Source organism: Streptomyces sp. NPDC087859 (assembly GCF_044742595.1).
GTDB classification, from domain to species: domain Bacteria; phylum Actinomycetota; class Actinomycetes; order Streptomycetales; family Streptomycetaceae; genus Streptomyces; species Streptomyces canus_F.
Genome location: NZ_JBIUUU010000028.1, coordinates 1 through 111,968, shown reverse-complemented (window position 1 = coordinate 111,968; position 111,968 = coordinate 1). Strand labels below are relative to the sequence as shown.

At 68.6% G+C, this 111,968-nt stretch carries 106 protein-coding genes and 15 pseudogenes (1 of these 121 running past the window's edge); 60 read left to right on the top strand and 61 right to left on the bottom strand.

The window, feature by feature from the left end; all coding sequences use genetic code 11:
- Both ACIOHP_RS45400 and ACIOHP_RS45395 read left to right on the top strand, forming a co-directional pair.
- Positions 1–299, top strand: the 3' portion of a protein-coding gene (locus ACIOHP_RS45400) for a hypothetical protein (protein ID WP_307038368.1). The gene continues 259 nt to the left of window position 1, outside the view; the window shows 299 of its 558 coding nt (coding positions 260–558); the start codon falls outside the window, past its left edge; it ends in the stop codon at positions 297–299.
- Positions 300–311: 12 nt separating this feature from the next.
- Complete coding sequence (locus ACIOHP_RS45395) at positions 312–584, top strand: hypothetical protein (RefSeq protein WP_401897014.1); 273 nt, start codon at positions 312–314, stop codon at positions 582–584.
- A gap of 200 nt (positions 585–784) precedes the next feature.
- Here the strand turns inward: ACIOHP_RS45395 and ACIOHP_RS45390 are convergent, their stop codons facing one another.
- Both ACIOHP_RS45390 and ACIOHP_RS45385 read right to left on the bottom strand, forming a co-directional pair.
- Positions 785–1,573, bottom strand: coding sequence for an SDR family oxidoreductase (locus tag ACIOHP_RS45390; RefSeq protein WP_401897013.1), 789 nt, complete (start codon positions 1,571–1,573; stop codon positions 785–787).
- Positions 1,574–1,611: 38 nt separating this feature from the next.
- Positions 1,612–1,974: a nuclear transport factor 2 family protein gene (locus ACIOHP_RS45385; RefSeq protein WP_401897010.1), complete on the bottom strand. Its 363-nt coding sequence runs from the start codon at positions 1,972–1,974 to the stop codon at positions 1,612–1,614.
- A 78-nt stretch (positions 1,975–2,052) separates the two neighbouring features.
- On the opposite strand from ACIOHP_RS45385, the gene ACIOHP_RS45380 reads away from it, so the two are divergent.
- Complete coding sequence (locus ACIOHP_RS45380; RefSeq protein ID WP_401897007.1) at positions 2,053–2,847, top strand: MerR family transcriptional regulator; 795 nt, start codon at positions 2,053–2,055, stop codon at positions 2,845–2,847.
- On the top strand, positions 2,837–3,013 hold the full coding sequence (locus ACIOHP_RS45375) for an ATP-dependent DNA ligase (RefSeq protein WP_401897004.1): 177 nt from the start codon (positions 2,837–2,839) through the stop codon (positions 3,011–3,013). Before ACIOHP_RS45380 ends, ACIOHP_RS45375 begins: the two co-directional genes overlap by 11 nt.
- Here the strand turns inward: ACIOHP_RS45375 and ACIOHP_RS45370 are convergent.
- From ACIOHP_RS45370 to ACIOHP_RS45355, 4 genes are all read right to left on the bottom strand, one after another.
- Positions 3,010–3,183 carry a hypothetical protein gene (locus tag ACIOHP_RS45370; RefSeq protein ID WP_401897002.1) on the bottom strand — a complete coding sequence of 58 codons (174 nt, stop codon included), beginning with the start codon at positions 3,181–3,183 and terminating at the stop codon, positions 3,010–3,012. The two genes, ACIOHP_RS45375 and ACIOHP_RS45370, sit on opposite strands and share 4 nt — an antisense overlap.
- A gap of 78 nt (positions 3,184–3,261) precedes the next feature.
- Positions 3,262–3,384: a hypothetical protein gene (locus ACIOHP_RS45365; RefSeq protein WP_401896999.1), complete on the bottom strand. Its 123-nt coding sequence runs from the start codon at positions 3,382–3,384 to the stop codon at positions 3,262–3,264.
- A 563-nt stretch (positions 3,385–3,947) separates the two neighbouring features.
- Complete coding sequence (locus tag ACIOHP_RS45360; protein ID WP_401896996.1) at positions 3,948–4,613, bottom strand: DUF6292 family protein; 666 nt, start codon at positions 4,611–4,613, stop codon at positions 3,948–3,950.
- Between the two features lie 33 nt (positions 4,614–4,646).
- The gene (locus ACIOHP_RS45355; RefSeq protein WP_401896993.1) at positions 4,647–5,357 is read right to left on the bottom strand and encodes a hypothetical protein; all 711 of its coding nucleotides are present in this window, start codon (positions 5,355–5,357) and stop codon (positions 4,647–4,649) included.
- On the opposite strand from ACIOHP_RS45355, the gene ACIOHP_RS45350 reads away from it, so the two are divergent.
- On the top strand, positions 5,349–6,044 hold the full coding sequence (locus ACIOHP_RS45350; protein WP_401896990.1) for an ISAs1 family transposase: 696 nt from the start codon (positions 5,349–5,351) through the stop codon (positions 6,042–6,044). The two genes, ACIOHP_RS45355 and ACIOHP_RS45350, sit on opposite strands and share 9 nt — an antisense overlap.
- Positions 6,045–6,080: 36 nt before the next feature.
- On the opposite strand, the pseudogene ACIOHP_RS45345 reads toward ACIOHP_RS45350, so the two are convergent.
- Positions 6,081–6,320: pseudogene (locus ACIOHP_RS45345) on the bottom strand (transposase); the annotation flags it as partial.
- A gap of 168 nt (positions 6,321–6,488) precedes the next feature.
- On the opposite strand from ACIOHP_RS45345, the gene ACIOHP_RS45340 reads away from it, so the two are divergent.
- Together ACIOHP_RS45340 and ACIOHP_RS45335 are read left to right on the top strand one after the other, a co-directional pair.
- Entirely contained in the window at positions 6,489–7,415 is a 927-nt protein-coding gene (locus ACIOHP_RS45340; protein ID WP_401896988.1) for a hypothetical protein, read from the top strand.
- 29 nt (positions 7,416–7,444) lie between these two features.
- Complete coding sequence (locus ACIOHP_RS45335) at positions 7,445–7,927, top strand: hypothetical protein (protein ID WP_391990441.1); 483 nt, start codon at positions 7,445–7,447, stop codon at positions 7,925–7,927.
- Positions 7,928–8,009: 82 nt separating this feature from the next.
- On the opposite strand, the gene ACIOHP_RS45330 is transcribed toward ACIOHP_RS45335, so the two are convergent.
- From ACIOHP_RS45330 to ACIOHP_RS45310, 5 genes are all read right to left on the bottom strand, one after another.
- Positions 8,010–8,342: a transposase gene (locus tag ACIOHP_RS45330; RefSeq protein ID WP_401896984.1), complete on the bottom strand. Its 333-nt coding sequence runs from the start codon at positions 8,340–8,342 to the stop codon at positions 8,010–8,012.
- Positions 8,343–8,656: 314 nt separating this feature from the next.
- On the bottom strand, positions 8,657–8,818 hold the full coding sequence (locus ACIOHP_RS45325; protein WP_401896981.1) for a hypothetical protein: 162 nt from the start codon (positions 8,816–8,818) through the stop codon (positions 8,657–8,659).
- A gap of 470 nt (positions 8,819–9,288) precedes the next feature.
- On the bottom strand, positions 9,289–9,504 hold the full coding sequence (locus ACIOHP_RS45320) for a hypothetical protein (protein ID WP_401896978.1): 216 nt from the start codon (positions 9,502–9,504) through the stop codon (positions 9,289–9,291).
- 64 nt (positions 9,505–9,568) lie between these two features.
- Positions 9,569–10,189: a hypothetical protein gene (locus ACIOHP_RS45315; protein WP_401896975.1), complete on the bottom strand. Its 621-nt coding sequence runs from the start codon at positions 10,187–10,189 to the stop codon at positions 9,569–9,571.
- Between the two features lie 281 nt (positions 10,190–10,470).
- A complete protein-coding gene (locus ACIOHP_RS45310) occupies positions 10,471–11,469 on the bottom strand; it encodes a YdcF family protein (protein WP_401896972.1) in 999 nt (332 codons plus the stop codon).
- Positions 11,470–11,901: 432 nt separating this feature from the next.
- Here ACIOHP_RS45310 and ACIOHP_RS45305 point away from each other — a divergent pair, with 432 nt between their 5' ends.
- Complete coding sequence (locus ACIOHP_RS45305) at positions 11,902–12,306, top strand: type II toxin-antitoxin system PemK/MazF family toxin (RefSeq protein WP_401896969.1); 405 nt, start codon at positions 11,902–11,904, stop codon at positions 12,304–12,306.
- Positions 12,307–13,626: 1,320 nt separating this feature from the next.
- Here ACIOHP_RS45305 and ACIOHP_RS45300 read toward each other — a convergent pair.
- Entirely contained in the window at positions 13,627–17,208 is a 3,582-nt protein-coding gene (locus tag ACIOHP_RS45300) for an ATP-binding protein (protein WP_401896966.1), read from the bottom strand.
- A gap of 171 nt (positions 17,209–17,379) precedes the next feature.
- Between ACIOHP_RS45300 and ACIOHP_RS45295 the strand changes: the two genes are divergently transcribed.
- Positions 17,380–17,709 carry a DoxX family protein gene (locus ACIOHP_RS45295; protein WP_401897026.1) on the top strand — a complete coding sequence of 110 codons (330 nt, stop codon included), beginning with the start codon at positions 17,380–17,382 and terminating at the stop codon, positions 17,707–17,709.
- A 200-nt stretch (positions 17,710–17,909) separates the two neighbouring features.
- Here ACIOHP_RS45295 and ACIOHP_RS45290 read toward each other — a convergent pair whose 3' ends face one another.
- Together ACIOHP_RS45290 and ACIOHP_RS45285 are read right to left on the bottom strand one after the other, a co-directional pair.
- Positions 17,910–18,200, bottom strand: coding sequence for a hypothetical protein (locus tag ACIOHP_RS45290; RefSeq protein WP_401896964.1), 291 nt, complete (start codon positions 18,198–18,200; stop codon positions 17,910–17,912).
- A 132-nt stretch (positions 18,201–18,332) separates the two neighbouring features.
- Entirely contained in the window at positions 18,333–19,223 is an 891-nt protein-coding gene (locus tag ACIOHP_RS45285; protein WP_401896961.1) for a MerR family transcriptional regulator, read from the bottom strand.
- A gap of 286 nt (positions 19,224–19,509) precedes the next feature.
- On the opposite strand from ACIOHP_RS45285, the gene ACIOHP_RS45280 reads away from it, so the two are divergent.
- The 8 genes and pseudogenes from ACIOHP_RS45280 (at position 19,510) to ACIOHP_RS45245 (ending at position 25,672) form a co-directional block, all read left to right on the top strand.
- Entirely contained in the window at positions 19,510–19,803 is a 294-nt protein-coding gene (locus tag ACIOHP_RS45280; RefSeq protein ID WP_401896959.1) for a hypothetical protein, read from the top strand.
- Positions 19,804–20,471: 668 nt separating this feature from the next.
- A complete protein-coding gene (locus ACIOHP_RS45275) occupies positions 20,472–21,494 on the top strand; it encodes an ISL3 family transposase (protein ID WP_401896957.1) in 1,023 nt (340 codons plus the stop codon).
- Positions 21,391–21,768: pseudogene (locus ACIOHP_RS45270) on the top strand (transposase family protein); the annotation flags it as partial. The gene ACIOHP_RS45275 and the pseudogene ACIOHP_RS45270, both read left to right, overlap by 104 nt.
- Before the next feature lie 22 nt (positions 21,769–21,790).
- Positions 21,791–22,477, top strand: a pseudogene (locus ACIOHP_RS45265) (ISAs1 family transposase); the annotation flags it as partial.
- Between the two features lie 151 nt (positions 22,478–22,628).
- Positions 22,629–23,270: a cytochrome P450 gene (locus ACIOHP_RS45260; RefSeq protein WP_401896955.1), complete on the top strand. Its 642-nt coding sequence runs from the start codon at positions 22,629–22,631 to the stop codon at positions 23,268–23,270.
- Positions 23,271–23,284: 14 nt separating this feature from the next.
- On the top strand, positions 23,285–23,605 hold the full coding sequence (locus ACIOHP_RS45255) for a 2Fe-2S iron-sulfur cluster-binding protein (RefSeq protein ID WP_401896953.1): 321 nt from the start codon (positions 23,285–23,287) through the stop codon (positions 23,603–23,605).
- Positions 23,602–23,772: pseudogene (locus ACIOHP_RS45250) on the top strand (FAD-dependent oxidoreductase); the annotation flags it as partial. The gene ACIOHP_RS45255 and the pseudogene ACIOHP_RS45250, both read left to right, overlap by 4 nt.
- Positions 23,773–24,112: 340 nt before the next feature.
- Positions 24,113–25,672, top strand: coding sequence for a sugar transferase (locus ACIOHP_RS45245; RefSeq protein WP_401896950.1), 1,560 nt, complete (start codon positions 24,113–24,115; stop codon positions 25,670–25,672).
- 119 nt (positions 25,673–25,791) lie between these two features.
- On the opposite strand, the gene ACIOHP_RS45240 is transcribed toward ACIOHP_RS45245, so the two are convergent.
- Positions 25,792–26,778: a GDP-L-fucose synthase family protein gene (locus tag ACIOHP_RS45240; protein ID WP_401896949.1), complete on the bottom strand. Its 987-nt coding sequence runs from the start codon at positions 26,776–26,778 to the stop codon at positions 25,792–25,794.
- 105 nt (positions 26,779–26,883) lie between these two features.
- On the opposite strand from ACIOHP_RS45240, the gene gmd reads away from it, so the two are divergent.
- The 4 genes from gmd to ACIOHP_RS45220 all read left to right on the top strand — a co-directional run bounded on the left by gmd (position 26,884) and on the right by ACIOHP_RS45220 (position 33,714).
- Positions 26,884–27,897, top strand: coding sequence for a GDP-mannose 4,6-dehydratase (gmd, locus tag ACIOHP_RS45235; RefSeq protein ID WP_401896947.1), 1,014 nt, complete (start codon positions 26,884–26,886; stop codon positions 27,895–27,897).
- Positions 27,894–30,650 carry a LamG-like jellyroll fold domain-containing protein gene (locus ACIOHP_RS45230; RefSeq protein ID WP_401896944.1) on the top strand — a complete coding sequence of 919 codons (2,757 nt, stop codon included), beginning with the start codon at positions 27,894–27,896 and terminating at the stop codon, positions 30,648–30,650. The genes gmd and ACIOHP_RS45230 overlap by 4 nt, the downstream gene beginning before the upstream one ends.
- 155 nt (positions 30,651–30,805) lie before the next feature.
- Positions 30,806–33,070 carry a LamG-like jellyroll fold domain-containing protein gene (locus ACIOHP_RS45225; protein ID WP_401896942.1) on the top strand — a complete coding sequence of 755 codons (2,265 nt, stop codon included), beginning with the start codon at positions 30,806–30,808 and terminating at the stop codon, positions 33,068–33,070.
- The gene (locus ACIOHP_RS45220; RefSeq protein WP_401896940.1) at positions 33,067–33,714 is read left to right on the top strand and encodes a hypothetical protein; all 648 of its coding nucleotides are present in this window, start codon (positions 33,067–33,069) and stop codon (positions 33,712–33,714) included. Before ACIOHP_RS45225 ends, ACIOHP_RS45220 begins: the two co-directional genes overlap by 4 nt.
- Here the strand turns inward: ACIOHP_RS45220 and ACIOHP_RS45215 are convergent.
- The gene (locus ACIOHP_RS45215; protein WP_401896937.1) at positions 33,690–34,811 is read right to left on the bottom strand and encodes a glycosyltransferase; all 1,122 of its coding nucleotides are present in this window, start codon (positions 34,809–34,811) and stop codon (positions 33,690–33,692) included. The two genes, ACIOHP_RS45220 and ACIOHP_RS45215, sit on opposite strands and share 25 nt — an antisense overlap.
- The gene (locus ACIOHP_RS45210; RefSeq protein WP_401896934.1) at positions 34,808–35,395 is read right to left on the bottom strand and encodes a WcaF family extracellular polysaccharide biosynthesis acetyltransferase; all 588 of its coding nucleotides are present in this window, start codon (positions 35,393–35,395) and stop codon (positions 34,808–34,810) included. The genes ACIOHP_RS45215 and ACIOHP_RS45210 overlap by 4 nt, the downstream gene beginning before the upstream one ends.
- 92 nt (positions 35,396–35,487) lie before the next feature.
- Here ACIOHP_RS45210 and ACIOHP_RS45205 point away from each other — a divergent pair, with 92 nt between their 5' ends.
- On the top strand, positions 35,488–36,954 hold the full coding sequence (locus ACIOHP_RS45205; protein ID WP_401896933.1) for a hypothetical protein: 1,467 nt from the start codon (positions 35,488–35,490) through the stop codon (positions 36,952–36,954).
- Here ACIOHP_RS45205 and ACIOHP_RS45200 read toward each other — a convergent pair.
- From ACIOHP_RS45200 to ACIOHP_RS45190, 3 genes are read right to left on the bottom strand one after another with little or no spacing between them, the layout of a single operon-like run.
- Positions 36,914–38,170: a hypothetical protein gene (locus ACIOHP_RS45200; RefSeq protein ID WP_401896930.1), complete on the bottom strand. Its 1,257-nt coding sequence runs from the start codon at positions 38,168–38,170 to the stop codon at positions 36,914–36,916. The genes ACIOHP_RS45205 and ACIOHP_RS45200 overlap by 41 nt on opposite strands.
- Entirely contained in the window at positions 38,167–39,810 is a 1,644-nt protein-coding gene (locus tag ACIOHP_RS45195; protein WP_401896928.1) for a lipopolysaccharide biosynthesis protein, read from the bottom strand. The genes ACIOHP_RS45200 and ACIOHP_RS45195 overlap by 4 nt, the downstream gene beginning before the upstream one ends.
- Positions 39,807–41,039, bottom strand: coding sequence for a glycosyltransferase (locus ACIOHP_RS45190; RefSeq protein WP_401897025.1), 1,233 nt, complete (start codon positions 41,037–41,039; stop codon positions 39,807–39,809). Before ACIOHP_RS45190 ends, ACIOHP_RS45195 begins: the two co-directional genes overlap by 4 nt.
- Positions 41,040–41,254: 215 nt before the next feature.
- Here ACIOHP_RS45190 and ACIOHP_RS45185 point away from each other — a divergent pair, with 215 nt between their 5' ends.
- Positions 41,255–41,707, top strand: a complete 453-nt coding sequence (locus tag ACIOHP_RS45185) for an adenylyltransferase/cytidyltransferase family protein (protein WP_401896926.1) — start codon at positions 41,255–41,257, stop codon at positions 41,705–41,707.
- Here ACIOHP_RS45185 and ACIOHP_RS45180 read toward each other — a convergent pair.
- The 6 genes and pseudogenes from ACIOHP_RS45180 to ACIOHP_RS45155 form a co-directional block, all read right to left on the bottom strand.
- Positions 41,670–42,404 carry a CDP-alcohol phosphatidyltransferase family protein gene (locus tag ACIOHP_RS45180; protein WP_401896924.1) on the bottom strand — a complete coding sequence of 245 codons (735 nt, stop codon included), beginning with the start codon at positions 42,402–42,404 and terminating at the stop codon, positions 41,670–41,672. The two genes, ACIOHP_RS45185 and ACIOHP_RS45180, sit on opposite strands and share 38 nt — an antisense overlap.
- Before the next feature lie 58 nt (positions 42,405–42,462).
- Positions 42,463–43,674 (bottom strand): hypothetical protein, encoded by a 1,212-nt coding sequence (locus ACIOHP_RS45175; RefSeq protein ID WP_401896922.1) that lies wholly within the window; start codon positions 43,672–43,674, stop codon positions 42,463–42,465.
- Between the two features lie 6 nt (positions 43,675–43,680).
- Entirely contained in the window at positions 43,681–43,803 is a 123-nt protein-coding gene (locus ACIOHP_RS45170; RefSeq protein WP_401896921.1) for a hypothetical protein, read from the bottom strand.
- Between the two features lie 27 nt (positions 43,804–43,830).
- Positions 43,831–44,055 (bottom strand): hypothetical protein, encoded by a 225-nt coding sequence (locus tag ACIOHP_RS45165; protein WP_401896920.1) that lies wholly within the window; start codon positions 44,053–44,055, stop codon positions 43,831–43,833.
- Positions 44,056–44,297: 242 nt separating this feature from the next.
- Positions 44,298–44,914: pseudogene (locus tag ACIOHP_RS45160) on the bottom strand (IS5 family transposase); the annotation flags it as partial.
- Positions 44,915–45,185: 271 nt separating this feature from the next.
- Positions 45,186–46,463, bottom strand: a complete 1,278-nt coding sequence (locus tag ACIOHP_RS45155) for an MFS transporter (protein ID WP_401896918.1) — start codon at positions 46,461–46,463, stop codon at positions 45,186–45,188.
- Between the two features lie 231 nt (positions 46,464–46,694).
- Between ACIOHP_RS45155 and ACIOHP_RS45150 the strand changes: the two genes are divergently transcribed.
- From ACIOHP_RS45150 to ACIOHP_RS45135, 4 genes are all read left to right on the top strand, one after another.
- Positions 46,695–48,629: a prolyl oligopeptidase family serine peptidase gene (locus ACIOHP_RS45150; RefSeq protein WP_401896916.1), complete on the top strand. Its 1,935-nt coding sequence runs from the start codon at positions 46,695–46,697 to the stop codon at positions 48,627–48,629.
- Entirely contained in the window at positions 48,626–48,808 is a 183-nt protein-coding gene (locus ACIOHP_RS45145) for a hypothetical protein (protein WP_401896915.1), read from the top strand. Before ACIOHP_RS45150 ends, ACIOHP_RS45145 begins: the two co-directional genes overlap by 4 nt.
- Positions 48,809–48,889: 81 nt before the next feature.
- Positions 48,890–50,209 (top strand): cytochrome P450, encoded by a 1,320-nt coding sequence (locus ACIOHP_RS45140; protein ID WP_401896913.1) that lies wholly within the window; start codon positions 48,890–48,892, stop codon positions 50,207–50,209.
- A gap of 130 nt (positions 50,210–50,339) precedes the next feature.
- Entirely contained in the window at positions 50,340–50,549 is a 210-nt protein-coding gene (locus tag ACIOHP_RS45135; RefSeq protein ID WP_401896912.1) for a hypothetical protein, read from the top strand.
- 53 nt (positions 50,550–50,602) lie between these two features.
- On the opposite strand, the gene ACIOHP_RS45130 is transcribed toward ACIOHP_RS45135, so the two are convergent.
- From ACIOHP_RS45130 to ACIOHP_RS45080, 11 genes and pseudogenes are all read right to left on the bottom strand, one after another.
- Positions 50,603–51,493 (bottom strand): hypothetical protein, encoded by an 891-nt coding sequence (locus ACIOHP_RS45130; protein ID WP_401896911.1) that lies wholly within the window; start codon positions 51,491–51,493, stop codon positions 50,603–50,605.
- Between the two features lie 14 nt (positions 51,494–51,507).
- Complete coding sequence (locus ACIOHP_RS45125) at positions 51,508–52,173, bottom strand: transposase (RefSeq protein ID WP_401896909.1); 666 nt, start codon at positions 52,171–52,173, stop codon at positions 51,508–51,510.
- Positions 52,137–52,685 carry a helix-turn-helix domain-containing protein gene (locus ACIOHP_RS45120; protein ID WP_401896906.1) on the bottom strand — a complete coding sequence of 183 codons (549 nt, stop codon included), beginning with the start codon at positions 52,683–52,685 and terminating at the stop codon, positions 52,137–52,139. The genes ACIOHP_RS45125 and ACIOHP_RS45120 overlap by 37 nt, the downstream gene beginning before the upstream one ends.
- Before the next feature lie 76 nt (positions 52,686–52,761).
- Positions 52,762–53,793, bottom strand: a complete 1,032-nt coding sequence (locus ACIOHP_RS45115; RefSeq protein ID WP_401896905.1) for a hypothetical protein — start codon at positions 53,791–53,793, stop codon at positions 52,762–52,764.
- A gap of 37 nt (positions 53,794–53,830) precedes the next feature.
- Positions 53,831–54,187 (bottom strand): hypothetical protein, encoded by a 357-nt coding sequence (locus ACIOHP_RS45110; RefSeq protein ID WP_401896904.1) that lies wholly within the window; start codon positions 54,185–54,187, stop codon positions 53,831–53,833.
- Positions 54,188–54,242: 55 nt separating this feature from the next.
- Complete coding sequence (locus ACIOHP_RS45105) at positions 54,243–55,877, bottom strand: hypothetical protein (RefSeq protein WP_401896901.1); 1,635 nt, start codon at positions 55,875–55,877, stop codon at positions 54,243–54,245.
- Positions 55,878–56,595: 718 nt separating this feature from the next.
- Positions 56,596–57,084: pseudogene (locus ACIOHP_RS45100) on the bottom strand (ATP-binding protein); the annotation flags it as partial.
- Between the two features lie 208 nt (positions 57,085–57,292).
- Positions 57,293–57,874 (bottom strand): hypothetical protein, encoded by a 582-nt coding sequence (locus ACIOHP_RS45095; protein ID WP_401896899.1) that lies wholly within the window; start codon positions 57,872–57,874, stop codon positions 57,293–57,295.
- 193 nt (positions 57,875–58,067) lie between these two features.
- Positions 58,068–58,550: an AbfB domain-containing protein gene (locus tag ACIOHP_RS45090; RefSeq protein WP_401896895.1), complete on the bottom strand. Its 483-nt coding sequence runs from the start codon at positions 58,548–58,550 to the stop codon at positions 58,068–58,070.
- Positions 58,551–58,586: 36 nt separating this feature from the next.
- The gene (locus ACIOHP_RS45085; protein ID WP_401896892.1) at positions 58,587–59,051 is read right to left on the bottom strand and encodes a hypothetical protein; all 465 of its coding nucleotides are present in this window, start codon (positions 59,049–59,051) and stop codon (positions 58,587–58,589) included.
- An 85-nt stretch (positions 59,052–59,136) separates the two neighbouring features.
- Positions 59,137–59,577: an Lrp/AsnC family transcriptional regulator gene (locus ACIOHP_RS45080; RefSeq protein WP_401896890.1), complete on the bottom strand. Its 441-nt coding sequence runs from the start codon at positions 59,575–59,577 to the stop codon at positions 59,137–59,139.
- Between the two features lie 123 nt (positions 59,578–59,700).
- Here ACIOHP_RS45080 and ACIOHP_RS45075 point away from each other — a divergent pair, with 123 nt between their 5' ends.
- Together ACIOHP_RS45075 and ACIOHP_RS45070 are read left to right on the top strand one after the other, a co-directional pair.
- Positions 59,701–60,624, top strand: a complete 924-nt coding sequence (locus tag ACIOHP_RS45075; protein ID WP_401896887.1) for an SMP-30/gluconolactonase/LRE family protein — start codon at positions 59,701–59,703, stop codon at positions 60,622–60,624.
- Positions 60,625–60,806: 182 nt separating this feature from the next.
- Entirely contained in the window at positions 60,807–61,103 is a 297-nt protein-coding gene (locus ACIOHP_RS45070) for a hypothetical protein (RefSeq protein ID WP_401896885.1), read from the top strand.
- Between the two features lie 142 nt (positions 61,104–61,245).
- On the opposite strand, the gene ACIOHP_RS45065 is transcribed toward ACIOHP_RS45070, so the two are convergent.
- The 4 genes and pseudogenes from ACIOHP_RS45065 to ACIOHP_RS45050 all read right to left on the bottom strand — a co-directional run bounded on the left by ACIOHP_RS45065 (position 61,246) and on the right by ACIOHP_RS45050 (position 63,759).
- The gene (locus tag ACIOHP_RS45065) at positions 61,246–61,674 is read right to left on the bottom strand and encodes a DUF4240 domain-containing protein (protein ID WP_401896884.1); all 429 of its coding nucleotides are present in this window, start codon (positions 61,672–61,674) and stop codon (positions 61,246–61,248) included.
- A gap of 258 nt (positions 61,675–61,932) precedes the next feature.
- Complete coding sequence (locus ACIOHP_RS45060; RefSeq protein WP_401897029.1) at positions 61,933–62,151, bottom strand: hypothetical protein; 219 nt, start codon at positions 62,149–62,151, stop codon at positions 61,933–61,935.
- A gap of 462 nt (positions 62,152–62,613) precedes the next feature.
- Positions 62,614–62,760, bottom strand: a pseudogene (locus tag ACIOHP_RS45055) (50S ribosomal protein L11 methyltransferase); the annotation flags it as partial.
- 573 nt (positions 62,761–63,333) lie between these two features.
- Positions 63,334–63,759, bottom strand: a complete 426-nt coding sequence (locus ACIOHP_RS45050) for a PASTA domain-containing protein (RefSeq protein ID WP_401896881.1) — start codon at positions 63,757–63,759, stop codon at positions 63,334–63,336.
- 619 nt (positions 63,760–64,378) lie between these two features.
- Between ACIOHP_RS45050 and ACIOHP_RS45045 the strand changes: the two genes are divergently transcribed.
- Positions 64,379–66,148, top strand: coding sequence for a DEAD/DEAH box helicase family protein (locus ACIOHP_RS45045; RefSeq protein WP_401896879.1), 1,770 nt, complete (start codon positions 64,379–64,381; stop codon positions 66,146–66,148).
- Entirely contained in the window at positions 66,145–67,677 is a 1,533-nt protein-coding gene (locus tag ACIOHP_RS45040) for a hypothetical protein (RefSeq protein ID WP_401896877.1), read from the top strand. Before ACIOHP_RS45045 ends, ACIOHP_RS45040 begins: the two co-directional genes overlap by 4 nt.
- An 85-nt stretch (positions 67,678–67,762) precedes the next feature.
- Here ACIOHP_RS45040 and ACIOHP_RS45035 read toward each other — a convergent pair whose 3' ends face one another.
- The 4 genes and pseudogenes from ACIOHP_RS45035 to ACIOHP_RS45020 all read right to left on the bottom strand — a co-directional run.
- Entirely contained in the window at positions 67,763–69,451 is a 1,689-nt protein-coding gene (locus tag ACIOHP_RS45035) for a serine/threonine-protein kinase (protein ID WP_401896875.1), read from the bottom strand.
- Between the two features lie 228 nt (positions 69,452–69,679).
- On the bottom strand, positions 69,680–70,678 hold the full coding sequence (locus ACIOHP_RS45030; RefSeq protein WP_401896873.1) for an NAD(P)H-dependent glycerol-3-phosphate dehydrogenase: 999 nt from the start codon (positions 70,676–70,678) through the stop codon (positions 69,680–69,682).
- A gap of 35 nt (positions 70,679–70,713) precedes the next feature.
- Positions 70,714–70,872: a hypothetical protein gene (locus ACIOHP_RS45025; RefSeq protein ID WP_401896870.1), complete on the bottom strand. Its 159-nt coding sequence runs from the start codon at positions 70,870–70,872 to the stop codon at positions 70,714–70,716.
- Between the two features lie 195 nt (positions 70,873–71,067).
- Positions 71,068–71,217 (bottom strand): annotated as a pseudogene (locus ACIOHP_RS45020) (class I SAM-dependent methyltransferase); the annotation flags it as partial.
- Positions 71,218–71,450: 233 nt separating this feature from the next.
- On the opposite strand from ACIOHP_RS45020, the gene ACIOHP_RS45015 reads away from it, so the two are divergent.
- Positions 71,451–71,795: an ankyrin repeat domain-containing protein gene (locus tag ACIOHP_RS45015; RefSeq protein ID WP_401896869.1), complete on the top strand. Its 345-nt coding sequence runs from the start codon at positions 71,451–71,453 to the stop codon at positions 71,793–71,795.
- Between the two features lie 78 nt (positions 71,796–71,873).
- Here the strand turns inward: ACIOHP_RS45015 and ACIOHP_RS45010 are convergent.
- The 3 genes and pseudogenes from ACIOHP_RS45010 to ACIOHP_RS45000 form a co-directional block, all read right to left on the bottom strand.
- Positions 71,874–72,703, bottom strand: a pseudogene (locus tag ACIOHP_RS45010) (MerR family transcriptional regulator).
- Between the two features lie 12 nt (positions 72,704–72,715).
- Complete coding sequence (locus tag ACIOHP_RS45005) at positions 72,716–73,510, bottom strand: ABC transporter permease (protein ID WP_401896866.1); 795 nt, start codon at positions 73,508–73,510, stop codon at positions 72,716–72,718.
- The gene (locus tag ACIOHP_RS45000; RefSeq protein ID WP_401896864.1) at positions 73,507–74,463 is read right to left on the bottom strand and encodes an ATP-binding cassette domain-containing protein; all 957 of its coding nucleotides are present in this window, start codon (positions 74,461–74,463) and stop codon (positions 73,507–73,509) included. Before ACIOHP_RS45000 ends, ACIOHP_RS45005 begins: the two co-directional genes overlap by 4 nt.
- 438 nt (positions 74,464–74,901) lie before the next feature.
- On the opposite strand from ACIOHP_RS45000, the gene ACIOHP_RS44995 reads away from it, so the two are divergent.
- Positions 74,902–75,267: a DUF2750 domain-containing protein gene (locus ACIOHP_RS44995; RefSeq protein WP_401896862.1), complete on the top strand. Its 366-nt coding sequence runs from the start codon at positions 74,902–74,904 to the stop codon at positions 75,265–75,267.
- Between the two features lie 328 nt (positions 75,268–75,595).
- Here ACIOHP_RS44995 and ACIOHP_RS44990 read toward each other — a convergent pair whose 3' ends face one another.
- From ACIOHP_RS44990 to ACIOHP_RS44965, 6 genes and pseudogenes are all read right to left on the bottom strand, one after another.
- On the bottom strand, positions 75,596–76,126 hold the full coding sequence (locus ACIOHP_RS44990; RefSeq protein WP_401896859.1) for a hypothetical protein: 531 nt from the start codon (positions 76,124–76,126) through the stop codon (positions 75,596–75,598).
- 256 nt (positions 76,127–76,382) lie between these two features.
- Positions 76,383–77,420, bottom strand: coding sequence for a hypothetical protein (locus ACIOHP_RS44985; RefSeq protein WP_401896857.1), 1,038 nt, complete (start codon positions 77,418–77,420; stop codon positions 76,383–76,385).
- A complete protein-coding gene (locus ACIOHP_RS44980) occupies positions 77,420–78,604 on the bottom strand; it encodes a GlxA family transcriptional regulator (protein ID WP_401897024.1) in 1,185 nt (394 codons plus the stop codon). Before ACIOHP_RS44980 ends, ACIOHP_RS44985 begins: the two co-directional genes overlap by 1 nt.
- Before the next feature lie 686 nt (positions 78,605–79,290).
- On the bottom strand, positions 79,291–79,578 hold the full coding sequence (locus tag ACIOHP_RS44975) for a hypothetical protein (RefSeq protein ID WP_401897028.1): 288 nt from the start codon (positions 79,576–79,578) through the stop codon (positions 79,291–79,293).
- A gap of 26 nt (positions 79,579–79,604) precedes the next feature.
- Positions 79,605–79,724, bottom strand: a pseudogene (locus ACIOHP_RS44970) (hypothetical protein); the annotation flags it as partial.
- 94 nt (positions 79,725–79,818) lie between these two features.
- Positions 79,819–81,180 (bottom strand): methyltransferase domain-containing protein, encoded by a 1,362-nt coding sequence (locus ACIOHP_RS44965; RefSeq protein WP_401896855.1) that lies wholly within the window; start codon positions 81,178–81,180, stop codon positions 79,819–79,821.
- A gap of 229 nt (positions 81,181–81,409) precedes the next feature.
- Here ACIOHP_RS44965 and ACIOHP_RS44960 point away from each other — a divergent pair, with 229 nt between their 5' ends.
- Entirely contained in the window at positions 81,410–81,724 is a 315-nt protein-coding gene (locus ACIOHP_RS44960; RefSeq protein WP_401896853.1) for a hypothetical protein, read from the top strand.
- Positions 81,676–82,059 (top strand): hypothetical protein, encoded by a 384-nt coding sequence (locus ACIOHP_RS44955; protein WP_401896850.1) that lies wholly within the window; start codon positions 81,676–81,678, stop codon positions 82,057–82,059. Before ACIOHP_RS44960 ends, ACIOHP_RS44955 begins: the two co-directional genes overlap by 49 nt.
- 121 nt (positions 82,060–82,180) lie before the next feature.
- Here the strand turns inward: ACIOHP_RS44955 and ACIOHP_RS44950 are convergent, their stop codons facing one another.
- The 3 genes and pseudogenes from ACIOHP_RS44950 to ACIOHP_RS44940 all read right to left on the bottom strand — a co-directional run bounded on the left by ACIOHP_RS44950 (position 82,181) and on the right by ACIOHP_RS44940 (position 89,952).
- Positions 82,181–82,522 (bottom strand): hypothetical protein, encoded by a 342-nt coding sequence (locus ACIOHP_RS44950; RefSeq protein ID WP_401896848.1) that lies wholly within the window; start codon positions 82,520–82,522, stop codon positions 82,181–82,183.
- 190 nt (positions 82,523–82,712) lie between these two features.
- Complete coding sequence (locus tag ACIOHP_RS44945) at positions 82,713–88,247, bottom strand: DUF6531 domain-containing protein (RefSeq protein WP_401896845.1); 5,535 nt, start codon at positions 88,245–88,247, stop codon at positions 82,713–82,715.
- A gap of 324 nt (positions 88,248–88,571) precedes the next feature.
- Positions 88,572–89,952: pseudogene (locus tag ACIOHP_RS44940) on the bottom strand (transposase).
- 412 nt (positions 89,953–90,364) lie between these two features.
- Here ACIOHP_RS44940 and ACIOHP_RS44935 point away from each other — a divergent pair.
- Positions 90,365–90,754: a lactococcin 972 family bacteriocin gene (locus ACIOHP_RS44935; protein ID WP_401896842.1), complete on the top strand. Its 390-nt coding sequence runs from the start codon at positions 90,365–90,367 to the stop codon at positions 90,752–90,754.
- Between the two features lie 204 nt (positions 90,755–90,958).
- Entirely contained in the window at positions 90,959–91,576 is a 618-nt protein-coding gene (locus ACIOHP_RS44930) for a DUF6518 family protein (protein ID WP_401896841.1), read from the top strand.
- A gap of 461 nt (positions 91,577–92,037) precedes the next feature.
- Here the strand turns inward: ACIOHP_RS44930 and ACIOHP_RS44925 are convergent, their stop codons facing one another.
- Positions 92,038–92,520 (bottom strand): hypothetical protein, encoded by a 483-nt coding sequence (locus ACIOHP_RS44925; protein ID WP_401896840.1) that lies wholly within the window; start codon positions 92,518–92,520, stop codon positions 92,038–92,040.
- 464 nt (positions 92,521–92,984) lie between these two features.
- Positions 92,985–93,662, bottom strand: a complete 678-nt coding sequence (locus ACIOHP_RS44920) for an HAD family hydrolase (RefSeq protein ID WP_401896838.1) — start codon at positions 93,660–93,662, stop codon at positions 92,985–92,987.
- Positions 93,663–93,814: 152 nt separating this feature from the next.
- On the opposite strand from ACIOHP_RS44920, the gene ACIOHP_RS44915 reads away from it, so the two are divergent.
- The 14 genes and pseudogenes from ACIOHP_RS44915 to murF all read left to right on the top strand — a co-directional run.
- Positions 93,815–95,008 (top strand): helix-turn-helix domain-containing protein, encoded by a 1,194-nt coding sequence (locus ACIOHP_RS44915; RefSeq protein ID WP_401896836.1) that lies wholly within the window; start codon positions 93,815–93,817, stop codon positions 95,006–95,008.
- Between the two features lie 96 nt (positions 95,009–95,104).
- On the top strand, positions 95,105–95,467 hold the full coding sequence (locus ACIOHP_RS44910; RefSeq protein WP_401896834.1) for a hypothetical protein: 363 nt from the start codon (positions 95,105–95,107) through the stop codon (positions 95,465–95,467).
- Positions 95,468–95,505: 38 nt separating this feature from the next.
- Positions 95,506–95,631 carry a hypothetical protein gene (locus tag ACIOHP_RS44905; RefSeq protein WP_401896832.1) on the top strand — a complete coding sequence of 42 codons (126 nt, stop codon included), beginning with the start codon at positions 95,506–95,508 and terminating at the stop codon, positions 95,629–95,631.
- Positions 95,632–95,666: 35 nt separating this feature from the next.
- Positions 95,667–96,110, top strand: a complete 444-nt coding sequence (locus ACIOHP_RS44900) for a hypothetical protein (protein ID WP_401896830.1) — start codon at positions 95,667–95,669, stop codon at positions 96,108–96,110.
- Between the two features lie 188 nt (positions 96,111–96,298).
- Positions 96,299–97,654 carry an ATP-binding protein gene (locus tag ACIOHP_RS44895; RefSeq protein ID WP_401896829.1) on the top strand — a complete coding sequence of 452 codons (1,356 nt, stop codon included), beginning with the start codon at positions 96,299–96,301 and terminating at the stop codon, positions 97,652–97,654.
- 40 nt (positions 97,655–97,694) lie between these two features.
- The gene (locus ACIOHP_RS44890; protein WP_401896826.1) at positions 97,695–98,189 is read left to right on the top strand and encodes a roadblock/LC7 domain-containing protein; all 495 of its coding nucleotides are present in this window, start codon (positions 97,695–97,697) and stop codon (positions 98,187–98,189) included.
- Entirely contained in the window at positions 98,186–98,572 is a 387-nt protein-coding gene (locus tag ACIOHP_RS44885; protein ID WP_401896824.1) for a DUF742 domain-containing protein, read from the top strand. Before ACIOHP_RS44890 ends, ACIOHP_RS44885 begins: the two co-directional genes overlap by 4 nt.
- 64 nt (positions 98,573–98,636) lie before the next feature.
- Positions 98,637–99,197 carry a GTP-binding protein gene (locus ACIOHP_RS44880; RefSeq protein WP_401896822.1) on the top strand — a complete coding sequence of 187 codons (561 nt, stop codon included), beginning with the start codon at positions 98,637–98,639 and terminating at the stop codon, positions 99,195–99,197.
- Positions 99,198–99,217: 20 nt separating this feature from the next.
- Positions 99,218–99,850 carry a GAF domain-containing protein gene (locus ACIOHP_RS44875; RefSeq protein ID WP_401896820.1) on the top strand — a complete coding sequence of 211 codons (633 nt, stop codon included), beginning with the start codon at positions 99,218–99,220 and terminating at the stop codon, positions 99,848–99,850.
- Positions 99,851–99,902: 52 nt separating this feature from the next.
- Complete coding sequence (locus tag ACIOHP_RS44870; RefSeq protein ID WP_401896818.1) at positions 99,903–101,168, top strand: acyl-CoA dehydrogenase family protein; 1,266 nt, start codon at positions 99,903–99,905, stop codon at positions 101,166–101,168.
- A 206-nt stretch (positions 101,169–101,374) separates the two neighbouring features.
- Positions 101,375–102,349, top strand: coding sequence for a hypothetical protein (locus tag ACIOHP_RS44865; protein WP_401896816.1), 975 nt, complete (start codon positions 101,375–101,377; stop codon positions 102,347–102,349).
- 38 nt (positions 102,350–102,387) lie between these two features.
- Positions 102,388–103,371, top strand: coding sequence for a threonine/serine dehydratase (locus ACIOHP_RS44860; protein ID WP_401896814.1), 984 nt, complete (start codon positions 102,388–102,390; stop codon positions 103,369–103,371).
- Positions 103,349–104,056 (top strand): C39 family peptidase, encoded by a 708-nt coding sequence (locus ACIOHP_RS44855; RefSeq protein WP_401896813.1) that lies wholly within the window; start codon positions 103,349–103,351, stop codon positions 104,054–104,056. Before ACIOHP_RS44860 ends, ACIOHP_RS44855 begins: the two co-directional genes overlap by 23 nt.
- 173 nt (positions 104,057–104,229) lie before the next feature.
- Positions 104,230–104,871 (top strand): annotated as a pseudogene (murF, locus tag ACIOHP_RS44850) (UDP-N-acetylmuramoyl-tripeptide--D-alanyl-D-alanine ligase); the annotation flags it as partial.
- A 74-nt stretch (positions 104,872–104,945) separates the two neighbouring features.
- On the opposite strand, the gene ACIOHP_RS44845 reads toward murF, so the two are convergent.
- Complete coding sequence (locus ACIOHP_RS44845; protein WP_401896811.1) at positions 104,946–105,347, bottom strand: hypothetical protein; 402 nt, start codon at positions 105,345–105,347, stop codon at positions 104,946–104,948.
- 127 nt (positions 105,348–105,474) lie between these two features.
- Here ACIOHP_RS44845 and ACIOHP_RS44840 point away from each other — a divergent pair.
- From ACIOHP_RS44840 to ACIOHP_RS44800, 9 genes and pseudogenes are all read left to right on the top strand, one after another.
- Positions 105,475–105,698, top strand: a pseudogene (locus ACIOHP_RS44840) (IS701 family transposase); the annotation flags it as partial.
- Positions 105,610–106,311, top strand: coding sequence for a transposase (locus ACIOHP_RS44835; RefSeq protein WP_401896809.1), 702 nt, complete (start codon positions 105,610–105,612; stop codon positions 106,309–106,311). The pseudogene ACIOHP_RS44840 and the gene ACIOHP_RS44835, both read left to right, overlap by 89 nt.
- Before the next feature lie 14 nt (positions 106,312–106,325).
- Positions 106,326–106,520, top strand: a pseudogene (locus ACIOHP_RS44830) (hypothetical protein); the annotation flags it as partial.
- Entirely contained in the window at positions 106,517–106,912 is a 396-nt protein-coding gene (locus ACIOHP_RS44825) for a DUF6188 family protein (RefSeq protein ID WP_401896807.1), read from the top strand. The pseudogene ACIOHP_RS44830 and the gene ACIOHP_RS44825, both read left to right, overlap by 4 nt.
- Before the next feature lie 520 nt (positions 106,913–107,432).
- A complete protein-coding gene (locus ACIOHP_RS44820) occupies positions 107,433–109,769 on the top strand; it encodes an NACHT domain-containing protein (protein WP_401896804.1) in 2,337 nt (778 codons plus the stop codon).
- A 345-nt stretch (positions 109,770–110,114) separates the two neighbouring features.
- Positions 110,115–110,756 (top strand): hypothetical protein, encoded by a 642-nt coding sequence (locus tag ACIOHP_RS44815; protein ID WP_401896803.1) that lies wholly within the window; start codon positions 110,115–110,117, stop codon positions 110,754–110,756.
- 88 nt (positions 110,757–110,844) lie between these two features.
- A pseudogene (locus tag ACIOHP_RS44810) lies at positions 110,845–111,188 on the top strand (IS5 family transposase); the annotation flags it as partial.
- Positions 111,189–111,245: 57 nt separating this feature from the next.
- Entirely contained in the window at positions 111,246–111,671 is a 426-nt protein-coding gene (locus tag ACIOHP_RS44805) for a transposase (RefSeq protein WP_401897022.1), read from the top strand.
- Positions 111,672–111,735: 64 nt separating this feature from the next.
- Positions 111,736–111,968: transposase (locus tag ACIOHP_RS44800; RefSeq protein WP_401896802.1), on the top strand; the 233-nt coding region annotated here is incomplete at its 3' end.

The window sequence follows — 111,968 nt, the reverse complement described above, 5'->3', positions numbered from 1 at the left end:
GGGCCATGCCTCCCGAAGCGGTGGAGCCGTTCTTCAAAGCGATGGGAGACAGCCCTGCGTCAGCCCGATGGGATTTCAACGCCTGGCCCGAGGCTCCTGAAGTGGGTCTGGGTGTCGGCGGTACGAGGGGTGCGTTCGTGACACTGTGCGTGAATGTCCGCGATGTCAATCTGTGGGAGCCCTCGGCGGATCACACAGTCTTCGTCCACGTCAAGCAGGTCGAGGCAGAACGCGCGCCGTGGCTCGCAGCTCAGGTCGGCCTGACAGTGATCGGCGACCTGGTGATGGCCCCGTACTGAACAAAGAACCTGGTGCTGCTCCTGGGCGAGGCGAATGAGCTGTACCAGCAGGGCCTGCAGGCTCTGCACCGGGAGGTGGCAGACCGGCTCACCGGATGGGCCACCGCGGACCTGCTGGCCGCCGCGCAGACGGCCGGTATGCCCTGTGATGCCTTACAGGACCGCGCCGAGGTGATCCTGCTGCTGGCCCTAGCCGAATGGGAAAGGACGCCGACCGCCATGGCATTCATCGAAATGGCCGAGACCGCCGCGCGCCGCGGAGTCTGCCCGATCCCCGAAGAGTAGACCTCGAGCTGTCAACGCAGCCGGTCTGGAGCCGCGTGGCGCGATCTCGACGACCAGGCGAGCGCCGGAAGCGCGTCGACGGCGTCGTCGATGCGCTTCCGGTGCTGCCGAGCAGCATCTGAAGGTCCCCCTTGTGAAGGAGGGGGTTCCGCCGTCGGATCGAGCTGTTCACGCGTGGCTACGCGGAGCTGGTGCCTGGCTCAGACGGTCGGGACGGTGCCGCCGTCGATCACGTACTCGGCTCCTACGATTGCCGAGGCGCGGTCCGAGACCAGGAACCCGACCAGGTCCGCGATTTCCTCGGTGTTCGCGAATCGTCCAAGGGGTACTCCTCCGAGGGAGTCGTAGATGGTCTGCTTGGCTGCTTCACGTGTGAGTCCGTTGCCCTCGGCGATCCGGTCCACGAACCTTTCGTAGGCTTCGGTCTCGATCCCGCCCGGGCTGATTGCGTTGACCCGTACGCCGCGCGGCGCGAGCTCATTGGCCAGTCCCTTGCTGTAGGTGCGCAGCGCGGCCTTCGCTGCTGCGTAAGCCAAGGACGCGTCGTACTGGGGCAGCTCACGCTGGATCGAGGTGAAGTGCAGCACCACGCCCGCCCCAGACCGGATCATTGCCGGGAGAAGAGCTCGATCCAGGCGCACCGCTCCGAGGAGGTTGAGGTTCAGCTCGGTGAGCCACTGGTCATCGGTGATGACCGCGAATCCACCAGAGGGCGTCGACGCTCCTCCGACGACGTGCACCAGGATGTCGAGTGCGCCGCCGACCTCTGCGATTCGAGCGGCCACGGCGTTGGTGCCTTCTGTCGTCAACATGTCCGCTTCGATGAATCGGTCAGGGTGCTCATACCCGTCGGGCATCTTGCGCGCCGTCACGTACACGTCGGCACCCATCTCTCGCAGTCTCTCTGCGACGGCCTTGCCCGAGCCCTTCGAACCGCCCGTGACCAGTGCCCGGCGGCCGTCGAGACGATCGCGATGTGAACTAGGCATTTTTCTCTCCACTGAAGATCGAGGTGGTGCGGGTTGGGTCAGGCTGGGTGGTTGGCGATGACGAGTTCGGCGATGAGGTCGTCGCGCAGCGCGAACCGGTAGTCGAGCTCGGCGATGCCACCCGGGAAGGTGCCTTCGAGCCGGACGGTTACCACCCAGTGGGTGTCATCGACGCGGTGAGCGCCGACCTGATCGGTCGTGTATTCGAACTCGGACCCGGCGTCCCGCAGGAACGCGTGGGCCTCCTCTCGGCCGCGGAAGGTCTCGTCCTGGTCGACGACCACCGCATCCTGGGTAAGGAACGACGAGGCGGTGTCGGCGTCGCGGACGACGTGGGCGGTGAAGAACTCGCGCACGGTGGTCGGGAGCAGATCGGACGGGAGATCGGTGTGCTGTGTCATGAGCCCACCGTGTGACCTCACGGCGCGGGAGGGTCAAGCCGTGGACTCTCCCCCAGGGGGAGCGTTCAGAATGAGGGGATGCTGACTATCGGGGAGTTCTCGCGGCTGACCCACTTGAGCGTGCGGACCCTGCGCCGGTATCACGAGGCGGCCTTGCTGGAACCTGCCGTGGTGGACGAGACCACCGGTTACCGCTACTACGGCGTCGACCAAATCCCGACCGCGCAGGTCATCCACCGGCTCCGCGAGCTCGACGTACCCCTGAGCGATGTGCAGCGGATTCTGCGGACCCCCGACCCCGGTGTCCGGGCGGCCCTGGTCGCGGACCACCTGCGACGCCTCGAGGACGCGCTCGACCGTACCCGGGCCGCGGTCGTGTCGCTGCGCCGCCTGCTCCGGCCCGACCCCGCGCCGATCGACGTCGAGCTGCGTGCGGAGCACGCCCGGACGGTCGCGGCGGTGGAGGCCGTGGTCGGGCATCGCGACGTCGCGACCTGGTACGCAGGTGCGATGGCCGAATTGGAGGCGGCCGTCGGCGCCGCCGTGACCGGACCGCCAGGCGGCAGCTACGACAACGCCCTTTTCGAGCAGGAGCGCGGTCACGCGGTCGTCTACCTGCCGACCGCTGCGCCACCTCGCACCGGGCGCGTGCACCCCATGATTCTGCCGGCCGCGGAACTGGCCGTCACCACCCATGTCGGCGAGCATGACGGCATCGAGGTCACGTACGGCGAACTCGGGACCTGGGTGGTGGAGAACGCGATGTCGGTGGCCGGGCCGGTGCGGGAGGTCTACGTTGTCGGCCCTCGTGACACAAGCGATCCCACTGCGTGGCGCACCGAGATCGGCTGGCCGGTCTTTCGTGTCACCTGAAGCGGTCAGTGCGGTGCTGGCGGTGCACCTGGTCGTGCCCGAGGTCGTCGCCGAAGTCGCCGCGGATGTGACCCGGGACAGCGCCGGACGATGGCATCACCCGGCCCGGCTCACCCATATCCGCACCGACATGCAGCCCGGCGACGTGCCGCTATTCGGCGTCTAGCAGGTCAGTCGGCAGGTGTTCCCGTTGCGTCCGACACGGACCAGGGCGCCGCTGCGCTGGAGGTTCTGCAGGTAGTAGAACACCGATGCCGGGCTGCGCAGTCTCAAAGCAGTGCGGGTGATGGCGATGATGGTCTCGTTGACTCCTGCCCTCCGGACTCCTGTGCCCACCTCAGGCAACCGCCGAGAGAGGGCCCGCCAGCGAACTGACGGGCCCTCATACAAAGTCGAGCCAGAAGCGAGCATCCTTTACGGCTGACCGGGCGGCTTGCCGCAGCAGGCCACGGTCTGAGCCTGATCCGCGCCGGCAAACGGCGCCACCGCGAGCACCGCGGCCAACGCCACGAACATCCCGAGTACGGCTTTTCGCATCACAACTCCTCATCGAGGTCGAACGGGGCATCCCGCTGAAACGCTCCGCCTCCGCTGAACGCCCTGCCCCGAGCACGAGCGCGGCCGTCCCAACACTGCAGATCTGACGGACACCGCGCATGCCGTCCCCTGGCCGAAATGACAGCCCCGGCGGGGCCTCTTGATGAACCGCCGCCAGACCTCGCCCCCGCGCACCAGACAGGACCGCTGACGGCGCACCGATACTTACGCACACCGGACGAACGAACAACCATTTCGATCCTTCTCAAAAGCGCCGGGGCCCTGCGCCAAGCGACTGCTACGTCGCCTTCGTCTACCTCAAGAAGACTCAAGGAGGAGACGAACAGATCGACGGGCTCATCCCAGGAAGCCGCGCAACTCCCGACTGGCTTCAACCTCAGCATCGGCCCCGTCCACAAGAAGCTGACGGGGGCTCGAAATCTTCGACTGTTCGGCGTCTAACGGATCAGTCGGCAGGTGTTCCCGTTGCGTGTCGCGGACCAGGGCGCCGCTGCGCTCCAGAGTGCGCGCACACCTGCGCACTCTGGGCTGAGTCTCTCCGCTCAGCGCCGCCGGAGAGACTCCGTCGTCTGCGACAGATCGGGGAGCAAACGTCCCGCCAGAACATCCTGGCTGCGCCCGTACGCGGCCTGCATGGCCGCGACCGCCTCCTCGTAGGTGTCGGTGCGCGTGTCGATCGTCAACTGCACCCCCTCCTCTCCCCCGGTGCCCGGCCCGGCCCCGAGCCCGCTCGCGGTGTCCTGGGGGCCGAGCGGGGCGAGTCCGAGGACCAAGCGGCGGAAGTCGCGGCCGGCCGCGCGCACGTCCTCTGCTCCGTCCCACTCCGTGCGGTACTTCACATCAGGCAGCTGGCGGAAGCACACCAGGTGCTCGGCGACCTCGGCGATGTCTTCCGGTCTCGGGAACACGGTGCGGAACGGGGCGACGGTGTAGTGGAGGACGTCCTGGGAGTTGATGCCGGTCAGGGCGTAGAACCAGCCCAGGCGCTCTTTCCAGTGCAGGCGGATCCCGCGCTGGCCGTGGGTGCGGCTCGTGTCCCAGGTGAGCCACATGTAGGTGGTGAAGCCGCGCCCCCGGGTGGTGGCGTCGGCCCGCACGGAGCCCGGTGGGATGCCGCGTGTGGTCAGGGCGTCGTCGACGGCCCGCACATTGGGCCAGTGCGGCAGGCCGTGAGGGCTGCCCTCCCATCCGGGCGGCTCAAGCAGCACGGACCTCACCTCCAGGAGCGGGAGCGGTTCGGGTCATGAGGCGCGGCGGTAGACGGCAGCCGGGCCGATGGTGTCGGGGCCGAACTTGGCGCGGATGCGGTCGATGACGCTCTCCGCCACGAGGCGGTCCTCGCGGGCGCTGTCGAGGCTGATCTGCTCGGCAGCCTGATCGGCACCGGTCAGGTCTTCGGCCTTCAGTACGAGGCCGGTCAGGCGTCCGCGCTGGAGGCCGGCGGCGTCCATCAGTTGGTAGGCGAGCAGGCGCAAGTCGTCCTCATGCGCGGACGGCGCGGCCAGACGCCTCGTCTTCTCCCAGCGGTTACCTCCGGCGAAGGTGAGGGTGAGGGTGACCGCGCGGGCCACCTGGGCGCGGCCGCGCAGCAGCGTGCCGAGCCGGACCACGAGATCGAGGAGGGCGGCGCGGGCGGCGGCGCCGTCCAGGACGTGCCGGTCGAAGGTGCAGCTAACGGACGCGGTCGCGGGCAGAGTGCGGGGGATGACGGGGCGCGGGTCGATGCCGCGGGCCCGGTCGGCCGCGATCCGGCCGGCGCGGCCACCCAGCAGGCGGTGCACCGTGGCCGGCGGGACGGCGGCGAGCAGGCCGACGCAGTGGATGCCGTAGTCGCGCAGGACCTGGGCCTGGCGGGGGCCGATCCCGTGCAGGGCCTCCACCGGCAGCGGCTCCAGCCAGTCGGCGACCTGCTCCGGAGCGCCGCGACCGCACTGCTGGCCGCTATGGACCACACGGGCAGCGTCCTGGCCCAGCGACAGGTCGCCGACAAGAGCAACGAGATACCCGCCTTCGCCCCGCTGCTCGACCCTCTCGACCTGGAACACACTCTGATCACCGCCGATGCCCTGCACACCCAGCACGCACACGCCGCCTACCTGCGTGAACGCGGTGCCCACTACCTCGCCGTCGTCAAGAAGAACCACCCCGGCCTCCACGACCGGATAAGCCGGCTGCCCTGGCGCGACATCACGCTCGACCACTACGACCGCACCCGCGCCCATCACCGCAACGAGATCCGCCGCCTCAAGGCCGCCATGTTCGACCACATCAACTACCCCGGAGCCCGCCAGGCCCTCCAAGTCGTGCGCTGGAGACAGGAGAAGACGAAAGGCAAGCTGACCATCGAACGCGTCTACCTGATCACCAGCCTGCATCCCGGCGAGGCCACCGGCGCCCAACTCGCCGCCTGGATCCGCGGGCACTGGGGCATCGAGAACCTCCTGCACCACGTCCGGGACCGGACCTTCCGCGAGGACGACTCCAAGATCCGCACCGGGCAACTGACCCGCATCATGGCCAGCCTGCGCAACCTCGCCATCAGCGTCCACCGCCAGGACGGCCACACCAACATCGCCGCCGCCCTACGCCGCACCGCCCGCGACTGCCAACGACCCCTGACCGCCCTCGGACTCACCTGACGAACCCGGACACAAGATCACTTCTCAATGACCCTGGCGGGAGCTGTAGGCCTTGTCTGCGATGACCTGGTCGGGCCTGCAGCGTGGTCGGCCCGGCCCGGTGCGCGGGACACGGATGCGCTCCAGAAAGGGTCGCGCGCAGATGCTGTCGTTGCGTTGGCCGGGTGTCACCAGGATCGCGAGCGGGCGGCCCCTGCCGCCGCAGGCAAGATGGTTTTTGGTGGTCAGTCCGCCTCGGGATCGGCCGAGGGCGTGATCGTGCCTTGCCGCGGCGGGTCACGACGAGTTCGAGGACCAGGCCGGCCGGCGGCGCAGAGGTGGATGCCGGATGCGTCGGCGGTCCTGACAGATGTCAGGACCGCCCCGGCCGCGTCTGTGTTGTGCTTCGTCGGCCGGGTCATCCGGCCGGCGCGGGCCGCCCCCGTCCGAGCGACGGGAGAGGGCATGCCGAACCAGAAGACGCGCCGGTTCCTGGCGGGAACCTCCGCGTGCGCGGCGATCCTGACCCTGCTCATGGGCTGCAGTGCCGCAGCGCCCGACCGGCCGATCTCGGAGAAGGCGCCGGCCCGGCCCGCCCCTCTCACAGACGCCGATCGTGCTGTGACGAGCAAGGCCGAGGCGCTGCTTGTGCGGGACTGCATGGAGCGCAAGGGCCATCGGTACTGGGTGGCGGCGCCACTCGACGCCGATGAGACCCGCAGTTTCGGCTACGTCATGGATGACGTGTCGTGGGCCCGTAAGCACGGCTACGGCAGCCGCATCAAACAGAAGGTGCTCACGGCCAAGAAGAACGATCGGAACCTGTCCTACCGAGCGAGTCTTTCCGGTCCTGCGGCACGGACGTACGTCACCGATCTGGCGGGTGGTCCTGGCTCGGAGATCATGGCGGTCCGACTGCCGGCCGGCGGGCAGGTCCGGCTCGCCACGGGTGGGTGTGAGGGGGAGGCCGTACGCGAGCTGTACGGGGAGCAGGGGCAGTGGTTCCGGGCTGACAAGATCGCTACCAATCTGACACCTCTGTACGTACCGGAACTCGTCGCTGATCGACGCTTCAAGACAGCGCAGAACCGCTGGGCCGCCTGCATGAGCGCCGCAGGGCACCCCTATCGGACCCCTGCCGACATCCGCTCCGCGCTGTCCGAGACCACCTCCGGCCGCAGCGCCGCACAGGCATACCGGAGGGAGGTGCGTCTGGCTGTCGCCGAGGCGACCTGCGCGCGGCGGACCGGGTTCGGTGACACCCTCCGCGCCCTCGAGGAGGAGCACAGTGCTCCGGTGCGTGAGCGGTATCGCGCGGAGATCACCAAGAGAGACCAGTTGGAACGCGCCGCGCTGCGTCGCGCCGAACACATCGTGAACCGGAACCAGTGAAACACCGATCTCACAAGGAGCACACCGGTATGAGCAAGAGGACTCGAGCGCTCGCGGCGGTGGGGCTGACCGCCCTATTCACCGTTATGATCCCCGCCGCGACGGCGCAGGCCGCACCCGCGGGCGCCAACTGTGACAACGAGTACCGGCAGTACGCGGGGGACGGCAACGTCCACATCTACTACGACACCGACTGCCATAGCCCGATCGTCAGATACGGCTCCGGAGATGACACCAACTGGGGTGACGGATCGGGCCAATTCGTCTGGACCGACCACGACGCCGTCAGCTCGGTGATGAATACGGGCACTTACTCCGGCGGCTGGGACGTGGTGAAGTTCTACGTCGACGCCAACTACAGCGAGGCCCAGGGATACAGCTGTCTGAAGCGCGGCGAGATCTATGTGGACGACCTCAGCCGCAACACCAGCACCACTGGGCACACGATGAACAACTCGATCAGTTCGCACAAGTGGGTGACGCAGGGCGCCTGCGCCAAGTTCATGAGCTGACGCAGCCCGCCGGACGGGCCCGGTGCAGAACCGGGCCCGTCCGGAAGCCGGACCCTATTGTGCTGCGCCTGAAATCACGGGCTTAAATCTGTCGCCGGTTATCGGTGGCTGGAGGGGTGACTTTGGCGAAGTAGTCGGCGAGCGAGTTGAGGATCTCGTCGGCGGTCTTGGTCCAGGTGAAGGGCCTGGGGTTCTCGTTCCATGAGTCGATCCAAGCCCTGATGTCGTCCTCCAGTGCCTTCACCGAGGAGTGGACGCCTCGGCGGATGAGCTTGTCGGTCAGCAGGCCGAACCATCGCTCGACCTGGTTGATCCAGGAGGAGCCGGTCGGAGTGAAGTGGACATGGAAGCGGGGGTGCTTGCCAAGCCAGGTCCTGATCTCGGGGGTGTTGTGGGTGGCGTAGTTGTCACACACCAGGTACACATCGAGCCCGGCGGAACCCTTTTGCCCATCGTGACCAGGAACTTTTTAAACTCGACGGCCCGGTGACGACGGTGCAGTTCACCGATGACGGTGCCGTTGGCTACGTTGAACGCGGCAAACAGACTCGTGATGCCATGCCGCCGGTAGTCGTGGGTACGCCGCTCGGGTATGCCCGGCATCATCGGCAGCACCGGCTGCGAGCGGTCCAGCGCCTGGATCTGGCTCTTCTCGTCCACGCACAGCACCACCGCCTTCTCGGGCGGGTGGTGATACAGGCCGACAACGTCGACGACCCTCGCGACGAACTACGGATCGGTGGAGAGTGTGAAGGCATCCTGCAGGTGCGGCTTGAGGTCGAACTTCTTCCAGATCCGCCCGATCGTCGACTTCGACAGCCCGGTGCGCTCGGCCATGGAAGCCCGCGACCCGTGCGTGTCCTTGCCCGGGGCCGATTCCAGCGTCGCCACGACTACATCCTCGACCTGGTCGAGCAGGATCGAGGGCGGCCTGCCGGGCCGCGGCTCTCCGGGCCATCCGCCGGGCAGCAAACCGTGACCGCCACTTCCTCACCGTGTCCGCGGTGACCTTCAAGTCCGCCGCCACACGCAGCCTGCGGCAGGCGGCCTCACTGGATCTGGGCCCGTCTGCCGGCTCAGCAGCCCCGTCCCCACTCCTCGTGCCCCCCACGCCCCATAGAACAAGGGTAGTTGACCAACGAACAAGGCCGAGTGCCCCTTCCGGGTGTGTGCGGCGGCCGTTCCTTGTGGGACAAACGACCGGCACACCCGGCGTCCGATTCTGGCTAGGTGTCCGTCGTACCGTGTCGGCAGACGACACAGGCTCCCCGGCCGCGAACTGAGAGAGACCGCGTTGAGAAGAAGCACCCTGCGGTGGCCGACCGGGCCGTCGACGAACACGCAGGGAAGCCCCGAACCCTTCAGCTGGACGAGGGGACCTCGGAGAACACGGTGGTGTCGGGCCAGCCGGACACGAACACCACATCCGCCGCTCCGTGCTCGATGAGCAGGTCGAACGACTCGTGCGCCGGGACGGCGTCGGACGGCTGAACGTGGACAGCCGCCACATGCCCGTACCCGCGCACCGTCTGTTCGAACTCCTGGACCAGCGCGGCAACGACGGGCGTGCTCGTCAATGCAACTCCGTGTACCCCGCCCCGTGGACGGACCGACAACCGCCTCACCACGTAGGACGTGGTCTTACAAATCTTTCTGCATGTCCCGCTCGATTGTCTCGCGCTCTTCACGGACAGTGGGTTCGGGGAGCGTCGCATCGCCACGCATGTAGGCCGACAGGAGTGCGATGCAGTGGCTGGTGTCGAACTCGCTGCGGTACGCCTCGTGCTCGGCTTCGTATCCGTCCAGGAAGAAGGACTTGCGCGCCGCACTCAGTGCGTCTCGCAGGCGCGCTCTCAGCGTGTCCGCCCCTGGGACCAGAGCCGTGTGCAGCTCGGCTTGATCAGCCATGACGTGCGCTGTGCCGACCCACTCATTCCGCTCTTCAGCCGACATCCCTGCCTTCCACGACAGGGCATGCCTCCTCAGTGAGTACAACTCTGTCAGCGCCTTCTCCGCCACTCCCCTGCCACGGGACTCCGCCTCGCCAGCTCGAGCTTCTGCCCGTTCCTCCCGCGCCATCTCAGCCTGCTGGCGATGCTGAAGCCAACTGCCCAACAAGGTGCCTCCGACGCCTACAACAGCGCCGCCCAGGCCCATCAGGCCCACCAATGTCTCCGTCTGCATGCCGGTCATCATGCCGACGGAACCAACCCCGTGGGCTGATCCCGTCACGTCCCCCTTGGTCGACTCGCGCTGCAGCACTGGGGGACGCGTACTCCCCTGTCGGTGTCACGAAGGGTGTACGCGGTGCTCCCAGGCCCTGACAGGGAAGGGCCGCGCGTACCGGCTGGCCGTGGAACCGGAGGGCCCGCTCCTGCAAGGAATACAGGAGAGGCATCTTGCCCGTACTCGGCCACGAATCGCGGCTGAGAACGACGCTGCGACCGAACGCCGACACGGATCGCGGGCTGTCCCCGGCGCCGGACCGGCTGACGGAGCAGAGTCCGAACCGGGCCATCGGGACGAGACCCGCAGCCTCCGCTTCAGTGCTCGAAGATCGCCGTCGCCACAGGCACCGCCAGCAGCAGGCTGAGTCCGATCAGGGAGAGGCGGTCCAGCCACAAGATGGCGGCGAATTCACGCAGTGTCGCGGCCAGCCAGTAGGCGGGAGAGGTCGGCGCGCCCACGACGTGCACGGGCACGCCGACGCGGCGGGCCAGCAGGGTCGTGCGGTAGACGTGGAATCCGCTGGTGACCACCGTGGCACGGTGGCGGGGAGTGATGCCGTCCACCAGGGCCGCGCTGAAGCGGAGGTTCTGCCCGGTGTTGACGGAACGGTCCTCCCGCACGATCCGGTCGGCGGGCACTCCGCGTCCGGCCAGATAGTCGGCCATCGCGTCCGCCTCGGAGCGGACCTCGTCGTCTCCTTGGCCGCCCGAGACGACGAACACCACACGAGGCCTGTCCGGTGTGCGGGCGGCGTCGATCGCCAGGGCGCGCTCCAGCCTGCGTGTCAACAGCGGGCCGGGCCGGTCGCCGTTGAGCCCAGCGCCCAGGACCACGACATAGTTGGTTTCCGGCAGTGGGGTGTTACGGCCCCGGACGAACACGTATCCGGCAAAGACGAGGAAGAGCAGGATGAGATATCCCGCGGTCGCGTTCACCGCGACCACGAGGGCACCGAACGCCTCGCCGCCGACCGTGTGGAAGACCGCGTTGAGGCCGAGCACCGCCAGCACCGCGCAGCCGGCGGCCCCGGTCGCCAGCAGGGCTGCCTGCGGTCCGTAGCGCCGGACCAGGAGGACGCCGTCGGCCAGGAGCAGCAGACCCAGCGCGAGCGCCAGGAGCAGGGCTGCGACTGCGAGGACGGTGCCGGTGGTCGAGTGGGCTACCGCGCTGCGACCGGCCACGCCGAGTCCGGCAGAGGTCACCGCGAGGCAGAACAGGACAGCGGTGGAGAACCGGTGCGGTGCCAGCAGGGCGTTGACGCCTCCGCCCGCGGCGCACACGACCGCGGCGAGGTACTCCGGGTACTCCAGCATGTGCCGCACCGCTCCGCTCGCTCTCCCCCGCCTCTGGTCGGCCACAGGTTCCTGGGCCTGGTACGGACGGCTGCCATCCTCCCAGACCTGCTGTGGTGTACCGAACGAGGGCGGGCGGTAGTGCGTTCGGCGGGACTGGCGTGTCGTGCCGTTGGTTCGGCGCGAGCCGGGGCAGAGGCTTCCAGGGCCCCGACTCGGTATGCGCCAGCAACTACGCTGCTGGGCGCCGGGGTTCGGCCCGCATGAACCGGCCTGCGGTCCGGCTGCCCAGTCCCTCGAACGCCTCCCGTCAGCGGGCTGCGTAGACTGTGACCGGCGGCCGCCGCGTGATCGTTTGCCTTCACACAGCGATGATCAACGGTGGTCATACCCGTCTCCACAGTGCGTCAGGGTCGCGCGGGGTCGCGCGCCCGTCCCGGGGCAGGAGGACATGTGCAACGTGGCGAAGTCTGGTGGGTCGAGTTCGACGAGCGGCGGCCGGTCGTACTGCTGTCGGGAGACGACGCGTCCGGGATCCAGGTGATGCAACTCGTCGCTCCGGCGGGCGTCGACATGGGCGGTCTCGGCGTCGAAGTGGCAGTAGGCGCCATCAAAGGGCTGCCCTTCGAAGGCGTGCTGCGGTTCGCGTTCCCACGTCCGGGCTTCACCCCTTGCACGTGGCTGACCACCGTGTCCCGGGACGACCTCATCGAGCGGGCGGGTGCCCTGTCCGCAGCGAAGCTCAAAGAGATCGACGACACCCTCCGACTCGTTGAGCAAGCCCAAGAGCAGACCCCGGCAACGACCGCGCAGTTCAGCGAGATGAGAGACGCTCTCCGTCGCGGTGAACTCGGGTAGAGGCAGAAGGAGCCGACGGTGTGCGCAGTCTCGGCCACTTGGCCGACGCCGGGCCGACGTTCTGTTCGCGATGCTCCGTGACGGAACCTTCTATGAACCCCGGCCAGCCCCAGCGGACTGATCCTCAGCGACCTCGCCGCACACGGGACAGTCCCGCTCGTCGACCGAGTCCAACACGACCGGATGACCGCAAAAGTCGCACGGCCGCATGCTTTCGCCCGCCGACTCCCGAACAGGCGCGTCATCACTCATGACACCCACACTGCCACCCAACCACCTTGACCAAAGACATAGGGGCACCCCCCCCGAGGCGTGACTCGACTGGCGGTGGCGCTGGAGCGGTGCTTGCATGGAACCGAGATCTGCAAGCCACGGATGGCCAGAGCGCTGCGTGCCGTCGCCCCCGCGCAGCGGGCTGTCGATCAGGCTCCGCGCACGGCCTACTCGGCCATCACCCAGGCGGCTGATTTACTGCACTGTGCCAGCGGTGGGACTCTGATGTGATTCACGCCCCGGAGCAGGAGGCGACATGCCTGTCGGCGAAACGAGACTTCTCTACCAGCAACCGCTCTTTCTCCGTGAGGAGTTGCGCCGCCGATGGGCCGACAGGCACGTACTCGCGACTTCCGCCACCGAGCTCGAGTCGTTCTACGAGCAAGTGGCAGCGGACCCCCGGGTCGTTCGGTAGACGGTAGCGGCGCTGGGCATATCCGTGCGCCGTACGGAGGTCGGAGGGCTTGCCCGAGGCGGAGACGTCAACGCGGTGGGTGGCGTCCCACCGAGTGGTGTAGCCGCGCAGAGTTCGTGACTCCGCAGGTCAGTTGGCCGACGCGGTCGCCTCGGCGCCGGATCGGGGTGCTTACGCCCGCGAGCAGCACGCGCTGCGGCCGGGTGAGCCAGTCGGCTATAGCCATCTCGGCCCTGAGCCGAGCCCCACGGCCGGCATGGCTACACCACTTGGCGGGACACCACCACGCGGTGTCGTCGCGGTCCTGCGAGGAAAGCGCCACGGTTGTAGGGCCGGGCCGAAGAAACGCCGGCCTCCGGCACTGCTCCGAGACGCGACGGGACGCCCCGGCGCTCGCGACTTGGGCTTCTTCTGGGCCAGTACGCCGTGCGCACCTGTACGAGAAGTCACCACTCAGGAACTGACGGCCCCCTCACGAAGTCAGCATAGAGTCAGCAAGCGTCTGACCAAACCCGCCCACAGCTGATCGCACCCACGAATCACCGCACCCACGCGAGAGCTGTGCTTGACCTGGGAAAAAGGCCGTCAGCTCGGCAGCCTCACAGGCATGTACCTTGACACCACAAAGAACATCAGTCCCGTGTCCGTCTGGCCATCGCCTCCCAGAAGCGGTCCAGTTCGCGGACCCGCATGCCGACCCAGCGCGGGGTCTTCCTGCGCAGGCCCCGGGGCAGCCAGCGCCGCACGTTGCCGGGCAGCAGGGCCTGTTGCTGGCGGCAGAACGGCTCGCGGATCTCTCCCCGGGGCAGGCCGCCCCGGGGAGGGTACGGGCACAGCTGGAACTTGCAGTCGGGCAGACAGGCCGACCCCGGTACGGGCGGGGTGGACGTGCCGATACGCAGTCCCGGCTGGAGCGGCTCCCGGTCTGTACGGATGCACGGCGGCAACGACATCCCGGGCTGCTCCATACGGGCCAGGCGTTCCTCGACCTCGTCCGGGTGCCCGTCCCGTTCGAGGAGGTTCAGCATCACCAGGACGTCGGCAACGAGTCGTTGGGCGCGTGGGTCGAGGGTGCTCCAGCCGACCGAGGGAGGGATCCACAGGCTTTGTCTGCGGTAGCTCCCGATGTGGCCCGCGCGGGCGCCGATGTTGTCGGCGACGCCCTTCTCGTCGATCCACAGGAACCGCTCGGGCTGTCCGGTCTCCAGGGCGAGGGCGACCAGATCGCCGGCCTCGGCGACGAACGGATGCAGGCACCGCCGGGCCGAGTCGCCGGGCTGGTCCGGTTGACCCGGCGCGCGGTTCCCCGTGCCCGCCATCGCCAACCAGCGCTTCACCGTCCGTACGGCGGTGGCCCCCCCGAGCGGCTGGAACGGCTGGTGCCCGTCGGGTCCGCCGCTGGCACCGTCCGGCAGCTCCCACAGGCACAGTGCCTGGAGCAGACTGAGCTGCGCGTACCAGCAGCGTGAGTGCTGGAGCACGGTCTCCGCCTGACGGATCAGATCGTTGCGGCCGCTCAGGTGGGTGTGGGGATGTCGGAGGCGGCGGTTGGCCGCGTACTTGAAACCCTGGGCCAGCGCAGCCTCCAGAGCGAGCGGCAGGTCGGGGGTGCCGCCGGTGAACTTGGGATCGAGGTGGCGCAGCCACTTAGTGAGGCGCTCCCGGGCCTCGTCGCGATGGGCTTCGTCGACAGAGCCCAGGAGCATGGGCAGCATCCAGGCCCGCATCACGAACTCCCGGAAGAGATCGACCCGCCGGTCGCGGTAGTTCCGGTTCAGTTCCCTGCGGTCCTCCTGCAACCTCCCGATGTCGTCGGCCGACGTGCCTCGCGGGGACGTACGGTCCGCCCGCGCCCTCCTCATGCGCGCGGACCATGCCTCGTACTCCCGCCTCTTCCAGGCCTTCAGCCTGTCCAGCCGGTCGTTGTACTCCTGCACGGGGTCACTGTGCAGGCCGACCCGCTCGCGGATCACAGCGAACGCCGCGTTGCCGCCCGTGCCGAACTCCTGGGCGACGACCAGGCGGATCGAGTAGGAGGGTTCCTGGATGCCCAGTCGGAACAGTTCCCAGTACAGCGGGGTGGTGTCGATCCGGTCGGAGACCTTCCGCAGCGCGGCACCCAGTTGTTTGAGCACTCGGCGCTTGGCGTCCCTCAGGGTGCGCCGGTCCCTCTTGATGCCGGCCCAGTGTTCGCGCACTGCGGAGACGACCTCGCTCAGCTGCCTCGGGGCGTCCTGGGCGCTCGCGATCTCCAGGGCGGCCGCATAGAGGTCCAGAGCCTTGGGATCGTCAGTGCGCCGACTCGCCATGGCGCACAGCCGGTGCGCGAGCGGGCGACTCCCCACGGGCGCCTGTCTAACCAGTGCCGCGATCTCCTTCCGCATCTCAGCCCGCACACCCTGCCCACCTGCCGGAGGGCTCGCCGCCTTGCCCCGGGACGTCAGGACGAGGGCGATGAGCAGTTCGCGGCTTGGGCCGGGCGGCTGGAGCGCCTGCTCGGCCAGATCCGCGGCGCCCCGCTGCCCCAGGTGTTCGAGCAGGCGACTGCCGAGAAAGGCCTGGATGATGCTGTGCGGGAAACGGACCCTGTGCTCGACTCCCTCCACCAGCCTGAGCCTGCTCGCCTGGGTCGCCAAGCGGGCGAAGACGGCACGGCACTGGTCCATGTTGCCCTCGCGCAATCGTCTGCGCTCCGCGTCGCCGAGCCGCTCGCACAGCGCCTCCCAGATCTGCTGCCGGTGCCAGTCGGAGAGGGTGTTACCGCGCTTGCCGTACCGGTCGAAACCGCGGCCGGCCCACACCTGCTCCGCTCGCACCCGTGCGCGCCGCGCCGGTCCGGGGTGCAGGACGTCGGGGTCCAGCAGCTCCGCGAAGCCGACCTCCAGCCTGTCCTGGAGCAGTCCGACACAGGCCAGGGCGGAGACCATTTCGAGCGTGTCACGGCGTTCCTGCGGGGCCAGCGCCACGTCCTCGCGCAGCTTCCCCTCACACAGCGCCTCGGCCCAGGTCTCCAGCAGCCAGAGCCGCAGGCTGGCACGGTCGCCGCTGCGGGTGTTCATATGCCGCGGATCGACGTCCGGACGGTCGCGCTCTAGGATTCCCCGCCGGTGGAGTTCACGGGCGATCTGGAGGTAGATCGGCGACTCGGTCACCTCCGCCGTCTCCACGATCCAGTCCACCCGGCGCTCGTCGGTCTCCGGCACGTCCGCCTCGACGAAGTGCAGCGCATCCTCCTCGCCGAGCGGTTCCAGCACCACGATCGCGGCGGAGGTGGTCTCCAGCGGACTGTGCGGTCGGGAGGCGATGACCAAGGGCAGCTTCTCCTCGTGAGCGCGCTCGATGGCCCGGCGGATGACATTGTCCCGGCTCTGCTGCCGGCCGTCGTCGAGCAGGGCCTCCTCCAGGCCGTCGGCGAGGACGACCGGCTTGTCGTCGGCGAGAAGTTGCTGCCACACCCGGTCGGTCTTGGTGCGCGCCAGAATGCCCTTGGGCGCCTCCTGAGCGAAGCGCTGCCTCGCCAGGCGTTCGAAGTTCAGGTCGGCGCCGTCCGCCGCGTCCCGCAGTCTGACCGGAACCGGTACGGCGTTCTGGCGGGCCAAGAGTTCGGTGAGCCGTACGAGGACTGCGGTCTTCCCCGCTCCCACACCGCCGACGAGCAGGTACGGGCGCCGGGTTTCTCGCTCCCGCAGCCGCTCGGCGATGACCTGGGCGATGTCGTCGCGGCCCACGATGTCGGAGGTGTCGTACCCGGCCGTGGACACCAGGCGGCGCGGATCCCCCAGCGCCTTGCTGAGGTAACGCCGTTTGGTCCAGCGGTACCACCAGAACAGGAAGAGCGCGGCGGCGATCGAGGCGGCGAGGATCGGACCGATGAACCTGAAGACGGTATCGAATCCCGGGTTGCCCTGCCGCCACTGCTCGAAGCCGGTCGTCTCGCGTGTGATGAGGATGAATAGACCCTCACCGACCCAGGCGAGCAGCGCCAGCACGGCAACCACCCAGATCATCCTGGTGACGTTGGCGTATGAGACCCATCGGCGCCACTTCCTGGGGCGGGTGGCGCCTCGGCGGGCCTCCAGACGGATCGTCAGGGAGTGCCAGCGACCCACCAACCCGTGTCCGACCCGGTTCGCCGCCCGTCGCAGGACCAGTGTGGCCATCGGCGCGTCGCGCGGTCGCTCCTTGCTGGGCGGATGGCGGACGACCCTCGTCATGGCATTCTCCTTGCGAGTGCCTGGACCGGGGCCGGACGGAGGACCCGCAGAACAGAGGATTCGCGCGGCGCTGACGGCTACTTCCATGGAAGCACTCCCGTGACGCTCCGCAACCCAGGCATCCGGTGCCATGGGTTATGCACCTGGTGATACGGCAACCCGCGCCCGGGACTGCTCGCGCTCTTCTACTTCTACGCGGGCACGCTGAAGGTGATCCGCAGCCGCGATCAACTCCGACCGATGATGGCTTGGGTCGACCGAATTCCCCTGCCCGCCCTCAGGGCGCTGGGGGCGGTCGAAATACTCGGCGCGGCCGGTCTGGTCCTGCCACCGCTGACCGATACCGCTCCTTGGCTGGCGTCGGCCGCAGCCATCGGCTTCGTACTTCTGCAGACCGGTGCGATCGCCGTTCACCTGACCGGAGAAGACCGCCGGATCACACTCAATGTCGCACTCACCGCCACCGCGGCCGTGACCATCTGGTTGGCCACCAGGCCGTGATTGAGGCTCAGTCCTCGACCGGCGGAGGCGACTGCTCGGCCAGCCGCCTCACGGCCGCTGTCACTTCTCATGAACATCGAACATGCCGCCGTCCACGCGCTGCCCGGTGAAGTGTGCAGCTGCTGTCGAAACTCGGCTCTGGCACAGATCTTGGGGAGCGGTCGCGGAGCGTCACAAGGCAGATTGCTTCGCGACTGTGATCACACATGTTCTTGGTGGACCCGGATTTCCCGGGGGTGAAAGTTGCGGACGATCGGCCAGAATTCCTGGCGGTCAAGGCCGTCGGCCCAGGCGTCGAGTTCGTCATCCGTGTCGTGGAAGAACCAGGTCTCGAAGTGCCCCAGCGCCCGAAGTTGGGAGACGGCCTCGTACCGAAGTTCGCAGTGGAGCTGGATGTAGTGATCATGCTCGCCGGAAGCAGCTCCCCGGTGGTCGGGATCTCTTGGGAACGGGCGTCCGCTCCGACGTGGTGCCAGTGTGTCAGCGGCCATTTCGGAATCCCCACGTACGGCCAGTAGTGATGTCACTCTTGGTTACGGCCCGGGCTCGACGTCTGACCCGATCGGTCACATGCGGAGGAACACGACCGGTTGTCGGGCCACGTCAGTGCCAGGCACAGGCGATCAGCTGTCCGCGCAGTGGGCGTCGGCAAGGGCCTCGCCGAAGAGCCGTCCGGCGAGTTCCACGCAGCGCATCCGGGCAGGAGAGAAGTCGTAAGGCATCTTGGTGATCGCTGCGGCGGCACTCATCTCTGTGCCCTCCTCCCCTGTCAGGTCGGCGTCGTAGACCTCGAAGATCTTCTCCTCGGCCGCGTCGAGACCAGCTGCCTCGATGGCCTGATGCAGGGCCATTTGGTGAGCGCATCGCTGTACGGCGAGCTTTTCGACGCGGGGGTCGTCGGGTTCGACGCCGTCGTCGAGGGCGGCCTCGGCCGCCTCAAGACGGTCCTCCTCGGCCCGCAGCTCGGGGTGGGTGGCCAGCACAATGAACGTGCCGGCCTGGATGGCGGCGCCCAGCGGCCCGAAGATCCGTTCCGTGACCAGCAGGGCGTCCAGATCCGAGGGGCGCAACGCGCCCGGGGGCAGGTGGCTGAGCCGGTCCGTGACCAGTTCGGAAAGCAGCCCCAGCGGGCTGCCCACCGCCTGCAGGCGCTGGACGGCCGCGCGCCGACGTTTGATGGCGGCCTCCTGCGCCGCCAGGGTTTCCTCCAGCCTGCTCAGGACCGACTCGATATCCGGGGCTTGGTCCCGGGCTTCGTCTGCGGCTTCGTCCCGGGCTTCGCCGAAGGCGGCCCGCATGTCGTCCAGGCTGATGCCGGCATCCGCCATCTTGCGGATCCACAGCAGGCGGGTCATGTCGTCATAGCCGTAGCGGCGGCGGCCGTCCCCGCCGCGCTCAGGCTCCGGCAGCAAACCGATCTCGTGGTAGTGGCGGATGGCACGTGGGGTGATCCCGGCGAACGCAGCGGCATCACCGATCTTGACCCGCCGGGGAGGCGTCAGAGAGGGGTACATCGCAGACAGAGCCTTTCGTGCCGTGGTGCCCCGACCCCACCACATGCCGCTACGGCATGTGCAACAACCCCACCCAGATGCCACCGGAACCAGGCCCCAGCTGCCACCGGACCCGATCAAGAACGACGCACCACCCGGGAACACAGAGTGACCACCAGCGGCCAGATAGCTCCCGCCAAGTGGCCACCGCTGGGGAAATCCCACCGACCGCCCACAACGGAACGGCTCGCGTTCGAGCGTCTCCAGCAGCTTCCCGCCGCACCTGGTCGCCTTCGACCTGCTGCGCGTGCACGGCCGAGACCTGACCGGGCGCCCCTTCAGTGAACGCTACGCCGCGCTGGAGGCGTTGTTCCTCGTGAGTCTGGCGGCGCCGTGGTCGCTGTGCCCGACCACGAGCAAGTACATGAGCTGGGCGGCTGCCCAGCTCATGAAGGAAAACAGGCACCTGCTAGAAGCCCGTCGTGCCGCCGCAGCAGGCGACGGTCTGGGTCTGGTCGGCGCTGGCGAGGGGTGCTACCGCAAGCACCGCAGCCAGTGCCACAAACACGCCGAGAACAGCTTTACGCATTTCTCCTCCTGATCGCCGGAATCCGGTGCCTCTTCAAGCGGTCACTGATTCAGAACTTCGGGGTGGGGCCGCAGCAGGCGACGGTCTGGGTCTGATCCGCGCCGGCAAACGGCGCCACCGCGAGCACCGCAGCCAACGCCACGAACATCCCGAGTACGGCTTTTCGCATCACAACTCCTCATCGAGGTCGACCGGGGCATCCTGCTGAAACTTCTCCGCCGCTGCTGAACACCCTGCCCCGAGCACGACCGCGGCCGTCCCACACTGGAGATCTGACGGACACCGCGCATGTCATCCCCTGGTCGAAAAGCTGACAGCCCCGGCGGGGCCTCTTGATGAACCGCCGCCAGACCTCGCCCCCGCACACCAGGCAGGACCGCTGACGCGCACCGATACTCACGCACACCGGTACGAGCGAACAAGCATTTCGATCCTTCTCAAAAGGGCCGGGACCCTGAACACTTCTAGCCGCCACGGAGACTGTGGCTTTGTACGCGAGAACGGGGTTCTGGCACAGATCTTGGGGAGCGGTCACAGAGGGTGACCACGGTGTTCGATTGCGATGTACCGATCGGGTGTGAGACCGCGTACGCCGCGCCGTAGGACGGCAGGTAGTGACGCTCCATCAGGTAGCTGTAGGCATCCGCTGCTTGCGGCTGTGGCCGGTGACGGTGCTGGTCATGCAGGCAGACGCATCGTTCTGGAACTCGCTGCTGTTCGACGAGCTCGCCGTCGAGGCGGTGACCGCCGCCTTCGGCACAGTCGACGTGGTGGCAAGATGCCGAGGGGCTGGAGCATCCTGCCCGGACTGCAACGGCTTCTCACATCGGGTGCACGACTCCTACCAGCGCAGGCTCAGAGACCTCCCTCTCGGTGAGTTCCGCGTCGTGATCCTGCTGACGGTCCGGCGGTTCATCTGCGGCTCGGTTCACTGCCCGCGCCGGACATTCGCCGAGCCGTTCACGCAGTTGACCAGCCCGTACACACGCTTCACCCGCCGGCTCAACCGCACCCTGGAGCGCATCGGGCTGGCGCTGGCCGGACGGGCCGGTTCCCGGCTGGCCGCCCAACTCGGGCTCGACGCAGGGAGTATGACCTTGCTGCGCCGGGTCATGGCGCTGCCGGACCCACAGTCCAGCACGCCGCGAGTGCTGGGCGTTGACGATTTCGCCACCCGGCGCGGACAGTCGTACGCCACCGTGATCACGGACGGCGAACGCCACCGCCCGATCGACGTTCTTCCTGGCCGGGAAGCGACACCGCTCGCCGCGTGGCTCACCGCGCATCCCCGCGTGGAGATCATCTGTCGGGACCGGGCTGGCGCCTACGCCGAGGGAGCCCGGCGCGGGGTCCCCGATGCCCTCCAGGTCGCCGACCGGTTCCACCTGTGGCAGGGCCTTGGCCGGGCCGTGGAGACCTGCGTCGCCGCCCACCGCGAATGCCTCCGCGTCCCGACGCCGCCCACTCCGCCGAACACAGACATGCCGCAAGGAGATCCGAGGTGGCCGGACGTGCGGGAGTCCCGCTGCTCCGTCACCGCGTCATCCTCATGGCCCTGCTTCGACGCCGCTATGTGTGACGGAGCGTCACCGGCGCACGGTGGCACACCCAAGCTTCACGGAAATCCTGCCAGGGCCACGATCGTGTGTACGCCGACACCAGCTCGACTTCGGAGAGCGTCTTCCAGGGGCGCCTGCCCTTGACCAGCTCCGCGAGCAGCCCGAGACCGGGCCCGGGGAGGTGGCCGGTCTGCTGGAGCGGCTGGCCCAGGTGCCGGATCCCCGCGATCCACGCGGCGTGCGGCACGCACTGGCCGTCGTCCTGGCCCTGGCCGCGTGCGTGGTGCTGACCGGGGCGACGTCAGTGCTCGCGGTCAGCGAGTGGATCGCTGACGCCCCGCCGCAGGTGCTGGAACGGCTCGGCGTACGGCCCGACCCGGTGCTGCCCAGGTGGCTGGTGCCGGCCGAGACGACGGTGCGACGCCTGCTCGCGCGCGTCGATGGCGACGCCCTGGACCGGGCAGTGGGCGGCTGGCTCGCCGACTGCCGTCCCGCCGTCTCCGGCCTGCGCGCACTGTCCCCTGGACGGCAAGTCCCTGCGCGGTGCGGCCAGGGCAAGGGACCGCAGGATCCACCTGCTCGCGGCGGTGGAGCACGCCAGCGGCCTGGCCCTGGCCCAGCTCGACGTCGGCGAGAAGACCGGCGAGACCACCTGCTTCCGGCCGCTGCTGGACACCATCGCCGACCTAGCCGGAACGGTCGTCACCAGCGACGCGCTGCACACCCAACGCGAGCACGCCGGCTACCTGCTGCGCCGACGTGCCCACTACATCGCCATCGTCAAGGGCAACCAGAAGAAGCTGCGCAAGCAGATCAAGTCCCTTCCCTGGAAGGACATCCCGCTCCAGGGCCGCACACGCGGCACCGGCCACGGCCGCACGGAGATCCGCCGGATCAAGGTCGCCACCGTGAACAACCTGCTCTTCCCCGGCGCCCGGCAGGCCATGCCGGTCAAGCGCCGCCGCACGGACCGCAAGACCGGCAGGACGACGATCGCCACCGTCTACGCGGTGACCAGACTGACCGCCGAGCAGGCCACCCCCGCCCGGCTCGCGCAGTTGATCCGGGACCGCTGGAAGATCGAGGCCCTGCACCACGTCCGCGACACCACCTTCGCCGAGGACGCCTCCCAACTGCGGACCGGCAACGCGCCCCGGGCGATGGCAACCTGGCGCAACCTCGCCGTCGGCGCCCTCCGGCTGGAGCTCCTCCACGCTGTCGGTCGCGGGCAGGAGCGAGGAGGAGATCGCCGCCGATCTCGGAGAGCTCTCGGCCTACATGACGGATTTGATCGCGAAGCGCCGCGAGGAGCCGCGCGATGATCTACTCAGCGCTCTGGCGCATGCCCGCGAACGCGACGAGACGCTCACCGATGCCGAGATCCTTCCCATCGCATTCCTCCTCATCGTCGGCGGATTCGACAACACCGCCACTTTCCTTGCCACCGGGGTCCTGTCGCTGCTGCGCTCCGACGACCAGCGCGCGCTGCTGGTGTCCGACCCGGACGGTCTGCCTCCCACCGCCGCGGAGGAGATCCTGCGCCACAGTCAGTGGGCGATCGCATATCCCGTGTTCGGGGGCGGAGGCCTGGTGCCGTTCGTCGCCACGGAGGACGTCGAGGTGGACGGGCAGCTGATCGCCGCGGGCGAGGCCGTCAGCTTCGACCCCGGTGCCGTGAACCACGACGCCGAGGTCGTCGAGAATCCCGCACGCTTCGACATCACCAGGACCAACAACCCGCACCTGATGCTCAGCCACGGCCTGCACCACTGCCTGGGCGCTCCCCTGGCCCGCATGGAGCTGCAGGTGGGCATCGCCGAGCTCTTCAAGCGCATCCCCGGCCTCCACCTGGCCGGCGAGCCGGTGTTCAACCGCGATGTCCTGACCCAGCCCATGACCAGCCTGCCCGTCACGTGGTGACAGAAGGGAGCACCATGCCCAAAGTGTTCTACACCCAGCCCGACGGCACCGAGCGGGCCGTGGAGGGCGCGGTCGGCGACTCCGTGATGCAGACCGCCGTACGCAACGGTGTCTCGGGGGTGCTCGGACAGTGCGAGGGCGTGTTGTCCTGTGCGACCTGCCACGTCTTCCTGCACGAGCGGAACGCCGAGGACTTCCCGCCGATCAGCGAGGACGAGAACGAGATGCTGGACTGCACCGCCGTCGACCGGCAGGACACCTCACGGCTGTCCTGCCAACTCCCCCTTGCCGAGGGACAACACGTACACGTCACCATCCCGAAGGCGCAGCTGTGACCACTGACCGCCGTCTCCTGATCGTGGGCGCCGGGCAGGCCGGCTTCCAGACGGCGAGCAGCGCCAGGGAACTCGGCTGGCGAGGACCCATCACCCTCCTCGGCGCCGAACCACACGCACCATACGCTCGTCCGCCCCTGTCCAAGGCCTTCCTCAATGGCACGGCAACCGTCGACTCCCTGGCCCTGCGTACTGACCGGTGCTACTGGATCGCATGTATCCGATGACGGGCGACCCCACCACCCCTCGTGCGCGTGCACCGTTCACCTGTGAGCCGTCCACGGTTTCCGGGCGGTTTTCCGTCACATCACGCGCCCATTAAGTGAAGGCCCGTTGGCAACTCCTTCACCAGATCCATGTGAATTACTCGAAAACTCCAACCGACGAACACACTTGTGTTCTAGCTTTCCGACCACTTGGGCACATCCGTTCGGTGGGGAACCGAAGGCACGGATGTGCTCCTGGTGACGACGTGTGGCTGGGGGGCAGCGCATGGCGGATGTCGGCGTGTCGGAGTCTGCGGGGGAACCGGAGACGGATCCGACTGCTGTAGGGGGTACGGAGACCAGGGCGGAGGAGCGCCCGGCCGGATCACGGCCGGGCCCGACAGCGGGGACAGGCCGGAAGGTCCGGCCCAGGCCGAAGGGCCGGACAGGGGACGGAAAGGCGCTCTGGTACCGGCCGCTCGCGGTCGTCACCGACACCTGCGGAATCGGTCTTCCCCTGGCCGCGGCCCTGGACGCGGAGGGGCAGGACCTGCCCCTCCTCGGCGGGCTGGTCGGCGCGGGTGTGTGGGCGAGCGTCCGGGCGGTACGGCGGCGGTACGCGGCCCAGCGGGTCGGTGAGTCGTGGGGGGTGCTGGCGGCCGCACGGGACTGGGTGATGCTGGCCGGGTTCCTGGCGCTGGCGCTGATCTTGTCCGATGCGGAGAACGGGCCCCGACCGAGCGTGGCGCTGGCAGCGTTGGTGCCGGGGCTGCTGTTGACGGCCACGGTCACGCCGTTGATCCGGTTACATCTCAACCGGCAGCGGCGTGAGGCGCTGGCGGTGCGGCGGGCGCTGGTGGTGGGCGAACCGGCCGCCGTGGACCAGGTCGTGGGGCGGCTGGCCTCGCGTACGGACCATGCGTACGTGGTGGTGGGGGTCGTGCCGGTCGGGTCCCAGGGCCTGGAGTGCGGGATGCCCGTGATCGACCGGTTGTCACCGCCGGCCTCGGACCACGATCAGGACGCGGATGTCGTCCTGCGGGCCGTGGAGGACTCGGGGGCGGACGTCGCCCTGGTGGCGCCGGGGCTGTGCATGACCGGCGAACGGCTGCGGCACGTCTCCTGGGCGCTGCACGGGGCGGGACTGCACCTGGCCGTGGTGCCGGGCCTCGCGGAGGTCGCGCAGGCGCGCATCCGGCCCAGCTCCGCAGCCGGGCTGACGATGCTTCAAGTAGCCCCGCCCGCCCAGGAGTTCGGGCAGCCCTGGCTGAAGTCACTGCTCGACCGGACGGGGGCCGCGCTCGGACTCCTGGCGCTGGCCCCGCTGTTCGGGGGGCTCGCACTGGCCGTGCGCCTCTCCTCCGCGGGGCCAGTCTTCCACCGGCAGACACGCTGCGGTGCGGGCGGACGGCCGTTCACCATGTGGAAGTTCCGGACGATGGTCGTCGACGCGGAGGCCCGCCGGAACGAGCTCACGCGGGCCGGGGGCAACCAGCACGACGGGCACATGTTCAAGATGCGGCGGGATCCGCGTGTCACGCGGCTCGGGTCCGTGCTGCGCCGGCTGTCCCTGGACGAGTTGCCGCAGCTCTTCAACGTGCTTCGCGGTGACATGTCCCTGATTGGCCCGCGACCGCCGTTACCGGACGAGGTCGCCGGATACAGCCGTACCGAGCTCCGGCGGCTGGCCGTCAAGCCGGGGATGACCGGGTTGTGGCAGGTCAGCGGGCGGTCCGATCTGTCATGGGACGAGACGGTGGCGCTGGATCTCTGGTACGTGGACAACTGGTCCGTTTCCGCGGACATGGAGATCATGACGCGGACACTGCGTGCGGTGGTTGATGGGCGTGGGGCGTATTGAGGCGCCGGGTGAGGTCGTTCGGTGTCTGCGGGTCCATCGTGGCTGCTCACGCCCCGCGGCGCAGCCGCACATCGACACGGTACCGCGCCCCTGGAGGGCGCGGTCGAACCGTCAACTGTTCAGTGCTGTTCGAGCCACCAGGCGTATGTGGCCGCAATGCCGTCCCTCAGCTCCACCGACGGCTTGAAGCCCAGCGCCGTGAGTCGGGAGACGTCCAGGAGTTTGCGGGGTGTGCCGTCCGGCTTGGTCGTGTCCCAGACGATCTCACCCTGATACTCCGTCACCTCCCGGACCAGGGAAGCGAGTTCACTGATCGGCAGGTCTTCGCCGCAGCCGATGTTGATCGGGCCCTCGTCGTCGTAGCGGTCCAGGAGGAGCGCGCAGGCGGCGGCCACGTCGTCGACGTGGAGGAACTCACGGCGCGGGGTGCCGGTGCCCCACAGGACCACCTGGGGGGCTCCCGTCTCGCGGGCCTCGTGGAAACGGCGGATCAGGGCGGGCAGGACATGCGAGGTGGCCAGGTCGAAGTTGTCGCCGGGGCCGTAGAGGTTGGTCGGCATGGCGCTGATGTACGCGGCGCCGTACTGGCGGCGGTACGAATCGACCTGGGCGATGCCCGCGATCTTGGCGATGGCGTAGGCCTCGTTGGTCGGCTCCAGCGGGCCGGTGAGCAGGGAGTCCTCGCGGATCGGCTGCTCGGCGAGCTTCGGGTAGATGCAGGACGAGCCGAGGAACAGCAGACGCGGGACGCCGGCGGTGTGTGCGCCGGCGATGACGCTCAGCTGTATCCGGAGGTTGTCCTCCAGGAACTGCACCGGATAGGTGCTGTTGGCCATGATCCCGCCCACCTTGGCGGCGGCCAGTACGACGGCGTCCGGACGGACGTCGCGCAGGAAGCTCTCGGTCCGCGCAGCGTCGCGCAGATCGACCTGGTCCCTGCCGCGGGTGAGGACCTCGTGTCCGTCGGCCGTGAGCCGGCGGGCCACCGCAGAGCCGACCAGACCGCGGTGGCCCGCGACGAACACCCGGGCCGGGCGCGGGAGCAGGGGGGCCTCGGGCAGGGACTGGGACTCGGACGTGAGCTTGGGCGAAGCGTCAGCTGTCATGCGCGGATTGTGTCAGCGGCGGGCCCGCTCGGGGAATGTTTTGTGGGAATTACGGTCAATTCATAAGAAAACGCGGCCAGTTCGGTCGTACAGAGGGGGGTACGGATGGGCAAGTCGGCACTCATCACCGGGGTCACCGGCCAGGACGGCTCATATCTTGCGGAGCTGCTGCTGGGCAAGGGGTACACCGTGCACGGTCTGATACGCAGGTCGTCGAGCTTCAACACCGAGCGGATCGACCACATCTACCAGGGCCCGGACCAGCCGGAGCGGTCCTTCCTCCTGCATCACGCGGACCTCTCGGACGGCGTGGCGCTGGTGAACCTGCTCCGGGACATCAAGCCGGACGAGGTCTACAACCTGGGTGCGCAGTCCCATGTCCGGGTCTCCTTCGACGCGCCGCTGTACACGGGCGACGTGACCGGCCTCAGCGCGATCAGGCTGCTGGAGGCGGTGCGGGCGAGCGGTATCCAGACGAGGCTGTACCAGGCCTCGTCCTCGGAGATGTACGGCGCCACCCCGCCGCCGCAGAACGAGCGGACGCCGTTCCACCCGCGCAGCCCCTACGGCTGCGCCAAGGTCTTCGGCTACTGGACGACCGTCAACTACCGCGAGGCGTACGACATGTTCGCGGTGAACGGCATCCTCTTCAACCACGAGTCCCCGCGCCGCGGGGAGACCTTCGTGACCCGCAAGATCACCCGGGCGGTGGCCCGTATCAAGGCCGGTCTGCAGGACCGCCTCTACCTCGGCAACCTCGACGCGGTGCGCGACTGGGGGTACGCGCCGGAGTACGTCGAGGCGATGTGGCGGATGCTCCAGCGGGACCAGCCCGACGACTATGTGGTCGCCACCGGCGAAGCCGCTTCCGTGCGGCAGTTCCTGGAGGTCGCCTTCGCCCATCTCGGCCTGGACTGGACGGAGTTCGTGCGCTACGACCCCAAGTACGAGCGGCCCAGCGAGGTGGACGCGTTGATCGGCGACGCCTCCAAGGCGGAGGATCTCCTGGGCTGGAAGCCCTTGGTGAAGGTACACGAGCTGGCCCGGATCATGGTGGACGCCGATGTGGCCCGTCTGGAGAAGGAGCTCGCCGGAACGGCCGTCAGGGTGGACAGATGAGACGGGCCGGACGCGCACTCCTGTCCGCACTCGCCCTGGCAGCAGGGCTGTTGGGGGGTACGGCGGTCACCGCGCCGCAGGCCGCCGCCGTCACCGCGCCCGTCGCGTTCACCGCCGACGACCTCGACACCTGGCAGACCAACGGGATCGTGTGGGCGCTCGCCGAAAGCGGCGGCACCGTCTTCGCGGGCGGCACCTTCTCCACGATCAGGCCGCCGGGGGTCGCCTCCGGGGGCGCCGGGACGCGGTCGGCGGTGAACTTCGCCGCCTTCAACGCGGCGACGGGGGCGCCGACGAGCTGTTCGCTGTCGTTCACGCGGACCAGCGGTACGGCGACCGTGCGGGCGCTGGCCGTCGCCCCGGACGGTGAAACCCTGTACGCGGGCGGCTACTTCACCGCGGTGAGCGGGGTCGCCGTCAATGGGCTCACCGCGATCGACATCGACACCTGCACCGCGCGGGCCGCGTTCAACCCGGCCTTCAACGCGACCGTCCGGGCCCTGGACGTGGCGCCCGACGGGACGGTCTACGCGGGCGGCGACTTCACCACCGTACGGGGCACCGCGCGGGCCCGGTTCGCCGCGCTGACGCCGGCCGGGGCGCTGACCTCGTGGACGGCGGATGCCGATCTGTCCGGGCGGGCCGTCGAGGTCACCGCGGACGGGCAGCGCGTCGCGATCGGCGGGGACTTCTTCTCCGTCAACGGCACCAACTCGCACGCCCTGGCCATCACCGACGCCACGACCGGAGCGGTGACGCAGGCGTACCCGAGCGGGTTCTTCCCCAACACCTCCGTCGTCAAGGACATCACCGCCGACGCCTCCGGCGTCTACACCGCCCACGAGGGCACCGGCGGCGGAGTCTTCGACGGCCGGGCGGCCTTCGAGCCGGACACCTTCGCGCAACGCTGGCGGGACACCTGCCTGGGCGCCACCCAGGCCCTCCAGCTCTACCAAGGCGTGATCTACAGCGGCTCGCACGCCCACGACTGCTCCTCCATGGGCGAGTACCCCAACGTCGAGCGCAAGCATCTGCTGGCGCAGCGCGTGACCGACCCGACGCTGCTGGCCTGGGCGCCGGACACCAACGAGGGCACCGGCGAGCAGCTCGGCCCGCGGGCCCTGACGCTCGCGAACAGCGGTGGCTCCGCATTCCTGTGGCTGGCGGGCGAGTTCACCACCGTCAACGGGTCGGCCCAGCAGAGTCTGAGCCGCTTCGGCACCGGTCCTGACACCGGGTCGCCCAGCACCCCGGCCGCGTGGGTCTCCAGTGACACTCCGGGCAGTGTGAACGTCCGCTGGCAGGCGAGCCAGGACCTCGACGACGGCAACCTGACGTACAACGTCTACCGGAACGGGTCGGCCACGCCGATCCACACCACGACCGCGTACTCGCTGCCGTGGGAGCGGCCTCAGCTGTCGTGGACGGACACCTCGGTGACCGCCGGGACGACCTACTCGTACCGGATCACGGCGAGCGACGGGGCCAACACCAGCGCGCTGTCGACGGCCCGCAGTGCCACGGCGGCGCGCACCGCGGACGCGTACGCCGCCGCCGTACGCGGGGACGGTGCCTCGCTGTACTGGCGGTACGACGAATCCTCCGGGACCTTCGCCTCCGACAGCAGTGGCGGCGACGATGGCGGGGCGTATGTGAGCAGCCCGTCGTACCGGCAGACGCCGGCCGCGGTGCCCGGGGCCGGTACGGCTCTCGGGCTCAATGGCACGTCGGAGTACGTGTACAGCGAGAAGCGGCATGCGCGGCCGGGTGCCTTCACCGCGGAGACATGGATCCGGACGACCACCACCAGCGGTGGGCGGATCATCGGGTTCGGGGACAACTTCGGTTCCGGGCAGGGGTACTTCAGCCGCAACTCCGACCGGCTCGTCTACATGACGGACGCGGGGCAGCTCGGCTTCGGCACGGGCAGGTTCGGCAACCGGGCGACGATCCTGTCGAGCGCCGCGTACAACGACGGTGCCTGGCACCATGTGGCCGCCACGCAGGGGCCGGGCGGGATGGCGTTGTACGTGGACGGGGTGCCGGTCGGCTCCAACACGGTGACGACCGCGCTGAACTACACCGGTTTCTGGCGGGTGGGCGCGGACACGCTCTCCGGGTGGCCGTCCAACCCGACGAGCATGTTCTTCGCGGGCACGGTGGACGAGACGGCCGTGTACCCGAGCGCCCTCAGTGCCGCACAGGTCGCCCAGCACCACGCCCTCGGTACGGGTTCCGGCGGCGGTGAGGGGTCGTCGGTGACGGTCGGCGCCGCCGAGGACTCATACGTCAACGGCTCGGCGACCACGACGAACTACGGGACGTCGACCTCGCTCGCGGTACGTGGCAGCGCCGCGTACCTCAGCTATCTGCGCTTCGCGCTGCCGGCCGCGCCCAGCGGTACGGAGCTGACGGGCGCGGTGCTGCGGCTGCGGACGACGTCGCTCGGAACGGCCGGGTCGGCGGACTCGTTCGACGTGGTGCCGGTGACCGGGGACTGGACCGAGGCGGACGTCACGTACGCGAACCGTCCCGGTCTGTCCTCGACCGTGCTGGGCACCCTGGCCGCGCCGAACGCAGTGTCGACGGACTACGAAGTACCCCTGGACACAGGCGGGTTGAGCAGCCTGCTGGGGTCGACGTCGTCCGTGGCGCTGACCAGTACGGGTGCCGACGCGCTGTGGCTGTGGTCCAGCGAGGTCGGCACCGAGGAATACCGGCCCGAGCTGGTGCTCACCTTCAGCCCGTCCTGACGCGGGTCACCGACAGCCGGGCGGTCCGGTCCACCCCTCCCCCGGGCCGCCCGGCCTCTCGCGCACCACCCACGCTCACAGAGCACCGCTCGCAGTACCACTCGAGCCGCCTGCAGTACCGCTCCAAGCACCGCTCGCAGTACTAGGAGACCGATATGCACCGTAGATCATCACAGAGCCGCAGATCCGGAAGCCCTGGTTCCCGGAGGACCATCACCGCGCTCGCTCTCGCCCTCACCGCTCCTCTGCTCAGCGTCCCGCTCACCGCCACCGACGCCGCCGCGCTCACCCCTCCGGTGGCCCTGACCGCCGACGACCTGTCGACCTGGCAGACCAACGGCGTCGTGTACGCCCTCGCCCAGGCCGACGGGGTCGTCTTCGCCGGGGGCACCTTCTCGGCGATCCGCCCGGAGGGAGCCGCCGCCGGGGATCCCACCGAGAAACCGGCCGTGAACTTCGCCGCGTTCGACGCCGCGACCGGTGAACCCACCGGCTGCACTCTGTCGTTCACGGTCGGGGACGGCACCGCGACCGTGCGCGCGCTCGCTGTGTCGCCGGACGGCCAGACCCTGTACGCGGGCGGCTACTTCGGGACCGTGAACGGCGTCGGCGTGAACAGCCTGGCCGCGATCGACATCGACACCTGCACGCCGAGCCCCGACTTCCATCCGGCGGTCACGGCCACCGTGCGGGCGCTGGACGTGACGGACTCGACCGTGTACCTGGGAGGGGACTTCGGCACGGTCAACGGCCAGACGCGGCAACGGTTCGCCGCCGTGGACACAGCTGGCGCGCTGACCTCCTGGACGGCGAACGCCGACGAGCCGGGGCGGGCCGTCGCGGTCACCGCGGACGGGCAGCACGTGGTGGTGGGCGGGGACTTCTTCACCGTCAACGGCGCGAACTCGCACGCCCTGGCCGTCACCGACGCCACCACCGGCGCCGTGACGACGGCGTACCCGCGTGGCTTCTTCCCGGACACCTCCGTCGTCAAGGACATCACCGCCGACGCCTCGGGCGTGTACACCGGAAGCGAGGGCACGGGCGGCGGGGTCTTCGACGGCCGTACGGCCTTCGAGCCGGACACCTTCGCACAGCGCTGGCGCGACACCTGCCTCGGCGCCACCCAGGCGCTTCAGCTGTACCAGGGCGTGGTCTACAGCGCCTCGCACGCCCACGACTGCTCCTCGATGGGCGAGTACCCGGACGGGCAGCGCCGGCATCTGCTCGCGCAGACCACGGCAAATCCGGCGAAGCTGGGCTGGGCACCGGACACCAACGACGGTATCGGCGAGGGCATCGGCCCGCGCGTCTTCGCCCTCGCGCCCAAGAACGGCACCGACTACCTGTGGGTCGGCGGCGAGTTCACCACCGTCAACGGCACGGCCCAGCAGGCCCTGACCCGGGTCTCCTCGGGTCCCGACACCGCCGCACCGACCCTGCCGCAGGTGCGGGTGGAGAGCATCGAGGCCGGCCAGGTCGCCGTGCACTGGCGCTCCAGCTACGACACCGACGACAGCCGTCTCACCTACCGCGTCTACAAGGACGGGGCGAGCACGCCGGTGTACGAGGTGGCGGCCGACTCGCTGCCCTGGTCGCGACCCCAGCTCACCTGGACGGACACGGACGTGGCCGCGGGCGAGACCCACTCCTACCGGATCAGCGCCTCGGACGGCATCAACACGACCTCCCGGTCCGTCGCCCAGTCGGTCACGGTGGCGAGCGCTGCGGACGCGTACGCCTCCAAGGTGCGGTCCGACGGGGCCAACCTCTACTGGCGGTTCAACGAGACCGCCAACGCCTACGCGGCCGACAGCTCCAGCGGCGACGACAGCGGCGTCCACTGGAACGCGCCGACGCAGGCCGTCGCGGACGGGGCCGCCGGCTCCGGCTCGTCGGTTGGCTACACGGGCTCGCAGAGCGAGTGGACGTACACCGACAAGCGGCACGCGACCCCGTCCTCGTACTCCCTGGAAATGTGGTTCAAGACCACCACGACCACCGGCGGCAAGCTCATCGGCTTCGCGAACAAGGTGCAGCTGCCGTCCACGACCTACGACAAGCACGTCTACATGACCAACGCCGGGCGGCTCATCTTCGGCGTCTATTCGGGTGGGGCCCGCACCATCACCACGCCCCAGGCCTTCAACGACGGCGCCTGGCACCACGTGGTCGCGACGCAGGGCGGCGACGGCATGAAGCTGTACGTCGACGGCACGTTGCGCGCGTTGAACTTCACGGTCACCGGCAGCCAGCAGTTCAGCGGATTCTGGCGGGTCGGCGGCGACAACCTGGACAACTGGACGAGCCGCCCGTCCAGCCGGTACTTCACCGGGCAGATCGACGAGGTCGCGGTGTACGGCGGCGTCCTGACGGCGAGTCAGGTCGCGTCGCACTACTCGACCGGGACGGGCTCATGAGGCGTTCCGCCCTTGCGGCACTGCTGCTCCTGCCCCTGCTCGCCGCGTGCGGCGGGGGCGGGAGCGAGGAGCAGCGGACCGAGGCGGCCGGGCGTCCGGGGAGCACTCCCCCTCCGGCCTCTTCGGCCCAGCCGTCGGGCACGCCGTCGAGTACGCCTCCCAGCAAGCCTGCCGCGTCATCCCAGGGACCGAAGGACACGGTCCCCGACGACGAACTCACCCCGGTCACCGGGTCGTTCACCAAGAAGGAGAAGAAGTACCTGTCCGGCCGGGTCCCCGCGGGGACCGACCCGGCGGCGATCCTGCAGGCCGGTCAGGAGACCTGCGACAAACTCGCCGCCACCGCGAAGATCGACCGGGACGCGGTCGTCGGGGCGATCGTCGCGGGCGACATCAAGGGCGCCGAGGACGCGGTCAAGGGCCTGTGCCCAGAGCTGAAGTCCCTGATCGAGGACGCCGAGGGCGGATACGCCGACGGCTCCTACGACGATCCGGTCCCCGGCACCTACCGTGCGCTCACCCCGACGAAGGCCTGCTCATGGTCCCTCGACGGGACGTCGGGCGGCGAGCGCCGGATCACGGTCAAGAAGGGCACCAAGTCCTTCACGTCCAGCGGGTGTTACGCCTGGGCGAAGGACTCGTAGAGGGTGTGGAGGCGGTCGGTGACCGCCTCCAGCGAGAAGGACGTGCGGGACAGCTGCCAGGCCGCCTCGGAGGCTGTGTCGTTGGCGGCCGGTTCCAGGAGGGCGAGGATCTCGGCGGCCAGCGCCTCCGGGGTCCTCGCCACTCCTCCCGCGCCGGAGCGCGCGAGGTCGTCGGCGAGACCGTTGGTGGGGGTGACCACCGACGGCACGCCCACCGACAGGGCCTCCAGGACGGACATCGGGAACGGCTCGTCCACGGAGGGCAGGACGTGTACATGGGTGCGGCGCAGCTCGTCCAGTACGGCGCCGGGCGCGAGGCCGCCCAGGTAGTCGACGGAGTCGGACACGCCCAGGGCGTCGGCCAGCTTCAGCGCGGCCCCCAGCTCGCCTTCGTCGGCCCCGGCCATGACGAAGCGGGCGCCGGGATGTCGGCGCAGCACCTCGGGTACGGCGGCGACGAAGTCCGTCGGCCGTTTACGGGCCTGCATCCGGGCCAGGTAGAGCACCCGGGGCGGACCCTCCGGGCGCGGCCGCTTCTGCTGTGCGGGCACGCCGTTGACGAGCCGCACCCCGTTTCCGGGATCGACACCGCCCAACACCGCGTCCAGGCCCTTGCGTTCGTAAGTGGTGAGGTGCAGGACGGCATCCGCGCGGCGCAGCACCCGGCGTACGGCGAGGGCGTCCAGCACCTTGGCTAGGGCCTTGTCGCTGGGGTCGACCATGCCGTGCGTCTGGACGACCAGTGGGCGCCGGGCGCTCAGGGCGGCCAACGCGATCGGCAGGGTGACCAGGTCGCGGGCGAGGTGGACGTGGACCACGTCGGCGGCCTTGACCATACAGCGGGCGCCGGCGAGCAGGGCGGGCGAGGTGATGCCGCTGAAGCCGGCGCCCGGTATGACGCGGCGGGCGGGGTAGAGCCGGGCGGGGCGGCCGTCGACATCCGCGGGGAGTGGGCCGTCGAAGCCCGAGCCGAGGGCGACGATCCGGGACTCGATACCGCGTGCGGCGAGGCCTCCGGTGAGGTTGACGGCCACGCGGACCGGGCCGCCGAAAGCCTGGGTGGGCGTGTGCAGGGTGACGGCGTGCAGGGCTCTCACGGGGTGGGCTCCTTCGTGGGCCCGTTCGTGGGCTGCTTCGCGGGATCCTTCGTGGGCTCCTTCAGGGCACGGGTGCCGTCAGCCGAGTGCAGGGTGAGGTCGGGCAGGTCGTGCTTGAGTACGGTGCCCGCGGCCACCACGGCGTGCCGCCCGACCGTCACTCCGGCGAGCACGGTCGCGCGGGTCGCGATCCAGGCGCCGTCCTCGACGCGAATGGGCGCGTTGCGGTACCGGAAGTCGGCACTGCGGTGGTCATGGCTGCCGGTGCACAGCAGCGCCTCCTGGGAGACGCAGACGTGGGAGCCGATGGCGAGCGGTTCGAGGTTGAGCAGCCAGGCGCCCTCGCCGATCCAGGTGTGGTCGCCGATGGTCAGTTTCCAGGGCCACAGGACGCGGACGCGGTGCCTTATCAGCACCCCTTCGCCGATCTCGGCGCCGAAGGCCCTCAGCAGGGCGACCCTCACCCGGGCCGGACAGAACCACGCCATGAACAGCGTGTTCATCACACAGAACCAGAGCGCCTGTGCCGCGATTCCGCGTCCCTTGTCATATCCGGACAGGGTGAACGTCCGTAGGTCGCGCATGAGTTACCCCCCTCTCGACTCACCCTAGGGATTCCGCACGCACCTCGCACACAGATCCGTAGACTCTGTGAACTAAACGTAGAGGGAGGCTTATGTCGGCGGGAACTCTGGCCTCCGCACCGCCCGTTGACAGCGTCGGTTCGTCGCGCGGCACGCTCCGGCGCGTCCTGGCGCTGCCGCTCGTACTGAGCCTCACCGTCCTGATGCCGGCCTTTGTCGCGCTGCAGCCCGGCCTGGGCCTGCGCGACCAGGTGTTCTGGCTCCAGCTGGTGCTCACCGTCTACTCGGGCGCCCGCCTCTCCGCAATGATCCTGGGCCACCATCGCAAGCTGCTCCAGGGCACGTTCTGGCTGTTCGTCTACATGGCGATGGGCATCGCCGCGCTCGCGCAGGAGGTGGTGGGCAAGACGCCGGTGCCTGTGGCGGGTTCGCGGTCCGACCTGGACCTGGCGGTGGCGCTCGTGCTGGTGGCATGCGTGGCCTTCGACGCGGGAGCGCTGCTGGTGCGGCCGGGGGCGCGGCCGACCGCACGGACCGTCTTCCGGCCCGCGATGGTGTCCCGGCGGCGGCTCGCCGTGCTCATCGCGGTGGCGTTCGTGGGAAGCGGCCTGTTCGTGCTGAAACTCGGCGGGCTGTCCGTGTTCTTCGCGAGCCGGATGGAGATCACCGAATCGATCGCGTCCAGCGATGTGGCCAGCCCCGGTTCGCAGGCGAGCACGGCGATCCTGCGCGGCTTCGGCACGGTCCCTGCGCTGCTCGCGCTGATGGTGGTGACGCGCTGGCTGATCACCTCGCCACGGGCCCGCAGCCGGCCGCTGCCGTGGATCGCGCTGGTGGCACTCATCGGCCTGAACACAGTCGTCAACAACCCGATCTCGAACCCGCGGTACTGGTTCCTGACCGTCCTGCTCGCCCTGCTCTTCACCGTCTTCCCGCAGAGCCCGGCGATGTACCGGGCGGCCCTGTCGCTGGGCGTCGCGGCGGCGGTGCTGATCTTCCCGTTCGCGGACAGGTTCCGCTACGACGAGGCCAACACCCGGGCCACCGAGACGTCGTCGGTGCTCGAGCCGCTGGTACTCAAGGACTACGACCAGATGGCGATGTTCGCCAACACCATCACATACGCCGACGCGGGCAACGGTCACACCTACGGCCGCCAGCTGGCGGGCTCCGTCCTGTTCTTCGTGCCCCGGTCCGTATGGACGGACAAGCCGCAGGACACCGGCGTGATGGTGAGCGAGTGGATGGCGGCGAGCAACACCAACCGCTCCTCGCCGCTGTGGGCCGAACTCTGGCTGGACTTCGGGCCGTTGGGGATGGTCGCCGGGTTCGGCCTGATCGGCTGGGTGTCGGCCCGGGTCGACCGGCGCTACGCGCACGCCGTGGCACGGCCGGGCCCGGCGACCATCCTCACCCTCGCCGTGCCGCTGGTCGCGGGCTACTCCTTCATCCTGCTGCGCGGCCCCCTGCTCCAGGCCTCGGGCCGGATCGCCATCGGCATCATGTGCCTGGCCCTGATCACGACCCTGCGCCCGGAACGCTGGCGCCGGCTGCACTGACCTCCGCCTCCTGCGGCAAGGGCGCCCGGGTGGCCCATATCCACGCGGCCGCGCCCTTCAGTACCGAGCCGAGGCACAGGCCCCAGGCCGCGCCCGCGACGCCGGTCCACGCGTACCCGGCGAGCAGCAGTCCGGCCGACACCGGCGAGAACACCAGCTGCACGGGCATGGTGGCCCGGGGCGCCAGCACCCGCAGGGCGAGCAGCCCGCACACGCCGAAGGCCATCGCCGTGTACTGGACACCGGTGGCTGGGAGGACTTTCGCGGCCGACTCCCAGGTGTCGCCGAGGAGTTGACGGCCCCAGGACCCGGGCAGCGCGTACAGCACGGCTCCCCATCCCGCCGCTACGGCGGCCAGCGCGCCGCCCGCGATCAGGGCCGCCCTGCGGGGTGCCGGGTGGCGGTTGAGCAGGGGCGGGCCGAAGCCGGTGGCCGCGTTGAAGGCGACGTTGAGCGGGCCGAAGAGGGTGGTCGCGCCGCGCAGGGCACCGACCGCGAGCGGGGTCGCGAACAGGCCGAGGGCAAGGACGGCGAGCTGGCTGGTGGCGTTGCCGACGCCGAACTCGACCAGGAAGCGCCGGCCCAGGTGGCCTCGTACGAGATAGCGCTTCACGTCCGCCCGCTCGCCCGCGACATGCGGTCGCAGCAGCGCGAGGGCCAGCAGCAGGGCGGGCGCGGCGGACAGGCCCCACACCAGGGTCGTGCGGGCCGCGGAGGCGCCGTCCGGCAGGACAAGGAGCGCGGGCAGGGCGGCCGCGATCCTCAACAGATCGGTGAAAAGGGCCAGTTGGGGCTTGCGGAGGACGGAGAAGCAGTAGCGGAGGGTGTCCTGGGTGAGGGTGAACGGCAGGACCAGGCCGAGGGCGGCGAACACCGCGGCGTCGTCGGTCGTGAGGTACGCGCCGCCCGCGAGCAGCGCGCCCAGCACGGCCGAGGCACCCGCCGTGAAGGCGACCGCGCCGCGACAGGCCTGGCGAAGTGGCTGAGCCACTCCCCGGCCCAGTGGCTCGACCTCTCCCCGGTGCAGCACCAACTCCTGCCCGACGTATGCCCCGAACCCGCCGAGGAGCACGCTGAACACCACGTAGGCCGTGGCGAACAGGGCGAAGGTGTCGGCCTCGCTGTGCCGGGCGACCAGGATCAGGACGGTGATGTTGGTGAGCGCGCTGACCGCCTGGTCGAGGACGGAGCACAGGACGGCCGTACGGGCCCTCACCGGCTGCCCGAGGACAGGCTGTCCCTCGCGACGGACTCGCCGGTCAGAGACGAGGGGGTCGCGGGGGCCGAGGTCCGCAGGGATGCGGCGCCCTCGACGCGCCGGCGTCCCATGCGGCGGCGCGGAGCCTGGTGCAGGATCGCGCCGAGGACCTGACCGCCGGCCCCGTCGATGAGTTCGCGGATGCGCTCCAGTGCCGTACGGGCGACCGTACGCGGGTCGCATACGACGACCACGCCGTCCACCCGGTCGACGAGGGCGAGCGCGTCGGCGTAGGAGAGGACCGGCGGGGCGAGCACGACGACCGTGGTGTTCGGGGCGTCGGCCTGGTCGATGAGGCGGGTGGTGGCCGCCGAGGTGAGCGTGCGCGAGACGTGCGGGACGCGGACGCCGGGGACCAGCTCGAAGGTGCCGGACTCGCCCGCGTCGACAGTGATGTGCCGGCCGCCGGGCCACGGGATGCCGTCCGCCACAGCCTCACCGGCCGCCCAGCCGGGGCGTACGCCGGGCGCCTCGGGGAGTCTGCGCGCCAGGTCGGGATGGCGCAGGTCGGCCTCGACGAGCAGGGCGGACATGCCGGTCTCGGCGAAGCAGGCGGTGAGGTTGACGGCGACGACGGCGGCCGTGGCACCCTCGCCGCCAGGTTCGACCACCAACAGCCTTCGCCGGTCGACGAAATGACGGTCGTAGGCGAGCCGGAAGGCCACCGAGCGGTACTGCTCGGCGAGCGCACCGTCGGCGGCGAGCAGCGGTTCCTCCGGGACCCGGGGCAGGCTGCCGAGGACCGGGGCGCGCAGCGCGCGGGAAACGGTGTCGGCCGAGCGGGCCGCCGGGTCGAAGATCATCCGCAGCCAGGCGCCGAGCAGCCCGAGGGCGAGGCCGACCACGCCGCCTAGCGCCATGAGCATGGGCGTGCCCAGGCCCTCCGCCTTGACGGGCTCCTCGGCCTTCACCGTGACGTAGCCGGGTGTGGTGTCGAGTGCCTGCAACTCGCTGATGTCGTTGGTGAGTTCGGTGATCTGGCCGAGCAGGTTGGCCTGCGCCGCCAGGGCGGTGCTCTTCTCGGTGTCGCCCTGCAGTTGGTCGATCTGGTCGAGGAGGTCCTCGCGCTGCTTGGCAAGCGGATCGAGCTGCTTCTTGTAGCCGGCGACCATGTTGGTGACCGTGCCGGTGGTCTGCGTCTCGCGGTAGTCGAGGTAGGCCTGCGCGAAGGCCTCGGCGCCCTTGGCCGCGTCCTTCGGCCGAACGGCGACGTAGGTGAACTTCAGGACCAGGGTGTCGGGCGGGTTGGTCACCTGGAGGTGGCCCTGCAGATCGCCGGCGTCGTTGGCGCTGCGGCCGAGCTTCTCGGCGGCGCGCTCGGCCACCGCGTTGCCGGCGGCGGTCTGCCGTTCGCTGCCGATGTTGATCTGCTTGTCGACCGAAACACCGTTCGTGGCATACGGGTTGATGGTCGCCGCCCGCACCAGCACCTCGCTGGAGGACTCGTACGTCGGGGCCGAACCGTAGGCGAACCAGGCGCCGGCGAGCAGCCCGGCGAGCAGCCCGCCGGCGACCAGGACGCGGTGCCGCAGGACCTGCTGCACCTGGTCGCGCAGGAGCTCCGGCTCGTCCTCCCGCCCGCGTATGTCGTCGTTCATGCGCGTGCCGCTCCTTCTTGCGCGGCGGTGCCGTTCGTGCCGAGCACCTCGGCGAGCAGGTCGTCCAGGCGGCCGAGGCCGGCCGTCGCGCTGAGCTGCTCGGCGGCGTACACGGGCCCGCAGGCCCCGAGGCGGTCCGCCTCGGCGGGATCTTCCGCGAGTTCTCGCAGGGTTCGCAGCAGTGCGGCCGGGTCCTCCGGCGGGACCAGGACGCCCGCGCCGGAGCGGCGCACCTCGTCGGCCGTACCGCCCTCGGCCGCCACGGAGGCGATCACGGGCCGCCCCGCGGCGAAGTACGAGGTGAGCTTCGACGGCACGCTCATGTCGAGCACGGACGCCCGCTGGGTGACCGCGAGGACGTCCGCGGCGGCGAGGACGTCCGGGAAGTCGGCGGTCTCGGCGAGCGGCAGGAAGTGCAGGTTGGGGACGTCACGGGCGCGCTCCTCGAGGGCCGCGCGCTGGTTGCCGTCGCCCATCAGCACGAAGTCGACGCCCTGGTCCAGCCGGGCCGCGTCGACGAGGACCTCCAGGCCCTGCTTGAGGCCCATGTTGCCGGAGTGCAGGACGACTTGGCGGTCCGGCGGCCAGCCCAGGCGGGCCCGGGTCTCTTCCCGCGAGCCGGAAGGGCGGGGCACGTGCGACCAGTTGGGCACCAGTCGGATGCGGGCCGGGTCGACCCCCATCGCCTCCACCCGCGGCCGGAAGCTGTCGTGGATGACGCCGACGAGGGCCGCGCGGCTCAGCGCGTACCGCTCGGCCCGTGCGGCCACGGCCGCCGCGCGGTCGCCACCGCTGATGCCGCTCTGCGCGGCCGCCGCGCCCATCAAGTCCTGGACGACCGGGAGGAACGGCACCCGGTGCCGGGCGGCGATCCGTGCCGCGACCACCGCGCCGGCCAGGCTCGGCATCTGGGCGACCACCGCGTGCGGACGCGGCATGCGGGGCGGCGCGGCCAGCTGGTGGGCGAGCAGCGAGGCCTCGAACAGGGCCCGGAGGAGGGCGGTCTGCCGTGCGGGCACGGTGTGTTTTCGCCGGTGGACGGTGACTCCGCCGCGCGATTCCCGCGCCCGCCAGCGGCCCGCGTAGGCCGGATCGAGCTGCCAGGACGGGTAGTGCGGCATGCCCGCGAGGACATGGGTGTCGGCGCCGCGCGCGGCCCAGTGCTCGGCGAGCTGGGTGGCGTACGGGCCGATGCCCGTGTGCTCGGGCGCGTAGTTGGTGGAGACCACCAGCAGAGTGCGGCCGGTCAGGGAATGGCGCTGGTCGACGTGCTCGGTTCGGGCATGCGTGGGCTCAACTCCGGTCAAAGCCGGTCCCCTTCCCCCCAGAAGCGATCCTTGACCACCTTATCTGTTCACCGGATCTCCAGGTGGGCTTCACAGTAATGTCGTCGGACCATCAACCCGTTCCGACGGGGCGACGTTCACCGTGGGGGGAGAACGCAATGGTTCACCGTGTCGGCTACGCGCCGGGCGTCTACGACCTGTTCCACATCGGCCACCTCAACATCCTTCGGCACGCCCGCAGTCAGTGCGACTACCTGGTCGCGGGAGTCGTCTCGGACGAGATGGCCGAGCTCGCCAAGGGGCGCAAGCCCGTCGTCCCGCTGCCGGAGCGCCTGGAGATCGTGCGCAGCGTCCGGCACGTGGACGCCGCGTTCGTGGAGACCGTGCCGGACAAACTGGAGACCTGGAAACAGGTCCGCTTCGACGTGATCTTCAAGGGGGACGACTGGCGCGGCACCGAGAAGGGCGCCCGTCTGGAGCGCGACTTCGCGACCGTCGGCGTCGAGGTCGTCTACTTCCCGTACACCGTGCACACGTCCAGCACCCTGCTGGGCAGGGCGCTGGACGCGCTCGTCACGCCGGGGTCCGCGGAAACGCGGACAGCTCCCTGAACCACTTAGCGAGGAACGCCACGAGAAACAGCGCGTGCACGACGGCGAGGACGGCGTAGACCGCCCGGAACACGCCGGGTGCGCCCAACGTGAGGAACACCAGGCAGAACACCCCGTAGTCCACCGGCAGCAAGGCGACGGCCCGCAGCCGGGAGGGCGGAGCCGCCGGGGCGTCACCCTGGGGAAGACCCCGCTTGAGCTGCTCGGTCAGCAGCCCGGCGCAGAAGGTGAGCACGGCCGCGAGCTGGAAGCCCAGCGGCACCAACAGCCAGCCTTCACCGGAGAGTTCGAAGAACCGGTAGAAGGCGATCAGTACCGCCGCGTGCAGCGCGACCATCTTCGCGCAGTCCACGACGTGGTCCAGCCACTCGCCCGCCGGGCCACCCTTCCCCGTCAGCCTCGCGAGCTGCCCGTCCGCCGAGTCGAAGGCGAAGCCGACCACCAGCGCGGCGTACACCGCCACCGCCAGCGGCCAGGACGGCCGTACGAGTGCCACGGCCGTGATCCCGGCGAAGGTGAACGCGGCACTCACCAAAGTGACCTGATTGGGTGTCAGCCCCACCCGATACGCGCCCGCCGCCAGGATCCGCCCGGCCGGCCGGTTCACGTATCTCGAATAGAGCGACACCCCCTTCGCCGACTTCTGCGCTCCGCGCAACGCCGTAAGAGTCCCCACGAGCCCCCCTCGCGTCCCCATACCGCAACAGTGAACGACATGATGACACGAGGTGAACGGACGTTCGGCGGGCTGAGAACTAACCGATGTCGACGGAATACGACTTGGTGTCCAGCCGGCCGGTCCCCTTGAAGACCTCGGTGCCGGCCTCGATGCCGGAGACGTACTTGTCGTTGCTCAGCAGCTTGCGCCGGACGAGGCCCTGGGTGAAGTCGTCCAGGTCGAGCGTGGCCTTGGTGGTGTTGGTGCGGCAGACGAAGGAGTAGACCTTCCAGCCGATGGCGCCCTGGTAGATGTCCCACATGGCGCCGCCGAGGCTGACGGAGCCGTACTTGGTGCCGAGGGGTCCGGCGCCGCCCTGTCGGTTGAGCCAGATCATGATCTCGTCGGTGGGCTGGTCCTGCCAGTCGGCGGTGTTCTTGTTGCGCAGCCACAGGTCGTAGGCGACGTTCATGACGCCCGGGTTGGCGCTGACCGTGAACTCCCAGCTGGTGTTGACCTTCTTGCGGTCACCGACGCGGATCGGCAGCCTGGTGGACGATTTGTCGACCTTCCAGCCCCAGCGCCAGCCGAGGACGGTGGAGGCGTAGGGCTTCACGTCGCAGTCCTTGCCGGTGGCGCTGTTGGCGAAGCTGTAGTCGGCACCCCACGAAATGGTCGATCCCGACTGGGAGTTGGACCCCACGCACTGGGTGCCCGTGTACTTGCCCTCGTTCCAGAGGTTGTTGTTCCCGTAGTACTTGCCGAGCGTGATCGTGTCGAAGGCCGTGCACTTCTTGCTCGACTCGTCCGCCTGCGCGACGGTCACATCGACGGCCGCGGCGAGCGCGACCGTGCCGGAGACGAGGGCCTTCGCCTTCTTGGAGAAGCGGGGGCGGCGGTGCTGCATGGGGGCGGTCCTCAGGAAGGGGGCTGATCGTTTACGTCCCTCGGCCAGTCCCTCCTCGCCCGACCTGCGGGCCAGCAGGCGCGGTTCGCCGCCCGCGGGTGTCAGCCGGGCCAGCAGGACGTACGGCCCGAGCAGGCGCGCGTCGTCCAGGCTCAGCTCTTCCATGCGATCCCCCCATCGCTCCCTGTGGCTCCCGGGTGCGCGCCCGCCGGCCGGCTCCGCGGGGTCCGCCCGGTGCGAAGGCGTACGCCGGGGCACGACACTCGCCCGGCTCTCCAGCAAGCGCATTCCCTTGAGCTGCTTGACCAGGTACTTCATCTGCGCCTGGGCGCTCTGCGGGATGCGGCGGGTGAGCGCCCCCTCCAGCGCGCGGTCCAGGCTGTCCCCGGTCGAGTCGGCCACGGTCGGCTACTCCCCTTCACCGGCACTCTGGTTGGTTTTGATGAGTTTGGCGAAGTTGAACACGGCGCCCGCCGCTTCGAACTGGTCTTCCGCCCACAGCACGGTCTGGATGCCCTGGTGCTTGACCATCCCCGAATCGCACATATCGAGATCGGCTCATCGGATCAGCGAGCGCAAGACCGGAACGCTCAGGCCCGCGGCACCCAGCCCCGCCGGGACCGCTCCGGGTGCCGAGAAGTCAGAGAGGTAGGTCAGACCGCCAACGACCAGCCCGATGACGACCGCGGCCAAGAGAACAATGGCGGTGTGCATGCTGCCGAAGGGGGCCTCAGGCGGCGACCTCACGTGCGCGCCAGCGGTTTCGGTAACGATGATGGCCACTCATACGTCGTGACCTTCCTGACACCCCACGCTCGACTTCTGCGCACCGCAACCCGAAAAAGATCTTGAAAAGGCCCGTGGGGGCCTCTGCGGCAGGCGACTTACAAGGGGACGTCAAGGGAGCCGGCCCCGTGCCGTTCGGGGCGGCGGCGACAACCGGAAAGGGGAGGCGATGGGGGGCGGCGACGAGGCCGCAGGCGATGAGGCCGCAGCCACTCGCGCCCGGCGCCTAAGACCGTGTCCTACGTGGTAAGGCGGACGAGTCGCTTGTAGCAGCAGAGGGCGGCAGCAAGTCCGAGAAATGCCAGGTAGTTGAGGGGGTGGCGATCGTAGCGGCGACTGAATCTGCGGTAGCCGGACAGCCACGACATCGTGCGCTCAATCACCCACCTCCGGCGCCCTAATCGCTCGCTGGATTCGATGCCTTTCCGCGCGATGCGTACTCCGATTCGCTTCTATCGGAGCCATCTGCGCAGGTCGGCGCGGTCGTAGGCCTTGTCTACGTGGAGGCGCTGGGGCTTGAAGTACCGGCCGCGGTGAGGGTCGTGTTTCGATTGGTGGCCCTCGATCATGGGCTTCAGCCCTTCGCTGTCGTGGACGTTGCCGGCCGAGATGCCGACGAGGAGGGGCAGTCCGTTCGCGTCCGACAGGACGTGCATCTTGGAACCCGGCTTGCCCCGGTCCACGGGGCTCGGACCTGTGTGTTCGCCCCCTTTTTAGCCCTGACGTGGGCGGTGTCGAGTACGACGCGGGTGACGTCGATGACGCCGGCGTCGTCAAGGCGGTGCAGGACCGCTTCGTGCAGGCGACCCCAGGCGCCGGCACTCGACCAGATCAGGAACCGGCGGTGTCGCGTTGATGGCTCGCACGGCGCTCGCCGCCCCGCATGTTGATTGACTAGATGCCAGTCGGGTTGTCGTGCGTGAGCCCCGACTCTGCTCGACTCGGTGGAGATGCGCGTAGGCGGAGGCGAGCCTGTCGCTGGTCATCACCAGCGGCCTCCAGATCCGCCGCATCGACTGCGCGAGGCCATCGCGGCGGGCTCGGACGCGGAGTACCACGAGGAGGACTTCCGGTGAACTTTGCCGCCGCGTGCCCCTCGTGCACCGGGGTCTACTCGGAAGACCAGGTCAGTCCGGGTCCCCGGTGGCCTGGAGGCGGCGCAGGGCCAGGATCAGATTGCCGCTGCCGAACGTCGCGAGCGCGGCGACGCCCCACAGGGTCGCCGCGACGCCGGCCCGGTCCAGCACGGCGCCCGCGGCCAGGAAGCCCAGCGGCCCGGCCAGGGTGCTGATCGTGACCACGGCCTGCAACACCTTGGGCCCGAAGCCGTCCGGCAGACGGGCGGAGAGCAGGCCCATCAGCGGCGCGTTGGCCAGGGGCGCGGCGGCCGATGACAGGCCGACGGCGACGACGAGCACGCTAGCCGGCACGGGCACCAGGAGCGTCCACAGGGGCAGAGCAACGCAGACCAGGGCCGTACAGGCGAGTCGTACGGGGGCGACCCGTGCCGCCAGCACATAGGCGGCCACCGAGCCCACCAGGCCACCGGCGCCCAGGGCGGCGATCAGCAGGCCGCCGACCCTGGCGTCCCCCTCGAACCGGGCGAACGCCAGCACCGGCATGGTGATCATCAGGGTCCGCAGCATCAGCCCGAACACCACGGTGGACAGCATCGCCCGGCTCAGGAACCAGTCGCCGCACAGATGCCGCACCCCCGCCCACAGGCCGCGTGGCCCGGCCGCGGACCCTGCGGCCCCGCCACCTCCTGCCGGGACGCGGCGCAGCAACAGCAACCCGGAAAAGGCGAACGTGGCCGCGTCCAGCCACACCACCGATGTGGTCCCCACCAGCGGGATCAGCGCGCCCGCGAGCGCCGGTCCGGCGAACGCCGAGCCGTTCTGCACACCTTCCAGCGCGCTGTTGGCGCGGGCCAGAGAGCGGGCGTGCGGGCTCAGCAGTTCCATCGCCAGCACCCGCTGTGCCGCGTGGTAGGGAACGGCCAGCGCCCCGAGCGCCACGACGATCGCCACGAGGACGGCCAGATTGAGCGCGCCCAGGGTCTGTAGCAGCGGGATCAGCGCCACCACCGGAGCGCGGGCGAGATCGGAGACGACCATGGTCCGGCGGGCGCCCAGGCGCTGGATGACCTCTCCGCCCGCGAAGCCGAGCAGCGCCATGGGCAGCACCTGGGCCGCGAAGACCAGGCCCGCCCGGGTGGCCGAGCCGGTGGTCTCCAGCACCAGCCAGGGCAGCGCGAGCATGGTCATCTGGGTGCCCAACGCCGTCACCGCGCCCGCGGCATAGACCGCCGTCAGCGCACGGCTCGGCCTGCCACCCGGTGTGCCGTTCGGCGCTCCGCCGGGTGGGACGGGGGCTGCGCCGGGCCGGGTCGCCGCGATCGTCATCGGGTCGCCCCTTTCTCCTCGGTGGGTCCGGGCCATGTGGTCGCCCCCGCACCCTGTCGCCCGCCCACCGTCCGGTGCCAGGGAAGGACCGGCAGTAGCTCACGGCCGGTGCCGCTGCGCTTTCTTCCCTGCCACGCAGCCCGCCCGTCCGGCAGTGTGATGGCCGTCGGAGCCCACCACAGCCAAGGCCACCGGCGGCGGAAGCGGACACCAACGAAGGGAGGGACGGCGATGAGCGGCGGTATCGGAACGGCGGTGCACGTCCCGTCCTTCGCCGCCCGCGACGGACGGCGAGCGGTCGAGACCCGGTATGTGGACGGTCTCCCGCAGATCGTGGCCTGGGATCTGATGACGGGTCAGCGCCGTCAGGCGACCACCGCACCGCTGGGTGTGGAGACCGCCGCCATCGAGCCGGACGGCCAGGGCCTGTGGTGGTTCGACGCCGCTCCAGGCGGTCAAGGCCGCTGGCTGCGCGGGCCGTTCGAGGGCGGGCACTCGCGCCCGGCGCTCGACGGCGTACCCGCCGGGCGGATGCACGGCCTGGCCTTCGACCCCCGCAGCGGCCTCGCCGCCGTCGGCGTCGGGGTCGCGGACCGCTCGCGGTACTACCTCGGCCGACCGGGCGAGCGCGCCCGCCTGGTGGCCGAGGAGCCCGGCTATGCGGCAGTGGTGGGCCTGGCCCCCGGCGGCCGACTGCTGGCCACCGCGGGGTGCCCGGCCGGACCGGCCGCGGTCCGGCTGTGGTCACCGGCCTCCGGCGTCCTCATGGACGCCATCCCCGGCGCAGCGGGGGACGGCGGCGCGGTGTGGGCGCTGGGCTTCCGCCCGGACCTCACCACCGCACGGCCGGAACTGCTGCTCGTCCTCGAACGCGCGGGCCGCTACACCCTGGCCTTCTGGCGGCAGGGCGAGGGGATCCATGCGCACGGTCCCGGCTCCGCCCTCGACTTCGATACGGAGATCACCGCCTGCTGGTACGGGCCCGGCCGCACGGCGCTGGTTCAGCAGGACCGGGCGGGACGCAGCCGCCTGCTCCGCGCCGACCTCGACCGCGGTACGACGACGGTGCTTCCCACGCCCGAGGGCACGATCATCGACTTCTCCTGCGCACCCGACCGCACGGTCCACTGCCTGTGGAGCCGCGACGGCGAACCGCCCCGGCCACTGATCTGCCACCCGGAAAGCCCGGAAAGCTCGGAAAGTGCGGAGCACCCGAAACCCCCGGAACGTCCCGACCGCTCCGGCCACTGCGGCCGCTCCACGACGGCGTCACGCGGCACGGCGCCCGGCGCAACGACCGGATCCAGGCACCGCGAGCTGTGGACACGTCGGCCGTACGGGCAGATCCACAGCTTTGTGGCCACCCCGCCCGGCCGCAGGGCGGGCCACCGCCCCTGGCCGACGGTCTTCCTCGTCCACGGCGGGCCCCACACCCACGACCGGGACGCCTATGACGCGCGGACCGAGGCCCTGGTCCGGGCCGGATTCGCCGTGGTGCGCACCAACTACCGCGGCTCGACGGGCTACGGCCCCCGCTGGCGGGACGACTTCGGCCACCGGGTCGGCCTCGCCCAGCTCGAAGACCTCGCCGCGGTGCGCGGCCACCTCATCGACGCGGGAGTCTCGGAGCCGGGCCGTACCGGCCTGTGCGGCTACTCCTGGGGCGGCTATCTGACGCTGCTCGCGATGGGCGTCCAGCCCCGGCTGTGGGACGTGGGGCTGGCCGTCGCCCCGGTGGCCGACTACACGGCGGCGTACCGGGCGACGACGCCAGCGCTGCGGGAGGTCGACGACCGCCTCTTCGGCGGCACCCCCGAGCAGGTGCCACACCGCTATCGCGCAGCCTGCCCGATGACCTATGTGGGCCGCGTACGCGGCCCGCTCTTCCTCGCCGCCTCGGCGGACGACGAGAAGTGTCCTCCGGAACAGATCGAGCGCTATCTCGCCGCGCTGCGGCGCCGTGGCGTCCCGCATCGCGTCCGGTGGCTCGGCGGCGGGCACGACGTGGGCCGTGACCCAGCCGGATACGCCGCCGCCTGGGCCGCCATGGTGCGCTACGCCGACGACAGGCTGCGCGCCTCCCCCAGAACCGCCGACCGCCGCAACAGCGGGCGGACCGGCTCGCACCACCCCGTCCACCACACCGAAGAAAGGTCAACCCCATGAAGCGTCACGGACTGCGCGTCGACCCCATCAGCGCCACCGAGCGGGAGCGCGGGCTCATCATTCATCCGGACACCCAGGCCGCCCTGGACAAGGCGGTCCCGGTCCGGCCGAACGGCCCGGCGCGGACCTGCACCACCCGCACAAAGAAGAACACGGAGAAGAAGTCGCCTCTGCAGTGAGCCCAAGCAGCGCCGTAGCGGGGTGCCACGCCCGGCACCCCGCCGCGGGGCCGGCCGTACCGGTGAGGACAGGAAAACATCATGACCACAGCTACGGCAGCAACGGCAGCACCCCGGACGAACAGTCCCCGGGCGGACAAGCACCGGCCGGACAAGCCCGAGACGACGCAACCGCGCCAGAAGCCGCCGACGTTCCTCAGCGACCCGTACCCGACCCTGGCCAGGATGCGGCAATCGGCCCCGGTCTCCGTGCTGCACAGCGACGGCGGCCTGCGGCTGTGGATCATCCCGCGCTACGTCGATGTCCGGGCCGCGCTCTTCGACCGCCGCTTCGCGCAGGATGTGCGGCGCGCCCAGGCCCTGGCCGACAGCCGGGTCGAGGGCGTCAACCTGGGCAGCGAGATCACCCATATGCTCAGCAGCGATCCGCCCGACCACACCCGCCTGCGCCGCGTGGTCCAGGCGGCGTTCAGCCGCAAGCGGGTCGAGGCGATGCGGCCGATGGTCGAGCGCATCACCCACGAACTCCTCGACGGGCTGGACACGGCAGCCGCGCGCCACACGACCCGCACCACCACCGCCACAGTGGACCTGATACGTGACTTCGCCTTCCCGCTGCCGATCCTCGTCGTCTGCGAACTGCTCGGTTTCCCGCCCGAGGACCGCGACCTCTACCGGCAGTGGTCGACCACCATCGTCACCCAGGAGGGCGACCACGCGGCGTTCCGGCGAGCCGTCCAGGAGATGGGCTCGTACGTCCTGGCCATCGCCAACCGGCGTATCCGCCGCAATGACCGTCCCGCCGATCTGCTCACCGAGCTGCTGGCGGCCCGCGAGCGCGGGGAGCTCACGGACGACGAGATCGTGGGCATGGTCGCCCTGCTGCTGATCGGCGGGCATGAGACCACCGTTAACCTGCTGGGCACCTCCTGCCTCGCGCTGCTGCGCGATCCCGGCCAGGCCGCCTGGCTGCGCGCCGATCTCACCCGGATGCCCATGGCCGTCGAGGAGTTCCTGCGCTACGACTCCCCCATCTGTATGGCCACCACCCGCTTCACCACCGAGCCGGTGGACATCGGCGGGGTGGAAATCCCGCAGGACGAGTTCGTGCTGCTGTCCCTCGGCGCGGCCAACCGCGACCCGGCACGCTTCAAGGACCCCGACCGCCTCATCCTCGACCGCCAAGACGCCGGCCATCTCGCCTTCGGCGGTGGCATCCACCGCTGCCTCGGGGCCCTGCTCGGCAAGCTGGAGACCGAGATCGCACTCACCGCGCTCTTCGCCCGCTTCCCCGGAACGACCCTGGCCTGCCAGGAGCGCGACCTGCGCTGGCGCAACACGATGATGCTGCGCGGCTTGGAGGCACTGCCCCTCACCCTGCGCCGCTGCCCCCCGCCCTGACCCGGCCGCCCGCGCCAGTTCGCCCGGCAGCTGATCTCCCTCTCCGATCGGCACGGCATCAACGTCGAACACGACCCGGTCTACAGACGCGCCCAGGCCTGAGTCCGGCCCCCGCGCCCAGGACTGGCCGATGGCAGAAGAACTCCCTTCCACCGCCCCCACCCGCGTGATCGACAAGCAGGACCAGAACGTCGAACAGCACCGGGACGCACTCGTCTCAGACTCCGCCGCCCAGCTCGCCGAGGTCGAGCACGTGCCCGGCGCGGAACGCCGTCTGTTGCGCGCGCTTCAGCGCGACCACGAGGAGGGCAACAGCGGGCGCGGCCACTGGGACCACTAAACCACCACAACTGAACTCGCCGACACAGCCCAGGGCTTACGGCGCACGCGGGCTCAGTGTGGATCCGGCAAGGGGGCAAGGCCCAGCGCTTCCTGGCGGTAGCGGTTAACCGCCGTCCATACGGCCTCCGGCTCCGCCGCGAGTTTGGCCCGGGCGGCGGTGAGGCGGTCGATGAGTTCGGGGCCCGCGTCGCGCAGGGCCTGGAGGCGGCGGGGCAGGCGATCGGAGATGTCGTCGGCGAAGGTGCGCAGCAGCGCGGCGCCCAGCCCCAAGTAGGCCCGCACTTGAGTGAGTGCCTTGGCGACTTCATACTCGCCGGCGGTGCCGAGGGGCGTGTTGCCGAGGACTTCCTCCCAGGCGTCGGCGCGGGTTGGGGCCTCGGAGGCGCTCGCGATCCACCGGGCGACGGCGGGGGCTTGGGGACTGGTTAGGGCGGAGGCATGGCGGCTCTGGGCGGAGAGCACGGTACGGGCGTCGTCCTCGATCAGGCGGAGCACCAGTGCGCGCATGTCCGTGGTGTTGTGCAACGCTCGGTCTGTCGCCAGGCTCATCACCGTGCGCAGCAGGTCGCGCGGCAGCCCGCCGGAGAGTATCTGGCACACCCACAGATACGGGTCGGGAAGCCACACACCGCGCAGTTCCAGGAGCCTGCGTGCCTGTGCGAGGTCCAGTGGCCGCACGGCGACAAGCTGGTCGAAGGCGCTGTCGAAAGCGGTACGTATGTCGACCACATGCCTGCCGAAGGCCGTCAGGGCGTCTTTGGAGACCGCGACGAGGAAGTGACAGCCCCTGATACCGAAGACCACCTTGAGGTCGTTGAGGAAGCGTTCGGCTGCCTGGGCGTCGCCGAGCTTGTCGAGTTCGTCGATGCCGATGACGACGCGCCCGCCGGCATGGCGGCGCTCCAGCGCGATCATGTCGAGCAATGCCCGGAAGCGGGCCACCAGTTCGGGGTAGGTCAGTACCTGTTCGGTGTGTTGGATCTGGGCGCTGTCGGAGAGCTAAGCGGCTGGGTGAAGTTCGGTGTTGCTTGTCGGATCCGGTCGCGTTGCCGCTGCATCGCCCGGTCGACGGCTGCGTCGATGGCCTCGGTGCTGGTCTGGGCGCGCTGTGGGTAGTCCTGGTACTTCGCCTGGCGCCAGACCAGCTCGATGTCGTTCAACTCCGGGCTGTATGGCGGAAGATAGAACAGTTCCACCCCGATCTTCGCCAGCTGGCGGCGGCGCCCCTTGAACGCCTTGGCCACGTGCGCCGAGGCGTTGTCGAGGACGACCGTGCACGGCTTGCGGCGCTCCCAGACCGGCATGACATCGGCGCCGAGGCCGTCGGCGGCCAGGTCCAGCACGGCCGCGCCGCCGCCCAGGCCCGCCAGCCGCACGCAGACGAACTCCAGCAGCACCGCCGCGTCGATCTTGCCGCTGGTGTGCTGCCAGACCAGGTCGGGGGCGGTGCCGACGATGTGGGCGCCGAGCACGTTGACCCGACGGTTTCTGGTGTCCTCGCGTGGGACCACCACCCGTTGCCCGATCCTCGACCAGGTGTAGCCGGTGGGCATGGTCGGAGCGAACCCGGACTCGTCCAGGAAGATCAGGTCGCGTTGTCCGGCGTCGGCGGCCTGCCGCAAGGCCGCAAGTCCTCCAGCTCGGCCCGGGCGGCCTGCTGGAGGACGGGATCGGCCTGGTGCCGGATGCTGTCGCGGGTGCGTTTCCAGCGGAACCCGTCACGGCGCAGCAGTTCCCACAGCCAGTACGCGGAGATTTCCACGCCCCGCTCGTCGCGGAGCCAGTCACGCAGGGCCGGGGCGGTCCAGGTGATCCCCGCGGCGGCCGATGTGTCCAGCAGGTCGGCCAGCTCGGCGCGGTCCTCGGGACCCAGGATCCTGGCGGGCCGACCGGGCCGGGGCGCGTCCGGCAGCGCGTCCAGCCCGCCCTTCTCGAAGCGGTGGACGGCGGCGCGGACGGTGACCGGGTTGCACTCCAGCAGGTCGGCGACCTCGGTCACCGTCCTTCCCCGGTCGAGCAGCCGGACGCACTCCGCACGCAGGCGGGTATGCCGGGCCAGGCCACGTCGGCCCAATAACTCACGCAGGTCACGACGCTGATCATCGGTCAGCTCGAGATCGAGGTGCTTCGGCATCACGTCCCTCCCGCAGGACGCCTACCCACACCGCAGCCGACATCACCCAGACCGCTTAGAGCCAACGGCATTGCCTTTAGTCCAGGGAGACGGGCTCGCAGACGTGTGGTGGGCAGAAGCCCTCCAGCGCGGTGTCCAGCAGCTCCAGTTCGTCCGTGCCGCCGTTCGCCTCCGGGCCGTAGACGGCTATCGCGAACCTGTCGCCGCCGTCCACGACGAAGCGCGCGTCGTAGACGTGCCAGATGCCCACGTCGGGGGCGTTCCTGACGGAGTCCGCGAGGTACTCCAGCCGCAGGCCGGCGAACCGGCCGTCGGCCAAGGGCTGGAGGTCGAGTTCCCGGAAGCCGGGTGCCTTCCCGACCCGGTCGGACAGGAACTCGTCGAAGGACGCCTGCGGGGTGGCCTCCTTCACCTGGTACACCTCGATCCGGTGCTCGCGGTCGGGGCTGTCGTAGGTGACGACCGCGATGCCGAACTTCGACGGCGCGGTCGCGCGCGACCACCCGACGGGGCGCCCGACGCGGAAACCCTCCTGGTCGTCGTACAGCTCGTACCCGGCGTCCAGCTCGGGCACCGAGGCGGACGCCCCCACGGTCGGCTCCTCCGATGCCGATGCCGATGCCGACGCCGTGTACGGATCGCTCTGCTGCGAGACGGTGGCCACCGGCGACGAACTCACCGCGGTCGACGGCTTGTCGCCGCCCCCGACGACGGTCGTCAGCACCAGCGCCACGGCGACCCCGACAACGACGGCTCCACCGACGACGGACCACACGAGCCGGCGGTTGCCGCCGCTGGCCGCCGGGGCCGTTCCCGGGACGAAGGCGGGCTGCCCGACGATCGGCTCGTCCGGCGACCAGATGCCGTCGGAGCCGTCGTGGGCTCTCGGCCCGTGCCAAGTGCTCCCCTCTCCGGTTCCGGGCCAGTCGGCCGAAGGGGGAGGCGGGGACGCTGACGGGGACGAGGCCTGCCACGGCCCGCTCGGCGAGGGCGGTGCATACCCCGGCCGGCTCGGCGGCGGTGTCGTCGGCGCCGCCGACCCGCCCCCGCCGTCGCCCTCCTCCCAGCGCTGGGTCTCGTCGTTCCAGTACCGCGCTCCCCCGCCCATCCCGTCCCCCTTCGCTCCGCGCCGGCAGCAGGCCGGCCTACATCCCCAGCAACCCGGCCACCGCCCCGGCCGACGCGACCAGACCCACCAACGCCTGTGAGTCAGCGAGGAGTTGACGCAGCCGCTCACGCCGCGTCGGCGCCGCCCGGCCTGTCGTGATGATCTCCTCCTCCGTCTCCGCGAGGGCCGTGTCGAGGGCGGCCGTGGCGTCGGACGCCCGCAACCTCGTGAGGTCCGCGCGGAGTTCTCGTACGGCGATCAGGAGCTCCTCCGCGGCCTGGTCCCGGGGGACGGCCGCGCCCTGGTTCATCTCGGCGCGCGCGTGGTTGCCGACGGCGAACGCGCTGCCGTGCACCCCGCCGCTGATGTGGATGCCCGGTTCGTCCCTGGCCATCGCTACCGGCCCCCTTCCGTGACGCGGCCCCGTGACACGACTCCCGTGCCGCCGCTCATGAGTTGAAGATCGCGGTGGCCCCGTCGCCCGCCGCGAGACTGCTGTTGTGCACGTCGCCCTCGTTGTAGATGCCGTAGTTGTGCACGACCTTCTGGACGAACTCGCCGGTCTCGTAACCGCATTCGGCCAGCGCGGTCGTCACTCCGTTCGTCACCCGGTCCTGGATGCTCCGGAGGTAGCGGGTGCGGTCCATCCCCTGGAAGAGCGACGAGTCCTCCGCCGAGCCCAGTTCCCGCACCGACAGCGCCGGACCGTCGGGCAGCGCGCCCTCGTACCCGCCGGTCAGCAGCCGCCACACGGAGCCGAGCCAGCGGCCCAGGACGACGAGCGAGCGCACCGCGGACCCGGGCACCCGCACCAGGGCCCAGACGGCCTTGCCGAGCACGTTGTTGTGCCGGTGGTTGTGTGCCGTGCGGTCGGCGTCCTTGAAGTCCTCGCGGACCGGCAGCAGTACATGCGGGGCGATCTCCAGCATCAGCATCCGGCCCTGGGTGTGCACGCGCACGAATACCGTGACGACCAGCTCCTCCTCCCAGCCGCCGACGCGCACACGCAGGAAGTGCCGGCGGCGCTCGCCGCCCTCCTCGACCGCGCGGGCCCGGTGTTCCTCGAAGACCTGCGGGTGGTACGGCGCCTCCTCGCGCCGGCGCAGCCCCTCGACGGGCAGGAACACGCACTCGTCGATCTCCAGGCGGCGCAGCCGGTCCCGAACCGGATACCCCGCGAACTCCGAGGGCAGCCGCAGCTGTTCGAGCAGCGGCCGGATCTTCTCCAGGATCGCCCGGTTGTTCAGGGGCAGTTGCTCCCTCTCCTTGTCGGGCTTCAGCTCGACGGCGATCACCCAGGTGTCGAAGGCGAGCCCGGCCCCGCAGAAGGGGCGCTGCTCGTGGTACATGACCAGCGGGGCGTGCTGCTCGATCCGGATGCGCTCCTTGAGGCGCTGGAACCGCGGCGACTCGTCCTGCTCGGCAGGGTCGCCGGCGGTGTCCGGGAAGCGCCGCGGGGACAGCTCGGCGTCCAGTGCGCAGGCGAACCGGCCGCGCTGCACGGCGATGCACAGGGCGATCAGCGCGAAGAGGACGAGCACGAGCCAGGCCCGCCAGACCTTGATCCCTCCGGCCGCCTCGGCCAGGGCGCGGAGCAGCGCGTCGACCCAGCCGTCCACGTCGCTGCTCGACGAGTCGTACGGATCGTTCTCCTTCCCGGCCCCGAACGCGGCGACGAGGGTGACGAGCAGGAAGAACGCGAAAGTGAACCGGCCCGTCCAGCGGAGCCAGAGAGCGGGCAGCCAGCGGTACAGCGGCGGCTGCGCGGCACGGCCCCGGATCCGGGAGGCGAGGGCGAGCATCAGGCTGGGCAAGAGGAACATGAACAGCAGTGCGCCGATCAGCGGCAGCCCGACCACCCACAGGCCCAGGATCAGCCCGGCCCACAGCAGCTCCTGGCGGCGGGCGCGCAGGGCGTGGGCGAGGACGCGGGCCGCGTCCAGGCCCAGCGAGGGCGCCACGATCCGCTGTTCGTTGAGATGCAGTTGCTCGATGACCTGGTCGCGGTACCGCGGATCCAGGTAGGTGCCCGCGCAGAGCAACCTGGTCGCCTCGCTGGCGTGTGGTGGTGGTGTGGTACTCACGCCGGGTCCCCCGATGCGTGCGAAACCTCAGACCAACAGTGTTGTTGACGAACCATCAGCATAGGGCGGCGGACCGTCCGAGGGGACCGGATCGACAACCTTCGAATCCTTTGACGAAAGTCAAAGGAATACGGAGCCAGTGAGGAACAGGGAGCCGGGTCGACATACTGAGGGCGGCTGTCCCGTCGCCGAAGGAGATATGTCCATGGAGGAGCCAGGGTTCACCGTGCTGGTGACCGGATCCGGGAGCGGGGGACAGAGAGCCCTGCACGCTGTCGGAGCGGTGGCCGGACTGAGCCTGTGGCGGAGCAAGCTTCTTCTGAGCAGCACCCCCGCAGCGGTTCTGGATGAAGCCCCGCTCGACACGGCCATCGTCGCGGCCCGGCGCCTGCAGGAGGCTGGCGTAGCTGCAGCCGTCCGGTGCACGTGGTGCGACCGGACGGTGTCCCGCGACGAGACGCTGCTCGACCCAGGCCCCTGTGCATCCCGCTACTGGCCAGCGGCTCATTGCCAGGCGAACTCCCTGACCAGCTGTGATTGCGAGTTCTGCAGCACCTATGGGCCCACCGGCCTCACTCTCTAAAAACCGCATCGAAGCTTTGGCCCGTCCCGTAGTGGAACGATCCGCAGGGCCCAGCACGGCACCTGTGACGATCCTCCGCCCCGACGCGGGAGGACCATCGAGTAGCTGCCCATAGCGGTCAGCCGGCCTTCGCCGGTTCTTCGCCCGCGCCCGTATGGAGGCGAGGCGGTAGGAGTCGGTGCCGGTCTTGATGATGGTGCCGTTGAAGGCGAGGCGGTCGACGATGGCCGCGCAGAGGCGGGGTCGGTGAAGGTCTCGGTCCAGCCGCCGAAGGACTCGTTGGAGGCGATGGCGACGCTGTTCTTCTCCTCGCGCTCGGCCAGGACCCGGAAAAGCAGTTCGGCGCCGAGGCGGTCGAGCTCCATGCAGTCGAATTCGCCGATGCAGAGGAGGTCGACTCGGCCGTAGCGGGCGATGGTCTTGTTCAGCTGCTTCTTGTCGGCGCCTCGAACGGCTCGTTCAACAGCTTGGTGGCGAGGGTATAGCGGACGCGACGCGATAGCCCTGCATCGCGGCCTCGATGCCCACGGCGATGCGCATGTGGGACTTGCCGGTGCCGGAGTCGCCGATTAGGCAGAGCGGCTGGCTCTTCTTGATCCACTCACAGCTGACGAGGGTGTTGACCACGATGCCGGCGAGTACGACGCAGTCTGATACCGGCAGCCGTCCGGGGGGTGATGGCGTCGGGCAGGCCAAGAGGGGAGAAGCATAGTGGTGCGCTCCCAGAAATCGTCGGAACAAGATCGGCAGACACGTCGGAGAGTCTGCCCGACGACCTATCAGGCGTTGGCCGCGGTTCCGGTGTCGATGCTCATGGCGGAGACGGTCGGGTTCAGCGCCAGCCTCCGTGGCGAGGTTCCACATATTCGCCGAAGGGCGGATCGAACTCCTGCCCGTCGTCGTAGATCACGACGTAGTCCGGTTCGGTCTTCGAGGCGGCTGCGTGCAACCGGACGACGAGATCAGCGACAGGCACGGTCCGCAGTGACAGGGCTGCGGCCACCTGGGCTGCTTCGTAGCCGATGCCCGCGTTGTGCTTGCCGCGGGACCGTTCGAGGTGTTGGGCGGAGATCTGCATGATCTCCACATCGCCACCGCCCGAGAAGGTCAGGCAGTCCCGCCACTCCAGCCCGATGATGATCTCCAGCGCCTCCGCGAGATCATCAGCGAGCAGGCCACCTTGCCCTTCAGAACTCGCGAACACCACCGGTCGGCGCCCGTTCTGCTCGGCACACAGGAAGTACGCCCCACCGGCCGATTCCCCTGCGATTACCTCTAGCGGCGCACCCGAGGCAAGCCTGAAGCCCTCGCCATACTGCTTCCGGTGGATGTCGAAGCCGAACGACGACCGCAGCAGCAGATCGATCTCCGGGATGGCCCAGATCAGGTCAAGCAGACGTGCACTTGAGGTCATGGCCCGGACGATAGCGCTGTCGCTGACGGCCGGGCACCGAGGGGCACCAACGCCCGCGACCTCAGAGCCCTGGCCATCCAGCCAACAGCCTGGTCGACGTTCGTGAACTCGCCAAGAACAGCGAGCGGCAAGCCTGAACGACCGTTACCCATACACGGTTGCAGGCGTGGCCGGGGATGAGGCCATCGCATCGTCACGCTGGTGGGGCCCGGTGGTCGGGGTTCCGGTCGGCGCCAGCTGACGTCGTGAGTGTCAATCCCCTTGACGCAGCCAGACGGTGCAGCGCAGACGTGCCGAGGGGAACGCCCGGCTCCGGACACGCTGAGGCAGGCCCCACCGCTCGGAAGCCGTCGCGGCGAGAGCTGCTGCGGCGGCCTCCAGCCGGTGCCCAGGGCTGAGTGATGACCCAGCTCATGGCGTCGTCCCACTTCGACGCGGCGTCCCCCACGTTCGAGCTACCGTCGCTGGTGATGTGGACGGTGTAATCGACATGGCGCCGATACTGCCCATACGTGTTCGCGGACTCGAACAACACGCAAGAACTGTCGGACAGGCCGACGCGCCCTCGGAGGTCAACTCCAGAGCCTGTCCGGCGTCTGGTCAGGGCAGCCGCAGAGCGCGGCGATGCCGGACAAGTCACGTCGGCAGCACGCGCGTTGGGTCGCCCCGGGTGCATGACGGGCTCGCCGAGTCACGGGACTGGCATCTCGCCTCAGATCCGCCCGCCGGTCATTCGGGTGATCGGACCGTGCACGTGGTGACCCGCGCGGCGACCCGCCAGGTAGGACGTGGCACCCAGCACCGACAAACCCGCGCCCACACCAGCGGCAAGAACCTTGCGGTGGGCGATCACCGTCCACGCCGTCTTGGCAACGGCCGCGGCCTGTCCCGAGGCGTCGATGACGACCTGACGGCCGGCTTGGACACGTTCGGCCGTACTGTTCACGATCGCAGCGCCCGTTCCGGCTGTACGCTCGGCCGCGTCCACGGCTGCTGAGGCCACGTCGCCTGACGCCTCGGCCGTCTTGTCCGCCGCCTTCGCAGCAGGGGCAGTCGCCTTTGCCGTGGCCTGCCGGGCCTTGGCAGAAGCGCTCTGGTTGGCCTTGGAATCTTGATTCGCGTCACTGTTCGCTTGGCTCATGTACTGCGCGTTGCCGCTCGCGCCGACGGCAAACACACGCTGCCGTTCGGCGTGGACTTTCTACAGCGGAATGCGCTCGCGTGACTGCTGAGGTCCAACTCTCCCCGCGGGCGGGCGGGCTTCAGCCCCCCGTCGGCACTGCTCTCTCGAAGAACGTCTCCAGGGCCACAATTGCCTGGGTGCCGCTGACACCCTCGATTTCGTACAACCGACGTAGAACGTCCTGGAGTTGCTCGGTCGTCCCGGTCCGGACCTTGACCAGGACCGATGCGCTGCCCGCGATGACATGGGCCTCCTGCAGCTCGGGGATCGCGGCGAAGCGCTCGCCGGAGTCGCCCATCCAGGCCGATGAGTCGACCATCACGAAGGCCAACACCCCGCTGCCGACCGCGGCGGGGTCCACCTCGACCGTCGTGCGCCTGATCACCCCCGACTCGCGCAGCTTGCGCACCCGCTCATGGGCGGCACCCGCGGAAAGCCCGACCGCCTTGCCCAGCGCGGCGTACGCCTGCGCAGCATCCTCCTGCAACAGGTTCAGCAACTTCCGGTCCACCTCATCCACGACGCTCTCCTCCGAACCAACTCACCAAATTCCGTGACCTGACTGTATGACATCCTGCAATACTCCTCTCAGACAGGATGCACTTCAGGACATGCGTGTCAGGGTGAACGAAGGAGAACGGACATGGCCACCGGCCGTCCCGCGCTGTACGAAGTACTCGATGACAGGTTCCGTACGGAGAAGTGCGCCGCGGGTGACCTGCAACTGGAGACGCTCCACGTGGGCTCCCGCTGGGCGGAGGGGCCGCTGTACGTACCGGCCTGGCGCCAGCTGATCTGGAGCGACATCCCCAACGACCGGATGCTGCGCTGGGACGAGGCGAGCGGCGCGGTCAGCGTCTTCCGCTCGCCGGCCGGATACTCCAACGGCAACACGCTGGACCGCGAGGGCCGTCTGATCACGTGTGAGCAGGGCAACCGCCAAGTCACCCGCACCGAGCACGACGGCTCGGTGACCGTGCTCGCCGACCGTTACCGGGGCAAGCGGCTCAACAGCCCGAACGACGCGGCCGTGAAGTCCGACGGCTCCATCTGGTTCTCGGACCCGGACTTCGGGATCACCAGCGACTATGAGGGCCATCGCGCCGAGAGTGAGATCGGAGCCAACAACGTCTACCGGATCGACCCCGATACCGGCGAGGTACGGCTCGCGGCCGACGGCTTCGGCGCCCCCAACGGCCTGGTCTTCTCCCTCGACGAGAGCGAGCTGTACGTCTCCGACACCCGGGCCGGCCAGATCCGGGCCTTCGAGGTACGCGCGGACGGCACGCTCTCCGACGGCAAGGTCTTCGCCGAGACCAACGGCACGGGCGGCGGCCGCTTCGACAACATCCGCTTCGACGACCAAGGCCACCTCTGGGCTGCAGCCATGGACGACGGAGTGCACTGCTACGCCCCGGACGGCACCCTCCTGGGCCGCATCCTGGTGCCCAACACGGTCTCCAACGTCCGCTTCGGCGGCCCGAAGAACAACCGCCTCTTCATCACCGCCAACGACACCCTCTACTCACTGGTCATGGGCGTCAAAACGGCACCGATGACCCTGTGATCCCCACTCCCCCGCTTTCCCGAAAAGATCACCGTACGGAGCAGCGCATGCGGGCAGGACGGACCGCAAGATGTCCGTGGCCGGCTGGCCCCCACCTCAGCCTGATGTGGCCCCATTTCTCGATCTCGGGACGGGTTTTGGACAGGTACTCTGACCCCACCACACCGAGGGATGAGAAGCCGATGCCGCTGGATCCAGCCCGCGTTGAGCGGATCTCCGCTCTCGTCACGGAGTGCAAGCCGCTGCTTGGCTCGCCTGCGGGAATGGATGCCGTGCAGCGGCTGCTGAGTGACCGCGGAGTGAGCGTGATGGACGCGATCCTTGTCACGCGCGAGCTGCTCGGCGCGAGCCCCACCGCCTTGGGCGAGGCGAGGGGCATCGTGCTGTCCAGCCCGTCACGGGGAGTGGAACGTCAGCGTCATGCCGAACTGGTGGACACGCTGCTCGACGCGGTGCACCAGGTGGCCGACGACGGGTGACCCGCCGCCGACACCGGTGGGCCCAGCCCCGACGGCCCCGACGGCCCCGACGGCCCCGTGGAGCGACGACTCGGTTCTGGCTCACGTTCCCCGAGGACGATCAACGGTGCTGGAGTTCGTCACCTCCCGCAGGCCATGGCGTTCAGTCAGCCCAGCCCTGGGTGTTGGAGCAGGATTCGTAGGAGTAACGGGTCTCGCGGTCCCACTCCTTGCCGGTGATGCGTTGGTATGCCCGGTCCGGGGTGTAGAGCAGGGGCTCGGCCCAGATGAGGTCGACGGCGTAAGGCGTGAAGGCCGATGGGTCCTGAAGGACGGCGTCGAACTCGGTGCGGCCGCCGGCGACGACCGCGGCACGGGTGTACAGGAAGGCATCTGCGCCCAGGTCGTGTCCGTACTCCTTGCGGTCCAGCCGATACAGCGCCCACGACAGGTGTTCGGCAAAGCCGATGACCCGCGGCAACGAGGACTCGGCAAGCCGCTCGATGAGCACGGCTGCCAGGAGTTCGGCATCCGGATCAGGTTCCATGGGCCTGCAGTCCTCGATGAGCTGCCAGAAGGCGTCTTCGTTCATGCCAGCGAGCATGCCGCAACGGTCTGACAATCCTGGCTCCGGGGCACCGGTGTGCTGCGTCGGTCAGGTTCGCGTGGGCCAGGGCCGCACCGGACGGATGTGGTCAGGTTCGCACCGGTCAGGTTCCGCCGGTCCGCATCGGATGTCTGCTGCTTGGGCTGGCTGAGCTCAGCGGCCTCGAGGACCGTGCGATGCGGAAGGCCCCACTCATCCGCCACGGGGGCAGCAGACGAGTGGGACCGCTCAAGGGGCACACGCTCAGAGCGTGGTGTGCCAGGTCCCGCGGGCGAGTCGGGTGCGGCCGTCGGGCATGACCTGGACGCGGGCGCCGCGCACCGGGAGTTCGCCGTGCTGGAGCCAGTAGGCGCGGATCTCGTCCAGCACGTCCCACAGGCGCGGGGGGCCGCCTTGGTGGACGGTGGGCCGCTCGCTGCCGGTGGCGGTGGCGCGGGCCCACGATCCGTCCGCGTGCGCCATGACCGCGATCCGCCGCTCCCTTGTCTGGTGGTAGGCGTGTTCGATGCCCGGGCGGTGAGGCCCAGCATGGAGTCGAGGTCCCATGCATTCGCCACGTCGAGGACCGGGTAGGGGGCGGTCGTCACCTGTTCGCCGTCCTGGTCGTGCGCGGCAGCGAGCAGTACGGACGGTGCGGGTGGGTAGTCCTCGCTGTGCCGGGCGTGCATGAAGCCGGCCCACTCCACCCGGCCCACGGCGCCTCCGTCGGCGGCCTTGTCCGCGGTGACGAGCAGGGAGGTGCCCGCGATGGTGGTCACCAGCCGTCCGGTGGGGCTGAGGGCGGTCAGCCATCTGGTGGGGATGCTGCGCACGGCCACCGTGGCGACGATGCGATCGGCCTGCCCGGGAGTCTGCGGGCAGGGGTCCGGTGGCATCGACCGTTTCGACGGTGGGGTGCAGCCCGATCGTATCGAGGCGTTCGCGGGCGGCCTGCACCAGATAGCCGTCGATGTCCACACTCGTGACCGCGTGGGAGCCGAGCCGGTGTGCGGCGAGCGCCGTGCCATAGCCGCTTCCCGTGCCCACATCCAAGAGCCTGTCACCGTCGTCGATCCGGGCGTGCCGGTACATGGGGTGACCAGGAGGCTGGGCAGGGTGGCGGAGGATGTCGGCCGGCCTGTGGGATGGTCGTCGGCCTTGGCACGGTCGGCGTGTAGCGGCCCGATGCGGGTGATGAGCGAGCGGTCACGGTAGGCCGCGCTCAGCCACTCCTCGTCACTGGCCGGTTCGCGCAGCGTCCACTGTCCGTCGTCGATCTCCCACCACTTGGGGACGAAGAGGTGGCGCGGCGTCCGGGTCAGGGGGTTCCGCCACCGGGACGAACGGTGCGCGGTGCGGTCGGCCTGGACTGCGGCGGCGGTTTCCCAGATCACGCAGTCCCTCCAAAGCCAGCAGCGGGGGCGGGCGCATCATGCCTGCTGGCCCGCGTGCGCACGACCCCCGCTGTATGGCGCCCCGAGCAACGGAGCGCCGCCGAATCGGATTCGACACACCCCGAAAGCGCGCGACCTGTGGCGATCCGCCCCGGAACAACATCGTCAAGCCGGTTGTGACCTCTGTCGGCGCAGCCAGCAGCTGGCAGCGCACTTGCGCGCAGGTCCGGCCGCGCACGGGAGTAAGCCGAATCAGTCGTGGTGGCGTCCGTCAGCAGGACTCGTCGTCCTTGACCGCGAACAACGTCACCGGCGTGTCCGTGGGGTGTCTGCCGGCTTCGGGCTCCTGGCTGCACACGGTCCAGTTGCGGTCATAGACCTGGAGGCGGTTCTGGCCGCTGGCGTCCTGGTCGTCCAGCACGTAGAACCCTGCGGCCTGCGCTTCGTCCTGGGCCGTCTGAAGATCCCTGCCGACGAGGTTGGGCAACGTGGCGGACTCCGCCTCAGAGGCAGGCTCGGACTCGGCGCCACGGGGGGAGGTGTCCGCGTCCGTGGGGTTGGCGTCTGTCGTCGGGTCCTTGGTTTCCTGCTCGGTGCTGTCGGTCTTGCTGGGGCTGGTGTCGTCGCCGCCGTCGCAGGCGGTGAGCATGAGCAGTACTGCGGCGGCGACGGCCGCGGCGATGGCTCGAGTGCGCATGTGGTGTCCCCCTACGGTGAGGCCTGATCTGAAGGAGCATCATGCGCCGCATGGAGAGGATGCGGAGGTAGAGCAGCGTTCCTGTGACACGAATGAGTGCTCGCTGCGCCCGTGCCCGGGCAGCAGGAACTGGCCCCACGATGCCGGAGTGGTCCCACTACCTGCCCGACCGTGTGTACCGCTGACCCTGCGGATGATATGACCGACCGATCGCACCGGGCTCGCGAAGAACGCGTCGGTGCTGACCCTGGCCAACTTGGGCCAGACCTGCTGCTCACCGGGGGCAGTAGGCCATCGGGTACCCCAACGCTTGAACTGGCTTCACCGGTCAGCTGACGCAGGCAAAGCAGCGGAAACTGCACCTCCCACGTCGCGTTCGTCGAACGGCGCACCGACGTGTGCTCACCGGTGAGGACCCAGGACTCGACGGGCTTCTCTTGATCCACGGTGAATTCACCGACGTACCGGCATAGTCGGCCCGCTGCTCGATACCCGCAGGCGTGCCCGTACATGTGTCCGACCCTGCGCTGACCGTCGTGTGACGTCGCGTGCAAGCCTCCGCAGGAGCATCCCTCTGGTCACCGCCCCCACCTGGCCCCCGGCTCGTTACCCTCCCTACGTGACACTCGATGCCCGGCGAACATTCGCACGCCAGGAAACGTGGCGTGCATGGCAGTTGCAGGGCCGCGTCTGCAATCTCTGCAGGCGTGAGATCCCCTTCGACCTGATGCAGGGCGACCACATCGTTCCGTGGAGCCAGGGCGGACCGACCAGCAGCGAGAACCTCCAGGCGATCTGCGGCTCCTGCAATCTCCGCAAGGGCAGCACGGCGCAGTCGGTCGTGAGGGTCCGTTTTTCCGCCGACCGGCTCAGCCCAAGCACGGCTCCGCTGCGGTCATGGCAGGCCGATGCCATGCCAATCGTCCTCTCCCGGCTGGGACAAGAGCCCGTCCTGGTCGAAGCGTGCCCGGGCTCGGGCAAGACGCGCTTCGGCCTTGAAGTAGCCCAGGAGCTGGCAGCCGAGGGGCAGATCTCACGTGTGCTCGTTGTCGTGCCTTCGCTGGCGATCGCGGACGGTTGGGCACGAGCATCTTCGGCGGCGACTCCAGGGGCGCCGACGCTGCCGCTGCGGACGCAACGTGACTGGCGGCCCGTCGACCCCATCGGTGACGAGTGGCTCGGGGCGGTCATCACGTACCAGTCGCTCTTCTCCTCCACCGAGATGTTCTTGGCCCATGCGACGGATCCCGGCCAGAGGACATTGGTCATCTTCGACGAGGTCCACCACGCGGGGGCCAACGCGGCATGGGGCATCTCGGCCCAGGAGGCATTCTCAGCGGGCGCGTGGGGGATCTTGTCGCTCACCGGCACACCGTTTCGCACAGGGCGCGACCCGATCGCGTTCGTGCCCTTCGAAGACGGCAACGCCCGCCCTCACTACCGCTACTCGTACGACCACGCCATCATCGACAGCGCTTGCCGGCCAGTTCAGTTCGTCGAGGCCCGTGGCGAGACGACATTCCGGACCTCTGACGACCAGACTCACTCCGTGACCTTCGACGACACAGGCGTGACGCAGGCCAGGGAGAGAGGACGTTTGCGCGCTGCGATCGAGTGGATCGGTGAAGGATCGATCGCCGAGCAGATGCTGATCGATGCCAACGAGTACCTCCTCAGCCTGCGACAACGCGGAGACACTGATGCCGCCGGTCTCGTCGTGTGCATCGACTGCGATCACGCAGCCCGAGTAGCCGCTCACATGGCTTCCCGTGTACTCAGCTTCCGTCCGGTCGTCGCCTGCTCCAGGCTCCATGACGACAACGATCCCGACCCGGCCAACGCGATCCGCCTGTTCCGCGCCTCGCACGATCCGTGGATCGTCGCGGTGAACATGGTTTCCGAAGGCGTCGACATTCCCCGGTTGCGGGCCGTGGTCTACCTGACCAACCGTCTGACCCTCCTGTCGTTCCGGCAGATCGTCGGACGGGTGGTGCGCACGGATCCCAAGAACGTCGACGACCACGGGCGTGTCTATCTCCCCGCCGATCCCCAACTGCTCGGCATGGCACGGCGCCTCACTGAGAACACGGATCTGCTTCCGCCTCCCCTCGTCATCGTCACGGACGGTGAACGTGCCCTCAGGGTTAGCAGCGGCGACGAAGGTGACCAGCCGAGGGGTTCATTCGAAGCGCTCAACACGGTGGGCGAACAGGGAGGCGCGTTCGATACCAACGGCCGCGACGCACATGCCAACCTGGTGGCATGCGCGCGATTGTTCATCGAACGCGAGGGTCTGACGGGGACAGACCCCGAATCCCTGGCCCTAGCGGCCGTCGACGCGCCTGAGCTGCGCCAAGCGCTGCTCGCCCTGCAGCAGAGGCCACTATGAGTGATCACCAGCACGCCGACTCCACCGGCCCCACGATCATTCTCATCGGCGGTCCGATGACCGTCGACGACGGCTCGTCGCTGGACTCGCGCCAGCCGGTAGCCGAAGACCCTGCCTCGCATGTAACTCATGTGAGTCTCGCAACCTCCCTGTTGTGGTGGCTGACGGCATCCTCGCTCGTCGGTCGCCTCCTCGATTCGGCCGGCGAATCCGCATTTGCTCTGCTGGTCGGCCAGCGAACGGTGGTCGAGTTGCGCCATGACGGGAGTTTGCGCCGTACCGGACTTCGCGCTGTACTGCCCGGCGGCACGACCGAGCTGGAACTGATCCGTACCTCGTTCGACGAACCGCTACCGGACACCTACACCGAGACGCATAGGCTCGAAAACTGGAACGGCACCCTCATGGGCACCGTGGGATTCAAGACCAAGGCCCCGAGCCGCCGATGGCGTTTCCTCAAAGGCAGCGAGTTCTATCTCGATAGGGCCGGAGCGAGAATCGGAGCCGCAGTTCTCATCGACACCAGTGAAACACTCACCCAAGGCGGCAATCTTCTCCCAGACCGATATGCGGACTTCGAGAAGCGACGCCTCACGGGGGATAGCAGCGTCGTCGTCATGCCACATACCCACCGGATCGAATCGCTGGTCCGCGGCTATCTGGCATGGGTGCGTGGCGGCCGACCCACGGCAGAAAAGATCTCCGCTCCGGTCACGACGTGGGATCCGACGGCTCCGCCGGATCCGCTCCACTACACCTGCCCCGTTCCGATCGAGGCGCAGTTCGGTGTCACCGGGCTGGTACAGGACGGCGAGTGGCGTGATCCATCCGATCTCGAAGCCGCCCGGGCGCTGCTCCAGGCGCGCTACGACCTCAAGATCGGCATCTGGGATCTCGTGGGAAACCCGACGCTCAGGAACGCGCTGCTGTCGTCCACCCCACAAGCACCGGCTCCGGCTCGGGTCGCTGCCATTCCCGCCGGGGCGGCCGAACGCGCGCAGAAGCGGGTCGCTGCAAGAACTTCTCAAAGAGCCGAGGCCGAGCGTGCTCTGGATCAGATTGGCGCGTCTTTTGGGCCATTGGAGACGCTGGGCTGGATACGTCCCGCAGAAGGACGAGGCTTCATGCACCTGCCCCTGACGGACGACTACCCACATTGGCCAGGGGACGATCCATTCCCCCTAGTCCAACTGGAGTTTGAGATCAACAAGCGGCAGTCGTCAGTGAGCGCATTCACCATCTTGTACAACCAGGTTGACATCTCACAGTATGTGACAGCTCGGCGTGAAACCTTTGAGAGCATCGCCGTTCCGGATCGCTGCCAGCTAGGCAACTCACGCCCGATCCTGTGGCGAGCGCTCGGCGGCTGGGCCGACGACGTAGATTGGCTGCAGCGGACCACCGCCCTAGCGGAACACACTCATCGCTGGCGTGCAGCGCTCCAGGAGTTTTGCAGCCAATGCCAACACGCGCATGCGAAGAAGTTTCAGAGGTCCCAACACCCTTTTCATGACAGCGAACCCGCATAGATTCGCCATAGCGGGAGAACCCACCGGCACGGCAATAGTGTCGGGCTGGTCGACCGCCCGATGGGCTGACGCGGCCGTCGGCGGGCTACTGGTAGACGGTGGTGATCGGCGTGGAGACACTGGCTCCGCTGCCGGGGGCTGCGTAGGAGATGTTCCACAGCGCGGCTGTTTTGTTCGGGTAGCCGTACAGGTAGCCGCCGTCGTCGCAGCCGTAGTTCAGGCGCTGTCCAGCCAGCGTCGCGGTGCCGCCTCCGGCGAACGAGCATTGGGCCCCGTTGGCCAGGACGAGGATGATCGGTTCGATGTCCGGTCCGCCCGGCATGTGGTTGTTGTTGCCGGGAAAGCCCTCGGCGACCGACAGCTCGACCATGCGGTCGGGGGCTCCGTCCAAGCACAGGGCGCTGGTGTCTGCAGGGTTGGAGTCAGGGGAGAAACACGGGTCGAGGATCCGGTCGCCGGCGGTACAGCGCCAGGCGTCCGTGCGCATCGTGGATTCGGCGGTTCCGAAGCAGGAGCCGTTGGCCCGCTCGGTGATGGTGATACCGGTTGCGGGGGTACCGCCCGGTGACCAGGGACTGAGGGTGACCACCTGGGTCTGCGCCGGCGCGGACGAGGCCGCGGCGGTCGCAGTCTGTGACTCGCTGGTGGCTGGATGAGCGAAGCGTGACGTGGTTGCTGCCGGTTCGGCAGCAGGGGTGGAGCGGACCGCAGTTGCCTGCGGGGAGTGGGTGCCGCGCGCGGGGGCATGGCCAGAGGCCAGCGCGAACCAGGTGCCCGTGGCGGTCGCGGCGAACAAGGCGGCCGCGGCGACGATGAGCCGGGCGCGCCTGCCCGGACGGCGTATGTCGGGAGCGGGCCAGGCGGGGTCTTCCACGGTCGCAGGGTGCCACTGCTCGGCGATCAGATTCGGGACCTCGGTCGCCCGGTCGTGGGCATCTCCGAGGACCTGGGTCGCCTGCTCGCCGAGCAGTTCGCCGGTCTTCTGTGCCACGGTGGCGGACGCCGGCCGGTAGCTCGGTTCTTTGGCGAGACACTCCGATACCAGGCTGAGCAAGTCGTCGGGGACGCCGGCGAGGTCCGGCTCGCCGCTGAGGACTCGGAAGGCGACGGCCTCGGCGTTGCCGGTGCCGAATGGGTGGCGGCCGGTGGCCGCGAAAGCGAGCAGCGCACCCCAGGCGAAGATGTCCCCGGCCGGCCCGGTGGTGCCATCCCGGTAGTACTCGGGGCTCAGCCAGCCCGGGGTCCCGGTCAGCATGCCGGTGCGGGTGACCGCGGTCCCGTCGGCGACGTGAGCGATGCCGAAGTCCAGCACCCGCGGCCCGTCCGGGGCCAGGATCACGTTCGCGGGCTTCAGGTCGCGGTGGATGACCCCGGCGGAATGCACGGCCGCGAGCGCCCCGGCCGTACCTGCGGCGAATAGGTGCAGCTGAATCCCGGTCAGCGGCCCGTGCATCGCCGTGTGATCGCCGAGCGTCGGGCCGGGTACGTAGGCAGTCGCCAGCCACGGGATCTCCGCCTCGGGGTCGGCCTCCAACAGCGGCACCAGACAGGGACCCGAAACCCGCCGCAGCACCGTGACCTCGCGCCGGAATCGGGCCCGGAACTGGTCATCCGCCGCCTGCCCGGCGTGCACAGCCTTCACCGCTACCCGCTCGCCCCGCTCCCCCACCGCGGCGTACACCGTGCCCATCCCACCCGCGCCCAGCACCCCGACCACCCGGAAAGGCCCGATCTGGGCCGGGTCCGAGGCACGACGAGCAGCAATCCGCGACACGAACAAGACCCCCGACGAGAGCGATTATGGACGAGATGTGAACCCTAGCGGGGATCGCCGACGCCACACGCCAGTTGGCATCAGATGGGGGTCCGCTCATGCCTTGCCCGCCCAGTCGTCTGCACGGCATCCGCCACGCTCCCCACCACACTGGCCAACGCCGACATCGGATGATGAGGCGGCCCAACCGGTGCGCGGCCGCGCGGAGTCTGTCGCTGGTCCGGTGTCCTAGCGCTCGGGCTTGGGGGCGCGTGCCATGAGGCGGGCGGCGGCGTCTTGGACGGTGAGCTGGCCGTTGATGACGTCGACGACGACGTCGGTGATGGGCATCTCGACGCCGTGGTGGTGGGCCAGGTCGAGGATGGCCTGGCTGGACTTGACGCGCTCGGCGGTCTGCCCGGTGGCGGTGGTCGCTTCGACGACGGTCATGCCGCGGCCGAGGTGTGCGCCGAAGGTGCGGTTGCGGGAGAGTGGGGAGGCGCAGGTGGCCTGGAGGTCGCCGATGCCGGAGAGGCCGGAGAAGGTGAGCGGGTCGGCGCCGAGGCGTTCGCCGAGGCGGGCGGTCTCGGCGAGGCCGCGGGTGATGAGTACGGCCGTGGCGTTGTCGCCGAGGCCCAGGCCGGTGGCGAGGCCGACGGCGAGGGCGATGACGTTTTTGACGGCGCCGCCGAGTTCGCAGCCGATGACATCGGAGTCGGTGTAAGGGCGGAAGTAGGGGGTGAGACAGGCGGCTTGGAGGGCCTTGGCCGCGGTCTCGACGGGGCAGGCGATGACGGAGGCGGCCGGCTGGCGGGCGGCGATCTCGCGGGCGAGGTTGGGGCCGGAGATGACGGCGACCCGCTCTGCAGGGATGCTGGTGGTTTCCGTGATGACCTGGCTCATCCGCAGGCCGGTGTTGGTCTCGATGCCCTTCATCAAAGACACGATCACTGCATCGGGCCCGAGGTGCGGCGCCCAGGCGGCCAGATTGGTGCGCAGGGTCTGGGCGGGGATGGACACGATGACGTGGCGGGCGCCGTCCAGGGTCTCGGCCGGGTCGGTGGTGGCACGGATGCCGGCGGGGAGCGTGATGCCGGGCAGGTAGGCCGGGTTCTCGTGCCGGGTGTTGATCGCTTCGGCGATCTCGTTGCGGCGGGCGTGGAGGGTGACGGCGTTGCCGGCGTCGGCCAGGACCATCGCCATGGTCGTGCCCCAGGAGCCGGCGGACAGGACCGCGACCTTGTTCATCTGGCAGTTTCTCCTTCAGTGATCTCGGTTGGAGACTACTGCGCGGGTCGCGGGCGGCGGCTGGGTACGGGGCGGCGCAGGGTGACGGCGAGCGCTTTGCGGGTGGTGAGGCGGGGCAGCATGCGGTGGGCTTCGGCCAGCATGCCCTCGGCCTGGTCGTGACCGAGTTCCACCCGCAGGCGGTCTTCGTTCACGATCCAGAGCTGATACACGCGATGCCACAGGTCGGGTTCGTCGCGCCGGGTGTCGATGTGCTCGACGGTGAGGCCGGCCGCACAGGCTTGGGCCTTGATCGCGGTCCGTCCGCCGGGCGGCAGGGTGCGGGTGTGGACGGCGCGACCGCCGGGGGCGAGGATGCGGTGGAACTCGGTGAGGGCCGCGATCCGGTCGCTGGCGTTGAAGAGAGCGTCGACGCAGATCAGCCCGTGCGCGCAGGCGTCGGGCAGGCCGGTGTGCTCCAGGCTGCCGATGGCGAAGTGGGCGCGGTCGGCAACGAAGTTCTTCCGGCGTTCGGTGGCGAGGCGGATGGCGGTGGCGGAGACGTGATGAAGTCGTACTCGGTACTGCGCGGATCCTGGAAGCGACCGGAGAGCAAGGCCGTGCGCTGAGTATGCGACTGCCCCTCAGGTCGGTGCATCCCGATTCGACCACTCACGCTCAGACCGGCCGCCCACCCTGCCCAAGGCCAGACGGAGGTTGAAGAACAAGCCAGGGCCTGTTGCGAAAGTGGATCTTGGCCTGCAAAGGTCGCCAGTTCCGTAGGCTTCCTCATATGACCGACACGTCTTGCGACTCGAATTGGACGCCGGCGCACCAGGCCGTGGAGGCCAGCGACTACGAGACGCTCACCGTTCTTCTCGCATCCGGAACGGATCCGAACGAAAGGTGCTTCGGGCACACGCTGCTCACCCACGCGCTCGACCTTGAGGGCGACGGCCACTTGCAAACGGGACACCCGTGGAACACGGCGGCGACAGCCATTCTGCTTGCCTACGGCGCAGATCCTCAGTTGCCGGCAGACGACAGGGAAACGCCCCTGCAGGTCGCCGAACACTACGGCCACGCCATGGCACAAGAACTGCTAAAGCGCTTCATCCCTCCGCGTGAGGGTCTGTGAAGCGTCATCCCATGTGGCTGAGCCCGGCGTTGGGGCTGGTACAGCTCCTCCTCGGCGCTCGCAATGAACGTGTGGACCTCAGCGGTGAGGTCGCGCATGTCCTCCCCTGCCACGTGCACCCTGATGGTCTCTACCTCGTGCTGGGTTCACGCGCTCCAGCTTGGTCCACCCGGTCCAGCCTCGCTTCGTCAACAGTTCGATCAGCCGACGGGCCGCCGGCAGGGTGTCGAACACATGGGTGTCCAGCAGCTCGGCGAACGGTGGCTCGATGCCGGTGTCGTCGACGTAGAACTCGCCCTGCTCGTCGGCCATCTGCGTGATGTAGGTGGCCAACTTGTCGGCCAGTTCCTCCAGTCGTGGGTCGTCGTCAGTGCGGTCGAGAGCCTGGCTCAGGGTGAGATAGAAGTCGATGATCTGCGGGTCGGTGATCTGCTGTCGTTTGCGTGCCATCCACTCCGGGACTCGCTCGGCGAGCGCGCGGCCAGCGGGATCCAGCCGTCGCGCTCGACCTGGACAATCCGCTCGTCGACCCCAAGCGCCCGCAGCCGGTCAAGGTACTCGACCACCTCCTGGGGCAGTGCCAGGCTGTCCCCTGCGGCGAGGCAGGCGATCCGCTCGCGGTGGCGCTGCCGCTCCCGGATCTCCGCCCGCAGCCGCTTGTCGACATCGGCGACTGCCGCGGCGAACTCCTCCTCGTCGGCCTGCAGCAGCTCTCGCACGCGCGCCAGAGGGACCCCGGCCTCGGCAAGGGTCCGGATCTTGACCAACTCGACCACGGCGCCGGCGCCATATCTCCGATAGCCCGAGTGGTCCCGCTCCGGCTCGGGCAGCAGCCCCCTGGCGTGATAATGCCGCACCGCGCGCACCGTCACTCCGGCATACGACGCCAGCTCGCCGATCGTCAGCATCAGAGCAGTCTCCTAGTTCGCAGCCCGGGTCCGGTAGAGACGCCGCGACCAGAGGTAGCCGACCAGCCCGATCACCACACACCAGCCGATGGCCCAGATCACGTTGGAACCATCGGGCGATCCGGCCAGCAGACCGCGGAAAGCGTTCATGATCGGCGTGAACGGCTGGTACTCGGCGAACCACCGCAGCCCGGTCGGCATCGACTCCACCGGCACGAACCCGCTGCCCACGAACGGCAGCATGATGAAGATCATCGGCCAGTTGCTCGCGGCCTCCGGGGTGGGGCTAGCCAGCCCCAGCGCCACGGTGAACCAGGTCATCGCGAACGACAACAGCGCGAGCAGCCCGACAAGGCCCAACCACTGCATCGCCGAGGCGGCGGTCTCCAAACCCAGCAGGAACGCCACCCCGAAGACCGTGGCGAGGGCCAGCGCCGTCTGGACCATCGCGCCCAGCACATGGCCGGTGAGCACCGAGACCTTGGCGATGGCCATGGTCCGGAACCGGTCGATGATCCCACCTGTCATGTCGGTGGCGACCGAGACCGCGGTGCTGATGGACACGCTCGCCACCGCCATCACCAAGATCCCGGGAATGATGAACGTCAGGTAGGCGCCGCGGTCCCCCGCCGGGGCTCCGGGCAGACCGGCGCCCATCGTGGCGCCGAAGACGTAGACGAACAGCAGCAGGAACAGCAGCGGCAGGCCGATCAGCATCAGCGCCTGCGACGGGTACCGGGCCATGTGCTTCAGGTTGCGGCGCAGCATGGTCGCCGAATCACGGACGCCATACGTCGCGCTATTCATGCCGGCACCTCCTCGGAAGACTCGTCGGCGGTGGAGTGGTCGGTCAGAGCCAGGAACACGTCATCCAGGTCCGCGGTGTGCACGGCGAGCCCGGTGACCGCGTCGTCGTCGATCCCGGCCAACAGCCGGCGCAACGTGGTGAGGCTGCCGTCGTGCGGCAGGGTCAGGGTGAGCGCCGCGGCGTTCGGGGTCGCCTCGGGGAACCGGCGCGCCAACGCGGCCAGCCGTTCACTGTCGGCGGCCTGGAGCTCGACCTGGCCGCCGGGGACCAGCCGTTTCAGCTCGGCCGCGGTGCCCTCGGCGACCAGCCGGCCCCCGTCGAGCACACCGATCCGGTCGGCCAGCTGGTCGGCCTCCTCCAGGTACTGGGTGGTGAGGAAGACGGTCACCCCGTCGGCCACCAGCTCCCGCACGATCCCCCACAGGTCGCGGCGGCTGCGCGGGTCGAGACCGGTGGTCGGCTCGTCGAGAAAGATCAACCGCGGCCCGGCCACCAGGGTCATCGCCAGGTCCAGCCGCCGCTTCATACCGCCCGAGTAGGTCACCGCGCGCCGGTCGGCGGCATCAGCCAGGTCGAACCGCTCCAGCAGTTGCCCCACCACGCTTTCCACTTGGCGCCGTTCGAGGTGACCGAGGTCGGCCATCAGCCGTAGATTTTCCCGCCCGGTCAGTAACTCGTCCACGGCGGAGAACTGCCCGGTCACTCCGATCGACGCACGCACCCGGTCTGCCTCGCGGCCTATGTCGTACCCGGCGACCCGAGCCTCACCCGCATCTGCGGGCAGCAATGTGGACAGGATCCGCACTGTGGTGGTCTTGCCCGCCCCGTTGGGGCCGAGCAGGGCGTAGACGGTGCCTGCGGGGACCCTCAGGTCGACCCCGGCGACCACCTCGTGGTCGCCGTACGACTTGCGTAGCCCGGCGACCTCGATCGCACTGGTTCTCGTCGTCATGCCGACCATGCTGAGAGGTTGCCCCTGCGTCAGGGTCAACTGTTGCCGCTACGCGGCCTCGCCCACTCGGGACGCCGCCCTCTGCCTCACACCAGCCACGGCCGACTGTCGCACGACCGCGCCAAGTACCTGGTCGAGTACGCCGCCAGGAGCACGACCGTCCACGGGCCCGGAGAACGCCGAACCAAGCGCGGGGCCCGCACAACGCCCTCGTGGGGCGCGTCCACCCGGTTCACGTACCTTCAGCGCGGCCAGCCACAGGCGGCACAACCGCACGGCAAGACGACCGCCAAGTTCGCTCGCGATCGACCGCAGCCAGAGCGTCAGGCCGGCGTCCGGATCGATGCACAGCCGCGCATGGGCCCCTCTCGTCGGTTCAGTGCCTCAGCTGCACAATGATCAACCGGTGCTCATGCTCGGATGATCTGGAGGATGTGAGTGAGTTCAAGCGGGGCTCAAGCAGCGGCCTTCTTCCGCGAGGTTGCCCGGACTCGCACCGTGTGGTGGGTACGAGACGACGACGGCAGTCCCGCGCCGCTCTCCACTTCCGGACAGCCAGCTTTTCCCTACTGGTCGTCGCAGACCCGCGCACAGCGAGCCGCTCAGCTGTGGGGTCCTCAATTTCGTGCGGTTTCCATGCCGCTGGATCATTGGCGAAGGGCGGCCTTGCCGGATCTCGCCAGGGACGGCTTGCGGGTAGGGATCAACTGGAGCGGACAGCGCCTGACCGGATGGGACTTCACCGCCGGTGAAGTGGTCAATCGTCTCGTCCACGCACTCAGCGAGCCGCCCCACGATCGATAGATTCCGTCCAACGACGGTTGCGCCGGATGGGCGTGCGGACTCCGGGATGCGGTCCCGGGAAAGACGGCCAAGATAAACAACTGTCCAGGGCTGGCTCAACGAGGCCGGATCTGGCTGGACGACGCCGACAGCGTGGCCACCTCCTCGAAGGTGTGGAACACCCGCGAGTCCGCGGTGTACGGTCCCGACGCGGAAAACGTGATCAGCAGGGCTGCAGCGGACAGTCCGGCCATGACGAGGCTGCCGTGACCTGATCCTGAAGGTGATCGAGACGCTGAACTGCCCCTGGGCATAACCCTGGCGACGCCGCTGCACACCCACCCTGGCCTCAGTACTCCCGAACCGTAACGTCGGTGATCTCCACCGAAAGCTTCGTCCCCGACGAAGCCGCGCTGATCAGAGATGGCGTGAAGTTCAGGCTCGTCCGATTCGACAGCTCAGCCGTCTCAACGACCGGGCCCGACTCGTCACCCCGAATTTCATAGGTGATCTCGTACACCACGTCCGGATCCAGCTCCGAGCTGTCCATCAGCAGCGTCAGATCCGGCTCGACTGTGACGTTACAGCCAGCCGACCCGAAGCAATGCCGCTCAGTGGTGCGCAGCTTGACCGTGAAATCGGCGGCGTCGACCTCGGCGTACGTGGGCTCCAGGTCCGGTTCCTCTGCGGCTGCGGTCACGACGCCCTCGTCCGGGAAGCTCGATCCCGCGGTGGTGGTGGCCGGCGTGCTCCCGCCGCCTCCGGACTGCACGACCACGATCCCTGTGCCGATGACGGCGGTGATCACTGCGGCGGCCGAGGCCAGGATGATCAGGTTGGTGCGTGACTTCTTCGGCGTGGGCGGCGGGAAGTTAGGCACAGGTGGCGGCGTAGCGTCAGTCATGGTCCCCCCAAGGACATGGCGTGCAGGAGGGCATCATGCGTCCTCATGCGTGGCGCGTGGAGGGGCGTGCCCATGTTGTGAACACGAATGAGTGAAGGCTCCGGATCCTGTCGGACGCTGCACTGCGGACCGATCCAGCCGCATAAGGGATGCGGCATGGCCGTTGTGGCCTGTGGGGCGATGCTCAGCACGGGCGTCTCGCTGCCCGGGACGGTTCGCGGGGAGCCGACTTTCAGGCTGTGTCGTCTGCGGGAGTGGGCGAGCGGCGATAGTGGTCCAGGGCTGCCGCGTGTTCGTGGTACGGAATGCGTGGGATCCGAGAGACCAGAGACCACATCGTGCGCTCGGCGGCGAGTTCCTTGGGAATGTCCAAACCGAGCGAGGCGGCCAGCGGGTGACGCCCGACGTTGACCAGGGCCCGTACGGCGGCCGCCCATTCATCGGTGGCGCTGACGGCGCAGCGGTACCACACGGGAACGAGGGCGGCGAGGATGACAGCGGTTGTCGCTGCAGCTGATGCTCCGGTGGCACTCGACGTGAGGGTCGCTACTGCGGCGGGTAGTACGGCGAGGTGGCCGTAGAGCAGGCAGACGAAGAAGTCGACGCTGGTGCGTGCGGTGTCGACCTGGCGGCGGGCCTGTTCTGGGGCGGTTGCGGTCAGTTCGTTCCACAGGAGCTGCGAGTCCAGCTGGTACCGGTCGTAGGCGTAGACCTCGAATCGGCGGATGGCGTTGCCGAGTCGGGTGGGCGCGAGGTGGCCGTCACCGACGGGGTAGCGCGCGAGGCGTTCTTGGAGGAGGGCCCGGCGGGTGACGGTGCTGCGCTGGTCCAGGCTTCGGTAGCGGGCCAGGTGGGGGCTGTGGCGAAGGAATGTGAGGTCTGCGGTGTCGACGGCGGACAGGTTGGCGGCGGCGGCACGGCGTTCGAGGCGCATGAGCAAAAGCCGGTCGGTCAGGCAGCGCCTGATGGCCTGATGCCGGCGGCAGCCGTATTCGTACGCGCGGGAGGGCCACAGCAAGTAGCCCTCCAGGATGCGGTAGAGGGGATTTTGCAGGGCGTTGAGGACCAGGCCCAGCATCAGCGATGCGGTCAGGAAGGTCAGCGCGCCCCGTCCGTCGGCCAGGCCGACTACGTGCGCGAACGGTGGAACCTTGCGCAGGCCCGGCAGCAGAGTGGTGGTCAGCACGGCGAGGTTGATCGCGGTCGGCAGCACCCACCCGACCAGCAGACTCCAGGCGCCTCCCAGCGCCCCCTTAGCGATGTCTCCCATCAGGTGCTGGTGCTCCGCTCTACGGATGTCTCAGCGCGCTGCTCGGCTGCAGAGGTCCCGCTCTGCTGGTACGCCTGGCCGCCGGCTTGGTGAACCGTCGGCTGAATGGGCGGGGCGGGCGGGGCGGGCCATTCATCATCGTCCGGGGCAGGCGAGGGCCCCGGCGAGGTGTGCAGGGTGCCGCCGGGGCGGCGAGCCCGGTAGGCGTTACGGTAGTCATCCGGCGTGGAGCCCAGTTGGCGACGGAAGTGACCGCCAAGAGCTGCGACGGTGCGGAAGCCGCAGCGGCGCGCGACCGCATCGATCGAGTAGTCCGACGTCTCGAGCAGCCGCTGCGCCTGGAGCACCCGCTGGGTGATCAGCCACTGCAGCGGCGCACTGCCGGTGAGTGAGCGGAAGCGGCGGTCGAAGGTGCGGCGGCCCATGTGGGCGCGCGCGGCGAGCGTGTCCACGTCGAACTGCTCGTGGAGGTGCTCCAGCGCCCAGGCGACGACCTCGGCTAGCGGGTCGGCGCCGATCTCCTCAGGTAAAGACCTGTCGAGATAGCGCTCCTGACCGCCCAAGCGGCGTGGGGGGACCACCAGACGCCGGGCCAGTGCGCCCGCCGCCTCGTTGCCGTGGTCCGTCCGCACGATGTGGAGACAGAGATCGATTCCGGCCGCCGTACCGGCTGATGTCAGTACGTCGCCGTCGTCGACGAACAGTTCGCGTGGATCCACGTGCACCGACGGGTAGCGCTTGGCCAGCGTCGGTGCGTACATCCAGTGTGTTGTCGCGGGGCGGCCGTCCAGCAGGCCCGCCGCGGCCAGGACGAAGGCGCCCGTGCTCAATCCGACGATGCGGGCGCCCTCTTCGTGCGCCCGGCGCAGTGCGTCGAGCGCGTCCTCCGGCGGTGGCGAGGTGATCGAACGCCAGGCCGGCACGACGACCGTGCCTGCCCGTGAGATCGCCTCCAGGCCATGCGGCGCAACGAGTTCCAGCCCCGCCGTCGTGCGCAGCGGGCCTTCCTCGCCCGCCACTGCCAGGAGGCGGTAGCGCGGCACGCCGGCGTCCTGGCGGTCAATCCCGAACACCGACAGCGGTATGGAACTCTCGAAGATGGGGCCGCCGCTGAACAGCAGCACCGCGACGATCTCCTTGCGCCGTCGCCCGGAAAGCCTCCGGGCCCCGGCTTCCGGAGAGATCGGTGTAGCCGCCTTCTGAGATGCCTGCCCAGGGGCTGCCGTCGGGCGGCGAGGCTTCTTCTGCAGGCCCGAATCGGGGGTGTCCGGTGGGAAGTCGCTGAGACGGCGCAACACGCTGCTGGCCTCCGGGCTGCCGCGAAGGACACGGCGCAAGCGCATGCGTAGTTCAGCTTCCACATCAGCCGCGGTGTCGTCCTCTGCGCGCGAGAGGGCAGAAAGGAGGTCGCTGCGCACTCGGTCTACTTCGCGTTTGACCTGGTTCGGACGGGCCTTGCTACCGCTTTCGTAGTCCACGAGGAACGCGACGAGAGCTTCGCGAACGGACGGCCAAGAGGAATCGTCCCGCATGTGCTGCACCAGCTGAGCGACACAACCCGCGACGAAGTCCTTCACCACAGTTCCCCCGTCTCCCCCAGCAAACTCCGACAGCGCACGGGCCGCCGAGAACACCGTAGAAGATCGCAGGCAACTCCGCACATACAGAACGGACTTGAAGTCCGCCCGAAAGGCGGGACACAACGGCTCCCGACCACACACCGCGCCACCACCTGCGCGATCAAGATTCCTGGACAGCCTTCGTACGCATCCGTCCGCAGGCGCTGCTGCGGGTCGTCGCGACCGCCGCTGCGGTCGAGCACGAGGGAAGCCAGACGCTGGAGTTCGTCACCACCCGCAGGCCATGGCGTTCAATCAGCCCAGCCCTCGGTGTTGGAGCAGGACTCGTAGGAGTAGCGGGTACCGCGGTCCCACTCCTTGCCGGTGATGCGTTGGTATGCCCGGTCCGGGGTGTAGAGCAGGGGCTCGGCCCAGATGAGGTCGCGGGCGTAAGGCGTGAAGACCGACGGGTCCTGGAGGATGCTGTCGAACTCGGTGCGGCCGGCGGCGACGACCGCGGCGCGGCACGGGTGTAGAGGAAGGCATCTGCGCCCAGACCGTATCCGTACTCCTTGCGGTCCAGCCGGTACAGCGCCCATGACAGGTGTTCGGCAAAGCCGATGACCCGCGGCAACGGGGACTGGGCAAGCCGATCGACGAGCGAGGCTGCCAGGAGTTCGGCATCCGGATCGGGCGCCGTGGGCCTGCAGTCCTCGATGAGCTGCCAGAAGGCGTCTTCGTTCATGCCGACGAGCATGCCGCCACGGTCTGACAGTCCTGGCTCCGGGTCACCAGAGTGCTGCGTCGGACAGGGCCGCGCCGGCCAGATTCCGTCAGGTTCAGCCGGTCCGCATCGGATGTCTACTGCCCGCGCCAGCTGAGCTCAGCGGCCTCAGCGACACGTTCGCCAGGCGTTTCCTCGGCGAGGTTGGCGCGGGTGCGGCCGGGGACAGCGCCAGACCCCACGCATCACGGTCCAAGCCAAGGACCACCTGTGCGATGCGGAAGGCCCCACTCACCCACCACGGGGGCAACAGACGAGTGGGGCCGCTCAAGGGGCACATGCTCAGAGCGTGGTGTGCCACGTACCGCGGGCGCGTCGGGTGCGGCCGTCGGGCATGATCCGCACGCGGGCGCCGCGCACCGGAAGTTCGCCGTGCTGGAGCCAGTAGGCGCGGATCTCGTCCAGCACGTCCCACAGCCGCCGGGGGCCGCCTTGGTGCACCGTGGGCCGCTCGCTGCCGTTTGCGGTGGCGCGGGCCCACGATCCGTCCGCGTGCGCCATGACCGCGACCCGCCGCTCCCCCGTCTGGTGGTAGGCGTGCTCGATGCCCGGCGCGGGTGATGCCCAGCATGGAGTCGAGGTCCCACGCGTTCGCCACGTCGACGACCGGGTATAGGCCGCGCGTCACCTGCTCGGCGTCCTGGTCGTGCGCGGCGGCGAGCAGCGCGGACGGGGCGGGCGGGTAGTCCTCGCCGTTGCGGGCGTGCATGAAGCCGGCCCGCTCCCACTCCACCCGGCCCACCGCGCCGCCGTCGGCGGCCTTGTCCGCGGTGACGAGTAGCGAGGTGCCCGCGATGGTGGTCACCAGCCGTCCAGTGGGGCTGAGGACGGTCAGCCAGCTCGTGGGGATGCTGCGCACGGCAACCGTGGCGACGATGCGATCAACCCGCCCTGCGTCGGCGGGCAGCGGGCCGGTCGCATCGACCGTTTCGACGGTGGGGTGCAGCCCGATCGCATCGAGGCGTTCGCGGGCGGCCTGCACCAAGTAGCCGTCGATGTCCACACTCGTGACCGCTTGGGAGCCGAGCCGGTGTGCGGCCAACGCCGTGCCATAGCCGCTGCCCGTCCCCACATCCAGGAGCGTGTCACCGTCATCGATCCGGGCGTGCCGGAACATGGTGACCAGCAGGCTGGGCAGGGTGGCCGAGGATGTCGGCCGGCCCGTGGGATGGTCGTCGGTCTTGGCACGGTCGGCGTGTAGCGGTCCGATGCGGGTGATGAGCGAGCGGTCACGGTAGGCCGCGCTCAGCCACTCCTCGTCACTGGCCGGTTCGCGCAGCGTCCACTGTCCGTCGTCGATCTCCCACCACTTGGCGACGAAGAGGTGGCGCGGCGTCCGGGTCAGGGGGTTCCGCCACCGGGACGTACGGTGCGCGGTGCGGTCGGCCAGGGCTGCGGCGACGGTTTCCCAGATCACGCAGTCCCTCCAAGGCCGGCAGCGGGGGCGGGCGCGATGTCGTCGTCGTAGGCAGGATTGCACGCCTCGGTGCTGGCCGGGTCGCAGTCGCCGGAGTCATCCGGAGTGCAGGCGGCCCGCGGCAGCGGCACGGCATCGGTCAGTTGCCGCCACCGGTCGCTGCGCAAGATGGTGCGCCCACCTGCTCTCCGCCGTCCTGGAAGGCGGACGCACCGTCAGCCAGCTGCGGGTGCCGGACAAGACCACCGAGGTCACCGGCTTAACAAAGCTGCTGTCCTCGTTCGACCTGGCCGGTGTTGTGGTGACCGCCGACGCCCTGCACACCCACCGTGACCACGCCAGGTGGCTGGTAGAGGTGAAGAAGGCGCACTACCTGCTCGTGATCAAGCGGAACCAGCCGACGCTGCACGACGCGTTGCGCTCGCTGCCGTGGAAGGAGGTGACCGCCCGCCGCTACGACCGCGAGGCGGGGCACGGGCGGCATGAGACCGCTCGGTGCGAGCGCTCACCGTCACCGGTCTGGGACTGGACTTCCCGTACGTAGCGCAGGCCGCGAAGATCCACCGTCACCGCACCGACCTCAAGACCGGCCCGATCACCCGTGAAACCGTCTACGCCATCACCGACCTGACCGCGCGTCAGGCATCTCCCCAGTCCATCAGCCAACTTGCCCGCGCACAATGGGGCATCGAGGCCGTGCACCACATCAGAGACACCACGATCGGAGAGGACACCTCGAAGATCCGCACCGGACACGGACCCGAGAACATGGCCACACTGCGCAGCTTCGCGATCAGCACCCTGCGCACCGCCGGGCACCGCAGCCTCGCTGCCGGCCTGCGCGCGATCTCCTACACACCCTTCACCCGCTGGAGTTGATCGGACTTCCCTGACCAGCAACGCCACATGATCGCCAGGACTTTGAATCAGCCCTGACCAGACCCGGGGCACATCAGAGTCTCCACCAATCCCGGAACACTTCAGTATGACCCCAAGAGATCTACAGGGAATCTAGATCCAAATTTTCCTGATGCAGGTAATCAGGAAGGTTCGAGCGAGCCTCTACTTGATAAACGCGCAGCCTGTCTCTTTGATCCTCGTACGCCATTAGCAACTCGAAAGCGTACGAGGCGGCCATTTTAGACCTTCCAGATGAAATCTCCTCGAAGAAGATTTCAATGCACCCACGCACTGCTTCCTTGCAGGAAATCGCAATGTCTTCCTGCTCCCCATAGATAAGGTTAGACAGCACCCCCAAAAGATGACGACGCCACTCTAGTGGCACTTCAGCATCAACCAAGGATGCAGCGATCATTGCCGACGTAGCCGAAGCTGGCGCCATCAGATTCGACTGTATGTACGCATGCCCATCCGCCCATCCCTCTCCCATCCGATCTGGCAGAGGACCCTGTAGGGCCGACAACAAATCTACCGGAATATGGGCCGCACTCTGGTTGCAGCCGCATTGGATGGCCTGCCAGTTATGGCGTGATGTCTCAAGTTGCACAATTCGCATGACCGCGTCTCTCTTATCAATTCCAAGGCCCTCCTGGTTGAGCCTCAGCACCATCGATGAAACGACTTGGAGGGTAGTCTGCCTGGCACTTGACGCAGACTGGCTTTGCGTCGATTTTAAGGGAGCCATCCGCTCGTTTCACGATCGCGTATGCATGGGTGAATATAATCTTGCTCCCATCACCTCCCAGGACATGACATACATTACCTTCTGCGCAGTAGCTGTAACCGCCAGGCGCTCGCGCACCTGACGATGCGACGGCTATCTCGCCGCTCTCGACATGAACCCCGGCCACATACGCACGGTCACCTGTCCTCTTGATGTAGTTGGGAATATTGTCTCGCGCCAAATCAAATGCCAGCCTGTCGGCTACTCGTAGCTGGCTGCCGACGGTCCATCCCGGCCCAGCTGGGTACGTCCTTACCGGCGCGAACGGCGGCCTGCCCCCGTTCCCACGCATTCCTGCTGGCATGAGAGGCAGGTCGAGGGTGAGCCCGCCGGCCTTCGGACCACCGCCAAATAGGCCTTTGCCCCACCGCCAGAGCGGCCCTACCAGGCCGTTGAGACCGCCTGTGAGTGCACCAACGAGGAGGTCGGTGGGTGTGGTGGGCTGGCATTGGGCGGTGTTGATGGCCCAGGTGAGGCCCATGCCGATGGCGGCGTCAGTGACGACGGCGGTTGCGAGGGCGCGGCCGCCTTGCAGGCCGAGTTTGGCGGCGAGGGCGGTGCCTGCGGGGGCGAGGTAGCCGCCGACGGCGCCGACGACTGCGCCTTCTGCGGTGGCGGCTGCGAAGTCTCCCCAGTCGAAGTCGTCCTGGTGGGTGAAGGCGTAGACGCCGCCGCTGAGGACCGCTCCGATGCCTGCACCGATACACATCGGGCACTGGCCGGTGGGGTCGGAGAGGTTGGTGGGGTCGTTGTCTGCGTAGTTGTAGGGGGACTGGTTGGGGTTGTCGGCTGCCGCGGCGACCGGGTCCTGGGTGGTGAAGCGTCCCTGGGTGGTGTCGTAGGAGCGGGCGCGGAGTTGAAGGCGGTCGGGGAGGGATTGGTCTTTGTACTGGCCGGTGTAGCCGTAGGGGCTGGTCTGGCCGCCGGTGATGGTGGCTGTGCCGGTCGGGGTGCCCCAGGGGCTGTAGGTGTAGCGGTAGTTGTCGGTGCCTGCCGCGTCGTAGACGGTGCTGACGGAGTTCTGGCGGTCCTGGGTGAAGTAGTACGTGCCGGCGGTGCGGTCCATGGAGCGGGCCGTGCCGTCGGGGTCGTAGTGGTAGTCCGCGAGCAGGGCGCCGGAGGCGTCGGTATCGGTGGCGATCTGCGGCAGGGCGCCGTTGATGTCCCAGCGGGAGGTGCCGGCGAGTGTGCTGTTCTTGTTGGTGGTGGTGCGGTTGCCGTCGGCGTCGTACCGGAACGAGTAGGCGTTGGTGCCGATGGTGGCGGACTTGACGCGGTTCGCCGGGTCGTAGGTGTAGGTGCCGTCGTCGTCCTTGGTCTGGTTGCCGTCGGCGTCGTAGGTGTAACTGGTGGTGGCTGTGCCGGTGGTGGTCGTGCTGAGCTGGTCGGCGGCGTCGTAGGCGTAGGAGGTGGTCGCGGACCCGACGACCCCGGTTTTGAGGTTGCCGACCTTGTCGTACGTGTTCGTCGTGCCGGTGGTGCCCGTCAAGCAGGAGGTCGAGGCGGTGTCCGTGCAGGCCCGGGTCCTGCGGCCCGCGTCGTCGTACGCGTAGCGCGTCGGGAAGCCGGTGCCGGGGGTTTCGGTGACCAGGCGGTTGTTCTCGTCGTAGGCGTAGGTGCTGCTGACGGTCGGCGTCGCCAGCGTGGCGAGGCGGCCGACTTCGTCGTAGGTGCGGGTCTCGGTGCGGGCCGTGGTGGTGGGCAGGGTGACGGTGGTGAGGTTGCCGGCCTTGTCGTAGCCGTAGGAGACCGCCTTGCTGTTGGTGGTCTGCGTCTTGGTCCGGCCGACCTTGTCGTAGGTGTAGCTGGTGGCCCGGCTGTCCGGGTAGGTGCGTGACTTGAGGGTGTCGTCCGTGTTCCAGACGTAGGCGAAGGGCTTGGTCGCACCCGGCGACGTGATCGAGAGGATCTTGTCGTCGTTGTCGTAGGCCAGGGTGCGGGTGCCGGTCGCGTCGGTGACGCCGGTGATGCGGCTGGCGTCGTCGTAGACGTAGCTCTCCGTCGCGGTGCCGTCGGAGTAGGCCACCTTCGTCGGCAGGTTGCGGGCGTCGAACGTGGTCGTGATGGTCTGGCTGCGGGCGTTGGTGTACTTGGTGCGGTTGTGGTCGAGGTCGTACTCGTAGGAGACCGTCTTGCCCAGCGGGTCCTTGACCGACGTCAGTTCGCCCTCGGAGTTGTATCCGTAAGTGCTCGTGTGGGTGTTGGCGTCGGTGCTGGTATCGAGGAAGCCGGCCGCGTTGTAGGTGAAGGAGGTGGTGCCCGTGTCTGGGGCGGTGACCTTCGTCGGCCGGTTGAGGTTGTCGTACTCGTAGGCCGTCTGCTTGGCGCGTGCGTCGGTGACCGAGGCGATGTTGCCGACCTGGTCGTAGCCGGTGGTCTGCTTGTGGCCCAGCGGGTCGGTGACGGTGGTGGGGTTGCCGGCCGGGTCGTAGCCGTAGGTCCAGGTGTACTGCGCCGGGTCGGCTCCGGTCACGTTGCCGCGGGGGTCGACGGCGGTGGCGAGGTTGCCCTCGTCGTCGTAGGTGTAGGTCGTGCGCTCGGCCTCCGGGGAGACCTTGGCGGACAAGTGACCGTCATCGTCGTACTCGTACGTGGTGGTGTAGCCGGCCCAGGTCCTGGACGAAGCGAGACGGTTGTTGTCGTCGTAGGCCAGTGTCATGCCGTGGCCGAGACCGTCTAGGGTCTTGGTGACGCTGCCGTTGTTGTCGTAGTCGACGCTGCGGGTGTGGCCGAGCGGATCGGTCGTCGACAGCGGGCGGTTGTCGGCGTCCCAGGTGAATGCCGTGGTCTTGCCCAGCGGGTCGGTGACGGTCTTGCGGTTGCCTACCTTGTCGTAGCCAATCGTCCAGGTGTACTGCGTGGCATCAGCGCCGCTGACGTTGCCGCGGGCGGTGACGACCTGGGTCTGGTTGCCGGCCTTGTCGTACTGGTACGTAGTCTTCGCGCCCCGCCGGTTGATCACCTTGTTGAAACGGCCCGCGTCGTCGTAGCCGAGCGTCGTGGCCTTGGAGACCGGGTCGGTGATGGTGGTCAGCTGGTTGGCACTGTCATAGGCATAGATCGTCTGCCGCTGCGCGGCGTCCGTGACGGTGGTGAGGTTGCCGACCTCGTCGTAGCCGAATGCCGTCACGTTTCCGCGCGCGTCAGTGACGGTCTTGGCCCGGCCGGCGTCGTCGTCGTAGGTGTAGCTGGTCGTGTACTTCGCCGGGTCCGCGCCGCTGGCGTTGCCCCGCGGGTCGACGACCGTCTTCACCAGGCCCGTGGGGTAGTAGGTATACGTGGTCTTGTTGCCTTTGGGCGTGGTGACCGAGGTGAGGTTGCCGGAGGCGTCGTAGCCGTAGTTGGTGATCTTGCCGCGCGGGCTAGTGACCGTCTCCAGCAGCTTGGTGGTGGCGTTGTAGCCGTAGGCCGTCTTCTTGCCCAGCGGGTCGGTGACCGAGGTCAGCTGGTCGCCCGTGTAGCCAAAGATGGTGTCGTTGGACATCCCGTCGGTGTACTGATCGACGTTGCCGCTGGTGTCGTAGGACCAGTCCTCGTCGGAAGCGGAGTTGGAGCGGCGGGTCAGGCGGCCCGAGGTGTCGTACTGGTACTGGGTCTCGCGGATCTGCGCGTCGACCTCGCTGGTGCGGTTGAAGAACTTGTCGTAGCGGTAGTAGCTCTTGTTGTTCAGCGGGTCGATCTGCGAGAACAGGACGTTCTTGAAGTAGATGTCCGTCCACACACCCCCGTCCGGGGCGGTGACATCGACCTGGTCGAACGATCCGTTCTTCGAGTACGTGAAACTCGTGGTCTTGCCCAGGGCGTTCGTCTGCGACGTCACCCGGCCCTGGCTGTCGTAGACGTTGAACGTCACCTGCTTGGCGCGGGCGTTGGTGACCTTGTTCAGGTTGCCGGCGGTGTCGTAGCCGTAGGCCTCGGTCTTGCCGTCCAGCGAGGTCACGCCCGTCAGCTGGTCACCGGTATACGTGTAGTCGACGGCCCGGCCGTCGGCCAGCGTCAAATTGTCGAGCCGGTCACCGGTGTAGGCGAGCGTCGCGGCTCGCCCGGCAGCGTCCGTGATGGTTGTGGGCTTGCCGCCCGTGTAGGCGAGGGACAGGCCTCGGCCGGTGCGGTCCTTGAGCGCGGTGAGCAGGCCTGAGGAGTTGAAGGCGTAGGTCGAGTGATCGGCGGTGGTCAGCTTGTAGCCGGTGCCGTCGGCGGCCAGGGTGGAGCGGGACTCGCGGGGCGTGGTGAACTTCCCGCTGCTTCCCTTGGCGTAGGTGTGGCGGGTGCCGCCCTCACCGACTAGGACCGCGTCGCCGTCGGACTCAATCTGCAGGCGCGTCTCCCAGGGCAGTTGCCAGCCCTTGCCGAGGGCGCCGGTGAGGGTGTTGTCCGAGGAGTAGGCCCGCGAGACGGTCAACGGCATGCCCGGCGCCGGGACCTGGGCGTCGGTGAAGGCCTCCGTGAACGCGCCCGTCGCGGTGTTCACGGGGTCGGCCCGCATCACCGTCGTGCCGGCCGAACCGCTCGCATCACCGCAGATGGCGCCGCAGGCGGCGCTGTCGGGGAGCGAGGGCACGATGTAGAACATGTTGTACGAGCCGCAGGTCTCGGTGTCCGTGGGGTCATCCGTCACCGTGGTGCAGGCCCAGATCACCAGGCTCGGGATCTCCTGTGTGCACTCCGTCGTCGGCACCGTGAACGTGGCGTTCACCTCGGGGAAGACCGCGCTGGTGTTCAGAGTCGGCGCCTGGACCGTCTGGCCGAAGTCGTAGTACTGGACATCGTCGTTGCTCAGTCGGCAGGCGTAGAAGTCGACCTTCCAGCGCACCTTCACCGGGTGTATCTCGGTCTCCGTGCCGCCGGACTGGTAGATCGCCGACTTCACCTGCAACGGCTCACCCGGCACGGCCGCACCAATGTGGTTGCCCAGCGCCACCAGCCAACCGCCCTGCTGGGCGGCCGCATTGCCGAACGGGTCCGTCGACACGGTGTACAGCGCACCGCTGGAGTAGGAAGCAGCCGCTGCATCCGCAGTGCTCGCGAACGAGGCCTGACTCCCACCAGTGCCGGAACGGACAGGCGTGACCACGGACTTCGGCCCCTGCGCGTTCAGCCGCTGCTGGTTCTCCTTGAACAGCGCGATCTGCTGCGCCGTGGCCGGCTTGCTCTTGGTCGTCGGCAGAGCATGCGGCTTGACAGCCTTCGCCCGGTCCTTGGTCTGCTCACGCCGCTCCTCGGGCGTGACCGCCTTCTGCTGAGCAGCAGGCTGCGGACCCCGATAGGCGTAGTCCCTGCCGCTACTGCGGGAGTCCTCCCCCGCCACCCTGATCAGCCAGCCGCCACCCGCAACCACGGACAGCACCAACACCACGATCAGCACCCGCATGCGGAAAGACACAGACGCCAGCACTCCCCCACCCCCCACTCACGATGCGCACATGAAGCATTACATGTACACAGCAAGGCTTGTGATCATCAGCGCGTCCGGGGCCCGTGATCAAGAGAGGCAGGCGGCATTGGCTCATTCATTGCTCCTCAAGGGACCACGTTTCCATCGCAGCGAAGGCCCGCCCGCCAGCTGATCTCCCGACGCAGGGCGACACAGCAGTGCCACGTCACCTTCGCCCAAGCCTGGCTTGAATCACCCACTCACCAGGCGAAACCAACGGCAGGTTTGGGGGTGATCTACCGCTGAGGACACCGTTGGCGAATTCGGCGGCGTCTATGTGGGGCTCAATCGGCTGAAGCGGGAGGTGCGGGTGGTGGCGAGTGGGGTTCCGGTCAGCCAGGCATCGGTTCGGATGAGGTTGAGGGCGATGGCGGTGAGCACATGTTGAAGTCGGGTCTTGGCCAGGCCGGTGTAGCGGCTTCTACGCAGGCCGCAGCGGCGTAGCCCTTGGGCAATGGTGGCTTCGACGCCGACGCGGGTGGCGTAGCGCCGTCGCCACTGGTCGGTTTCCTGCAGCTGCCCCCTGGCACAGATCCCGTCGTGCTCTGCGCGTTGGCCAGGGAGTGCTGGCGCTGGTGGCCAGCGGCTTGGCGTTGACATAGCCCCGGCCCACAAAATGCTCGCCGGCCAGCAGCCCGGCCTGATCGAGAGTAGCGTGGATCGTCTCGGTCATCTCGACGTCGGTGACGGTTGCCTCGGTCGTGGCGACATGAGTGATGATGTGCGGGTGGTGAGAGTCGCAGGTCTCGGTCAGATGGACCTTGTAGCCACTCCCTTCGGTGGCGTTCTTGACGCAGTAACGTGCCTCGCTGTCGTAGGGAGACTCGACGTGGTCCCGGGAGAGCGGCATGTCCTTCGGGCCGCGCATCCCCACCCGGCCCTCGACAATCGTGAATTCCTGGATCCAGCACAGGCACAGAGCCTCAACAGCCGGAATCTGCCGCACCCATGACGGGGTATGGGGGCCGTTGATCGCGGTTAACAGCAGTACGCCGTCCTCGCCGGTCTGCTCCATGTGCTGCGTGCGCGGGCCCTCACCTCGTGGCAGCCGGTACTCCTCGATGCGCCGCTGGTAGCGATCGAACCAGTCGGCCGGCGCTGTCGCAAGCAGCCAGTCGGGAGCCGCAGCGGCCAGTGCGTTCAGCACGGCGCGCAGGTGTTCCGCAGTGTTCTCCAGCCGATTCAGCCGCCTCACCACGGCCAGGACATGCGTGAAATCGCTGCGCTGGCCACCGGGCCGCACCAGCAGACCGGCCTCCCGCAACCGGTCCAGGATCATGTCCAGCAGCCGCCGTGGCGCCCGGTCGGCCACCAGACGGTCCCGGAACTCGCTCAGCACGGAATGGCCGAACCCGCAATCGGTTAACTCCAGCCCCAAAAGAAACTTCCAGTCGATGCGCCCACGCAGAGCAGCTGCCGCCTGGCGGTCCGACAGGCCCTCCACGAACTGCAGCACCGACGCGATCGCCAACTGATGCGGTGGCCAACCGGGTTGACCCCGTTGCGGGAACAGATCCACGAAGTCCACGTCGGTGAAGAGCGGCCCGATCACTTCCCGGATCCGCCTGCACAGACAGCCCTTCGGGAATGCCAGCCGGGCCACCTCAGCGGTCTGGACCGGAACCTCACCCGGCAGACGTGGACGCAGCGACACCTCGATCACCTCACGATCGCGCCCCCACGCCGTTCCGTCCATCACCCCGCCGCCGCAAGGTCATTTGGTGACCACAACCGAATTCGCCAACAGTGTCCTTGGCGGGACACCACCCAGGTTGGGTATACGTCTCCGCCACTTCTCACCGGTCCGTGCACGCCTTCGACCTCGTGTCGGGATCTGAGGGTGCTGTACCCCAGTCCAATCCCGCCCCACCTAGCGGCTCGGCGCCGCCGAGGGCGGCTCCTTTCATCGCATCGAACCAGGACACCAAACTGGCGCGATTGGAGTAAATTTGGCGAAATGGACAGCGCGTCATTTCAGCCATTGACACCTTAAGGGCTTTACATAGAGCCCTAGCCGCCTCAAGGATCTTCCTCGCTACACCACCAAGGGGAGGGGATTCATCAGCATGACACCATCCAGCAAGAGATTCGCTTTCACCGCGGTCACCGCAGCCCTGATTGCCGGAGTCCTTACTCCTGCCTCGCCGGCCAACGCAGAGGAATCCGAGCCTACAGAATGGGGGATGGCCGCTATCGAGGTAGACCCTACTTCGACGTCGGTCACCCCGATGAGCGCCAAATTGGTTGGCGGCGGGGTGTGGAGCTATGGAACGGAGCTGACCTCCAGCGGAAAACGCTGTTGGTCACACTACTACCACGACTCAAAGAAGCACTCAGCGACCGCCAAAATATCCGTGTTCAGCACTAAGGTTTATGCATCGGCTGGAAACACAGCCAAGGCTAGCGAGACCTGGGGCGCCGCGTACACGTGCTACGTATACTGGGGCGTATACTAGAATTCACAGAATCATCAGCATGGGGGTCCCTCAACTATCCGTGGCACGCCGCCGAATTTTTCCGGCTAGAACATCGAGGAAACTCGGGCGGACCCCCACTAGGCTGGCCTGGCCAGCGGTTCCCGTTTAGAGCAAACATCGTTTCTTCACTTCATCCGGGGCAACCCTAGACCGTCTGGATACTGAAAAGGACTCTGGGACATAGTGCTCTCATCTCGCCCCTCCATTTTTGCAGTCGTGATCGCGATAACGAGTGGTGTGACACTCGGAGCCCTGGCACCTCTATTGGGTACTGTTGAGACCTCAACTGGGCACGCTGCGCACCTTGTCCTAGCTGCCGGATGGTCCTGGGCGGCCTTGGCCTTTTGTGTCGGCCTGGCGCGTAAATCAAGGGTGGAGTCTGCAATATTTTCTGCTTCATCCTTGGTTTCAGCCATTATCGCCTACTACATAACAAAGTTGGGACAAGGCGAATTCCTGACAGCGGTTCCACCGTACGAAGGGACACAGATCCATTGGTACGGATTCCTGTCAAAGACGATTTTTTGGTGCCTAGTCGCTGCCATCCTGGGCCCCTTGTTGGGGTTGGCTGGGAACCTGGCGCGCAATCCAGGTATTCGCACTCTTCCCTGCAGAGCCCTTATTCCTTTTATAGCCATAGTGGAAACAACGGAGCGACTCCACGTCGAAGCTTCATTGCAAGGTGAAGTGGCTAGTACGACTTGGGCTATTGTCCGCCTCATAGCCGTGGCAGCGTTCATCACAATAGTGGTGCAAGTGGCAATTGATCGAGGGCCGCAACCATCCGTCAGGCGACGCTAGATCTTTGCGGTGCCCCTCTGGATCAAGGGCAGCGGCAGCAACGGTAGCGATGGTGCTCGCGGGGTCCATACTCGGGGGGACTGCAAGCGCTGCGCCGGGACCGACTGAAGCACGGATTGCGTGCGGGGGTTTACGTAGTCTGCCGGGCCCGACAATCGCAACCAGTGTCCGTACCGTTGCGCAAGACACCAATGGCTCGACTACCGCCCAGATTCGGGCGGGATACGTGAACGGCGTCCAATACGGGTGGGCTCGCGGGCTGAATGTTCCTCCCGGCATTGGGTCTTGTTCGACATTGATATTGACGGTGACCGCGTTGGGGAGTGCTACACCTTCAATAGCTCAAGTGGCGCATCCGTCTGGACGTCCGGAACGGTAGGGGAAAGGGCTGACAAACTCATGATGAGTTCGCCCGCCAGCCGATTGGCATCGTGCCCAGAGGCCCGCGCGAGCCGGAACGCTCACGCAGTCTGATCAGATCGCATCTCGTCAAAGACGGGAAGCCATGGCCCGAGGCCTTGAAGCGCCCGTACAGCAGCTTCCGCTAGATCCGGAGAGTATGATTTCTGCTTTTTGAGGCGGCTTGCCTCATCATCAGCGAGCTGCCTACCAGTGCTTCCGTCGATAAACTGTTCAAAAAATGGACCACCAAACTCGAATTGCGTCTTATAGACCGGGATTGGCAGCTCGACGGCAGGTGCCCAATTACCCAGCACCCGCCATGTGCCGTTCTTGATGGATAGATCCATCGTTTCGATGGTGAAGACCGGCCGAGCTCGCTTTAGGTATGAAAAGTCAACATTCTCAACGGTTTCCGGCCGCCCGGGATAGATGACCGCCAGAATGTTACCTCCACCGAATTTGAGGATGACACGCCCTACAGCTGGCTTCCCGCCCGCCACAGGAATAAGAAAGACATCATTTTGTCGGTATTTCACGGGCATGAGATTGTGCCTCCAGCTGTCTTGTAGCGATCGTCAATCATTTGGACACGCTTGATCTCCAAGAGGCACTCTCCACGGTCGGCGCGCATCCGGCTCTCGTCAAGCACACGTCCAACTCGGTTCCTGGCTGTGCCCGAACATCCCCACGCCCGCCCCAGACCGCTCCTCCGCCCGCGCACCGGGACAACTCCGCCGACATCAGCTCCAATGTCCACGGCGAATCCACCGCTCGCAGCAGGTCCAGCATTACCGTCCGCCACGAGCAACCACGCAACCACCGCGACCGACAGCCCCTCATCGACCGGTCAACGGCGGGCCCGGCCACTGCGCCATACCGCGTCCTTGCCCTCGCGTTCATTGATGCTCTGGCTCTTGATCAAGCGGGCGCCGGGCCTCGAGCTTCCCCCAGCCTGGCGGACTCTGCCGCGTAACTCATGAGGGTGATGGAGTTGGCCGGACGACCACTATTCGTTCTCGCCCTGTACGAGTTTGACCAGCAGTTCCGCGTCGCGCAGATCCGACAACACGACCTCGGCGCCGGCGTTTCGAAGTACCGCTTCGTCGCTGCGTCCAGTTGCCACGGCGATGACCCGTACACCGTTGGCGTGGGCGCCTTCCACATCGGCCGGTGTGTCTCCGATCAGCACCGCGTCCTTGGCCGTTGTGTTCGCGCGGCGCAGGGCGAGTTTGACGAGTTCGGCGCGGCTGTCGTTGTCCTCGCCGTATGCGCCAAGTTCCCACCGGATGTGTCGGTCCAGTCCGAAGACCTGAAGTTTGATCTCGGAGACTGGGCGGATGTTGCCGGACACCACTGTCTGCCGGATCTCAACTGCGTCGAGGGCGTCGAGGGCGGCGGCGGCACCGGGTAGAGCGTGACCGCGCTCGCGCAGGTGCGCGGTTCGCTTGAGGTGTTCTTCTGTCAGAGCGCGAGCGAAGCGTTCGAAGTCGGTTCGGTCGGTGGTCAGCCCGTGCAGTTTTGCGGTCTCGCGGAAGATGACCGGCTCCGTGATTCCGTCGATCTTGGCCTGCTCGCGCATGACCTGCCCTGTGGTCTGCAGGAACGCGGCTGCCGACAGTTCGCGGCCCACGCCGCGCGTGTCGATCAGCGTATGGTCGATGTCCCACAAGATCAGTCGCGGCATGGCGCCTCCCGAACTACCCACCCATCGCTGGGCTTTTACCGGTCACCTGAATGTGCGCGGACCACCCGCCCGCTGAAGCACTCCGTTCTACGCTGACGGTACGAGACGCGAGTGGGGAAGGGGGCAAAACGGTGATCGCACCGAGACTGCCCATGGGCCAGAAGGTCAAGTATTACCGCCGCAAGAACGGCAACCGAACCCAGGCGGCCATCGCTGGGCTGTGCGGCATCACCGAACGCTACCTCCAGCAGATCGAAGCCGGGCAGAAGGTGCCCTCCGCTGACGTGCTGTCCCGTCTCGCCGCCGAACTCGGTGTACCGCTGGCCGCCTTGCTCTGCGAGGACGGCAGCGAGGAGTCGACCGTCCCCCACACCGCCGCGCCCGCGGTAGCTCGCGCCCTCATGGGCTACGACCGTCCTCGCAGCGCGGATCCCGCGAGCCCGTCGGAGTTGCGGGAACGGGTGGAGCAGGTGTGGCGGACCTGGCAGTCGTCGAAGGACCGGTTCACGGCTGCGGCTCTCGTCCTTCCCGATCTGATCGGTGATGTCGAGCATGCCGTGCGAGTGCACCGCACCGGGCCCGATGCCCAGGTGCGGCGTGAAGTCCTGCGCGTGGCAGCGGATTTGTATGGGCTTTTACGGTCGTACTGTCGCCGCGCCGGGCGGCTCGATCTGTCGCTCATGGTCGCCGACCGGGCGATCCGGGCCGCCGAAGACGCCGATGACCCGGTGCGTATCGCCGCAGCCCAGTGGAATCTGGGCCACGTCCTGCTGTCCCACGACGAGCCGGGAGCCGTCGAGGAAGCCAAAGAGGTTGCGCTGCGCGCCGTCGAGCAACTGCGACAGGCGTCGGTGACCGATGAGGCCAAGGCCGTCGAGGGGGCCCTCGAACTGGTCGCCGTGGTCTCCGATGCCCGCCGTCGTCGTTGGTGGCAGGCCCGTGCCCGGCTCGAGCAACACGCTGTCCCGCTCGCCCGGCACGTCGGTGAGGGAAACGTTCAGTGGACCGTGTTCGGGCCGACCAACTGCGCTTTGCACGCGATGAGCATCGAGATGCTTGCCGGCGAGGCGTCCGAAGGACTGCGCCTCGCCGACCGGATCGATACGCGTGGCCTGCCCAGCCGGGAGCGGCGCTTCACCTTCGGTCTCGAACTGGCCAGGTGCCACGACCTTCGTCGCGAGGATGCAGCCGTCCTTGTCCACCTGCTGGACCTGGAGGACATCGCTCCTGAGGATCTGGCGCGCAGCCCTCTTGCGCGCCACATGATCCTGGACCTCCAGCAGCGGGTCCGCCCCACCTTCCGCCGCCAGGTCAACGATCTGGTTCAGCGACTCGCGCTTGTCTGATCACGAACTCGCGGTTCACCCGAACTCTCAGTTCGGGTAGCCGTGTTGCTTCCGTCCTACCTTCGCCGCATAGCGCAGCGAAAGACGGGACGACAGATGATCAGCGATGCGGAACTGATGTTGACCGCGGCCGGGCTGCGGCTGGTGGCCGCTGGTGTCGCATGGGACGCCGTGAAGGTGCAACGGCATCGAGGCGTCCGTGCGATCGAACTACTCGAAGAGCCCGGCGCCGTGGCCGTAGATCCGGCTCACCCCGAACCCTTGCTGTACTTCTTCGTCCCAGCGGGCAGCGCCGCCCAGTGGGACGTTCTGGACACGCAAGCATTGGGCTCGAACGCATACGTGGTCCTGCCACCGGATCATGCAGAGGCGCCGCCCGGCCCCTACTGGCTCATTCCTCTCCAGCACGGGCTTACAGCGGCCTCGGCGCTGCGCCAGGCGCTCGAGTCAGCCAAGTGAATTCCGCTCACCCCGCGATCCGCATCAGCGCAGGTTTCATGCATACCGCGGCCAGAACAGGCGCGCCGGACACCGTGCACGAGCACCTAGCCGAGGCGCGGCACAGCGGACTCGTCCTCGTCGACCAGCACAACCGCAGCCGTCATCTCCGGGAGCTCCCGTGAACCCTTCGCCCCAACCCACCGAACCCCCTGCACTCATGGAAATCGGCGGTCAGCCCGCGTACCGGTGGGAGGACCGGCTGAAGGCGGATGAGTTCGTCGGGTCCAACGTTCGGTTGCGGGTGCGGCCGCGGCTGACGGTGGTGCGCTGGCCGGGCAACATCGACATCGCGACCCGTGTCTGCGGCCACCTCATGGACAACGTCGCCCGGCACGCGAAGCTCTTCCCGGACCGCATGGTCCCCATCCGGCTGACCTGCCCGAGCCGACACGGCGATCTAATCATCGAGGTCGACGACGCCCTCCCGGATTTCCCGGGCTTTGACGAGATCGTCAGCCAGGGCACCGACGGCTACCCGCCGGTGACGGGCCTGTGGTGGATCGCCCACGCCAAGGGGCGCCTGGCCTGGGATCTGCTGCGCAGCGACGACGGCGAGGTCATCGGCAAGACCGTGCAGGCCGTACTCCCGCCGTCGCCCTGACCGCGCCGAATCACCTTCCGCACCGCCCTCTCGCCATTCATCCACACCCGTTGCTGAGGATTGTCATGTCTGACGGCGTATCCCCCGCCACCGCCGCAACCCCCCGCCGGCACAGGAGGAGACGGGGCGATCCGGTGCACCGCGCCCTGCACGATCAGATCCGCGCCGCAGTCTTACCGCCACGATTGGTGGACGGCGCCTTACTCGGCTCCGCCGCCCTCACCTGGTGGACGGCGCCAGTCCCGGTCGGGAGCATCCTTGGCGCGCTGGCCTGCGGCCTGGGCGTGAGCGGTCTGATCGCTTGGGAGCGTGCGCGGTCGGCGTCCCGGGCCGTCCAGCACTACTTCGGCGGCCAGTTGGCGGGCGTGCAGGACGCTATCGCCGAGGTGGAGAAGGCCACGCAGGCGGCGGTCGATGCGCTGCTGCGCGGGGAGGGGATTCCCTCCCCGTTCGTGTTCGTGGCGGCGTCAGACGATGAGCCTGCGACGTCGGAGACGAAGCGGCTGCTGGGCGAACTGCAGGAGCGGGTGGTGTGCTCTCTGGCCGAGGTGCATGCCAGTCGGCAGTCGGCGGTGCTGCTGCAGGTCCTGCGCCGCCTGGCACAGCGTGAACACTCCCTGGTGGAGAAGGCGCTGACCGCGCTGTCGGATCTGGAGGGCGCGACCGACGACGCCGAACTCCTGCACCGGATCTACCAGCTGGACCACCTGGTGACCCGGATCCGGCGACAGGTGGAAAGCACCGGTGTGCTGGGAGGCCAGTCGCTGCGCGCCACCAGGCGGCCGGCGTCGGTGTCGGTCGTACTGCGTGGCGCGGTCTCAGAAGTGGTGGCCTACCCCCGCGTCGACGTGGTGGCCGGCCAGGCCGGCACCTCAATCGGGCTGGCCCCGCAAGTGGGGCCGGACCTGTCGCACCTGTTGGCCGAGCTGATCGAGAACGGATGCCGGTTCTCCGCCCCCGAGACCCGGGTCATGGTGCGGGCGCAGCCGGTTCCGGTGGGGCTGGCCATCGAGGTGGAGGACCGCGCCCTGCGCATGCAGGCGCCCCTACGGGCGCAGCTGAACCAGCTGCTCGCCGCGCCGGACACGATCGACGTCAGCGACCAGGTGCGCCGGGGCCACTTCGGTCTGCTCACTGCTGCCAAGATCGCACAACGGCACGGCCTGACGGTCACCCTGTCCGAAAACGTCCTCGGGGGCACCACCGCCCTGGTCGTCATCCCCCGCCGCCTCCTCGTCCCCATCCAGCCCGACGACGTCGAGGAACTGACGGCCCCCAGCGCGCCCGCCCCCGTGCCCCAGACCGCGGCGGGACCCACGCGCGTTCCCGCTCCACGGCGTCCCGACCCGGCTCCTGCTCCGGCTGCGGCCGTGGGTCCGACCGGGCTGCCGCAGCGGAAGAAGGGGGCAGGCCTGCCGCCTCCGGGGGCGTCTGCGGCGGTGCCCACGGGCGCCGCTACGGCGGGGCTGGCGGGTGCCTTCCGCAGCGCCTACCGCGCCGCCCACGACCCCGCGCCGCCGCACCAGCCCCCGGCATCCCGCTAACCCCTTCCCCACCCTCTCTTCTCTTCTTGGAGTCCTCCGCATGCTTCCGCACAGCGAACCCACCACCACACCCGACGGCACCGGCGAGCACCGGGAGTCGATGGCCTGGCTGTTGCGCGAGTTCGTGAACGAGGTCGCCGGTGCCACCCATGCGGTGCTGGCCTCGCGCGACGGCGTGGCCTTACTGGACAGCGACATCGACAGAGACTGGGCCGACGAGCTGGCCGCGGCCGTGTGCGGCCTGGCGTCCCTGGGCGGCAGCATCACCGGACCCCGCCACGAGAAACACCTGCCGCGGCAGATCATCATCGAGCGCCCGGACTCGCTGATCTTCATTCAGTTCGCCGGCCGCAGTACCGCCTTCGGCAGCCACAACGGTATCGGGCAGCAGTTCGTCGACACCGTGCTGTGCGTGGTCACCACTCCCGAGGCCGACGCCGGCACCGTGGGCTTCGAGATGGGGCGCCTGGTCACAGCGTTCGAACCCCACATGCTGACCCCGGCCCGTACCCTCCCGGCCGACAGCACACGATGACACCGCCCCCGCGGCGCCCTTCGGTGGCGGCCGATCCGGACACGACGGCCTTCGTCCGACCCTACGCACTCACCCGGGGCCGTACCCGGCCGCAATACCGGCTGCGCCTGGAGTCGGTGATGCACCCCGGCACCGGCCGCCCGGGACCCGGGCTGCCCGAGGAGTGCGGGCGGATCACGGCCCTGTGCCGGGCCCGGCCGCGCTCCGTCGCCGAACTGGCCGGCACCCTGGGCTGCGGCCTGACCCCCGCCAAGATCCTCATCAGCGACCTCCTGGCCGCCAACGTCCTCGTGCCGGGCGCCGCCGGCGGAGCGTCCGATCCTGACCAAGCTCTGCTGCTGCGGCTGCGCGCCGCCCTGACGATGAAGTGGCTCGATGAATAGTCCACAGGCGCGAACTGACGCTCCCGCAGCACACGGGCACGCCGAGGCCGGTGCTGAGCGCACCGTGTTCAAGGTAGTGATCGCGGGTGGGTTCGGGGCCGGGAAGACCACTGCGGTCGGTGCGATCAGCGATATCCCTCCGCTGACCACCGAAGAGCGGCTGACCGAGGCGAGCGTGCCGGTCGACCGCCTCGACCACGTGGCGTCCAAGACGACCACGACGGTGGCCTTCGACTTCGGCCGCGTCGGCTTCACCGACCCGCACCCCTTCGAGCTGCTGCTGTTCGGCACGCCCGGCCAGCAGCGGTTCTCCCACCTCTGGTACGACGTGTGCAGCGGCGCCATCGGCGCCGTCGTCCTCATCGACACCCGCCGGCTGGAGGACAGTTTCCTGGCGGTGTCGTTCTTCGAACAGATCCGACTGCCGTTCATCATCGCGATCAATCCGTTCGACGGCGCCCACCTGTTCCCTCACGAGGATGTCCGCCAAGCCGTCGACATCGCCCCCGACATCCCGGTCTTGTGCTGCGACGCCCGCGAGGCCACCCAGGTCGCGGCCGCACTCGTCACCCTCGTCGACCACGCCCTTACCCGCCTCCCCACCTCACTCCCCTTGGACATCTGATGGCCTACCAGCACCCCCTCATGCCGTCCCTCACAGACGTCGGCCTCACCGGCGCACGCCCGCTGTCCTCCCCTAGCGAGGCGGTCATGGCGCCGCCCGGCATGCTGCCCCACCAACCCTCCTCGATCAGCGCCGCCACCGCGCAGCTACTCGCGGTGGAGCAGGCGCGCCACGAGGTGATCGCACGCTTCGGCATCGCCCCGGCGGCTGACGATCGCATGGACCAGCTGGCGCGGGAGATGGCTAAACGGACCGGGCTGGCCTACGGCTTCGTCAACGTCTTCTGGTCCCAGCAGTCGTTCATCGGTCTGCATCAGCCGCCCCCGGACAGCGGGCTGATTCCGGTGGGCCGCAGCATGAGCCGCCGCCACGGCTGGTGCCCGGAAGTCATCGCCCGCCAGAAGGCACTGCCGTTACCTGACGTGTACGCCAGCCCCCGCTTCGCCGGCAACCACGTCACCGACGCCCTCGGCATCCGCGCCTACTTCGGCGCGCCCCTCATCGACACGGACACCGGCATCGCATGGGGGACGGTGTGTGTCATCGACCCCGAACCCCGCCCCCTGGCCCAGGCCCAGCGCCTCCTCGACATCGTCAAGGACACCGGCACCACCGTGGTGCAGACCCTGACCGCCCCTGCGCCAGCCCGCTGATCCCGTTCCAGCCGCAGCCGTCAGGTGAGCCTTCAGGGAGAGGGACCCGCCCATGTCCATGCCCGCCACACCCCACAGCCTCGACCGGTTCCTCACGCCTGCCCACAGTGCACTCTGGGAAGCCGTCGACGACTTCGCCACCCAAGAGATCCAGCCTCGGGTGGAGCGCATGGAAGGTGCCCCGCAGCGCGTGGACCGGAAGATCGCCCGGCTGTTGGCCGGTCGCCGCTGGTTCGGCGTCACCGTGCCCGAGGCCTTCGGCGGCATGGCGTCCGGGCACGTCGCCAAGACGATCTTGATCCATCGTCTCGCCCGTGTCTCCGGCGCGGTCGCCGCGATCCTCCAAGCCAGCCTGATCCCCGTTGCCGCTCTGCTGTACTACGGCACCGACGAGCAGCACGCTGCGCTGCTGCCGAGCACGGCCGACGGCAGTGTGCTGATGTCGATCGCTGTGACCGAGCCGGACCAGGGCGGCCACCTCGGCGGCATGACGACCGCAGCCGAGTGGGACGGGCGCGCCTGGGTGCTCACCGGGGTCAAAGCCCATGTCGGCAACAGCCACATCGCGGATCTGCACGTCGTCGTCGCCCGCACCTGCCCCACCGGCACGCGCACCTCGCGCGCCTTGACGGCGTTCCTCGTCCAGGGCGATCAGCGTGGGGTGAACAGCGTGCCGCACAGCGCCAAGCTGGGACTGCGCGGCTTCAGCTACGGTCAGATCACCTTCGACCAAGTGCGCATCTCCCCCAATGACGTACTGGGGGAAGTCGGCCAAGGCTTCGAAGTCGCCCAGTCCAGCAGCATCCTGTACGGCCGGCCCAACCTGACCGCCCTCTCCCTGGGGCTGCACGAGAGGGCCGTCTGTCTGACTGCCCAGTACGTCAGCAAGCGCCCCCGCTACCAGGGCAAGCTCGCCGACCTCAGCGTCATACAGGATCGGCTCGGCCAGATGTCCGCCCGGCTGCTCATGGCCAGGATCCTGGCGTATCACGCGGTCGACATGCTTGATCGTGGCCTGCCCTGCGATGACGAGCTCCTTGCGTCCAAGGCCCTTGGCCACGATCTCGCCTCCGAGACAGGCAACGACGCCATGCAGTTGCATGCCGCCAACGGCTTGGACGTGGACTTCCCCATCGAGCGCGTCTGGCGGGACATGCAGACCACCTACGCACCCGCCGGGACCGGTGAGGTCCAGCGCCGGCGCCTCGCCGAGAACCTCCTCCAGCAGGAGGAGAAGGCCGGTGCGCGCACTGCGTGGTCCGTGTTGCATGCCGGGCGCTTCCAGCCCCCCATCGTCGACCAGCCAGTCGGCGTCTAGGAACGCCCGCGCACGGTCACCCCCGTGGCTCCCAAGGACCGTGCGCGGGTCCCACGTCTCACGCTCGGCACTCCCCGTGGCCGAGCGCGAGACACCAGCCCGGCGCGGGGCCCATCGACGTTCTCTCCTTTATGGGAACGCCGAGACTGTGCTCCGCGCCGGGCGTCCACACTGCCTTTGTGACTGCTCTTGATCTGGAGAAACGCATGTCCATTGGATGCCTCGCCCCCGGTGAGATCCCACAGCCCGTCGCGGTCATCACGGGCGGCTGGGCCAAGGAGCGCGACCGGTCGCTGATGAGCGGCAGGGAGGTCGCCGACACCCTGACCACCATGGGGTTAGCACCACGGGTCATCGACTTGGAGGACGACCGCGAGATCCTCGTGGAGCGCCTGCATGGCGTGGGCCTGGCGTTCCTGGCGATAGCGGGGCGTGGTGCGGAGGACGGCCGGCTGCAAGGGCTGCTGGAGACGCTCGGCGTGCCGTACACCGGGTCAGGAGTGCTGGCCTCCGCCCTCGGCATGAACAAGCTGGCCGCCAAGACGATCGTGGCCTTTGCGGGAGTGCGCGTCCCGAAGGGCTGCCGCGTGGACGACGAAGCGAAGGCGGAGACGGAAGCGGCACGGATCGCGGAGCTCCTGGGCCTGCCCGTGATCCTCAAGCCGGTCAGCGAGGGAGGCTCGATCGGGCTGCGCACCGCGCACACCCAGCACGACGTCGTGGACGCCATCCTCAGTTGTGCCGGCGAGGACCTGATGGCTGAGGTCTACCACCCGGGCCGCTCGGTCAGCGTGGGCGTCCTGGTCGACCTGGCCACCGACACGGCGCGCGTGCTGGCGCCGCTGGAAGCGGAAACCCCGGACGGCGTCTACTCGTTCGCCGCGAAGCGCGGCGGCGACTGCACCTACTACTGTCCGGCCCGCGTCGAGCCGGACACGGTGCGGGCCCTGCAACTGCAGGCAGTCACCGCGCACCGCGCCCTGCGCTGCCACTCCTATTCGCGGCACGACTTCATCGTCACCGACAGCGGTGAGGCCCTGTGGCTGGAGGTCAACACCCTGCCGGGCCTCACTCGCACCGGGAACCTCGCGCGCATGGCGGACGTCGATGGCATCGCCTACGAGGACCTCATCGCCCACATCCTGCGCGGCGCCTGCATCGACCGCCGCGCCCACGCGTGAGACGGGGGCCCACCGTGTCAACGATGACGTCCCATGACGTGCTGTACGCGGTCGAGAGACTGCGCGGCATTGCCGTGCGCACCCCGCTTCTCACCTCTGCGGCATTCGACGACCTCGTGGGCCGCAGGGTCGTGGTCAAGGCGGAGAACCAGCAGCGCACGGGATCATTCAAGTTCCGCGGCGCCTACACTGCGGTGGCCGCACTGAGTGAGCGCGACCGCGAGGCCGGCGTCATCGGCGCTTCTTCCGGTAACCACGCCCAGGCCCTGGCCCTCGCCGCCCGCCTGCTCAACACCAAGGCCACCGTCGTCATCCCCGCTGACGCACCCAGCGCGAAGGTGGAGGCGATCGGGGTGCTCGGCGCACGGATCGTCACCTACGATCGGCGCAACGACCGCCGCGACACCCTGGTCCATCAGATCGCGTATCGCGATCAACTCACCGTCGTGCCCTCGTCGGACCATCGTTCAGTCATTGCGGGCGCGGGCACCGTGGCGTGGGAGATGCTCCAGGAGACGCCCGATCTGGTGGCCATCCTCGTGCCCGTCGGCGGCGGCGGCCTCGCCGCCGGCACTGCCCTCGCCGCTCAAGGCCACAACCCGAGGCTCACGGTGATCGGTGTCGAGCCTGCCACCGCGAACGACACACACCTTTCCCTGCGGGCCGGCAAGAGGGTACCGATCCCCCCGCCGGCCACCATCGCAGACGGCCTGCGCCACACCGAGCCCGCACAGCTCCCCTTCGAGATCAACAAAAAGCTCCTGGCTGACGTAGTCCTTGCCCCAGAAGCCTCCATAGCCGACGCGATGGCCCACCTCCGGCGCGACTACCGCACCACCGCCGAGCCCTCGGGCGCGGTCGCCCTCGCCGGGCTGTTGCGGGCCGCTGACCGCCTTCCGGACGGACCGGTCGGCGTGGTCGTCTCCGGAGGCAACGTCAACTGGAGCACCTACCGCAAGCTGCTGGACATCGCCATGGACCGAACAGGACGGACACCCCATGCTGCCCCTGTGCTGCGCTGACTCCACCGACACCGCACCCCGCCCCGTTCACGCCCCGGTGCCGATCGTCACCCAGTACGCCACCGCGGACCTGATCGGCCACATCGCCTACGACGGCCACGACCCGGCCCACGACTGCGCATGGGATACCACCGGAGCCCCGACCCAGTCCGCTTACGCCCGCTGGTGCCGGCACATGTGCGGCATCGCCTGCCTGCGCATGGCGCTCCTGCACCGCGACGGGCAGGCCCCCAGCCTCTTCAAGCTCCTGACCGGCGCCCGCCACTACAACGCCTACGTCCAGCAGACAGGCGGGGACATCAAGGGACTCATCTACGCGCCCTTCGCCCAGTACGTGCAGGCCACGCACGCCCTTTGGCCCTCGGTGCACCCCGAATTGGACGTGCGCGGGCTCGTCACCCTCCTGGACGCAGGACACATGGTGATGGCCTCGGTCTCCAAGGAGATCCGCCGCCCTGAACTCGAGCCCGAGAAACGGGGCGGGCACCTCGTCCTCGCCATCGGCCACCAGGACGGCGCCATCCACTTCCGCAACCCGTCCGGCCACACCCCGCAGGCCCGCGAAGCCGCCCTTCCCGTCGACCACTTCAAAACCTTCTTCGGTGGACGCGGCATCTCCCTGAACATGCTGGCCTCGCGGCACCGCGCGGCTCGCCCCCTCGCCTCCCAGGCGCCGCGACGGTGAGGTAGACGCGGGCACCGCCCATGGAGGAACGGGGCGCGCGTGCTGGCCGACACGCACGGGTTGCTGACCTACCTCCCCTTCCGCGGCCTCGTCGTGACCGCGTGTCAGCCGCACAGCCCGGTAGCGTCACAACCAATCGCCTGATCAGGGAGAACACGTTGCATCCCACGTCCTTGACCGAGATCGCCAACTTCGTCAGCGGCCGCCTCCCAGACGTCCTCGATCCCGAAGCGCACGTCAGCCAGCCCGCTGTGTTCGACTCCCGCGAAGCCGCGCCGAGGTCGCTGTTCATCGCCCTCCAGGGCGAGCACACCGACGGGCACGCTTACGCCGAAGCAGCCGTCAACAAGGGTGCTGTCGCGGCCCTGGTCACCCGGCCCGTCGATGTCCCCGCCATCGTCGTCGACGACGTCCTCGCCGCGTTCGGACGCCTCGGTCGCCACCTCCTCAACGGTGCGCTCAGGCGCGCGCAGGTCGTGGCCATCACCGGTTCGGCCGGCAAGACGAGCACGAAAGACTTCATTGCTCAAGTGCTGCCCGGCAACGTCGTGGCCACGCCTCAGTCCTTCAACAACGAGATCGGTCTCCCGCTGACCATCACCATGGCCGACGAGCGCACAGGCTTCCTGGTCCTGAAGATGGGCGCCCGTCACATCGGAGACATCCGCGAACTCACCGAGATCGCCCAGCCGGACATCAGCGTCGTCACCAATGTCGGCACCGCTCACCTCGGCGAATTCGGCAGCCGCGACAACATCGCCCAGGCCAAGGGTGAGATCGTCGAAGCGCTCCCCCGGGCAGGGCTACTCCAGCTATAGATCGTGATCTTGGTCGTGAATGGGACCGCCGCTGAGCGGCCTGCATGCGCTGAGGTGGCCGTCCCGGCAGATCACTTCCCGGGGCGGGCGATGGTGATGTCGATGGCGCCGGCGTCTGGCCCCGGCGAGTCCACTGCGACACACACGTTGTACTCGCCGCGGTCGCCCACTCGATGCACGAAGCGGGTCAGCTGCTCGACATCGCCGACTGCGATGCGGCCGTCAGGCAGCAGTAGCGAGCCGTCGAAGACTGTGGTGAAATCCGGGTCGGGCCCTTCGGCTTCCGGCGCTTGGGGCTGTGTGAAGAGACGCACTTTGATCAGTCCCCTCTGAGCTCGAACCCGAACAGCCACATGGGTGTCGCAGCTGGCCGCGGGCGCAGACGCCAGAGCGAGGGAGACTGGAACCCAGTCGGTCGCTCCCAGGTGCAGCACGGGGTGATTCACATAGATGTCGACGCCGGCGACCTGCATGGTGCTCCTCATGCTCGCAATAGGTGCGGCCACCGTTGATCATCGGCGCGTGAAGACAAACGATCATGCTGTGGCCGCAGGTCACAGAGTAGACCCGGCTTGCTGGCAGGAGGCGTTCGAGGCACCTATGGGTCGCATGGCCGGCCGGTTCACTTGGGTTGAGTCCCTGCGCCGGACCGGGCGGCTGGTGCTCGGGCTGCTGTCGGACCTGCCGCGCAAGAATGCTGGAATATCGCCGAGTGGGCCGGGGAGACCAGCCCGTATGGCATGCAGCATCTGCTGTCCAGGGCCGTCTGGGACGCCGACGCCGTCCGCGACGACGTACGTGAGTACGTTCTCGAACGCCTCCACCACCCGCCAGGCCCTTGCCGCCGACCTGATCACCGAGGTCCGCACATGGGACATGAAGCTGAAAGACAACGGCAAAGCCATGGCGGCACTGGTCGCAGAGTCCGGAAGCCGACTGACCGACACTCCGGGCATCGCAGCTATAACCGCCGCCCACCTCTTGGGCCGAACCGGAAACCCCACTCGCTTCCCAACTGCCAGTGCCTTCGCCCAGTACGCTGGCACCGCCCCCATCGAGATAGCCAGCGCCGGCCGCGCACACCACCGCCTGTCAAGGCGCGGCGATCGTCAGCTCAACGCGGCACTCCACACTGTCGCCATCACGCAGATCCGCATGCCCGGCACTCGAGGTCACGCCTACTTCCAGGCCAAAGTCGCAGAAGGCAAGACACCCAGGGAAGCACAGCGCTGTCTGAAGCGCCGCCTGGCTGATCACGTCTGGCGCACGATGGTTGGCGACCAACGCCGCCGCACCCGAACGACGGGCCCAGGAGGACAATCGGGGGCGACTACAGCATCCAGCGCGATCGACCCAACCCCGACGGCCGACTCTTCGGACAAGTCACTTCCCGGACCCGCCGAAACCGAGCCTACGCAACCGCACCAGACACCGTGACAAACACAGAGGCACCCAAAGGCACCGACCTGTCCGTCCACACTCGCGAACACCTGAACGCGGTCGCCTCCGAACTGAACAGCAGGCCCCGCAAGACGCTTGGCTGGGAAACGCCGACCGAGCGCCTGTCTACACTGCTCAAGGCCCAACAGAGCCGGTCGTCGGCTTTCCGTCGACACGCGCCACAACCGCGGCAGGGGGAGCGGTGAGAGTACCTGCGGAGCTGGTCGGCACCCGTGTCACACGCACGGCCTTCGACCACCAGGTCCGGCTCAGCTTCACCGATCACGCCCCAGACGGCCGCATCCGCATCGAGGGCGAGCTCGTCATCGAGACACCGTTCACCCTCAAGGACCCCTCGGGCCACCAGGCCCTACTTATGCCAGCCACTGGCCCGTCCTTGGCGCCGGTACTCGACCTGTTCGCCAAGTGCGTCACCGAAATCGAGGTCACAGGGCAAGGCACCTTGTCTCTCGGCTTCGACGACGGCACTCGGCTCAGCATCGAGCCAGACCCCGACTACGAGTCGTGGAACCTCACCGGCTCAGGAATCGATCCCGTCCTAGTTGGCCCAGGCGGCGAGACCGACTGGCAACACTGATCATCGCCGTGCCCGAAACCGTTGCGGCACTCAACCTGTTGCAACGACCGCTGGAATCCGCCCACCGACCCCGACCCCGACCATAGACCAGACCATGCAGGTCAGCGGGCTGCGCAATCGGCCGGTCATTGCGCAGCAGTCGAAGCCAGCCACCACTGCGCAGGTGCGCAGCCTGCGCACCGCCCCTGGACGGTTACTCTCGCTTTCACTCGAGGTCTGGCCGCCGCGTTGGGCTCCGCGGCGGGCGGTGCCCTGTTGTGGTGGCTGACTGCTCGGTGAAGTGGTGCGAAGGTGCCGACGCCTGCGTCCGCTACCTCACCGGCATTCTCGACCAGCTTCGCTACGACACCGCCGCATAACCAGTCGGTCTCAACAGCGGCTCGTGGTCGGTGAGCGTCTGAACTGCCGTTTCCGCAGTGCTGTCCACTCGTTAGTTCAGAGGTTGACCGGTGACCATTGAGCGGGGGCTGGGATGAGTCGGCGATGGAGTGTGGTCTGGGCGCTGTGCGCGGCTGCGGCAGTGGCTCTCATACTCATGTGGTGCCAGTGGGACGAGAGCGCTGCCGCGACGGCCAGTTCGGTGGTGGCGGCTGTGATCGGGCTGTTCGGTGTACTGGCTGTATGGGCGTGGCGTCGCGATCCGCGGCGGGGGCATTCCAGCAGCGGTCAGCTGGCGGATGCCACCGCGGTGCTCGCGCGGTTGGTGAGCAGGCAATGGCAGGAGGAGGCGACGCTCCGGCAGCTGTTCGACCCCTCCCCCTTGTCTGTGGTGTGGTCCGACTGCCCCGAGCCCGGAGTCGGTGACCATCGCCAGCTGATCGGTGTGCCCTTCTCCTGCAATGTGGACCGGGTGGAAGAGCTCGCCACAGCTTTCCGGTCCCTGCCCCGACGCAGGCTTGTCGCTCTGGGACCGGCTGGGTCGGGCAAGACCACGTTCGCCGTGCTCCTCACGCTTGGGCTGCTGCGCACCCGGGAGGAGAACGACCCCGTACCAGTGCTGTTGTCGCTCACTTCCTTCGACCCTGCCCGTGAGAGCGCTCAGAACTGGCTGTGCCGCCGCCTTGTCGCCGACTACCCCGCACTAGCCGACGCTGAAGCGTACGGTCCGACAGCTATCCACGACATGGTCTCCGGGCACCATGTCCTACCCGTCCTCGACGGCCTGGATGAACTGCCTCCACCGGCTCACACCGCCGTCCTGGCCGCCCTCAACGACACCTTGGACACCCGCACTCCGCTGGTGCTGACCTGCCGTACCTCCGCCTACGTCGCAGCGGTCACCCACGTCGGCGTCCTGACCGGCGCCGCCGTCATCGAGCCCACCCCCGTACGATCCGCCGACGCCTTCGCGCTCCTGCGCCTGGCCACATCACCGGGCCCACGCCACAGGCAATGGGACGAACTCGCCCGGCACGTGTCCGACAACCCCGACGGACCGGTAGCCAGAGCAATGGCCAGCCCCTTGATGGTCGGCCTCGCCCGGGTCGTGTACGCCGACTCGGCCGACGACCCCTCCGAACTCGCCGACCATGCTCGCTTTCCCACCAGGTCCGCCGTCGAACAGCATCTGTTGGACGCCCTCGTCCCCGCCCTCTACATGCGCGCCCAGGGCCTGCAACCCGCCGGAAACCGCTGGGATCCGGCGCGCGCCCATCGCTATCTCACACACCTCGCCGCCGGCCTGCGGCACCAGGACACCCACGACCTGGCCTGGTGGCAGCTGTACCGCTGGACACTCCTGTCTCACGCCTGGAGCCGGGCCGCACTGTGGGCCACTGCCACCATCACCTTCATCTGGGCGGGGCATCTGCCATACAACCTCACAGCCTCCGACCCCGCGGACATGCCTTCGGACGTCGTGCTGTGGTACAGCGGCGCAGTGGCACTGGCCATGGCGTGCATGCTCTGCGTCACGGCATGGCTGGCGGCCAGACACCACGCCCGGGCCGCTTCGCTGCCGTCAGTGCTCCTGATCGCCGCGTGCGGCTACCTGGCTCATTCCACTCCCAAGGCCCTTGGCCACATGGCCAATACCGGCGTCTGGGCCGGGGTGCAATACATCATGGTGGCCAGCACCCTCTACGGACTCTCCTACCTGGCAGTCCTCTACACCGCTGGGAGTCCCTCACCTCCTGACATGCCCAGCCGCGGCAGACTCGGGACGCTCCACTGGCGCCAACGGTCACCCCGCGCGCTGGCCACCATCGCCGCTACGGCTGTCCTCACCGGCGCCGCGCTGAACATTCATATCGTCACTGTGGCACCCTGGCTCCCTGTCGGAGTGGCCCCGGACTCTGTCTCGCCCCTTCATGCCTGGGCATACGGCCTGACCGCGGGCCTTCTCTTCGGCACGGTTCAAGCGCTGCTTCGCTGGATGCGCCACACCGTGTCCCCCGACGACCGCATGACCGCAACCTCCTCGATCCGGGCCGACCGGTTCATCTCCCTACTCACGGGCGCCGCGGGAGCAGTCCTGATCACCCTGCCCGACATCCCCCTCGTTATGAGCGCCGCGGACGTCTTTCCCAAGGAGCTGAACACGGCGTTCGTCGTGGCCGGGTACGCGTGCAGCAAGCTGCCTGTCGTGGGCCCAGTCGGCCTGATGCTCGCCCTAGCCGCCTGCGCCTGGCCGTACTACACCACCGCACGCATCCTCCTAGCGGCCCGAGGCCAACTGCCATGGAGGTTACAGTCCTTCCTGTCCGACGCCCACCGCCTCGGCATCCTGCGCCAAGTAGGTCCCGTGTACCAGTTCCGCCATGCCCACCTACAGCGCCGCCTCGCCGACCGCGCACACCTGCCCCACCCTCGCACCACCCAAAGGCCCGCACGATCACGTTCCCGAACACCCTGCTGAGTCCAGGACTGTCAAACGACTGGCCCTGTCTCACATTCGGTGGTGACGGAGCGTCATCCCAAATATGCCTGGTCCGAGCTCCGAGGAAAGCAGTCGCAGACGGGTCGTCGAGCGGAGCGTGCATGGTGTCGACGGTTGCTTCACTCATGCTGGTCTGGGGGTGTTACTGCCTGCCACGGCAGCTACTTACCGTTACCACCGAATGCGAGACAGGGTCACTCGTTTGACAGTCCCTCCGGCCGATCATGCGGCTGACCGAGGACCGGTCCGATCCGGGAGGTCAGGAAACGAGGGAGCGCCGGGCCGGGGGAATCTTGGCGTGCTGGCCCTGGTAGAACATGATTGATGGGTATCCAGGAGCGCGAGCGTAAGGTGTACCGGCCGCTGCGGCGGGCCGGCCTTGAGGTGATTCCGAACGCCGTGCCGGACGGCACGATGCCGTTCGTCTTCGGATACGGTCCCGAGGACATCACTGGTGGCTTCTCTCACCGGTACGAATCCCCACGGCTCGTCGAGCGTCTCAACGAGGACTGGTATGACCTGGCGGTCTCCTCGGGCCTTTTCGACCACCGGCGTGAGTTCCTCGTCCTGCTTCCTCACGGCACCCACACGCACCAGGCCGTCCTGCGTAAGCAGAACCAGCACTATGGCCGCCGTGCCGCACCGGCGGTCTGGACCCGGGTCCGGCTCCTGGACCGCTGGGACATCATGGGCCGGGGTGCGGCATCGGCGTTCCTCGGCATACACGGCCACCCGGGCTTCGGCATGATGGCTCTCGACGGCAGCGTGTACGTCAGTGCCTCGACGGGCGAGATCGGCGTCGACGTGCGCGCGGTGGCCCACCCGGACCGCTCTCAGAACATCTTGCAGTACCTGGAATGGTACGCACATTGGGACTATCCCCTCGCCGACAAGGAGGAGCAGAAACGGATCGCCGTCTGGCTCGCGGGCCGCGCACCGGGGACCGTCAGCCGTTCCGACCGATGACCACGCGGTCCCCCGCGGCGATGTCGGCAAGATTGTCGCCCTCCAGCTGATCATGTGACTGCTCCGTTGCCGAATCGTTCACGTGGTCATGGGGCGGGGCGACCTGACGGATGCCGAATGGGAACGACTTCGGCCGTTCCTGCCGGTCAGTAACGGTCGTTGCGGCCGGTGGCGGGATCACCGGCAGGTGATCAACGGGATTCTGCACCGGGTGCGGACCGGCGTGCATTGGCGTGACCTGCCTGAACGGTTCGGCCCGTGGAAGACGGTCTATGAACGCCACCGCCTGTGGTCGGCCGACGGAACCTGGGAACGCCTACTCCAGCAGGTCCAGGCCGAAGCCGATACCGCCGGGGAGATCGACTGGGACATCTCGGTCGACTCCACCATCGTGCGTACACATCAGCACGCCGCCGGCGCCCGCACCGAACCACCGCCGACTCCCGCCTCAAAGGGGGCCGCAGCAGCAGAACACCAGGGCGAAACGCTGTGGCGGAGCCTCGTCGCCCGCCTGGTGGAGGTGGTGCAGAAGGTGAGGGCTTGGGCCGCTCGCGGGGCGGGTTCACCACCAAGCTCCATCTGAGTGCGGACGGCCGTTGTCGCCTGCTGTCTCTGATTATCACCCCGGGACAGCGGGCGGACTGCACACAGTTCGAGCCGGTGTTGGAGAACATTCGTGTTCCGCGGATCGGGCCGGGCAGGCCGCGGAAGACGCCTGACAGCCTCGCGGCGGACAAGGCGTACAGCAACGGCCCCTGCCGCGAGTACCTGCGTCGTCGGGGCATCCGGCACACGATCCCGGAGAAGACTGATAGCCAGGCTGCCCGCTTACGCAAAGGCTCTCGCGGCGGACGGCCACCCGGTTTCGACGAAGAGCGGTACAGGAAACGCAACACCGTCGAGCGGGCAATCTGAAGCCTCCCCTTGATCGTGGACACCTGGAGACTGGGACCTGAGGTTCCAGAGGAAGTAGCACCAGGTGGGAAGCAAGTACACGAAGCGGTACATCGAGGAGTTCAAGCGGGACGCCATCGCGCTCGTCGACTCCTCGGGCAAGACGGTCACCGCCGTGGCCCGGGAGCTCGGCATCAGCTCCGAGTCCCTTCGCGGCTGGTATCGCCAGGCCAAGGCAGACCAGGGGGAGGGCCGCCCTGGCGAGCTCACCACGCAGGAGCGTGAGGAGCTCAGGCGGCTGCGCAGGCAGAACGCCGA

What these genes read in the sequence shown, in the direction of transcription:
- ACIOHP_RS45110 (WP_401896904.1), bottom strand. Translation starts at nt 54,187, where the DNA reads ATGGCCAGGGACGAACCGGGCATCCACATCAGCGGCGGGGTGCACGGC.
- ACIOHP_RS45210 (WP_401896934.1), bottom strand. Translation starts at nt 35,395, where the DNA reads ATGCGCGACCTACGGACGTTCACCCTGTCCGGATATGACAAGGGACGC.
- ACIOHP_RS45230 (WP_401896944.1), top strand. Translation starts at nt 27,894, where the DNA reads ATGAGACGGGCCGGACGCGCACTCCTGTCCGCACTCGCCCTGGCAGCA.
- ACIOHP_RS44855 (WP_401896813.1), top strand. Translation starts at nt 103,349, where the DNA reads ATGCTGCCCCTGTGCTGCGCTGACTCCACCGACACCGCACCCCGCCCC.
- ACIOHP_RS45275 (WP_401896957.1), top strand. Translation starts at nt 20,472, where the DNA reads ATGCAGGCAGACGCATCGTTCTGGAACTCGCTGCTGTTCGACGAGCTC.
- ACIOHP_RS45000 (WP_401896864.1), bottom strand. Translation starts at nt 74,463, where the DNA reads ATGACGACGAGAACCAGTGCGATCGAGGTCGCCGGGCTACGCAAGTCG.
- ACIOHP_RS45040 (WP_401896877.1), top strand. Translation starts at nt 66,145, where the DNA reads ATGAGTGATCACCAGCACGCCGACTCCACCGGCCCCACGATCATTCTC.
- ACIOHP_RS45260 (WP_401896955.1), top strand. Translation starts at nt 22,629, where the DNA reads ATGACGGATTTGATCGCGAAGCGCCGCGAGGAGCCGCGCGATGATCTA.
- ACIOHP_RS45135 (WP_401896912.1), top strand. Translation starts at nt 50,340, where the DNA reads ATGGCAGAAGAACTCCCTTCCACCGCCCCCACCCGCGTGATCGACAAG.
- ACIOHP_RS45120 (WP_401896906.1), bottom strand. Translation starts at nt 52,685, where the DNA reads ATGCCGAAGCACCTCGATCTCGAGCTGACCGATGATCAGCGTCGTGAC.
- ACIOHP_RS45070 (WP_401896885.1), top strand. Translation starts at nt 60,807, where the DNA reads ATGCCGCTGGATCCAGCCCGCGTTGAGCGGATCTCCGCTCTCGTCACG.
- ACIOHP_RS45385 (WP_401897010.1), bottom strand. Translation starts at nt 1,974, where the DNA reads ATGACACAGCACACCGATCTCCCGTCCGATCTGCTCCCGACCACCGTG.
- ACIOHP_RS44910 (WP_401896834.1), top strand. Translation starts at nt 95,105, where the DNA reads ATGATCAGCGATGCGGAACTGATGTTGACCGCGGCCGGGCTGCGGCTG.
- ACIOHP_RS45090 (WP_401896895.1), bottom strand. Translation starts at nt 58,550, where the DNA reads ATGCACCCGGGGCGACCCAACGCGCGTGCTGCCGACGTGACTTGTCCG.
- ACIOHP_RS44900 (WP_401896830.1), top strand. Translation starts at nt 95,667, where the DNA reads ATGGAAATCGGCGGTCAGCCCGCGTACCGGTGGGAGGACCGGCTGAAG.
- ACIOHP_RS44920 (WP_401896838.1), bottom strand. Translation starts at nt 93,662, where the DNA reads ATGCCGCGACTGATCTTGTGGGACATCGACCATACGCTGATCGACACG.
- ACIOHP_RS45225 (WP_401896942.1), top strand. Translation starts at nt 30,806, where the DNA reads ATGCACCGTAGATCATCACAGAGCCGCAGATCCGGAAGCCCTGGTTCC.
- ACIOHP_RS44885 (WP_401896824.1), top strand. Translation starts at nt 98,186, where the DNA reads ATGACACCGCCCCCGCGGCGCCCTTCGGTGGCGGCCGATCCGGACACG.
- ACIOHP_RS45195 (WP_401896928.1), bottom strand. Translation starts at nt 39,810, where the DNA reads ATGAACGACGACATACGCGGGCGGGAGGACGAGCCGGAGCTCCTGCGC.
- ACIOHP_RS45075 (WP_401896887.1), top strand. Translation starts at nt 59,701, where the DNA reads ATGGCCACCGGCCGTCCCGCGCTGTACGAAGTACTCGATGACAGGTTC.
- gmd (WP_401896947.1), top strand. Translation starts at nt 26,884, where the DNA reads ATGGGCAAGTCGGCACTCATCACCGGGGTCACCGGCCAGGACGGCTCA.
- ACIOHP_RS45060 (WP_401897029.1), bottom strand. Translation starts at nt 62,151, where the DNA reads ATGGCGCACGCGGACGGATCGTGGGCCCGCGCCACCGCCACCGGCAGC.
- ACIOHP_RS44905 (WP_401896832.1), top strand. Translation starts at nt 95,506, where the DNA reads ATGCATACCGCGGCCAGAACAGGCGCGCCGGACACCGTGCACGAGCAC.
- ACIOHP_RS45115 (WP_401896905.1), bottom strand. Translation starts at nt 53,793, where the DNA reads ATGGGCGGGGGAGCGCGGTACTGGAACGACGAGACCCAGCGCTGGGAG.
- ACIOHP_RS44835 (WP_401896809.1), top strand. Translation starts at nt 105,610, where the DNA reads ATGGCATGCAGCATCTGCTGTCCAGGGCCGTCTGGGACGCCGACGCCG.
- ACIOHP_RS45185 (WP_401896926.1), top strand. Translation starts at nt 41,255, where the DNA reads ATGGTTCACCGTGTCGGCTACGCGCCGGGCGTCTACGACCTGTTCCAC.
- ACIOHP_RS45155 (WP_401896918.1), bottom strand. Translation starts at nt 46,463, where the DNA reads ATGACGATCGCGGCGACCCGGCCCGGCGCAGCCCCCGTCCCACCCGGC.
- ACIOHP_RS44815 (WP_401896803.1), top strand. Translation starts at nt 110,115, where the DNA reads ATGGGTATCCAGGAGCGCGAGCGTAAGGTGTACCGGCCGCTGCGGCGG.
- ACIOHP_RS44890 (WP_401896826.1), top strand. Translation starts at nt 97,695, where the DNA reads ATGCTTCCGCACAGCGAACCCACCACCACACCCGACGGCACCGGCGAG.
- ACIOHP_RS45015 (WP_401896869.1), top strand. Translation starts at nt 71,451, where the DNA reads ATGACCGACACGTCTTGCGACTCGAATTGGACGCCGGCGCACCAGGCC.
- ACIOHP_RS44985 (WP_401896857.1), bottom strand. Translation starts at nt 77,420, where the DNA reads ATGGGAGACATCGCTAAGGGGGCGCTGGGAGGCGCCTGGAGTCTGCTG.
- ACIOHP_RS44950 (WP_401896848.1), bottom strand. Translation starts at nt 82,522, where the DNA reads ATGGCGCCAGCTTCGGCTACGTCGGCAATGATCGCTGCATCCTTGGTT.
- ACIOHP_RS45030 (WP_401896873.1), bottom strand. Translation starts at nt 70,678, where the DNA reads ATGAACAAGGTCGCGGTCCTGTCCGCCGGCTCCTGGGGCACGACCATG.
- ACIOHP_RS44925 (WP_401896840.1), bottom strand. Translation starts at nt 92,520, where the DNA reads ATGCCCGTGAAATACCGACAAAATGATGTCTTTCTTATTCCTGTGGCG.
- ACIOHP_RS45300 (WP_401896966.1), bottom strand. Translation starts at nt 17,208, where the DNA reads ATGACGAGGGTCGTCCGCCATCCGCCCAGCAAGGAGCGACCGCGCGAC.
- ACIOHP_RS45140 (WP_401896913.1), top strand. Translation starts at nt 48,890, where the DNA reads ATGACCACAGCTACGGCAGCAACGGCAGCACCCCGGACGAACAGTCCC.
- ACIOHP_RS45150 (WP_401896916.1), top strand. Translation starts at nt 46,695, where the DNA reads ATGAGCGGCGGTATCGGAACGGCGGTGCACGTCCCGTCCTTCGCCGCC.
- ACIOHP_RS45340 (WP_401896988.1), top strand. Translation starts at nt 6,489, where the DNA reads ATGCCGAACCAGAAGACGCGCCGGTTCCTGGCGGGAACCTCCGCGTGC.
- ACIOHP_RS44845 (WP_401896811.1), bottom strand. Translation starts at nt 105,347, where the DNA reads ATGCAGGTCGCCGGCGTCGACATCTATGTGAATCACCCCGTGCTGCAC.
- ACIOHP_RS45390 (WP_401897013.1), bottom strand. Translation starts at nt 1,573, where the DNA reads ATGCCTAGTTCACATCGCGATCGTCTCGACGGCCGCCGGGCACTGGTC.
- ACIOHP_RS45065 (WP_401896884.1), bottom strand. Translation starts at nt 61,674, where the DNA reads ATGAACGAAGACGCCTTCTGGCAGCTCATCGAGGACTGCAGGCCCATG.
- ACIOHP_RS45380 (WP_401897007.1), top strand. Translation starts at nt 2,053, where the DNA reads ATGCTGACTATCGGGGAGTTCTCGCGGCTGACCCACTTGAGCGTGCGG.
- ACIOHP_RS44865 (WP_401896816.1), top strand. Translation starts at nt 101,375, where the DNA reads ATGTCCATTGGATGCCTCGCCCCCGGTGAGATCCCACAGCCCGTCGCG.
- ACIOHP_RS45220 (WP_401896940.1), top strand. Translation starts at nt 33,067, where the DNA reads ATGAGGCGTTCCGCCCTTGCGGCACTGCTGCTCCTGCCCCTGCTCGCC.
- ACIOHP_RS45285 (WP_401896961.1), bottom strand. Translation starts at nt 19,223, where the DNA reads ATGTACCCCTCTCTGACGCCTCCCCGGCGGGTCAAGATCGGTGATGCC.
- ACIOHP_RS45170 (WP_401896921.1), bottom strand. Translation starts at nt 43,803, where the DNA reads ATGGTCAAGCACCAGGGCATCCAGACCGTGCTGTGGGCGGAAGACCAG.
- ACIOHP_RS44975 (WP_401897028.1), bottom strand. Translation starts at nt 79,578, where the DNA reads ATGGGCGCTGTACCGGCTGGACCGCAAGGAGTACGGATACGGTCTGGG.
- ACIOHP_RS45205 (WP_401896933.1), top strand. Translation starts at nt 35,488, where the DNA reads ATGTCGGCGGGAACTCTGGCCTCCGCACCGCCCGTTGACAGCGTCGGT.
- ACIOHP_RS44915 (WP_401896836.1), top strand. Translation starts at nt 93,815, where the DNA reads ATGGGCCAGAAGGTCAAGTATTACCGCCGCAAGAACGGCAACCGAACC.
- ACIOHP_RS45255 (WP_401896953.1), top strand. Translation starts at nt 23,285, where the DNA reads ATGCCCAAAGTGTTCTACACCCAGCCCGACGGCACCGAGCGGGCCGTG.
- ACIOHP_RS45005 (WP_401896866.1), bottom strand. Translation starts at nt 73,510, where the DNA reads ATGAATAGCGCGACGTATGGCGTCCGTGATTCGGCGACCATGCTGCGC.
- ACIOHP_RS44875 (WP_401896820.1), top strand. Translation starts at nt 99,218, where the DNA reads ATGCCGTCCCTCACAGACGTCGGCCTCACCGGCGCACGCCCGCTGTCC.
- ACIOHP_RS44935 (WP_401896842.1), top strand. Translation starts at nt 90,365, where the DNA reads ATGACACCATCCAGCAAGAGATTCGCTTTCACCGCGGTCACCGCAGCC.
- ACIOHP_RS45050 (WP_401896881.1), bottom strand. Translation starts at nt 63,759, where the DNA reads ATGCGCACTCGAGCCATCGCCGCGGCCGTCGCCGCCGCAGTACTGCTC.
- ACIOHP_RS45335 (WP_391990441.1), top strand. Translation starts at nt 7,445, where the DNA reads ATGAGCAAGAGGACTCGAGCGCTCGCGGCGGTGGGGCTGACCGCCCTA.
- ACIOHP_RS45095 (WP_401896899.1), bottom strand. Translation starts at nt 57,874, where the DNA reads ATGACCTCAAGTGCACGTCTGCTTGACCTGATCTGGGCCATCCCGGAG.
- ACIOHP_RS45310 (WP_401896972.1), bottom strand. Translation starts at nt 11,469, where the DNA reads ATGCTGGAGTACCCGGAGTACCTCGCCGCGGTCGTGTGCGCCGCGGGC.
- ACIOHP_RS45145 (WP_401896915.1), top strand. Translation starts at nt 48,626, where the DNA reads ATGAAGCGTCACGGACTGCGCGTCGACCCCATCAGCGCCACCGAGCGG.
- ACIOHP_RS44870 (WP_401896818.1), top strand. Translation starts at nt 99,903, where the DNA reads ATGTCCATGCCCGCCACACCCCACAGCCTCGACCGGTTCCTCACGCCT.
- ACIOHP_RS45350 (WP_401896990.1), top strand. Translation starts at nt 5,349, where the DNA reads ATGGACCACACGGGCAGCGTCCTGGCCCAGCGACAGGTCGCCGACAAG.
- ACIOHP_RS45180 (WP_401896924.1), bottom strand. Translation starts at nt 42,404, where the DNA reads ATGGGGACGCGAGGGGGGCTCGTGGGGACTCTTACGGCGTTGCGCGGA.
- ACIOHP_RS45365 (WP_401896999.1), bottom strand. Translation starts at nt 3,384, where the DNA reads ATGCGAAAAGCCGTACTCGGGATGTTCGTGGCGTTGGCCGCGGTGCTC.
- ACIOHP_RS45240 (WP_401896949.1), bottom strand. Translation starts at nt 26,778, where the DNA reads ATGACAGCTGACGCTTCGCCCAAGCTCACGTCCGAGTCCCAGTCCCTG.
- ACIOHP_RS45290 (WP_401896964.1), bottom strand. Translation starts at nt 18,200, where the DNA reads ATGGCCGCTGACACACTGGCACCACGTCGGAGCGGACGCCCGTTCCCA.